General features: G+C 63.3%; 68 protein-coding genes (2 of these 68 cut by a window edge). 31 read left to right on the forward strand and 37 right to left on the reverse strand.

Annotation, left to right across the window (positions count from 1 at the left end; all coding sequences use genetic code 11):
- A protein-coding gene (locus tag KF886_10210; GenBank protein MBX3177724.1) for a recombinase family protein crosses the window boundary here: on the forward strand, positions 1–240 show its end. The gene continues 1,161 nt to the left of window position 1, outside the view; the window shows 240 of its 1,401 coding nt (coding positions 1,162–1,401); its start codon lies beyond the left edge, outside the window; the stop codon is at positions 238–240.
- Here KF886_10210 and KF886_10215 read toward each other — a convergent pair.
- From KF886_10215 to lexA, 6 genes are all read right to left on the reverse strand, one after another.
- On the reverse strand, positions 221–595 hold the full coding sequence (locus KF886_10215; protein MBX3177725.1) for a helix-turn-helix transcriptional regulator: 375 nt from the start codon (positions 593–595) through the stop codon (positions 221–223). The genes KF886_10210 and KF886_10215 overlap by 20 nt on opposite strands.
- Before the next feature lie 149 nt (positions 596–744).
- Positions 745–1,341: a hypothetical protein gene (locus KF886_10220; protein MBX3177726.1), complete on the reverse strand. Its 597-nt coding sequence runs from the start codon at positions 1,339–1,341 to the stop codon at positions 745–747.
- Positions 1,342–1,765: 424 nt separating this feature from the next.
- Entirely contained in the window at positions 1,766–2,242 is a 477-nt protein-coding gene (locus KF886_10225) for a hypothetical protein (protein MBX3177727.1), read from the reverse strand.
- Positions 2,239–3,192, reverse strand: a complete 954-nt coding sequence (locus KF886_10230) for a caspase family protein (GenBank protein ID MBX3177728.1) — start codon at positions 3,190–3,192, stop codon at positions 2,239–2,241. The genes KF886_10225 and KF886_10230 overlap by 4 nt, the downstream gene beginning before the upstream one ends.
- A gap of 2 nt (positions 3,193–3,194) precedes the next feature.
- Positions 3,195–3,566: a TIR domain-containing protein gene (locus tag KF886_10235; protein ID MBX3177729.1), complete on the reverse strand. Its 372-nt coding sequence runs from the start codon at positions 3,564–3,566 to the stop codon at positions 3,195–3,197.
- Positions 3,567–3,850: 284 nt separating this feature from the next.
- Positions 3,851–4,501, reverse strand: coding sequence for a transcriptional repressor LexA (gene lexA, locus KF886_10240; GenBank protein MBX3177730.1), 651 nt, complete (start codon positions 4,499–4,501; stop codon positions 3,851–3,853).
- A gap of 386 nt (positions 4,502–4,887) precedes the next feature.
- Here lexA and KF886_10245 point away from each other — a divergent pair, with 386 nt between their 5' ends.
- Complete coding sequence (locus KF886_10245; protein ID MBX3177731.1) at positions 4,888–5,142, forward strand: MerR family transcriptional regulator; 255 nt, start codon at positions 4,888–4,890, stop codon at positions 5,140–5,142.
- 45 nt (positions 5,143–5,187) lie between these two features.
- Positions 5,188–12,255, forward strand: coding sequence for a tail fiber domain-containing protein (locus KF886_10250; GenBank protein ID MBX3177732.1), 7,068 nt, complete (start codon positions 5,188–5,190; stop codon positions 12,253–12,255).
- Between the two features lie 81 nt (positions 12,256–12,336).
- Here KF886_10250 and KF886_10255 read toward each other — a convergent pair whose 3' ends face one another.
- The 3 genes from KF886_10255 to KF886_10265 all read right to left on the reverse strand — a co-directional run bounded on the left by KF886_10255 (position 12,337) and on the right by KF886_10265 (position 17,262).
- Positions 12,337–15,453: an ATP-binding protein gene (locus KF886_10255; protein MBX3177733.1), complete on the reverse strand. Its 3,117-nt coding sequence runs from the start codon at positions 15,451–15,453 to the stop codon at positions 12,337–12,339.
- Between the two features lie 6 nt (positions 15,454–15,459).
- Positions 15,460–15,963 carry a hypothetical protein gene (locus KF886_10260; protein MBX3177734.1) on the reverse strand — a complete coding sequence of 168 codons (504 nt, stop codon included), beginning with the start codon at positions 15,961–15,963 and terminating at the stop codon, positions 15,460–15,462.
- A gap of 105 nt (positions 15,964–16,068) precedes the next feature.
- Positions 16,069–17,262, reverse strand: coding sequence for a type IV secretion system DNA-binding domain-containing protein (locus tag KF886_10265; GenBank protein MBX3177735.1), 1,194 nt, complete (start codon positions 17,260–17,262; stop codon positions 16,069–16,071).
- 156 nt (positions 17,263–17,418) lie between these two features.
- Here KF886_10265 and KF886_10270 point away from each other — a divergent pair, with 156 nt between their 5' ends.
- The 6 genes from KF886_10270 (at position 17,419) to KF886_10295 (ending at position 24,273) form a co-directional block, all read left to right on the forward strand.
- The gene (locus KF886_10270) at positions 17,419–18,303 is read left to right on the forward strand and encodes a hypothetical protein (protein ID MBX3177736.1); all 885 of its coding nucleotides are present in this window, start codon (positions 17,419–17,421) and stop codon (positions 18,301–18,303) included.
- Between the two features lie 4 nt (positions 18,304–18,307).
- The gene (locus KF886_10275; GenBank protein ID MBX3177737.1) at positions 18,308–19,114 is read left to right on the forward strand and encodes a PD-(D/E)XK nuclease family protein; all 807 of its coding nucleotides are present in this window, start codon (positions 18,308–18,310) and stop codon (positions 19,112–19,114) included.
- Positions 19,115–19,366: 252 nt separating this feature from the next.
- Entirely contained in the window at positions 19,367–21,355 is a 1,989-nt protein-coding gene (locus KF886_10280) for a hypothetical protein (protein MBX3177738.1), read from the forward strand.
- Between the two features lie 407 nt (positions 21,356–21,762).
- A complete protein-coding gene (locus tag KF886_10285) occupies positions 21,763–22,203 on the forward strand; it encodes a hypothetical protein (GenBank protein MBX3177739.1) in 441 nt (146 codons plus the stop codon).
- 1 nt (position 22,204) lies between these two features.
- Complete coding sequence (locus KF886_10290; protein ID MBX3177740.1) at positions 22,205–23,539, forward strand: hypothetical protein; 1,335 nt, start codon at positions 22,205–22,207, stop codon at positions 23,537–23,539.
- 2 nt (positions 23,540–23,541) lie between these two features.
- Positions 23,542–24,273, forward strand: coding sequence for a TatD family hydrolase (locus KF886_10295; protein MBX3177741.1), 732 nt, complete (start codon positions 23,542–23,544; stop codon positions 24,271–24,273).
- Positions 24,274–24,518: 245 nt separating this feature from the next.
- On the opposite strand, the gene KF886_10300 is transcribed toward KF886_10295, so the two are convergent.
- Positions 24,519–24,752, reverse strand: coding sequence for a helix-turn-helix transcriptional regulator (locus KF886_10300; GenBank protein ID MBX3177742.1), 234 nt, complete (start codon positions 24,750–24,752; stop codon positions 24,519–24,521).
- Positions 24,753–25,078: 326 nt separating this feature from the next.
- On the opposite strand from KF886_10300, the gene KF886_10305 reads away from it, so the two are divergent.
- The 3 genes from KF886_10305 to KF886_10315 all read left to right on the forward strand — a co-directional run bounded on the left by KF886_10305 (position 25,079) and on the right by KF886_10315 (position 30,009).
- Complete coding sequence (locus KF886_10305; GenBank protein MBX3177743.1) at positions 25,079–26,056, forward strand: carboxypeptidase regulatory-like domain-containing protein; 978 nt, start codon at positions 25,079–25,081, stop codon at positions 26,054–26,056.
- An 80-nt stretch (positions 26,057–26,136) separates the two neighbouring features.
- A complete protein-coding gene (locus KF886_10310) occupies positions 26,137–29,190 on the forward strand; it encodes an Ig-like domain-containing protein (protein MBX3177744.1) in 3,054 nt (1,017 codons plus the stop codon).
- A gap of 135 nt (positions 29,191–29,325) precedes the next feature.
- Positions 29,326–30,009 (forward strand): hypothetical protein, encoded by a 684-nt coding sequence (locus KF886_10315; protein MBX3177745.1) that lies wholly within the window; start codon positions 29,326–29,328, stop codon positions 30,007–30,009.
- 40 nt (positions 30,010–30,049) lie between these two features.
- On the opposite strand, the gene KF886_10320 is transcribed toward KF886_10315, so the two are convergent.
- Positions 30,050–30,685 carry a CDP-alcohol phosphatidyltransferase family protein gene (locus KF886_10320; GenBank protein MBX3177746.1) on the reverse strand — a complete coding sequence of 212 codons (636 nt, stop codon included), beginning with the start codon at positions 30,683–30,685 and terminating at the stop codon, positions 30,050–30,052.
- 583 nt (positions 30,686–31,268) lie between these two features.
- Here KF886_10320 and KF886_10325 point away from each other — a divergent pair.
- Positions 31,269–32,765: a recombinase family protein gene (locus KF886_10325; GenBank protein MBX3177747.1), complete on the forward strand. Its 1,497-nt coding sequence runs from the start codon at positions 31,269–31,271 to the stop codon at positions 32,763–32,765.
- Here KF886_10325 and KF886_10330 read toward each other — a convergent pair.
- Complete coding sequence (locus KF886_10330) at positions 32,737–33,795, reverse strand: YifB family Mg chelatase-like AAA ATPase (protein MBX3177748.1); 1,059 nt, start codon at positions 33,793–33,795, stop codon at positions 32,737–32,739. The two genes, KF886_10325 and KF886_10330, sit on opposite strands and share 29 nt — an antisense overlap.
- Before the next feature lie 165 nt (positions 33,796–33,960).
- On the opposite strand from KF886_10330, the gene KF886_10335 reads away from it, so the two are divergent.
- Positions 33,961–35,238 (forward strand): DegT/DnrJ/EryC1/StrS family aminotransferase, encoded by a 1,278-nt coding sequence (locus KF886_10335; GenBank protein ID MBX3177749.1) that lies wholly within the window; start codon positions 33,961–33,963, stop codon positions 35,236–35,238.
- 34 nt (positions 35,239–35,272) lie between these two features.
- Here KF886_10335 and rnk read toward each other — a convergent pair whose 3' ends face one another.
- Both rnk and KF886_10345 read right to left on the reverse strand, forming a co-directional pair.
- On the reverse strand, positions 35,273–35,692 hold the full coding sequence (gene rnk, locus KF886_10340) for a nucleoside diphosphate kinase regulator (GenBank protein MBX3177750.1): 420 nt from the start codon (positions 35,690–35,692) through the stop codon (positions 35,273–35,275).
- A gap of 36 nt (positions 35,693–35,728) precedes the next feature.
- Entirely contained in the window at positions 35,729–36,766 is a 1,038-nt protein-coding gene (locus KF886_10345) for a TetR family transcriptional regulator (GenBank protein MBX3177751.1), read from the reverse strand.
- 778 nt (positions 36,767–37,544) lie between these two features.
- Here KF886_10345 and KF886_10350 point away from each other — a divergent pair.
- Both KF886_10350 and KF886_10355 read left to right on the forward strand, forming a co-directional pair.
- Entirely contained in the window at positions 37,545–39,440 is a 1,896-nt protein-coding gene (locus KF886_10350) for a VCBS repeat-containing protein (protein ID MBX3177752.1), read from the forward strand.
- Positions 39,441–39,567: 127 nt separating this feature from the next.
- Positions 39,568–40,695, forward strand: coding sequence for a cobalamin biosynthesis protein P47K (locus KF886_10355; protein MBX3177753.1), 1,128 nt, complete (start codon positions 39,568–39,570; stop codon positions 40,693–40,695).
- A gap of 699 nt (positions 40,696–41,394) precedes the next feature.
- Here KF886_10355 and KF886_10360 read toward each other — a convergent pair.
- Positions 41,395–43,017 (reverse strand): PDZ domain-containing protein, encoded by a 1,623-nt coding sequence (locus KF886_10360; protein MBX3177754.1) that lies wholly within the window; start codon positions 43,015–43,017, stop codon positions 41,395–41,397.
- A gap of 53 nt (positions 43,018–43,070) precedes the next feature.
- Positions 43,071–46,766, reverse strand: coding sequence for a PKD domain-containing protein (locus KF886_10365; GenBank protein MBX3177755.1), 3,696 nt, complete (start codon positions 46,764–46,766; stop codon positions 43,071–43,073).
- Between the two features lie 918 nt (positions 46,767–47,684).
- Here KF886_10365 and KF886_10370 point away from each other — a divergent pair.
- The 5 genes from KF886_10370 to KF886_10390 all read left to right on the forward strand — a co-directional run bounded on the left by KF886_10370 (position 47,685) and on the right by KF886_10390 (position 53,674).
- Positions 47,685–47,981: a hypothetical protein gene (locus KF886_10370; GenBank protein MBX3177756.1), complete on the forward strand. Its 297-nt coding sequence runs from the start codon at positions 47,685–47,687 to the stop codon at positions 47,979–47,981.
- A gap of 464 nt (positions 47,982–48,445) precedes the next feature.
- Positions 48,446–49,474, forward strand: coding sequence for a c-type cytochrome (locus tag KF886_10375; GenBank protein MBX3177757.1), 1,029 nt, complete (start codon positions 48,446–48,448; stop codon positions 49,472–49,474).
- Positions 49,475–49,491: 17 nt separating this feature from the next.
- Positions 49,492–50,751, forward strand: a complete 1,260-nt coding sequence (locus KF886_10380) for a PAS domain S-box protein (GenBank protein MBX3177758.1) — start codon at positions 49,492–49,494, stop codon at positions 50,749–50,751.
- 158 nt (positions 50,752–50,909) lie between these two features.
- Positions 50,910–51,509, forward strand: a complete 600-nt coding sequence (locus KF886_10385) for a peptidoglycan-binding protein (protein ID MBX3177759.1) — start codon at positions 50,910–50,912, stop codon at positions 51,507–51,509.
- 23 nt (positions 51,510–51,532) lie between these two features.
- Entirely contained in the window at positions 51,533–53,674 is a 2,142-nt protein-coding gene (locus tag KF886_10390) for a hypothetical protein (GenBank protein MBX3177760.1), read from the forward strand.
- A gap of 24 nt (positions 53,675–53,698) precedes the next feature.
- Here KF886_10390 and KF886_10395 read toward each other — a convergent pair whose 3' ends face one another.
- The 15 genes from KF886_10395 to tssA form a co-directional block, all read right to left on the reverse strand.
- Positions 53,699–54,037, reverse strand: coding sequence for a hypothetical protein (locus KF886_10395; protein MBX3177761.1), 339 nt, complete (start codon positions 54,035–54,037; stop codon positions 53,699–53,701).
- Between the two features lie 69 nt (positions 54,038–54,106).
- The gene (locus KF886_10400) at positions 54,107–55,021 is read right to left on the reverse strand and encodes a hypothetical protein (protein MBX3177762.1); all 915 of its coding nucleotides are present in this window, start codon (positions 55,019–55,021) and stop codon (positions 54,107–54,109) included.
- Positions 55,022–55,185: 164 nt separating this feature from the next.
- Positions 55,186–60,450, reverse strand: a complete 5,265-nt coding sequence (locus tag KF886_10405; protein ID MBX3177763.1) for a hypothetical protein — start codon at positions 60,448–60,450, stop codon at positions 55,186–55,188.
- Between the two features lie 6 nt (positions 60,451–60,456).
- Positions 60,457–61,179: a DotU family type IV/VI secretion system protein gene (locus KF886_10410; protein ID MBX3177764.1), complete on the reverse strand. Its 723-nt coding sequence runs from the start codon at positions 61,177–61,179 to the stop codon at positions 60,457–60,459.
- Positions 61,176–62,567, reverse strand: coding sequence for a type VI secretion system baseplate subunit TssK (gene tssK / locus KF886_10415; protein ID MBX3177765.1), 1,392 nt, complete (start codon positions 62,565–62,567; stop codon positions 61,176–61,178). The genes KF886_10410 and tssK overlap by 4 nt, the downstream gene beginning before the upstream one ends.
- 68 nt (positions 62,568–62,635) lie before the next feature.
- The gene (locus tag KF886_10420; protein MBX3177766.1) at positions 62,636–63,232 is read right to left on the reverse strand and encodes a hypothetical protein; all 597 of its coding nucleotides are present in this window, start codon (positions 63,230–63,232) and stop codon (positions 62,636–62,638) included.
- Between the two features lie 214 nt (positions 63,233–63,446).
- Positions 63,447–63,992: a hypothetical protein gene (locus KF886_10425; protein ID MBX3177767.1), complete on the reverse strand. Its 546-nt coding sequence runs from the start codon at positions 63,990–63,992 to the stop codon at positions 63,447–63,449.
- 13 nt (positions 63,993–64,005) lie between these two features.
- On the reverse strand, positions 64,006–66,156 hold the full coding sequence (tssI, locus tag KF886_10430) for a type VI secretion system tip protein VgrG (GenBank protein MBX3177768.1): 2,151 nt from the start codon (positions 66,154–66,156) through the stop codon (positions 64,006–64,008).
- 70 nt (positions 66,157–66,226) lie between these two features.
- On the reverse strand, positions 66,227–67,273 hold the full coding sequence (tssG, locus tag KF886_10435) for a type VI secretion system baseplate subunit TssG (protein ID MBX3177769.1): 1,047 nt from the start codon (positions 67,271–67,273) through the stop codon (positions 66,227–66,229).
- Positions 67,237–69,117: a type VI secretion system baseplate subunit TssF gene (tssF, locus tag KF886_10440; protein MBX3177770.1), complete on the reverse strand. Its 1,881-nt coding sequence runs from the start codon at positions 69,115–69,117 to the stop codon at positions 67,237–67,239. The genes tssG and tssF overlap by 37 nt, the downstream gene beginning before the upstream one ends.
- On the reverse strand, positions 69,110–69,685 hold the full coding sequence (tssE, locus tag KF886_10445) for a type VI secretion system baseplate subunit TssE (protein MBX3177771.1): 576 nt from the start codon (positions 69,683–69,685) through the stop codon (positions 69,110–69,112). Before tssE ends, tssF begins: the two co-directional genes overlap by 8 nt.
- Before the next feature lie 72 nt (positions 69,686–69,757).
- Positions 69,758–70,249, reverse strand: coding sequence for a type VI secretion system tube protein Hcp (locus KF886_10450; GenBank protein MBX3177772.1), 492 nt, complete (start codon positions 70,247–70,249; stop codon positions 69,758–69,760).
- Positions 70,250–70,412: 163 nt separating this feature from the next.
- The gene (tssC, locus tag KF886_10455) at positions 70,413–71,882 is read right to left on the reverse strand and encodes a type VI secretion system contractile sheath large subunit (GenBank protein ID MBX3177773.1); all 1,470 of its coding nucleotides are present in this window, start codon (positions 71,880–71,882) and stop codon (positions 70,413–70,415) included.
- Positions 71,883–71,885: 3 nt separating this feature from the next.
- Positions 71,886–72,389 (reverse strand): type VI secretion system contractile sheath small subunit, encoded by a 504-nt coding sequence (gene tssB / locus KF886_10460; GenBank protein ID MBX3177774.1) that lies wholly within the window; start codon positions 72,387–72,389, stop codon positions 71,886–71,888.
- 97 nt (positions 72,390–72,486) lie between these two features.
- Positions 72,487–73,662: a type VI secretion system protein TssA gene (gene tssA / locus KF886_10465; protein MBX3177775.1), complete on the reverse strand. Its 1,176-nt coding sequence runs from the start codon at positions 73,660–73,662 to the stop codon at positions 72,487–72,489.
- A 462-nt stretch (positions 73,663–74,124) separates the two neighbouring features.
- Here tssA and KF886_10470 point away from each other — a divergent pair, with 462 nt between their 5' ends.
- The 7 genes from KF886_10470 to KF886_10500 all read left to right on the forward strand — a co-directional run bounded on the left by KF886_10470 (position 74,125) and on the right by KF886_10500 (position 102,039).
- Complete coding sequence (locus KF886_10470; GenBank protein MBX3177776.1) at positions 74,125–87,366, forward strand: tandem-95 repeat protein; 13,242 nt, start codon at positions 74,125–74,127, stop codon at positions 87,364–87,366.
- Positions 87,367–87,876: 510 nt separating this feature from the next.
- Complete coding sequence (locus KF886_10475; protein MBX3177777.1) at positions 87,877–89,034, forward strand: anhydro-N-acetylmuramic acid kinase; 1,158 nt, start codon at positions 87,877–87,879, stop codon at positions 89,032–89,034.
- Positions 89,035–89,105: 71 nt separating this feature from the next.
- Positions 89,106–91,838: a PASTA domain-containing protein gene (locus tag KF886_10480; GenBank protein MBX3177778.1), complete on the forward strand. Its 2,733-nt coding sequence runs from the start codon at positions 89,106–89,108 to the stop codon at positions 91,836–91,838.
- Positions 91,835–94,021 carry a hypothetical protein gene (locus KF886_10485; GenBank protein ID MBX3177779.1) on the forward strand — a complete coding sequence of 729 codons (2,187 nt, stop codon included), beginning with the start codon at positions 91,835–91,837 and terminating at the stop codon, positions 94,019–94,021. Before KF886_10480 ends, KF886_10485 begins: the two co-directional genes overlap by 4 nt.
- Positions 94,022–94,101: 80 nt before the next feature.
- Positions 94,102–96,819 carry a DUF4091 domain-containing protein gene (locus KF886_10490; GenBank protein MBX3177780.1) on the forward strand — a complete coding sequence of 906 codons (2,718 nt, stop codon included), beginning with the start codon at positions 94,102–94,104 and terminating at the stop codon, positions 96,817–96,819.
- A 95-nt stretch (positions 96,820–96,914) separates the two neighbouring features.
- Positions 96,915–100,814 (forward strand): glycoside hydrolase family 99-like domain-containing protein, encoded by a 3,900-nt coding sequence (locus tag KF886_10495; protein MBX3177781.1) that lies wholly within the window; start codon positions 96,915–96,917, stop codon positions 100,812–100,814.
- Between the two features lie 877 nt (positions 100,815–101,691).
- Positions 101,692–102,039 carry an XRE family transcriptional regulator gene (locus KF886_10500; GenBank protein ID MBX3177782.1) on the forward strand — a complete coding sequence of 116 codons (348 nt, stop codon included), beginning with the start codon at positions 101,692–101,694 and terminating at the stop codon, positions 102,037–102,039.
- A 29-nt stretch (positions 102,040–102,068) separates the two neighbouring features.
- On the opposite strand, the gene KF886_10505 is transcribed toward KF886_10500, so the two are convergent.
- Positions 102,069–102,788, reverse strand: coding sequence for a hypothetical protein (locus tag KF886_10505; protein MBX3177783.1), 720 nt, complete (start codon positions 102,786–102,788; stop codon positions 102,069–102,071).
- A gap of 117 nt (positions 102,789–102,905) precedes the next feature.
- Between KF886_10505 and KF886_10510 the strand changes: the two genes are divergently transcribed.
- On the forward strand, positions 102,906–103,793 hold the full coding sequence (locus tag KF886_10510) for an alpha/beta fold hydrolase (GenBank protein ID MBX3177784.1): 888 nt from the start codon (positions 102,906–102,908) through the stop codon (positions 103,791–103,793).
- 1,550 nt (positions 103,794–105,343) lie between these two features.
- On the opposite strand, the gene KF886_10515 is transcribed toward KF886_10510, so the two are convergent.
- The 3 genes from KF886_10515 to KF886_10525 all read right to left on the reverse strand — a co-directional run bounded on the left by KF886_10515 (position 105,344) and on the right by KF886_10525 (position 106,674).
- A complete protein-coding gene (locus KF886_10515; protein MBX3177785.1) occupies positions 105,344–105,679 on the reverse strand; it encodes a hypothetical protein in 336 nt (111 codons plus the stop codon).
- An 11-nt stretch (positions 105,680–105,690) separates the two neighbouring features.
- Positions 105,691–106,077, reverse strand: coding sequence for a hypothetical protein (locus tag KF886_10520; protein MBX3177786.1), 387 nt, complete (start codon positions 106,075–106,077; stop codon positions 105,691–105,693).
- Between the two features lie 75 nt (positions 106,078–106,152).
- Complete coding sequence (locus tag KF886_10525; GenBank protein MBX3177787.1) at positions 106,153–106,674, reverse strand: methylated-DNA--[protein]-cysteine S-methyltransferase; 522 nt, start codon at positions 106,672–106,674, stop codon at positions 106,153–106,155.
- A 497-nt stretch (positions 106,675–107,171) separates the two neighbouring features.
- On the opposite strand from KF886_10525, the gene uvrC reads away from it, so the two are divergent.
- Both uvrC and KF886_10535 read left to right on the forward strand, forming a co-directional pair.
- Positions 107,172–109,082 carry an excinuclease ABC subunit UvrC gene (gene uvrC / locus KF886_10530; GenBank protein ID MBX3177788.1) on the forward strand — a complete coding sequence of 637 codons (1,911 nt, stop codon included), beginning with the start codon at positions 107,172–107,174 and terminating at the stop codon, positions 109,080–109,082.
- 76 nt (positions 109,083–109,158) lie between these two features.
- The gene (locus tag KF886_10535) at positions 109,159–110,676 is read left to right on the forward strand and encodes an alpha/beta fold hydrolase (GenBank protein ID MBX3177789.1); all 1,518 of its coding nucleotides are present in this window, start codon (positions 109,159–109,161) and stop codon (positions 110,674–110,676) included.
- Between the two features lie 327 nt (positions 110,677–111,003).
- Here the strand turns inward: KF886_10535 and KF886_10540 are convergent, their stop codons facing one another.
- Positions 111,004–114,078, reverse strand: a complete 3,075-nt coding sequence (locus tag KF886_10540; GenBank protein MBX3177790.1) for a hypothetical protein — start codon at positions 114,076–114,078, stop codon at positions 111,004–111,006.
- Positions 114,079–114,496: 418 nt separating this feature from the next.
- Positions 114,497–115,343: the 3' portion of a sulfatase gene (locus KF886_10545; GenBank protein ID MBX3177791.1), read on the reverse strand. The gene runs 578 nt beyond the window's last position; the window shows 847 of its 1,425 coding nt (coding positions 579–1,425); its start codon lies off the right edge, out of view — the gene reads right to left on this strand; it ends in the stop codon at positions 114,497–114,499.

The following is a 115,343-nucleotide window of genomic DNA, read 5'->3' on the forward strand; positions in this document are numbered from 1 at the left end:
CTGCTCGAAAAAGTCGGCCTGGAAGAGCGCCTTAAACGTCTGGTATCGCAGGATGCGCGTCAGACCACGGCTCGAAATAATCTCTTGACCCGTGCCAAGGACTTTGCCGCCTTGTCGCGCTCAGAGCAGCGGGAAGTTGCCCGCATCTTGCTTTCCGCCTACGGAACTGCCAGCTTAGCTCATGGCTTCTCAAAAACCACCGGCATGACAGCCGTGCGCGTCAATCTAGAAGCCGCTTGAAAGATACCGAGCAAGACTCCCGATTCCGCAGCCGAGCCACTGTTCGTAGCAATCCGGCGAGGCGGTAGGGATTGAGGCGGCTGGTTTTGTGCCGCCCCTGTTCTTCGAGCAATTGTTTCGCGCGTTGGCGAACCAAGGTAGCACGCTCTTCGTAGAGTCCGGCAAACAACTCCTCAACCGGCACACCAAGTGCGGCGGCCAGAGTCAAAGCGTTTGGCAATGAAGGTACTCGATGAAACCTTTCGTAACGGGAAATCGCGCTTCCCGACTTGTAGCCAAGCAAGGTTGCCAGGTCCTGGCAAGTCAACGCCAACGCTTTGCGAGTACCGATAATGTAGTTGGGGAGTCGGTTCATACGATTCAAGAAAGATGAGTTAGAAAACGGACCGCCCCGGCAGCTAGATAAAGGCGGCATCGAATGTGGTCAGCGTATCAAAGCTAATTACGTTGTCAAGGTTTGGACCAATGGATGATCGGGGCACTGTTTCACGCGCCAACCCGATCTTAGCCAGGCGGCCCCAAGCCACCCTCGCCGTTCGGCTTCAACTGCCGACAACCAACACGCTTGCCACAAAATCTCCACAGCCACACCTTCACAGCCCTGACGATTTGTGCTATTTTGAAGACACTAATTTTAACCATATGACCCTGACGCAAAAACAACTTGATTCCGCCCTTAAACGGGCCACGGCCCATTTGGCCACGCGCCGGGATGTTGAGTCTCTTGAATCCGGTATGACCCGGACGGTCAACAAAGCCTTTCAGAATCATGAGGATCGGATCAACGACCGCCTGGCCAGGATGGACCAGAAGCTCGATACAATCAGCGCTACAGTGACCAATACCTACAACGTGGTCACCAAGTGGCCGGCACCATCCGCCATCGACGACCTCTTCAAACGCGTCCAGCGAATCGAACAGGAGCTCAAGCTCAAACCGCTTTCGAAGTCGGCCTAGCGGCAGAGTAAGGTTTTTGATCCCGATGATGGCAATTGCCAACTGGGTTGACTGCTGTATGAATAAATTTACGAAGGACAACCTAATCGAATCCTTGTATGCCATCATCGCCTGGCTGGTGATCATGGGAATTGGATTCGCCATTACTTTCCTTTTCAGCAACAACGAGGATTGCCGGACTATCGAAACTGGCCAATTCGCCGGTATGAATGAATGCGACGTTGAGCAGTGCATCGGTCCCGCCTGTTGGTGAGTTTAGGTCACTGGGTCGGCGACTTAATATACTTGATGCGTATCCATATCTATCAAACAACAAGAAAACCGCTCGACTGAGCGGATTTTTTTCTGACTTGTTGTTCGAACTATCTTATGTTTGGTCGGGCATATCGGGACAAGATTCGAACTTTTCTAGAAGAACTGAACCGACTTTTATATGAAGTTCCAACATTCAGTCCTGGTCGAAAGACCGATACACAAAGCATGCAGTAACCATTATGCATCAATAATATGATCTCGTAAAGACGCTGAATTCTGCCGGTTGATGCCACTCAGGCGGGAAGAAGAATCGCTATTCGCGCTTCAGGTTCTTCGGCCAAAGAACGCGAATGGGCTTACCTTCGGATTGTGCGAATGCAACAATGTCCGCCGTACCACCCTTGCCACCACTCTTACCGTCCCAAACAGCAATCAGTAAGTCAGACATTCTGACCAATTCGTGGCCAGCCTCTAAAAAAGCGACCTCAGATGGCTCGCTGTAGTCAAGCTCAATCACGCTGGAAGCCTTGTGCAAAAGCCCGTGATATCGATTTAGGTCGGCTTCAGCTTCAAACGTTGCCTCATAGCCTTGGCATGGAATCAATGCGGTCAGTTGTCCCTGATGCTGTAAGACGGACTCCGCGAAAAGCTGATCGGCACCGACCGCCAAGGACGATATTCCCGTCACCGGTTTGTCAAACTCATTGAGCACTCGGTCAATCATGCTTCGGACGGTGTCGAGTGAGTACGGGGGCAAATTCTGGTGCCCAGTGATGCCAATCTTTGTCATAGCCTTTTCTGATTAGCTAACCGCCAGTAGTGGCGGCCCAGGAGTGTTAAACGGCACGCCTTACTCTCGACGGCGGCATAGTACATGTGGTCCGCACCAATAGGTTCTACCAGTTTTGCGGCCCGGCATTTCTGCAAAATGCCAAAGACCTTTTCGTGTTCCGGATGGGGCGGCTGAGCGTCGGGTTCGTAAGACGGGTCGAGTGGTAACTCCGTGGTTTCGCTACTGAACACACTGGGAAGCTTCCGCAGATCCTCAAGCGGCACGGCGCTATCACAGGATCTCAACACGTTTAGCCTATCAAGATTTGCTTTGAATGTGGGACGCTGATCCCAAGGGCCAAATGATTCAGATAAGTAAGCGTAGACGCCAGCCACCGTTACTTTACCGAGAACATCCGCTGCACCACCCTCAAGAGCGCCGCAGAAATACTTCGAGAATAATCCACGCCCATCGGCCGTTTCAGCAGCGGTCTGGTCGCCGCGACTGGCCGTAAGTATTGATACTCCGCCTCGCAAGGCGGCAATGTCTGTACCAAGCTGCGGCAAAGAACCCGCAGACCCGGAAAAGCAACAATCGAGGATGACGATCACTTCTGGCACTTGGGAATTCTGGGCCTTTCCCATTAGGTGGGAGAAGGTGACGCCAAGGTCTTGGTTGCAGCCGTCTTGGGTCACTAAGACCACGTCGTGGTTGGCGCTGTCACCATGTCCGGCGAAGTAGAAGAGCGCCACGTCCGCACCTGGTTTTAGTAGCTCGTCAATCGCTCCGAGAACTGTCCGGCGGTCAACTCTGTCGTTGTTGCTCGTCAGCAAGCGGCAATCGAAGTTCGGAGAACCATTTTCGTTGCGACCGAGGAGGGGCTCAATTGCCGTAGCGTCATTGACACAGCCCGACAAGGCCGCGACGGCGTCGTAATTGTCGATACCAATCAGTAATGCACGCTTCATAGTTACAGGCTGTCGATGAAATTCTCAATCGCGTTCCAGGTCCACTTCACGACCCGGATTCCGCTTACCGTCGTATTATCATCGCTATAAGCCCAAATGCCCAAGATCCGCTTCTTTTCCTCCTTCGCGCAGTCTATTTCCCAAAGCTCACCAGAAGATTTGAGTGTGTTCTTGCTTACGAGAGCGATCACCCCGTCAGACCTTCGGATGCGAGTTCGCACGCGCTCTTTCCAGTCACGGTCATAAGGTTCCTTTACGGACATGTCCACATACTCAAACGGGGAGGCTGTGTTTAGCGACTGACCTTTAAGCAGATCTCGTTGTCGCTGGTCTTCAATCGCAAACGCGACGAAAATGGTCTTTTTGTCGGCCATAGTTTTCCCTTTCCGCAGGAAGAACTCAATATCTTCCCATGTTATTCTGTTTGTTAGTTAGCCACGCTTTCGACGATTATATGGTGCCTGATTCGTGGGCTGGAGACTTATTTTTTCTTGACTTGCTCTTGTCGAAACCGCAGCGGGTGTTCGTCCCAGCTTCAGCGAAATGATCCGCGTAGGGGTGTTTTGCTGTGCCAGTTGGGCAAGCCGTTCAACATCATTCGCTGTCCACGCTTTGCCAGAGTTACGGTTGTATCTTGGCATTTTACGTCTCCTCGTCTTCAGTCAACAAGATACTGTCTGCCCTGTTTGATCACTTTGGTGACCACGCCCTGAACCGCGAAGTCTCGCGCCAGCATGATGGGCTGGTGCGACGGGTTGTCTGACTCCGGTTTCAAAACAGTATAATCCGGTCCCTTCGACAGTCGTTTCACCGTGGTCTCACCATCGACCTCGGCAACCACAATCTCGCCGTCTCCGGCTACATTTTGCTGTCGAACGAGAATAAGGTCACCTTCCTCGATTAGTTGGTTTTCGACGCGCGCCCGGTTCATAGAGTCGCCATGGACGCGCAGCAGGAAATGTTGCTGATTCTTGGGGCGCAGCAGTTCCTCGGGTAGGCGAACCCACGCTTCGATGTGTTCCTCCGCCAGATTCAAGCCGCTGGCGCTGACCAAACCAACGAGGGGAATGGCCTGCGTACCCTGACGGACTGCGGAGACCTTGCGTAAGCGTATGCCCCTTGCCCCTGACCAGCGTTCAATTCGACCTTCCTGTTCCAGGGCCTGCAAATAGCGGTGTACGGTCCTCGTGGAGCCGACACCGAGAGCCAAACGAAACTCTTCCATCGTCGGCGGACGACCGTTCTTGACGATCCACTCGTGAAGGCGCTCGAAAACTGCATTGGTTGTAAACTGGCTTTTTCGTCCCATAGTGTCATGGTACAATTCCGTCCAACATTATGTCAAGTGCGTTTACTTTCATGTGATGAGACGTGTGGTTATTGAATCTGACAGCTGACTTTCGCTTATACCAATTCTTTGCTACACTGTACTATGGTAGGTTCTGTCAAGAGGCTTTGTGCCGGATGGCCCGGCAAATGGACGTTTTCGCCCGGCAAGGAACTACCCTAACAGTCTGTCGGACTTTGTTTGTAAGTCCAATCGTAGCAACGGTGCTCGATTTTAGATCGCCCGGCTATGACCGTTGATATATAACGACTTATACATGTGTGCGATGGCAAGTCCGACAGACTGCTAATCTAGTGGCCAACGGCCACAAGACCTATTGACACCTTATCCATAACGCAGACCAAGCCATGATCGCTGGTTACTACCGCCTTCACGATATCGTGGAGAGAATTGACCGAAATAAGACAACGATTATCCGCTGGGAGGATGAAGGACTGATTCCGAAAGCGCCCCGCGACAGCCGCGGCTGGCGTTGTTATACCAAGGAATTGGTGGACGAGATCGTTCGGTTAGTGCGGGAATCAGATTACTTTACCGCGTATCAAGACCGCCTCGCTGATCGTCCCGGACCCGGCGGACGAACCGACAAGCCAGCTTTGTAGGCACACTGGCCTATTCTTCACTTTCTCCTCCCTTACGACTAATCAATGCCTTTCAAGCACCGTCAACCAACCTCATTACATCCATGGCATCCCGCCAAGCTCTTTTTGCTTACCAATGCTTCCCGGACCGTCGCTGCCTGGGTCGGATTGACAGTCGTACTTATTCTTACGCTGGCCGCGACCCTCGTTATCGGAGGTCTGGTGCTGGTGCCGCCGCACCTCTACGCCGCCCAACCGGGCATCAACCGGCAACTGAATTACCAGGGCAAGCTCACTGACAGCAATGGCAACCAGGCGGGAAATGGAAGCTACGCCTTTCGTTTCAGGCTATATGACGCTCCTACGGGCGGGAACCTTCTGTGGACGGAACGCTGGACCTCAACGTCAACTCAGGTCACCACGGTCAACGGCGTCTTCTCGGTCACTCTGGGGGCAATCGAATCGCTTTCCGGGGTTAACTTCGATTCTGACAGTATCTACCTCCAGATCCACCTCGACGCCGATGGCAACGGCACGTGGGAAGAGGAGTTTGCGACCCGGAAGCGCCTCACATCTGCACCCTACGCATTCAACGCCGATACCATCGACGGATTCCATGCCACATCTACGGCGGCCGTCGCCAATCATTTGTTAGCGCTGGACAGCTTAGGGAATCTGAACGTCTATGACCGGGGTGTGAGTTCCACCCGCGCCACGAGCACTTGGCTGTATGTGCCCGGTCAAGCGACTATCAACGAGGGCAGAGTCGCGAACCTGAACGCGACCACCACGAACGTCGGTATGCTGACCGTCTATCAGGGATCAGCCTTAGATGGGCTGACTATCGCTTCTGATCTGCGGGTGGGCACTCTAAATGCCACAACCACCAACATTGGTGCCTTGACGGTGTTCAACGGTTCGACCTTGGACGGTTTAACGACTATCTCAGATCTGCGCGTGGCGACCCTGAACGCCAGCACCACCGCGAACTTCGCCTCGGCGTCTTTATACGGCGATTTGTCTGTAAACGGCACCTCACTTTTCAACGGTTTGGTTTCGGGAACCGGGTTCACCACGGCATTCGACAACCGTATCGCCTCGGTCTGGCGCGGCCAGGCCAACGGCTTGGCGTCACTTGGCGCTGACGGCAAAGTGCTCGATTCGCAACTCAGTCCTCTCGCCATCACCGATACGTTCGTGGTTGCTTCGGAAGCTGCCATGCTCGCTCTCTCTGGGGCCACCATAGGTGATGTCGCAATCCGTACCGACCTCAGCCGATCCTATATCTTGCGCGAGGCCGATCCTTCCGTCCTCGGTAACTGGGCGGAACTCTTGTCACCAACCGATAGCGTCAGTTCCGTCAACGGACAGCGCGGCGCGGTTACCCTTTCAACCGACGACATCACCGAAGGCTTGACCAACTTCTATTTCACTGATGTCCGCTTTGACGATCGCATCGCGTCTACCTGGCGCGGCCAAGCCAACGGCTTGGCATCACTTGGCGCAGACGGAAAAATCCCAACGTCGCAATTGGGTTCATTGCCAATTACCAACACCTATGTGGTTTCTTCCGAAGGCGGGATGCTCGCCTTAGCAGCAAGTACCGGCGACATCGCGGTAAGAACCGATGAGAACAAGACCTACGTCCTGCAGGGAGACGACCCTACCCATAGCGACGATTGGGTCGAGCTCTTGGCCGCTGCCTCCGTCACTTCGGTTAACGGCCAAACCGGGGCCGTTACCCTGACCACTACGGACATTCTCGAAGGAAGCGCCTTCTATTGGACCCAAGAGCGCTTCGATACCGCCCTTGCGAGCGCGACAACTTGGACCGGCGACCTGTTCGTGAGTACCGGCAATGTCGGGATTAACATCAGCAATCCGAGTGAAGCCCTGGAAGTGGTCGGGAACGCTTCAACCACCGGTCACGTGTTTGTCGGCGGCAACCTGCACGTTGGCTACTCGAACGGCAATGACAGCGATGCCATCTACTTTCGTCAGGGCTTAGAAAGTCTGATCTGGAACACCACCAATAACCGATTTGAATTGTCCAACGATAGCTATATTTCCGGTAACGCCACTACCTCCGGCCATTTTGTAGCGAACGACACCTTGTACGTGAGGGACAACAGTGTGGGTGTGGCCACTACTACTTGGTCCGGCGATTACGCCATGGTGGTCCAAGGCGCTTTGTACGTTGATCACCTTTACACCAGCGGTGAATCGATCTATATGAACGGTCAAAAGATCCTGGAGAATCAGGACAATGACATCGTCTTCTCGGCCGATGCGAACCAAAACCTCAAGATCCAAACTTCCGGCAGCGGAGACATCACCCTTGAAACGGTTTCAAGTAGCGCCAATGTGCAGCTATCCACCCTGGGGGCGGTGTCCAACATTCAGTTGTCAACCGTGGGTGCGGGCTCTGTCATTCAGATGAGTTCCGCCGACACCATTACGCTGGTTGCCCCGACTATCAATCTGAACGGCACCGTCAACCTTTCTCTCTCCGCGAGTCAGGTAACCAGCGGTACCCTGGCCGTGGAGAGAGGCGGCACCGGCCTGAGCAGCACTCCCACTTATGGCCAGGTGCTCGCCGGTAATGCCAGCGGGGGTTATGATCTGCTGGCGACCTCCACGCTCAAAGTGGCCCTTTCCGATACCACCGGCACACTGGCTGTTGACCGCGGCGGCACGGGCAAGACTTCCTTTTCCGCCAATCAGATTTTATACGGGGCGGATTTCAGCCAGAGTGCGAATTTGACGTTTAATGGGACGACACTCGGGGTGACTGGCGATGTGACGGCGAGTGGCAATGTCACCGTGTCGGGAGTTTCCGGCGGAGCGTTGATTCTATCTAATGGATTAGCCGCAGCCCCCGTCAATAATGCGACTCCCTATATTTACAGGTCAGGAACAAATACCGGCAGCTATCCTTTTAATAATTTTGGTCATCTGGTTTACCAGCCAAGAACGACGGGGGCGTTTGACCATGTTTTCATGGGAAGACAAGATGATTCAAATACGGTTCCAAGAATGGTTATTCAGGCCGAGGGCAATGTCGGTATTGGAACGACTGCGCCGGCAAACGCCAAATTACATCTTTCTGGAACTGGCAGTTATGATGGAACTTTGCGTTTAACCGCAAGTGGCGTTACGGGTGGGACGGACGCATTTATTGTCGCCAGCCAAAACTGGTCAATGGGCGGAAATAAAATGGGATTTGGCATCGGCGCGCCGGGCTCTAGTAATGTAAAAATGACTATTGACGGAGCGACGGGGAATGTCGGGATTGGAGTACTAAGTCCTAGCGCCAGCTTGGATGTTGAATCAACCAATATTAATCTGGCGGAATTTCGTGGCAGTACTCAGGCTTCGCATCGTCTTATAGTTTCCGCCACAACAGGTAATGACGCGCAGATCTCCTTTCAAGAAGACACGGGAACTCGATGGACAATAGGCAATGACGGTAGTGATGGTGATAAGTTCAAAATAGCACCTGCTCTCGCGGGACCTTTTGCAGGAACGGAAGTGCTGACGATTACATCGGATGGTAATGTCGGTATTGGAACGACAGCACCCAATTACAAAATAGATGTGTGGGATACATTAGCGAATGTACCCACGATTGCTGTTGGGACTACGGCCGATGTTAGCGTGCTATTAGATGATGTTCTTGGTCAATATCTCTTCACGGCAGATGATGATTCAGCGGGTTCTCCAAGGCAGGTCTCCGGAGCTATAAGAAGCATTGCGTATGGCAGTGGTGATCCGCCTGTCAGATGGAATGGTGGTGCTCAAAGTGAGATGGCCGGTCTAGCCTTCTATTACCTCTACGCGCGAAACGATCTTCGGGAGGCACTACGCATTGACAACCGCGGTAACCTTGGCATAGGGACGACGACACCACAATTCCTCTTGTCTGTTGCTGATGCGACTCCACTGGCAAATGAAGTATTGCTGGGCGTTTCTACCGGCGCGGGTGACGTATTCACGGTTGATGAAGATGGTGATGTCGTGGTTACCGGGACCATCAGCACGGGACGAAATCAACAACTCCTGTTCAGGACGACCAGTGGTCAGTGGGGACAGATTCATGCCGAGAACAGCAGGTTGTACCTGGGAGACGCATCAGACGATTCTCAAATTGTGACGATTGACGGTTCTGTGGTCGGTGGGCGGGTTGGCATCGGGACGGCGAGCCCGAGTGCCAAATTAACTGTCGGCGCGACAAGCGATGCGTCGGATAACGTCGCGCGGGTGTTGGCCGGAGACCTGTACAACGCGGGGTTTGAAGCCTATGGCGCAAGCCAGGGTACCGGGTACTTATTCGTGGGGCAAAGTTCCACGTATGGCGGAGGCGTTTTCTACAACGGCGACGGCAATCCTGCGTTTGCCACCGGCGAGGCTGCAGACCAAATCTCGTTCTACCGGATGACCAATTCCGCAAAAGAGGTTGTATTTAGCTATCCGCATAACAGCAATAATGTTACTTTTCGCGGCAATATTGATGTCGCGACCCAGATCCTGGGAAACGCTTCGGATAGCGTCTCTGCCCCGTCTTATTCCTGGACGGGCGATACCAACGTTGGCATATTCCGACCCGCGACCGATGTCTTGGCAGTCACGACTGCCGGCGTGGAAAGGATGAGGGTAGGTTCAAATGGTTATGTCGGTATCGGCGATACGTCGCCAGTATCGCTGTTAACCGTTGGGAATGGCGACAAATTTCAAGTGGACACCAACGGGAATATTGTCAAAATCAACAATATTACTTACTCCTGGCCAGGCTCTCAGGGATCAAGCGGCCAAGTCCTGACCAATAATGGTTCGGGCACTTTGAGTTGGTCGACGGTCAGCGGTGGTTCAGGCGGCGGCTGGGTGGATGACGGCACAACTGTGCGCCTTGAGACGGCGAGCGACAGTGTGGCCATAGGCACAGCGACGGCAGTAGCGGGCGCGAAACTTACTGTTAGCGGCAATGCAGCGTTTGCCGCCGGGGCTAATCGCGAACTCATCGTGGCTGCCGAATCTTCATCTGCTGGCCGCAATTTGACGATCGCCGCAGGCAACACCACCGACGGCATGTCGGGTTACCAGGGAGGCCATCTATACCTGATATCGGGAGCGAACACTTCGGGATTCAGTGGGTCGAGCGGGAACATATATATTCGCTCTGCTCGTAGCACTGTGATGGGTAGTGGCTTGTATCAAAATGTGCTTCTGGCTTATGATGACGCCAACAGCGTCGTGGCTGGTAAGGTCGGCATCGGTACGAATTCCCCAAGTACCTTGTTTCACGTCGCCGGTGATTCGACGCTTGCGGGGAGTGTGGCAGGCGTTACCAGCTTGACTCTTACCACTGGGGCTGATGGCATCATTTCAGGTGGCGGGCTCAGCAATTCACTCATTCTTCGAGGCGGGACTAGCGGCGGGACCTACATTTCTGGTGGCTTAATGGGCGGCAACACGATCCTGGCCTACAACAAAGGTGTCGGGGCGGCCGGAAATGTCGGAGTGGGAACCGATAGCCCAGGTAGCTACCGCCTGAATGTGTCTGGGAGTATGAATGTGACCGGCAACGCCAATCTCGCTGGTTCTGTGACCGGGCTAACCGGTTTGATACTGGCTAGCGGAGACCATCGCAACATTTCAATTGGGCCGTCTATGTCCGCGTATAATCTTAGGATCTATGGTGGGGGGTTGATGGGCTACGGTAATGTTGCGTTGGCGTACAATGGTTCAGCTGTTGCTGGCAAGGTGGCCATTGGCAGTGAAACCGTCGATGCGAATTACATTCTTCAACTGCCCAACAACGCGTCCTACAAAGCAAAGGCAAACGCTTGGGATACCTATTCGGACACCAGAATTAAACTGGACCAAGAGTTGATCGACTATGGCTTAGAGGAGCTTTTGGCGTTACAGCCGAAGAAGTACCAGCAATACAGTTCGACTTGGGCGGATGGACAATTGGTCCTTGAGGACGGCATCAGTGCCATTGGCTTAATCGCACAAGATGTGTACGAGATCATCCCCGAAGCGGTGAGTCGGCCCCCTGACGATTCCGAGGCGTTGTGGGCTCTGAACTACGATGCGTTCATTCCCGTGGTCATTCGCGCTGTGCAAGAGCAACAGGTGCAGATCGAGGGCTTGCGGGTGCAAGCAAGAGCAAGTAATATTGCCGACTCAGACGCGCTTCCTGTTCAAGAGACCCGCACTTTCTACGGCACCATCTACGTACGAGGCGAAGCCAGCTTTGAACATAAGGTTGTCTTCGAAAGGGATATCGAAGTCAAGGGCAAGATCTATGCTTCCTCTGACCAAGTCGGGGAAGTACTCATTTCGGCTGGAGCCACTTCAACTGAGGTTGTTTTTGCCACCCCGTACCGAGTGACGCCACGAGTGGTGGTGACTCAAAAAGGCGATCATCTGGTGCTCTTCGGTACAAGAAATGTTACAGCCAGCGGATTCAGGGTCCATATCAGCGAGGTTCAACAGCATGATCTGCAATTCGACTGGATCGCGTTAGCAATGATGGGAGAGGCATCCTCCGCGTCACCTGTGATTGACGAACTCATCACCTCGCTGACGCAGGTAAGTCCGGGCATTCCGGTAGAACTGTGGGCGCGGGTGACCGATGCGGATACTCCCGAGTCCGAATTGTCTTATACGTGGACTCTGTCGCCCAAACTCGGCACCATCGACGGAAGCAGTGGTCTGGTCTACTGGACCGTGCCTGAGAATGCCAAAGTTGACGCGGATGGCACTGAGGTAACCGTGACAGTTCGGGTAAGCGACGGTATCAACACCGCCTCAGAATCCGTGAAGGTGAGGGTGGTTGGCGATAGTTCAAATGAATGGGACACGCCGTCAAATGATTCTGCGGAACCATCTACGCCCATCGCCAACGACGTTAACACGGACACTCCTACATCATCTCCCGAATTTCCTACCGAACCGCCTTCTGGCGACGGACCCGATGCGATGCCACAGGATGGTGTTCCCTTTGTTGAAGAAGTGCTCGACGACAGCAAACCGGTATCGACCTCCTCGCCGCCGATTGAGGTCGCCGAATTTCCGGCGACAGAAACCTCCACACCCGAAGTGACTGAACCGCTTGCCGACGCGGCGTGAGCCGCTGTGACTTCTTAAACATATGACACGACCGATTGACCGGTCGTGTTTTTGCGTATGAGAGGTACGAATCAACAGCCGTCACTTCTTGCGTTTGGCCTTGCTCAGCGCGCCCAAGAGCACCTGAGACACGGCCCGTTTGCGGGCCTGCTTTTCTTGTCCGCTTGCGGCACCGTACTTGACCTTCACCTTGTAGCCCCGAACCGTGTGTTCCCGGCTCGCGGCGTCGGCTTCGATTTCCTCGATGAAGAGGAATAATTCTTCGGGTGACTTGAAACTCACCCGCTGGCTTTCCTCCGGGGACAGGGCCTCTGCCACCTGACGTTGGACGCTTGCCAGTTTTGCGGGGTCGGTTGAGACCGTGATGACATTGCCGAACCCGGCGACCAGGCATTTCTTGAGGTTGTCGAGTTCGTGCTCTGGCGAGGTGCTCACTGCGATCTCGCAAGCGATGGACACGTCACCCTTCTCCAACGCCACATCAACGCTCGCGCCACCGTCGAGCGTTTTTTCGATAGTCGCGCGGTAGCCCATGCCTTCGGCCCAGCGTTTGATGAACTGCTGCAAGTACTTGTGTTCCTGTCCGCCCTTGCCCATGAGCGGCGGGGCGGGACTGGCACGACGCGCCGACCGCGTTGGCTTTGTTGCCGGTATTGCGGGTTCGGCGGCAGGCGCTTGGGGGACCGGCGCTGATGGGACAGCGGGCGTTCGCTGGATTGACTCTTCGACTGCCGGTACTTGCGTGGCGTCATCGGTCTTCACTGGCTGCCACCGTGCTTCGAGGTAGGCCTCGACCTCGGCAACCGGCGTGCCATACCGCCGTCGCGACAGCGCCGTGATCCGTTCGCGCCGCTGTGCGGCGGCTTCTTTCCGGATGCTTGATGGCAGCGGGACCCGCAAATTGAAGTCGCGGTCGGCTCGCTCCAGTCGGCAGATCGCTTCACCGGTCCGCAGGTTGAGCAGGTCGGCGGGTTCGAAGAAACTTAGACCCTCGGCGAGCTTGCGGGCGTCGGCTTCGCCGACCCGGAAGCAGACGCGGGTATACGGGTTGGATAGCGCGGCGCTGGCGACTTCGGCGTCGCGCTTCTCCAGCTGTCGCAACTCCTGATGCGCCAGCACGAGGCCCAACCGGTACTTGCGCACGCCGGTGAGAATCGACGCCATCGACGGCGTGATGAAGTTGTGGAACTCGTCGATGTATAGATAGAAGGGCCGCCGCTGTTCCTCCTGGATCTCCTGGCGGCTCAAGGTCAATTGGTGGAACTTGGCAACCAGCAGGGTCCCGAGCAGGTGGGCGTTCTCTTCCCCAATCGCGCCCTGGGAGAGCCGCGCGAGAAAGATCTTGCCGCTGTTCATGATATCGGCGAAGTCCAGCCGGTTCTCGCGCTGGGCGACCATGTGACGGATTAGTTTTGGGCGCAGAAAGTAGTCCAGTCGCGTGAGAATCGGACCTTGCGGCCGACCAGACAGCAGGGGGAATTCCTTCTCCCAGTAGTAGACGATATCGCGGTCGCGCACCGTCTTTAGGAACTCGCGGCGGTAGTCTTTCTCCACCAGAAACCGGCGCAGGTCGGAGAGCGTCCCGCCCCGGTCGCTTTCGAGGAACGCGAGGATGGCGTTGGAAAACACCGTGGTCATCTGGTCGCCCCAACTGGTGGACAGGCGTTGGAAAACCGCCACCATGTCGGAAGCGATGAGATTCTTCTCCAATTCCGAGTGCGCCGACAGCACGTTGAAGCCGATGGGATAGCCGCCATCGGCGGGATCGAACAGGATCACGTCTTGGTGGCGGTGCTCCGGGATGCGGGTGAGCACGTCGTCAACCAAGTCTCCATGCGGGTCCAGCAGGGCGACCCCCCGGCCCTGCTCGATATCCTGGCTGATCAGGTTGAGCAGGAAGGTGGACTTGCCGGTGCCCGACGCGCCCACCGTGTAAATATGTTTGACGCGCTGATCGGCTCGCAACATGACCGGCAGCGTACTGCCGTTGTGAGTGTTGTGGCCGAGCAGAACCTCGCCTTCAGTCACGCTTGGCGGAGCGGCCTTGCTGCGGTTGATCGCGCGAACCAGCCGAGCCGCCCGGACCGATGGCGCGGGCAGGTGGCTTAAGCACACCAGTTCGTTCGAGTTGAGGATCATGCCGCTGCGGCAACTCTGGCGCCAGAGCAGGTCGCGCTCGTGGTACCGGTGGGGGTAATGGTCGTTGTTCAGCGGGATCAGTTCGTTGCTCGATGGGTCGTTGTACTGCGCCAGGCCGCCTCCCAGGTGACGCACGATGTCCCAAGCCCGGCCCGGCAGCGGACTGAGCGCCGCTATCCTCAACACCACGGCGTAGAGGGGATGCGCTAGCTTCTCGCGCGCCAGCGTCGTCATCTCGGGGGCATCGACGAAAAAGCTCCGCCCCCGCCCGTCGGTGACGGAATGGACAATGCTCTCCGCCCAGGGATTCTCGACGGGCTGGAAAAGCACCTGCAAGACGCCGACTTCACCTGGGTCCAGATGGTCCAATGCGCCGATGATACCAACCAGCGGATCGCTGTCAAAGTTGTGACTGGTACGCAGGGGCCGCATGAACTCGGAGGACAGCGCAAAATCCACCACGAGGGATTCGGCCTGCGGCCGGTTTTTCCAGTGGCGCTCCAGGTAGTCGTACTCGTCACAAAGCAGGGCCTCGGGATAGTGGGCCTTAAGCTGCGCACAGACCTGCTGCGCGTCGGCTTCGCGGCACGCGAATTGGACCACAATCGCCTCGGCGGTGCCGATCACCTCGAAACTGATCATGCCCCGGCAATACGCCAAGTTGAGCAGGAGATGCTCGGCCATGTTCTTGGTGATGCCGCATTCCGGCGGCAGGCTGACCTGGATTTCCGCCACCGGGAATGGTTCCTGAACATAGGGCAGCAGCAGTTCGGGGGCGAGTGGCAACTCGGCCCTGGACGCGGCGTTGTCCCGCCGCCCGGTCAACTTGTTCGCCCAACGGCTCAGAAAGGTTTCGCGCTTGCCGTCGTCGAACGGCGCTTCAGGCTGCGGCAGGTAGAAATAGAAGGGGCGGAAGGGCGGTTCAAGCTCGACCGGCTGGTCCCAGACCACCCAGCCCCGGCCCTGCCGTTCCCAATCGTAAAACTGGCGGGTGAGTTGCTCGGCGAACGTCAGGCCTGGTCCGCCGTCAGTCCCGCCAAGTTGGCCGCTGGCATCCATTACTCATCACCGTTGGAAGAAGTCGCGCATGATCGGTTTGCGTTCGGCCTCGGACAACGTTCGCAAGCCCTTGGCCTTGGTGATGTCGTCGAGGACCTCCATCACGGCGGCATGGACGCTCTGCTGGAACATGTACGCCGTGTCCAGCTTGAAATAGGTCCAGGGCCGTACAAACAACAGCGTGAACTGTCTGACAACCGGTACGGCTAACAGGAATGCCAGGCAGCCGGAGGGCAGTTCGGTCAGCCACCAGGAGAAGAAGAAGGCGTTGCCAAACGGCGCGCCGCAGACATCGAACATCAGCTTCTTACGCCAGACGCGCAAGTAGAGCCGCTTGGCCGACAGCAGGCCGCCCTCCTTGATTTCGACGCGCGACACCTTGAGATCCGGAATCTGACGGCTCGCGATGGCCTGTTCCAGCGCGGTGTAGAAGTCCTGCGTCGAGTACTGCATGCCTTCGACCAGATGATCCCAGTGGGAAATGACAGACGATTCAACAGCAACGGACATGAGTCGTATCCTCCTTCCTGCCCAAGCGCAGTTTTTACAGCTTGAGTTTATGATTCCGGCCCTGTCAAATGCAATCCGCACTATGATAGTGGGCGCGGCTTGGGACTAATTCTTTGGCGCAAGCGCTTCGGGTGGAACCGTCTCGGCGCTGAAGGGTGCGGAGACCGTGCCGTCGATCATCAGCTTGAGGTAGATGTGGTGGTTGGCGAGGTTGGTGATGTCGGTCGCCGTGAAGTACGGGTAGAACTCCTGGGCGAAGCTTTCGGCGTCCGTCGCGCCCAGGCGAAAGACAATCGGGGTGCCGACGTTGCCCAGGATCGCCTCCTTGACCAGCGGGTCAAGCTGCGCCAGGTACTGGTGGGCCAGCACCATCCCGATCCGGTACTTGCGCAGTTCGGAAAGCATCGTCACCGAAGACAGCGACGTGAAGGTCTGGAACTCGTCGATGTAGACGAAGAAGTCGCGGCGTTGTGCGGGCGGTAGGTCGGCCCGGCTCAGGGCGGCCATGTTCAGACGCGAGACGAGCAGCGAGCCGAGTAGCGATGCGGTCTCTTCGCCGATGCGGCCCTTGCTCAGGTTCACCAGGAGAATACCGCCGGTGTCCATGATCTCGCGCAGCCGGATGCGGTTCTGGGGCGCGGTCAGGATCTCGTGCAGGATCGGGTCGGTCAGGCAGGCCCCCACCTTGTTTTGCACCGGCGCTACCGCTTCGGCTCGCAACCTGGCGGTATAGCCCTCGAACTCTTCGAGCCAGAAACGCCGGACCTCCGCATTGCCTGAGACGTTCGCGCACGCCTTGCGGTACTTCGCGTCGCCCAAGAGCCGCAGGATGTCAGCCAGCGTCGCGTCACGCTGCTCCAACAGCAGGAACACGGCATTTCGCAGGATGTGTTCGAGTCGCGGTCCCCACGAGTCGGCCCAGAGCCGCTTAAAGGATTCCATCAGTCCGGCCGCGGCCAGACCGCGCCGGGACGCCGACACATACTCCAGCGGATTGAAGCCGAGCTTGTCGGCGTTGTCGGGCACGTTGAAGTAGGTCACGCGGCCCGCGTGGGCATCGGGAATGAAGTCGCGGACTTGGGACACGAGTTCGCCGTGGGGGTCGATCAGCACCACGCCGCGCCCGGCCTCGATGTCCTGCTTGATGAGCGTGGCCATCAGCGTGGACTTCCCCACGCCGGTCTTCCCGATCAAATACAAATGATGCAGCCGGTCGGGTTGCTTGATACCAAAAAGCGCGCGCTGGCCCCGAAAGGTCGTGCGCGCGAAGAGGCTGATGGCGTGCGGATCATGGGTCATCTATTCACTGTCCCATGACGCGCTTTATGCAACAAGTCACCCGGTGACGCCATCCCCGACACTTTCGAGCGTCTGGCGGGTTTCTGCCGGTGTCCTACCCTGGGAAGTAGTTCTTTGTCTCTTTGAACCACAACCCAAACCAGGAGGAATCCAGACATGCAAGCAACAGCCAGAAGTGTCGAAGACCCAAATGCCGAGGCCGCCGCGCTGATGGTGGTCAAACCCGACGAGGACGGATTTCAGGTCTATGAACCTGCCGCCCCGGATCGAGTCTACCGCGTCAGTGGCACCCGCCAGCAACCGGAATGCACCTGCGCCAAGTTCCGCTGGACGGATCCGGGCAACCCAAACCGGCCCTGCGTCCACATCGACGCGGTGCTGCGCCATCTTGGCGGAAACGACTCGCCGCCACAGCCCCTCACCGTCGATCCCGACCCCGTGTCGCTCGGCAACCCCGACGAAACGCCGGTCGCTGACGGGAACGGGAACGGAGCCGCGCTTGGCGGATCGCCCGCCCTGCTGACCCTGAAACGCAGCGTCAGCCCGGACGGACGGATCGATTCGCTCTCGGTGGAGTTCGCCCTGCCCATCGCGGGACTCAAGGCCCACGAAGTTCACGACTTCGCGCTTCGCAGCCTCGCCTGCCAGGAAGACATCGCCCGTTCGTTCCTGAACGGTGGACCACCGGCCAGCGACGGCGGCAACGGCCACAGCCAGAGCGGTGGCGGCAATGGCAACCAGGGCGGCAACGGTGCGGTTCCGGCCACCCTGCGCGATGTCGGCGGCATGCAGACCAAGTGGGGCTGGCGTTACTTCATCAACGTCGAAGCCGACGGCGGCGTCTACAAGCTCTTCGGCAACCGCAAGCAGCTTGCCGAACACCTGGCCGACGCCGGACATCCCCGGCTGGGCGACCAACTCAGCAAGGGCAAGACGCTGAACGTGTCGTGCTTGGCGCTGCTCGAAGACAGCGAGGATGGCCGTTACACCAACGTCGTCGAACTCAGGCCTGCCAACCGGCAGCAGTCGGCCCGGAGGTAGCGTCATGTCTCAGGCAACCGCCCTGCGTATCCAGGCATGCGCCGACGCGAAGCGAAGCGGGCACCTGTCCTATTCGCGCGTCAACCGCTACCTGGTCTGCCCCGAACAGTACCGTCTGTACTACGTCGAGGGTTTGCGGCCGAAAGTCCCGTCAGCCAGCCTGGAATTCGGCCAAACCATCCACCGCGCCTTGGCGCGGTTCTTCCAGGACGGTGAGAGCGCCATCGAGGTGTTCCTCACCACTTGGGAGCAATGTCGCGACCGACCGCTGCGCTATTCCTACCGCGAGAGTTGGGAGAAGCTCAACGAACGCGGACACGCCCTGCTGGCGAAGTTCTTGCTCGAAGAACTGCCGCGCCTGAGTTGCGTGGAGGCGTCCGAGAAGCCGTTTGAATTGGCGGTCTCGAACCTCGATCTGCCCTTTGTCGGCGTCATCGACCTCAAGGCACGGATTGACGGGGTCTTGAGCGTCATCGACTTCAAGACCAGCGGCTCGGCCTACCAGGAGTTTGAAGTCGAACTGTCCGACCAACTCACCGCCTACCGTCTGGCCGAACCGCAGGCCGCCCAGAGCGCGCTCTGCGTCTTCGTCAAGACCAAGGAGCCGCGCATCGAATGGTTCTTTTCCCAACGCACCGGTGACGAACTCACCGCGTACCTTGCCAAGGTCGCGCTGATCGGCCGCCAGGTTGCCGACGAGGTGTTCTACAAACGCCCCGGCAAATGGTGTGCCCAGTGCGACTACCTGCCCCTCTGTATGGGCGACAAGAAGCGAGCCGAGGAAACCCTTGTGGCTATCGACCTCGACTAGCAATCTGCCAGCACCGGCATCCACCCGTGCTGGCTTTTTCATATCCAATGCACAGCGGGCCAGCCTTGGGCGTACTATACTAGCTGGCGTTTGGTCTCGCGGGCGCGTATGATGGTGACTCATGTCGAGTTGGCTCGTCTCGCCCTATTCTCCTGCGAGCACACGCCAATGCTCTCGGTTCACCTTGAGCGGTCGCCTCTTCTGGCTTGGCCGACGTTGTCGGTTCACTGGGGTAGTGGTACGATGGAAGATATGAAACAAGTGACCATGTGGTCGGACAACGAAACCACCATCGACCTTATCGGCTACGATCACCTCATCGGAGCGGTTACCGCGATCGTGAAAAACGACGCGCTCCTGCCAGCCTCGGTGGGCGTCTTCGGCGACTGGGGAAGCGGGAAGTCGAGCGTCCTGCGGATGGTCGAGGCCGACCTGAAGCGTGATGAGAAGACGCTGGTCCTGCACTTCAACGGCTGGCTGTTCGAGGACTATGAGGATGCGAAGTCCGCACTCCTGGGAACGCTCCTCGACGGCATCGGATCGCACACGAAACTGGGCGAGAAGGCAAAGGATGTCCTCTGTAAGTTGTTGCGTCGTCTGGACTACATGAAACTGGCAGGCGGTGCGGCCAGGTTTGGTGTCTCGGCCGCCCTTGGCGGGCTACCGGTAGCGGCACTGCTTGCGGGAGCGTCGGTCAAGGACCTGATAGTTCGCGTCGGCGCGGCGATCAAGGACGGCGACACGTCGGTCCTGCAGGGGCTGCTCAAGGATGTTGACGAGGAGACACGAGTCGGCGTCCGCGAGTTTAGGCGTGACTTTCAGGAACTGTTGGAGAAGACCGCTATCGAGCGGTTGGTGGTTCTCATTGACGATCTTGATCGCTGTCTACCCGATACCGTCATCGAGACGCTGGAAGCGATCAAACTCTTCGTGTTTGTCCCGCGAACCGCTTTTGTCATCGCTGCCGACGAGCGACTAATCGAATATGCGGTTCGGAAGCGCTTCCCCGAGTTGCCCGGCGACAAGGCGGAGGTCGGACGGGATTATCTGGAGAAGCTGATCCAATATCCGGTGCGTATCCCGCCCCTCGGACGGTCGGAGCTCGAAACGTATATCAACGTTCTTTTTGCTTCCGCAGCCGGGCTTTCTGACGAACAACTCACCAGCGTAAGAGATCGTGTGACCAGGTGTGACGAGCGGTCTCTTCTCGGGGTGCGCTTCAACACCGGTATCGCAAGGGAGTTGATCGATCCGCTGCCCAAGCGGCTTCAGGATGACCTTGCCTTCTCGGAGCAGATAGCTCCCACGTTGGCTGCCGGTACCGCTGGCCTCAACGGGAACCCCCGGCAGTGCAAACGATTCCTAAACACGCTCGTCCTCAGGTTAGAAATGGCGCAGGCCCGAGGGATCACGCTGCGGCGTGAGGTCCTTGCGAAACTCATGCTACTGGAGTGGTTCGCCCCCATCACCTTCAAGGCTCTGGCACAGGCATCCACGGAACAGGATGGCGATTGCACGGAGCTAAAGGTTGCCGAAAGGCAATACTCGCAGTCGGACAACCTGAAGTCGCAGCACCAACCCCTCGCTTCGCCCCGGACCCCGGCGGACGGGACCGACGGTTCAGGAAAGAAGGGTAGTGAGTCGGCCAGTCTTGGTGACGCTGTCGAACCGGAGCCTCCCGAATGGCTCTCCGACGCCTGGGTTTGCGAGTGGCTCGCGCTCGCTCCGGGACTCACCGGTGTTGACTTGCGTCCCTACTTCTTCTTCTCCCGTGACACGCTGGGCACTCTTGGGGTGGCTGTGCAACGTCTCAGTCCGGCGGCCCAGGAGGTCTTGTCGGAGTTGTTCAGCGACAGCGAGGCGCAACGCAATCTGGCGCTGGACAAGACCGCCCGGCTTACGCAATCCGAAGTCTCAAGCCTGTTCAACGCCCTCGCGGAACGGTCCCGACGCGAAGCGGACCCCGGAGACGAACGTTCGGCGATGTTCCGCCTATGTGATCTGGCTACACGACACGCCTACGTCGCCGCACCCCTCATCGCCTTCCTTGCCGCCGTACCCGACCTCCGCATACCCCTCGCGGTCGTGTCCAAAATCCGCGCCCTGTCTGCGACGCCGGAGACACAATCGACAGTCCTCGAATTGCTTACCCGGTGGTCACAAAGCTCTGGTAACTCCCGTCTGGCCGCTGCGGCTAGGAGCGCACTCCAGCGGCGTACCGGGGGTGGAGGTAGATCCTGATGGGTACCTCCGCCTCCAATCCAGGTCGAGGGGATCGTCCCGCCCTTCTCCCAGCCTGGGCACTGCCTGCCCAGAGCCCTGATGCTCCACCCAACCCGCCCGCAGACCCCAACCAACTGCCTCAGCAGCCGACCCCGCAACAGGTACTAGCGCCACCGGCTCCGAACAGGGGCCCGTGGCGGGACGCCGGATCGCGCATGGGGAGGTGGGCGTCGGGAGACGCCGGTGGTCGTGCGGGACTGTCGCGTGCGGGACGTGGATTCGTTCGGGCGCTTGGCGGCTCGCGACAAGCGAGTCGCTCCAGTTCGGGCAGTCGGGCTGCCGCCGCAAGATTCGCCGGCTTCGTATCGGGCATTCAAGGCGCGGGGCTACGGGAATCGCTTCGTCGGTTGGGTCTGGAGCGCCTCGTGGGCGGCGATCCCCATGTGGCATTCGCAGCCATCGCCGACGCCCTGTGTCCCGAAGGTGCGACTGCGGACGAAGCCATCGCGCGGGCGGCCATCGTCGACGCCTTGGCGGTCTTGTGGGCCTCGTACGTCGAAGACACAGGGGACCTCACCAGGCTTGAGAATCTGGACGCTCCGGCGGTCCAGGAGTCGATTCGAACGGCCGTTGTCTCTCACGTGTACCGACGCTGGCTGTTCGAGTTGGGCAAACGGCTGGAGTCGAAAGCGGTGAGTGCCGAAGAGGCCGCGCGGCTGGAACGTGATATGAAACGATATCTGGATGAGGAAATCAGAATCGATTTCGGCGACCAAGATCTCACACGGGTCGAGTGGGATGCACATGATGGTCAGTCATATATCGAGGACCTGTTCCGCAGGGCCTATGAGATCTTGGAGTCCTGATATGGAATGGAACATCATTATCCACACACCCGAGACCGATGGATATGTCCCGTCACTTACGTCAGGTCTCCCGCGCCTCGATCTTGCCATTGGGCGTTCCTCTCGTTTTCCGGAAATCGAGGCGAATCTCGGTCGGTTCGAGACTTCGCAACACCGGTCCTTCGCACCGATCGTCAAGGACCTGCTGCGGGTCGCCCTGGCGACCTACGCTGCCGATCAGGTGGTCCTGCGTCGGTACGGGGAAGACCGGTGGACGCGCGAGATCCGGTTGCACGTGCCGGTATCCGACCCGGCCGCCTGGCAGGCGTGCGGAGAAGAATTTTCTCGCGCTGCCGGATTTCTCACCGGCGACCGCTGGCGGTTCGAGTTCCGACGACTTCCTGTCGCGCATACCCGCCCGAACGAACAGGCCGGACCCGCCGCGGAATCACTGGTTGTCCTGTTCTCCGGCGGACTTGATTCACTGATCGGCGCCATCGATCTACTTGAAATCGGCCAAGCGGTCTCGCTCGTGTCCCACCACGGCGCGGGCATCACCCGCTCGGTGCAGCAACGCCTCGTCGAAGCCTTGTGCGCCCGATATGGCGGGCGAGTGCAGGAGTTGCCGTTCTGGGTGCAGCCACCCCGCATTCAGGGCAGCCAACACGAAACCACGCTGCGCTCAAGATCGCTGCTCTTCCTCGCACTTGGTACTGCGGTTGCGTTTACGCTGAACCCATCCAGACCACTGCATGTCGCCGAAAACGGATTGATCTCGCTCAACGTCCCACTCACCGGCGCACGCCTGGGCAGCCTGAGCACACGGACCACCCACCCGCACTTCATCCAACTCTTTCGGGAGATCCTCCAGAAGCTTGCCATTGGCACCGACGTGGTGTTGCCGTACCGATTCAAGACGAAGGGAGAGATGCTCGCCGGTGCTGCCAACCAGGAGTGTGCGCGGGCACTGACGCCACTCACGATGTCCTGCGCCCACCCGGAAGCGCAACGCTACACGTTCCGCAGTGTCGACCGTCACTGCGGGTATTGTGTACCGTGTCTCATCCGCCGTGCCGCAACCACGGCGGCCGACTTCCAAGACGCGGCGTACTGTCTGGATGCCCGTCGCGACGCGCCGCCGGCTCACACCGGACGGGGAAAGGATCTACGGGCGGTCCTCATGGCCATCGCACGCTTTCAGGACTCGCAGCTCATGGCGGCAGCTGATGTCCTCACCACGGGGCCGATTCCACATCATGAAATCCAACAGTATGCCGAAGTCTACCGGCGGGGAATGTCGGAACTCCGAGCCTACCTCCGTCCACAACATGCGCCTACATCCATCCAACGACTATGACCATGCGATTCGTCGATACCCATTGCCACGTTGACCTTTACCCGTCCCCGGAAACGGTTGTCCACACGGCAGCCGCCAATGGGGTTGAAGTCATTGCGGTGACAAACGCCCCGCACGTCTTTCATTTCACCAGGGAACTGGCCCGGCACCATCCGCACCTCTACCCGGCGGTCGGACTCCACCCGGAGCTGGTGGCCGACTACGGCCACCTGCTTGCCGAACTCCTGAAGCACCTCGATCAGGCACGTTTCATCGGTGAGGTCGGTCTTGACTACGTCACCACGGATGACAGGCTCCGGCAGCGACAGCGTTCGGTGTTTGAGAGTGTTATCGAGCGATGCGCCCGGTCCGACTCGGTCGTGAGTATACATTCGCGACGCGCCGTTGCTGATGTCCTGGCCATCGTCGGAGATAGTTTCCCAGGCTCGTGTATCCTTCACTGGTTTTCCGGAAGTCCGTCGCAGCTACGTCGGGCGCTTGATGCCGGCTTCCACTTCTCGGTGAACCCGACCATGGTCATCTCGGAGCGAGGCCGCTCGCTCGTCGCCCAGATCCCGCGCGAGAGGGTGTTGACGGAGAGTGACGGGCCGTTCGCCAAGTTCAACGGAAGACCGGCTACCCCAGCCGATATGCTGTCTGTTGTGAAAGCCATCGCGAACATCTGGAAGGTGCCCGTCGAGCAGGCGGCAGGCGAGATTTACGGCAATTTCACAGGGCTACTGGCCAATCGGTAGCCGATCATCCGGAGCCGTCTCCTACCTCGGACGGCAACTCTACCCGTCTTGTCGTCTGGCCACAGGCACATATAATACCTAGTAAGGGGGAAAGCACCTCTGCGCTTGAACCAAGCAAGAAACAGGCAGACCAATTTCCCGACACGAAAGAATTAGTGGTCGATGAATTCGGGAGCGGCGGGGTCTGCAGAAACGCCAAACCAGGGAACGCGCTTCGTTTGAAACAGTGGCGCATTGTGCCGCCGTCACTTTTTGGAGATCTTCTTCTCGACTTCGCGAATCACTTCGGACAACGGCGTCTCAAGGACGCTCGCGATCTGAAACATTGTCCGCATTGTGGGCGACTTCAGCCCTCTCTCTACTTGACTGATATACGTTGGGTGCAACCCGCATTCAAAGGCGAGCGTTTCCTGCGACATATTGGACGCCCGCCGACGGTCTGCCAATACCTTGCCTATCACTCTGTTGAGACTCGTCACCCTGCCTTCTCCTAACGGCAGGTATTCTTGAGCTTGACAGACTAAAGTACCATAGACTATAGTCTTAGTTTGCAGGCGGGAGCCTCCGGAACAGTAAGGCAAGCCCGCCGTGGAAACAGCCAAGCGTGTGTGGAATGCGCTCCTATCGCCGTCATCCGAATTCCACGCAACAGGACAACCTGGAATCGAGGTTTAAAGACATGACAGTCGGACAGTCAAATCATTAGCAACGTGGCATCGGGGGAAAAGTCAGCGAATGGACGAGGTTTGCCTCGTCTTTTGCAATTATCGAAAGTCGGACTATTGGCCGATTAGGAGGGTAGGCTATGTTCAAAGTATATCTTGTGGCATGTCTTCTTTTCGCCAACCTATCGGCGTTCGCCGCCGATTCAACATCGAGCGTCGAAGGCAGGGTCCTTGACGGACAGGGCCGACCCATGTCCGGTGTCACCGTCGTAGCCGTCCAAACCGAACGCATCAAAGGCTACGACGAGTTGCGCGTGGATACCAACGCGGACGGCACATTTCGCGTCACGGGTTTGTACCCCAAGTCGCCATATATTCTCGGGCTGGGCCATGAGGACCAGCAGGACAAGAACGCCGAATGGGTGTATGTCCCCAAGCCGCAGCCGTATTTCACGGCTGCACCCGCAGGCGAGACCAGAGCCCTGGGCGACATCACCGCCCGGTTCATGAGTTTCAGTAATGGCCTGGTTACCGACACGCACACAGGTTTGCAGTGGCGAGTCGGACCCGCCCAAAAAACAACGCTCGATCAGGCGAAGGACTGGATTGCCAGTCTGCCCGCCGATGGCGGCCCGGCTTGGCAGCTGCCGACCCCGGATCAAGTGGGAACACTGCTGTACCTCAAGGACAATCAGCGGCTGATCTGCGAGGAACTTGGCGACCTGAACGGCGTCTGGTCGTTCTTGACGACCAAGAACAGCGTGACTACGAGGGCCTCACGGACGCACGAAGGCGCTGCCTGGATGACTTTCATGGACAGTCGCGGCAGCCGCGCCATCGCCGTTCGGAACGCTCCGGCCGCAAGCATGGCTTCGGCCACCGTACCGGAAGGCCAGGAGCCGATCATGCCTTCAGGTTCTGACTCGGCCAACACGGCAGCGGACCGGCGCGCCCTCATACAGAACGAACTTCGGATGACAACGACGCCCAACGATTTCTGGTACGACACCGGCGATGCGGTCGTTCTCGTAATGCCCAAACAGTCTTCGGGCACGCTTACCAGGGATCAGCAAATCCAGGCGCTCCGGGATGCGCTTACCGAAGCCGACGGACGCTGAATTGGCTAACAACGTGCGCTTCAAGCGTGAACAAAAAGTCTGCAAAGCAGAAGGAGCGGTAGCGAAGGGAGACTGCCATCATGGTCACATCCGCAATCAAATACCCAATGGCGCTGACCTTGTGTCTGGTCATACTCGGGTGCCCGCCAGTGATTTCGACAACGGTAACCGTCCATCCCAATCCCACGACGATTGAGGTCGGACAGACCGTGCAGCTTACGGCGGCAAGCACCAGCGCGGCCGATACCGGTTTCGACTGGGAGTCATCGGACCCGGCCGTCGCGGTAGTGAGTGCCAGTGGTCTGGTAACGGGACTAGCCGACGGCGCGGCCTGGATCACCGCGACAGGACAGGGTTCCGGGGCGCAGGCGACCGCCGTCGTGACGGTGTTGCCGCCAATAACAGTGACTGTGACTCCCGATCCTGCTTCGATTGAGGTGGGACAAGTGGTGCAACTCACGGCCACCAGTACCGATGCTTCCGACTACGGCTTCGGTTGGTCTTCGTCAAATCCGGCGATTGCGGCGGTAAACGCGACCGGACTGGTCACCGGCGTGGCCGAAGGCAGCGTTGAGATCACGGCCACCGGCCAAGGCAGCGGGGTTAGTGGCACGGCTAGCGTGACTGTCACGCAAAGCTTGACCGTAGTGACGATATTCCCGAGTCCGGTCGCGGTCGAAGTTGGGAAGACCGTTCAAGTGGGCGCGACGAGTAACAGTGCCACAGACACGGATGTCTATTGGTGGGCGCAGAACCTAGGCGTGGTGGAGGTGAGCGCCACCGGACTGGTTACGGGAATATCGGTGGGAAGCGTCGAGATATCGGCAACTGCCGAACCCAGCGGCGCTACAGCGACGGTCGTCGCAAACGTTTCCCCGGCGTCGAGCGTGGAGGAAGGCAGTCCGGCGTGGCAGAGAGTTTTCGGAGGCACTGGCACCGATGAAGCCTATGGCGTGGCGGTGACGCCAGATGGTGGTTGCGTGGTCGCCGGTTTCACGTATGTGAGTGGCTTCAGCTTTAGTGACATGTATTTGATAAAGCTTGATAGCGCGGGTAACCAGCAGTGGTCGAGGACTTACGGTGGTGACTTCAGCGATGAGGCCCATGCGATAGCGGTGACTCCAGACGGAGGATATGTGCTGGCCGGATACACGGAATCATTTGGAGCCGGTGGCCTGGATATATATCTGGTCAAGTTGAATAGTCTCGGCGACGTGCAGTGGACCCGCACCTACGGCAGTCCTTACGATGACGAAGAGGCCAACAGTGTGGTTGTAACCCCCGATGGAGGGTATGTTTTGGCCGGGTACAAAGGCAGAAATGCCTTGGGTCGCAGAGACATGTACGTCGTCAAGGTGGATGGGATGGGCAACGAACAGTGGTCGCACACGCACGGCGGAGACCTTTATGACGAGGCCTGGGGCGTGACTCTCGCACCGGACGGAGGCTATGCGATCATTGGGGAAGGCTATCTATCCACTTTGAAGCGAATCGACATCTATTTGCTCAAGCTAAGTGCAACGGGCACTGTGGAATGGACACGTACCTACGGCGGCAGTGGTTTGGACGAGGGCCGCAGCATCATGGTTGCACCGGACGGAGGGTACCTGTTTGCCGGCACCTGGGCGAATCAGGGTTGGTATTCGTCGGAAAGCATGGGCTATTTGGCCAAAGTTGACGCCGTGGGCAATGGTGAGTGGTCGCGAACGTATCCAAACGCCGGTCTTCGTGCCATAGTCGAAATGCCCGGCGTCCGATATGGCTTGGCTGGCACCGCCATGACTCTGGATATGGTGGACGCCGAAGGAGAGGAACTGTGGTGGGCGAGTTATCGCGGCGAAGACTTTCGGGTGGCAAACGGCATCGCCGCCACATCCGATGGTGCCTGTATCCTAGCTGGCTCGACACACTCTGCGGAAGCGGGTTGGGATGTCTTTATCGTAAAGGTTTACCCGCCAGAGACTGAAGGGGACAGTGAAGATTGGGACGGTATGAGCCAAGGTGGAACCAGCGACATCTTTGAATGGTGGCGCACCTATGGCGGGGCCGCGCAGGAGGAGGGACGTAGCGTTGTAGGCACACCCGATGGTGCTTGCGTGGTCGCTGGGTATACAACCGATCCGCACGGTGCTGGTTCCCACGATGTCTACGTCGTAAAGCTGGACGAATTCGGCAGCAAGCTGTGGTCACGCACGTATGGTGGAGCGGGCTACGACGATGCTCAGGACTTGGCTACAACCCCTGACGGAGGTTATCTGATTGCAGGATACACAGAGTCGTTCTGCACGGGTTTCGGGGATATGTCACTTTTGAAAATCGACGCGATGGGGAATCAGGTGTGGTGGCGAACTTTTGGAGGGACCGGGCAGGAGATCGCCTATGGTATCTCCGCAACACCGGATGGCGGCTGCGTCCTGGCAGGGACTATCAGGCCTGAGGGTCCGATCTATGGTGAACAAGCTGCATACATCGTTAAGGTCGACGCGGCGGGAGATGAGCAGTGGTCGAGGACTTACGGTGGTGGTTCGAAGGAATTCCTGGACGTGGTCGCAACACCAGATGGGGGCTGTCTGGCAGTGGGCTCTACGACGCTGTTCGATACTTCCTATACCGATGTGTATGTCGTCCGGCTGAACGCCATGGGCCAACTCGAATGGTCGCAGACTTACGGATATGGCCATTACGACACTGCGTGGAGCGTGACTCTGGCGTCTGATTCGGGTTACGTGCTGGCCGGGCGAACAAAGTCATTGCCTCCTTACGGGTCTTCGTGGGACGCCTACGTGCTCAAGATAGACGCGGCGGGCACCCAACAATGGGCGCGGCGATTCAATGGTCTACAGAACGACTGGGTTTACGCTGTGGCCACAACGTCTGACGGCGGTTACGTGCTGGCCGGCGAGGCGGAGGATACAGACACCCTCACTGTGAACGCGTATTTCCTCAAGTTGGACTCAGTCGGAAATGAAGTGTGGTCCCGTACTTCCGTATCTCCGTTGAAGGATGGGGTGTACGGTGTTGCGGTTTCGCCCGATGGAGGATATATCTTCGGGGGGTATGCCACTTCGTCTGCGGAGGATTCAGACATATATGTGCTAAAGGTCAACGACGAAACGGAAACTACCTCCCGCTGATCCGGATTTACGATGTCCGATCAAGCCGCTCGGCCGTTTGGCATTCCTTTGTGGGATGTTGCGTAAATTGGTCGATAGGGAACCCCCCTTTGCGCGTAGGGTACAGGCAAAGTCGATAGCACAGGGAAGAACACTATGAAAGGCTTGTCCAAGGTGGCAATAATCTTTGTATCATGGATGACGGCCGTCGCCGAAGATCCTGTCACGATCCCAAACGAACGGTTCATCGAGGAAATCCAGAGCGCCGTGGCTACGGCCGAGACGAAGAGTCCGGAGGAAGTCGAACTCCTGGGTTGGGGCACCGCCTCGTTACTCGACTCACACCGTGAATCAAAAATCCGGTGCGGCAAGGGTAACCCGAATCCCAAGCCCGGCGAATGCTCTGACTCTTACCCGATCTACCCGGACCCCAATCCGCTCGCGACCGTCGTCGCCAACGAGCAGGGCACGAAGGTCGAAGCCAAGGCAACCGCGACCGCCTGGATTGCCTGGCGGGACCTCAACGGCGTCAACATCGCGTTCAATTCGAGGCGGATCGGCGACTACGAACTCTCGACCGTCACCGAAGTCGAGCAGGACGGCCGGTGGACGGCGATTCGAATCTACAGCGTGACGGTAAAGTACCAAGACAAGGGTTGGATCGATGGTCCCAGGATTGCAGATGCCGGGTTCACGTGCCTGACGCTTGGGGCTGCCAACGATTCCATCCTTGAGCGTCTTGAAGTGCTCACGAAGCTTGGTGTCATCGCCGACGTGAAACTCGACCCGCAGGTCGGAGTGGCTATCGCCGCAGCGGTGACGACTGCCGATATGCGGTAACGAACCCGGACAATGGCCCAATTGACGAATCCAGCACAGATCAGGCGGACTCCGTTCTTGCCGCTTTAGCGATGACACGTCGGTAGCACCACAGGTAGTGAATGATTGAAGCAAGCGTCACGATCAGCGCCGCGACTTCCAGTGTGTGGGCAAAGATCGGCAAGGTGGCGTTTGCAGATGCCGGTACGCTGACTGAGCAATAGGTGACCCAGATCATCGGGAAGCAGACGAGCGTCCGTCTCCTGCTCACCTTATTAATGATATGGTCATGGGTCTCATATGCCGTTGGCAGTTTGGTTTTCATGATTTGAAGAGAAGAAGCCAGATGATCTCTGGCTAGAAAGAACACGATGAGAATGGTCAACCATTGTCCGTAACCCATTTGGCCGGTTCGAACCGTGTGAAAAATGAGTAGGGTACCACAGGCCAAATAGAAAGTTCTGTCCGCAAACTGATCCAGGAACTGACCAAAGGCGGTGCACTGACCGAGCCTCCTGGCCAGTTTTCCGTCAAAGAAATCGAGAAGAGTCGCAAGCACAAGGCACGTAAGTACGAGCCATGAGAAATCGTTTCCGGATAGGATCATCAGAGTGACTGGTAGAAGAAGCGCGAGCCGAAGTATGGTTGTCGCTTGTACTATCCAGAAATTGCTTCGTTCGCGAGGCCTATAGTTCATGTCGTGGTGCCCTTTCGCAAAGTAAAAAAGGATAGCCTATTGCTTGCTATCCTCTGGAGTCCGATCATGTTCCTGGGTTTCTTCGTTACCACTAGGGTCCTTCTGTCTGAAATCTTGAATAACATCCCACCCTTTTCCTATCACGTAGATGAGCCCCATCGTGGAGCAAAGGACAAAGAAGAACCAATCCCAGAATGTAAAATCGTGAAAGCTCGAAGGGATCTCCATAAACCTTCTCCCCATAGGCGGCGTCCGAGAGCCTCGGACATGGCCTCAACCTCCCAATGAGGCGAGTTTCCTGAGCGCTTCACTTGCACCGCGCAGAAAACCTGTCTCATTGAGACGAGGAGAAATCCAAAGAGCGACAAAAAGGAGCATCTATCACCCTAGCACAGAAGGATTTAGCTGTCCAGAAGTCAAGCGTACCGGCCCAATGCCAAAGCAGCGTCATCAATGTGAACATTTGCGAATCCGGGACGCGGCCCTCACGTCTTACTACAGCCATGCGGTACAAAAGGTGTATGATCGGTGCGGAGCGATTAAGGATAAACAAGCGATGAGGAGTACGACTGATAACGGGAAAATGACCAAGCGCGTCGGCATCTGGGTGCGTGTCTCGACCGAAGACCAAGCCAGAGGCGAGAGTCCCCAGCACCACGAGCAGCGTGGTCGTTATTACGCCGAAGCCAAAGGCTGGCAGGTGGTTGAGGTCTACCGGCTGGACGGTGTCAGCGGCAAGGCGGTCAAGGATCACCCCGAGACCCGGCGGATGCTTGCCGACATCCAGCGCGGTCATGTCACCGCGCTCATCTTTTCCAAACTCGCCCGGCTCGCCCGAAACACCCGCGACCTCCTGGACTTTGCCGACATCTTCCACGCCCACGGCGCTGACCTGATCTCGCTTCAGGAGGCCATCGACACCTCCACAGCCGCCGGACGCCTGTTTTTCACCATCGTCGCGGCCATGGCCGAGTGGGAACGCGCCGAGATTGCCGAGCGCGTGGCGGCGTCCGTACCCGTACGCGCCAAGCTCGGCAAGCCCTTGGGCGGTCAGGCCCCCTACGGCTACGACTGGCAGGACGGCAAACTCGTGGTCAATCCGAATGAAGCGCCGGTCCGCAAGCAGATGTTTGAACTGTTCCTGCAGCACCGGCGCAAGAAAACCGTCGCCCGGCTGTTGAACGAATCAGGCTACCGGACCCGCAGCGGGGGGTTGTGGTCGGACACCACCGTTGACCGCCTGCTCAAGGACCCCACCGCCAAGGGCATCCGCCGGGCCAACTACACCAAGAGCACCGGCGACAAGAAGCACTGGGTTCCCAAACCCGAAAGCGAGTGGGTCTTGACCGAGGTCGAAGCCATCGTTTCGGAAGACCTCTGGGATCAATGCAACCTCATCCTCGAAGACCGGCGCAAGCAGAACGCCAAGCGCCCAGGCAAGAAGCCCGTCCACCTGTTTGCGGGCATCGCCGTCTGCCACTGCGGCCAGAAGATGTACGTGCCGTCCAACACCCCCAAGTACGTCTGCCAGAAGTGCCGCAACAAGATTCCGATTGCCGATCTCGAAGGCGTCTACTTCGAGGAACTCAAGGGCTTCTTCCATTCATCAACCGACATCACTGAACTCCTGGCCGACGCCAACCGTGAGATTGCCGACCGGGAACAACTGGTCAAGAATCTCGAACGCGAGAAAGTCCAAGTCGAAACCGACATGGACACCTTGTTCAATCTCCACCGCCAAGGCGAGATTCCGACCCAGGGATTTGGCAAGCGCTACAACCCGCTCCAGGAACGGCTCAATCAACTCGAAGACGAAATCCCCCGGCTCCAGGCCGAAGTCGATTACCTCAAAGTGAACCTGCTATCCGCTGACGATGTGCTCTACGAAGCCAAGGACCTTTACGACCGCTGGCCCCGTCTGGACGCCGATGATCGCCGCCGTATCGTCGAACACATCACCGACCAAATCGTTGTCGGCCAAGACGATATCGAAATTCACCTCGCTTATGTTCCTGTCGCTTCCGAATTGGTGGCAAATAGTCCCCGCAACTTCAGGGATTCATCGCAACGACGAGCATGAAGCGGCTGGGGTAGGTCACGGAGTAGTTTGCGCGGCGGATGTGGACTAGGCCCTCCTCCAGGGGCTGGCGGAGGACTTCGAGGGCGGCGCGGTTGAACTCGGGGAGCTCGTCGAGAAAAAGGACGCCGTTGTGGGCGAGACTCACTTCGCCCGGGTGCGCGTGCTGGCCGCCGCCGGCGATGGAGACGGTGGTGGAGGTGTGGTGCGGGCTGCGAAATGGGCGCGTGACGATGAGCGATTCTTTTCGCGTTTCCACGGGGCACACGCTGTAGACGCGGGTGGTTTCGAGGGACTCCTCGAAGCTCATGGGCGGGAGAATGCCGGGGATGCGCGACGCGAGCATGGTTTTTCCGGTTCCCGGCGGGCCGACCATGAGGATATTGTGTGCGCCGGCCGCGGCGACGGTGAGCGCGCGCTTCACATGGCCCTGGCCCTTAACTTCGCTGAGATCGGGCACGCGGAGGTGTGCGGTCTGGAAGAGATCGTCCACGGGCGTGCGGTGCGGTGGGATTTCCTCGTCGCCGGCGAGGAAGGCCGCGGCCTGCTCCAGTGATTTGACGGGGATGACCTCACAATCCTGCACGACGCCGGCCTCGTCGGCGTTCATGGCGGGCAGCATGATGCCGCGGAGGCCCTGGTCGCGGGCGCAGATGGCCATGGCGAGGGCGCCGGCCACCGGGCGGAGGGAGCCATCCAAGGCGAGTTCGCCGACAAAGGCGTATTCGCGGAGGGGTTCCCCGTTGATCTGGCTGTTGGCCGCGAGCAGGCCGAGGGCGATGGGGAGATCGAGCGCGCTGCCTTCTTTGCGCATCCCGGCGGGGGCCAGGTTGACGACGTTCCAGCCGCGGGGGTAGCGGAAACCGGAGTTGCGCAGGGCGCTTCGAACCCGGTCGTCGCTTTCCTTGACGGCGGCGTCCGGCAGCCCGACGATGCGCGTGCCGTTGGTCTGCCCGCCGGAGTGGTCGACTTCGATGGCGACCGGAAAGGCGTCGATGCCGAGAACGGCGGCGGATTGTACCCGAGCCAACATGGTGAAAAGCCCCGCGTGAGGGTGAAGTGCGTCCCGATAGACTGCGTCCCGATATACTGCGCGGCCATTGTGGGGAATTGGCGGGCGGGCTGTCAACCGGCGGCGCGTGGCCCGGGAAACGCGCGGCGTAGTATAGTGGGCGGCGCGGGCGAGAACCGGGCCCGAATGGAAGGTGAAAACACGCTTGTGACGTCACGGAGCAGTACATCCGGCGCGCCGCCGCTGGCGCTTTTCGGGGCCCCGCCGCGCTTCGGCGCGCCCGTTCCCCTTCACCGGCCCCACGTGGGCCGGCGGGAGCAGGTGCTGGCGCGCCTGGGCGAGCTGCTGGACGGGGCCGATCCGGAGGGCGCGGGGCTGATTGCGGAGTTCGAGGCGCGCATTGCGGACGCGGTGGGCGCGCCGCATTGCGTGGCGGCGTGCAATGCGGGCGTGGCGATGGAGATCACGATCCAGGCGCTCGATCTCAGCGGCGAGGTGATCCTGCCGGCCTTCATGTCGCCGGCGGCGACGCACGCGCTGTGGCGGCACGGGATTACGCCGGTTTTTTGTGATATTGATCCGCGCACGCGCACGCTGGACCCGCGGAAGGCGCGCGCGCTGATTACGCCCCGGACCACGGGGATCATCGCGGCGCATTTGTGGGGCGAGCCTTGCAATGTGGGCGCGCTGGAGGCGCTGGCGCGAAAACACGGGCTCCGGCTGATCTTCGATGCGCGGCACGCGTTTGGGGTGGCGTGCGGCGGGCGCCTGCTCGGGGGCCACGGCGACGCGGAGGTGTTTTCCTTCGATTCCGCGAGCGTGCTGTACGCCGGTGACGGCGCGGCGATAACCACCGGCGACGCGGGCCTGGCGCGGCGGCTCCGGATCTTGCAGAATCTCGGGCTGGACGAAGACGGCGCGGCGGTCTGCCTGGGGCTGGATGGCCGCATGACGGCCGCGTGCGCGGCGGTGGGCCTGGGGTGCTTTGAGCGGGTGCAGCATTTCATTGAAGTGAACGGGCGCCGGGTCGCGGCGTATGACCTGCGGCTGACAGACGTACCCGGGATCCTGGTGCTTCATGATGAAGCGCGGGAGCAGCGGACCTGGCAGCACGCGGTGGTCGAGGTGGATCAGGCGGCGGCCGGGCTGAGCCGCGACGCGCTGATGGCGGTGCTCCGCGCGGAGAACGTGCTGGCCGGGCGAGCGTACTATCCCGGGGGCCACCGCATCGAGCCCTACCGCCGGGCCAACGCGGAGGCGTGGCTGCGGTTGCAGGCCACGGAGCGCCTGGCGGAGCGCGTGCTGTGCCTGCCGGCGGGCGCGGCCGCCGAGGAAGCCGACATCGACCAAATTTGCGAGGTCATCGGGCTGGCGGTGCGCCACGCCGCCGCGATCATGGAGCGGCTCAGCCCGCCCGCCCGCGCGGGCCTGGGCCGCCGCCCGGTCCGGCGCGGCCCGGGCTGAGGCGGGCGCTCAGTGGCGGGATTGTCGGGCGCGCCTACAGGTGGAAATCGCCCGCGGCCTCGGGCTGGTACAGGATCTCCTCGACGCGAAATTGCGTTTCGCCGCGCGGCAGCCGCACCTCGAAGGTATCGCCGGCGCGCAAGCCGAGCATGGCGGTTCCCAGGGGCGCGAGCACGGAAATGCGGGCGCGGGAGGCGTCGCTCTCCTCGGGATAGACCAGGGTGCATTCCAACTCCGAGCCCGTGCTCAGATTCGCGAGGCGCACCCGCGATCGCATCGTGATGAGATCGGGGGGCACTTCGCCGGCATCCTCGAACACCTCGGCGCGTTCGAGTTCGCCCGCCAGCTCGCGCAGGTGGGGGCGTTCGCGTTCGTCGGGCTGTGTGATCGGGTTTTCGAGGAACTCGCGCAAGCGGTCGCGATCTTTGGGCGTGGTCCAAATGGTCTTGGTCATGTCGTAATTTCCTTGTTTTCGGGTTGGGGGCCGCCTTCAGATATGCCAGTCGCCCGCGGCCTCGGGCTGGTAGAGAATTTCTTCCAGGCGGTAGACCGCCTCGCCGCGTTTCCCGCGCACCTCAAACACATCTCCGATGCGGCGGCCGAAGAGCGCGAGGCCGAGCGGGTCGAGCACGCACACATTCACGGGGTGCGTATGCATCTCGCGCGGAAAGACCAGCACCGCGATTTGCTCGGCGCCGCTTTTCCGGTCGCGGATGCGCGCGCGCGAATTCATCGTGACGACATCGGCGGGCACTTCGCGCGGCGAAATCACGCGGGCTTCGGTCAATTCGCGATCCAGGGCGTCGGCGCTGTCCTGCCATTCCTTTCGGCCGAAAACGCGGACTACCGCGATGAGCTCCTTGAGGCGATCCAGGTCATACTGGTTCACGCAGGTGGCGCGGTACTCCGCTATGCCGGGGACGGCGTCCCGGCGATCCGGCGAAGCTCCCTCCATGAGCCGAAAGAGCATATCCCGCATTTCACGAGCGGCCTTGGCGATGGAATCCGCCTGGATGCTCCCGCTCCAGTAGCCCATGAACGAGGTTACGAGACCGTCGAGGTAGACGGCCATTTTCACCGCGGACGTGTCGCGGCGCCCATGGGCCTTTCGGTAGCGATCGAAACAGTGCTCCACGAAATCGACGTAGCGCTTGTGCAGCTTGTTGACGCGCGGGCCGAGCTGCTCCGGGCTGGGCTCGATCCCGAGGTAACTCGGGAACGAGAACGGCTGGAAGAAGAGCCGGTCCTTGTTGTGGTTGTAGAGCCGGAGGCGGATCACGTCGAGCACAGCCTCCTCGGGGCTTGCGGCCTTGACGAACGACGTAAGCCGCTCCAGCACCGCCTCGCCGATCCGTTCCGCGACCTGGGCGTAGAGATCTTCCTTTCCCTGGAAGGTGTTGTAGAGGGTTCCGACGGACACGCCGGACTCCCTCGCGACGGCTTCCATGGTGGTTTGTGCGAAGCCGCGCGACTGGAAGAGCTGTTCGGCGGCGTCGAGGATATCGTGGAGACGTTTGTTGTGGGCCATGATGTACACCCGAATTGAAGAGTAATTCAAAATTGAGCGCACATTCATTCTAACTGATATTTCGGGGTTTGTCAAAAACCTGGTCCCGTAGGTGGGGTTACGGTCGGCCGCACTGCGGACTGGGATGTCCGCAATCCTTTGCGCCTTCGGCGCGTTGCGGGCGGGCCGTCCACCACGGCGCATCTTCGACCCGCGGTCCCATTGGGCCAGGCTTTTGTTGTGGTGTGGGGTGATGTGGGAGACGCGGGCTTGCTTTGCCGCGGACATGTCCGCGATCCTCGCGCCTTCGGCGCGATGGACAGCCGGGACGGCTATCCTACATTTGCGCCTTTCGGCGCTGAACACAGCCGGGACGGCTGTGCCACTTTCTTTTTGAGATGGTTTTGGTGGGGGGGGCAGGGGAACTTCTTGGAGGTGGGCTCCCGTTGCCGCAGACAGGAATGTCCGCGATCCTTTGCGCCTTTCGGCGCTGAACACAGCCGGGACGGCTGTGCCACTTTCTTTTTGAGGTGGTTTTGGTGGGGGGGCAGGGGAACTTTTTGGAGGTGGGCTCCCGTTGCCGCAGACAGGAATGTCCGCGATCCTTTGCGTCTTTCGGCGATTGACAGGCGATCATACTGTGCGGGCGCGTGGACTCGGGCGCGCGCATCCCGTAGAATAGCGATTGTGTTTGTTGACGCCGCCATGTTGGGGCCGCGCTTCCGGTGTGGATGGCGCCGCGCGCCGCCTGGGGCCATGAAAGGACTTTCGCATGCGACTCCCCCTGCTACTTGCCGTGATGGTATTCGCCGTGACGCTGCCGGCCCTGGAAATTTCGGAAGGCTCCCGGATGATCCGGGTTCCGTACAACCATCCGGGCCTGGTGTCGGATCTGGGGGTGGGGCTTTGGGCGACGCCGATGCCGATCGACTGGGACGGGGACGGGGACTACGACCTGCTGTGTTACACGGTGGACAAGCCCTACAACGGCATTTATTTTTTCGAGAATGTTTCGGGCAATGTGGATTGGCCGATCTTCAAGCCGGCGGTGCGCCTTTCTCCGGCGAACCGGAATGTGATGATCTCATATGATGGCGACGAGTATTTCGTGACGGAGCCGGGCAAGGTGTATCCGGATTTCCAGAACACGTTTCTGGAAAACCCGGTGGCGATTCCCTATGAGCCGACGTTTCGTGCGACGCGCGCGAACCAGTGGAAGTTTGTGGACTACGACGGCGACGGCGTGCGCGATCTTGTCGTGGGGGCGGGCGACTGGACCGAATATGGCTGGGACGATGCGTATAACGCGCAGGGCGAGTGGACGAATGGCCCAATCCGGGGCCATATCTACGTGATGCGCAACACGGGAACGAACGCGGCGCCGGCCTACGCCGAGGCGATGCAGGTACGGGCGGGCGGCGCGCCGCTGGATGTGTTCGGGTGCCCCTCCCCCAATTTCGTGGATGTGGACAACGACGGCGATCTGGATATCATCGCGGGGGAATTTCTCGATCGTATCAGCTATTTTGAGAACACCGGCACGCGCACGGAACCCGTGTACGCGGCGGGGCGCTTCCTGGAGATCGATGGCGAAACGCTGCACCTCGATTTGCAGATGCTTCAGGTGGTGGCGTTCGACTGGAACCGCGACGGCCATGTGGACATTATCGTGGGCGAGGAGGATGGCCGTGTGGTGATGCTGCTTGGGACGGGCCGCTTGAACGATGGTCTCCCGGAGTTTGCGCCGCCGCGCTATTTTCAGCAGGAGGGCCAGTGGCTCAAGGTGGGCGCGCTTTCGACGCCGGTGGGCGTGGATTGGGACGGGGACGGCGACGAGGACCTGATCGTGGGCGACACGGCGGGCTATATCAGCTTTGTGGAGAACCTGGGCGGCGGCGCGACGCCGACGTGGGCGCGGCCGGTGTATTTGAAGGCGGGCGGCGAGACGATCCGTATCCAGGCGGGCCCGAACGGATCGATCCAGGGGCCGGCGGAGGCGAAATGGGGCTACACGGTGTTGAATGTGGCCGATTGGGATCACGATGGGCTGCACGACATCGTGATCAATTCGATCTGGGGCAAGGTGGAGTGGTTCAAGAACATCGGCGCGCCCGGCAAGCCCGAATTGGCGCCCGCCCAGCCGGTGACGGTGGCGTGGGAGGGTCCGGCGCCGAAGCCCGCGTGGAACTGGTGGGATCCCGAGGGCAACGCGCTGGTGACGCAGTGGCGCACGACGCCGCAAGTCATCGATCTGAATGGCGACGGGCTGAACGACCTGGTGATGCTCGACACGGAGGGCTACCTCGCCTTTTACGAGCGCGCCAGGGACGGCGAGAACCTTACGCTGCTGCCGCCGAAGCGCATCTTCCAGGATGAAAACGGCGAAACCCTGCGCCTGAACGAACGGGACGCGGGCGGCAGCGGACGCCGGAAGTTCGTGCTGACGGACTGGGACGGGGACGGGAAAATCGACCTGCTGCTGAACAGTAAGAACATGGACTTTCTTCGGAATATCGCGGAAGCGCCGGGCGAATACCGATTCAAGAATGAAGGGCTCGTCGATCCGCATCTCCTGGCGGGCCACACGACCTCCCCCGCGACGGTGGACTGGAACGGGGACGGCATCTCGGATCTGCTGATCGGCGCGGAGGACGGATTCTTCTATTACGTGGAGAATCCGCGGACCGCGCCCTGAGTGAGTGCGCCTGGGCTGGGCTTGCTCGGATTTTCGAGCGGGGCCGCCTGACTTGCTGTTGGTCGAACCGCTTGTGTTTTGGCATTGGGTGGCTGGCGCAACTATCGGGCGCGGGAGCGGACGGGTGATGAGCCGTAAGCAGATACGTTTTGTCATGGTGGGCGGATTCCTGGGATCAGGGAAGACGACGGCGCTGCTGCGCCTGGCGGGAATGTATGCAGCGCGGGGGCTTCGTGTTGGGATCATTACGAATGACCAGGCGGAGGGCCTGGTGGACACGATGGCGTTTCGCGCGGCGGGCTATGCGACGGAGGAGATTCCGGAGGGCTGTTTCTGCTGCCATTTTGATCGCCTGCTGGAGGCGTCGGGACGCCTCGCGGATGGGGTGGAGCCGGATGTGATTCTGGCGGAGCCGGTGGGGAGCTGCACGGACCTGGTGAACGCGGTTATTCGCCCGTTGCAACAGGTGTATGCGGGACGCTTTTCCGTGGCGCCGTATGCGGTGCTGGCCGATCCGGAGCGTCTGCTGGAGTCCCTGGACGCGGCGGGGCCGATGGGGCTGTCGCGCAAGGTGACGTATTTGTACAAGATGCAGCAGAACGAGGCGGATCTGATCGCGATCAACAAGACGGATGGGATCGACCCGGATCGTCTGGCGCGGGTCATCGAACTGGTGGAGCGAAACTTTCCGGGGGCGGGCTATCTGCCGATTTCCGCGCGTACGGGGGCTGGATTTGAGGCGTTCGCGGCGTGGCTGGACGCGCCGGCGGAGCGGGCGGGGCGGCGTCCGGCCGAGGTCGATTATGCGCGCTACACGGAGGCGGAGACGGCGCTGGGCTGGCTGAACGCGCGGGTGCGGCTTTCCGCGGCGCGGGCGTGGGACGGAGACGCTTTTTTGCGGCGGTTTGCGGAGGAGTTGCAAGGGGCGCTTTGCCGCGCGGGGGGCGAGATCGGCCACTTTAAGGCGCGGCTGGTTGCGGAGCGCGGCGCGGAGGGCGCGATACACGCCACACGTAACGCGACCGGCCCGGAAGTGGCGCTTCGGCTGGACGCACCGCTTGCGCGGGGAGCGCTGGTGGTGAATCTCCGGGCGGAAGCGCACCCGGAGACGCTTCGGGCAGCGATGGAGGGCGCGCTGGACAGGCTTGGCGGTGAATTTGGGCTGAAAATCGAGGTGCTTCAGGGGGAGGCCTTTGCGCCTTCGCCGCCGGTACCCCCGCCGGCTTCGCGGCTGGCGCCGCCGAACGCGATCTGAGGAGCGCCTCTCCCCCACTCCGGGATGGGTTGGGTCCCAATGCCTTTTATGCCGCCCCGCTGGGGCTCAAATGTTGGCGGCTGGTAACCCAGGGTTCCGCCGCGGCGGACTACGACGGTATGCCGCCGCTGCGCGGCTGAACCGGGCGGGATTACGCTGACGAAGTCATGCAACAATTCCCACGTCTCCACACGGGCAAGCCCTGTGGGGCTTGACCGTGGCACCCTTGTAGTTTTGTTGGTATTCGTCAGAGACTGAGGGTGATTTTGAAGGAAAGTAGCACTTCAGCGAAATGAAGCACCCACCGGCTTGGAGGCGAATCTCGGTCAAAGCGGGCGTGAATGGCAGGATCGCGGACATTCGTGTCTGCGGCAACGGGAGCTCGGGAAATAAAGCGAGGTAATTGGTTTGGAATAGATCCCCGGCGTCCCCAGGAGCTGAAAGCATTGGGGACCCGCGCCTCTTTACATACACATCGATCACGAAATGTCTTGCGCTCGTCCTGCCGCAGACAGGAATGTCCGCGATCCTTTGCCGCGCTTCCTCGTATGTTAACGGTCCGTTCGTGCCGTTTCCGCGCGTTTCCGCTTCAGGCTGCTAAAATATTACGACAGAAAATTGAAACAGGTTGGAATCCCGATCCAACTGCAACGCCCAACCTGTCTCAAATTCGAGCCTCTACGGTATGCCGCGAAAGGGTCAGGCACCGTTGAGCTTGACGCGGATCTGTTTGCGCTCGCCGTCGCGGTAGATGCCGAGGACGACGGTGGCGAAGGGGTTTGTGGCGACGAGATTTTGGAAGTCGGCGCTGTTCAGGACGTCGGCGCCGTCGAACTTGTAGACGAAGTCTCCCTGGCGCAGTCCGGCGGCTTCGGCGGGCGAATCCTTGTAGCAGGCGAGGATGACCGCGCCGTACTGCGCTGGCCAGCCCTTGCGATCGCGCAGATGCCGCTCGTCGGGTTCGCCCTCGAGATGCGCGACTTGCAGCACGTCTTCGTGGAAGACGCCCAGATAGCCCGCGGGCGGCTGGTCGCTGTCTTTCTTGACGAAGGTCACGGGGAACCACTCGTCGGTGGGCATGCCGTTGATCTTGGCGCGGCCGTGCCGCCAGCGGCGGCGGCCTTCGGCGGCGCGCCCGTCCAGGGTGAGTTCGTAGTCCTCGTAGGCCCATTTGTCGTCGCGGCTGGCGTGTATGCGCGGCAGCAGGCGGCCCTTCTCCTTCGAGAAGATCTGGAGTGCGGAGAGCGTGTAGCGCCGGGTGAATTTGAGGGTGTAGTCGTGCACGGACGCGTCGACCACCTCGAGGTCCTTTTCGCCGGAGTGTACGCGAAGCGCCCATCGCCCTCCGTCGTTGGTGAGTTCGAATCCGAATTCGCCTTCGGCGCCGTAGATGAACTGGCGGTATTCGCCTTCGAGCTTGATGGCGCGGACTTCGCCGCCCTGGCGCAGGTGGGCTTCCCGGTAGTAGTACTGGGCGATCTCGTTTCTCGGGTCGAGGTAGAGCGCCTGTAGCATGGTGTAGAGGCAGCGGGTGTACTGGGCGGCCTCGAACTGCTTTTCGCCCTGGTGTATGAGGAGGTCGAGGCTGCGCCTCTGGTAGTCTTCGCGGCGTTCCCGCTCGTTGGCGCGGGCCCGTAGCAACGCCATGTTTTCCTGGCGGGCGGTTTCCCGTTCGGCCTCGGCGCGTTCGCGCCAGCCCTCGGATTGCAGCTCGCGGGCGTTTCGAAGGCCGATGTCGGTCATCTCGCCGCGCTCGATGTCCACGAGGATGTGTGCGGTTCGGTTGGCCAGCACGGTGACGACTTCCCGGTGTTCGATGCCCCGGGCGGAGAAGGTGGCGAGGTAACGCCCGACGCGCACGCCGTTGGCGGTCCAGCGGTCCTCGGTCTTGACGATTTCCTCGTCGCTTCCGGTGAGGCCGATCCCGTGCAGGGTGATGAGACATTCGACGGGAATGGTCTGAATGACGATGCTGCCCGTGGCGCGCGCTGACTCCTCGTCGATATCCGCCTGCGGATCCAGGAGCGCGTCGAGTTTGGGCGCCTTGAAGACGTAGACCTGCTCGGGTTCGAGGAGGAAGGTGTCGCTGTTCGCGGGCTGGTAGCCCTCTTTTTCAACGCGGACAACGTGGGGACCGGCGGGCACGCGGCGCAGCAGCAGCCCGCCTTCGCCGGAGACGCCAACGAACTTGTTGTCGAGAAAGACTTTCAGATCGGGCTCGCACTGCACTTCGATGAAGCCGTGGCCGGCTCCCCGGGCCGGGGCGCACAGCGCCACGAGACAGACCAGGGCGGCCAGCGCGGCCATTCTGCATCGATTCAAGCGGCTCAATTCGTGCATACGCCTTCTTCACCCGTTGTGGCGCGGGGCGCGGTTCATGGCGTTTCGCCCAGGGACTGTACCCGCAACAGCACGGCCTGTTCGCCTTCGGCATCGGAGATGGAGACGCCGGCCACGCCCGCGCCGCCGTCCGCGGTTTCGACCGCGGCGTAGCCCACGCCGGCGCCGGGCGAACCCGCTTCGAGCAGCACATTGCCGCCGGCATCGGTCCGGATAACGGTGATTTCGGCGCCGCCCTCCGCGCCGTGATCGATGGATCCCGCGAGCAGGTAGCCACCGCTGGCGGAGGCCGCGATGTCGAGCGCCTGGTCCGCGCCGAGGCCGCCAATTGCGCGCTCCCAGAGCACGGCGTCCAGATCCTCGGTGATGCGCACGAGCAGCATATCGGGCGCGCCGGCCTCGCCGCCCGGGGTGGAGCCGGCGAGCGCGAAGCCCGATTCCGGGCTGGCGGCGATACCGCGAACGCCACAGGCGCCGAACTGGGGCAGGTGCAGCCGCGCGGTTTCGCTCAAATCGGCGCCGGCGAGGATAACCCAGCCGCCGGTGTCGTCGCCGCCGGCCACGGCCAGTTCCCCGGACGCGGTTTCCACGAGGTCCCAGGCGCGATCGCCACCGCCGCCGCCGTGCCAGGCTTCGGCCCGCACGCCGCCCATTTCGTCCAGCAGGACGATCCAGGCGTATTCGGCGCCGCCGCCGGGCGCGCTGCTTCCGGCCAGGGCGTATCCGCCGCCCGACAGGGCAACGACGGCCTGTGCGACGTCGGCCCCGGGACCGCCGATCCGGCGTTCCCAGGCGAGGTCGCCGTTCGCATCCAGCTTCACAACATAGGCATCGGCGTCGCTTGCGCCGGGGCCATCACAAACACCGGCGAGCAGGAAGCCGCCGCCCGTGGCGACGAGATCGTGGACCTGCTGGTCCCCGGCGCCGCCGAAGGCCCTGGGCCAGCCGGGCAGGGCGTTGCCACTGTCATCGGTCAGGACGAGCATGGCGTCCCACCCATCGCCGCCGCCCGCGTCGAGTGCTCCGGCGATGGCGAAGCCGCCCTGTGGCAACTCAATCAGCGCGTGGCCCCGGCTGGTCTCGCCCGGGGGGGCGAAGGCGACGGATTTGGCGTTGACGGTGATGAAGGCGGGCTTTGATGCGGATGCCACCCCCTGCGCGGTTGTAATGGTGAGCGTAACGTCGTAATCGCCGGGCGCGGCATAGGATTTGACCGGATTGGCGGTCTCGGAGGTCGTTCCATCGCCGAACTCCCAGAGCCGGCCTGTGATGGTCAGGTTGCCCAGAGCGGTGGTGTTGGTGAAGGCCACCGTAAGGGGTGCGGCGCCCGAGGTCACGTTGGCGGCGAAATCCACCACGGGCCTGACATTCACGTAGCCCGTGCGGGTGGTGGTCTGTGAACCCGCGGCGGTCGTTACGGTCAAGGCGACGTTGTAGATGCCCGGCTCGGCGTAGGTGTGGGACGGGTTCTCCGTCTGGCTGGTCGTTCCGTCGCCGAAGTTCCAGAGCACGCTGGCGAGCTCCAGCGAGCCCAGCTCGGTGGTATTCGTAAAATTCACCAGGAGGCTGCCGTCGCCCGAGAGGGTGTCGCCCGTGAACGAGGGATTGGGCCGTACAATGATATAGCCGGTGCGGGTCCGGACGTCGTTCTGGCTGTCCAGTGTGGTGCGGAGGGTTAACCGCACCGTATAGACGCCGGGCTCGGCGTAGGTGTGGGTGGGGCCCGCTTCGGTGCTGGCCGGCGAGCCGTCGCCGAAGTCCCAGGAGCGCGACACCACTTCAAGCGGTCCGAGGGCCGTCGTGTCGGTAAAGGTGGTTGTCAGCGTGCCCGTTCCCGAAACGGCCGAGGCGCTGAAGTTCACGGCGGGCCTCACGACGATGTAGTCGGTTTTCGTTTCGGTATCGCTGCCCACGGTGGAACTTGCGGTCAGGGACACGGTGTAGACGCCGGGCTGGCTGTAGACCTTGCTGGGGTTACGCAGGGTGCTTGTGCCGCCATCGCCGAAGTCCCAGGCCCATCCGGTCAGGCTTTCGCTGCCGGCGGTGCTGGTGTCGGAGAAGAGGACGGTCAGCGGCGCGGCTCCGGTGGTGACGTTCGAGGAGAAATCGGCGGAGGGCAACTGGCGCACGGTGATCAGGTTGGGCTTGGATAGCGTGCTGCTTCCGGCGGCGGAGGTTACGGTCAGGGAGACGGAGTAGATGCCGGCCTGGTTGTAGGTCTTCGTCGGGTTTTGCTGCGTGCTGCTTGTGCCATCGCCGAAATCCCACGCCCAGGCGGTGATCTCGGAGGAGCCGGCGGTCGACTGGTCGGCAAAGGACACCGCCAGGGGGGCCGCGCCGCTGACCGGGGTGGCCGAGAACGCGGCCACGGGCTTCTGTTCGACCTGGATGTAATTGACCTGGGTGACGGAATTGCTGCCGACGGCCGTGGAAATGCCGAGGGTCACGTTGTAACGGCCTGGCCGGCTGTAGGAGTGGAAGGGATTGCGATCGGTGCTCGTGCTGCCGTCGCCAAAGTCCCACTGCCAGCTGGTAATGGGTGCGGAGCCGGCGTCACTCAAGTCGGTGAACTGGACGGTGAGCGGGGCCTCGCCGTTTCTGGGTGTGGCGCTGAAGGCGGCGCGGGGGGCGCGCTGGGCCGTGATGAAGCTGCGCTTGGTGGCGGTGTGCCTCCTTCCCGTGGAGGTGGTCACGGTAAGCGAGACATCGTATACGCCATCGCTGGCGTAGCGGTGGCTCGGGCTGGGCAGGGTGCTGCTTGTGCTGTCGCCGAAGTCCCAGAGCCATTCCGCAATCACGTCGGAGCCGCCGGAGGAGAGGTCGGTGAAGTTCACGTTGAGGGGGGCTGGGCCGGTTGTGGGGGAGGCGCTGAAGTTCGCGCGGGGGAGCTCCTCGACGACAATGAGGTTGCGCCGCGTGACGATGGGGCTCATGCCTACTTCAGAGGTCACGGAAAGGGAGACGGTGTAGCTGCCCGCCGCGGTGTATACGTGCGAGGGGTTCTGGCGCGTGTCGGTGGATCCGTCGCCGAAGTCCCAATTCCACCGGGTAATCGGTGAGGAGCCCGCGTTTGAGGTGTCCGTGAACTGGACCGCCAGCGGGGCGGCGCCGGCCGTGGGCGAGGCGGTGAAGGAGGCGGTGGGCCGCTGTTGCACCGTGATGAAATTGGCCTTGGTCTCGGTGCTTTCGCCGATTTCCGTGATCACTCTGAGTTTGACGGTGTAGGTCCCGGGATCGTCGTAGAGGTGGACGGGGTTTATTTCTTCACTTGTGGAACCGTCTCCGAAATCCCAGGCGTAGGAGGTAATGGGCGCGGCGCCGGCGGTGGACAGGTTGCTGAAGGTGACTTGCAGGGGGCCTTCACCGGTGCGCGGGGATGCGGTGAAATTGGCGCGCGGAAGTTCGCGGACGGTGATGAAGTCGTTTCTGGTTTCGGTGTCGTTTCCGAGGCGGGTGGTGACGGTGAGTGTAACGCGGTATCTTCCGGGCGCGGTATAGACGTGGCTGGGATTCTGCGCGGTGCTTCTCAGTCCATCGCCGAAGTCCCACTGCCATCCGATGATATCGGTTGAGCCGGCATTGGACTGATCGACGAAGAGGACGGTAAGCGGTACGTTTCCCTCGGTGGGGGTGGCGGTGAAGGCGGCTTCGGGCCCTTCGAAGAGCGGGCAGCCCATTAAGATCGAGGACAGAGCCAAGCAGGCGATCCCCGCGACCAGCTTTAGACGCATTACCTTCCCTTTCGGCATTCCGGACGCTGCCACCGTCAACCCACACTTGGCTCCTGGCGCGCGCGACGGGATGGCGATAGTGATCGCGGGGCGGCCACGGGACAGGGGGCCAGGCGGCCCTCGGGCTCCCAACCCCATCGCAATCCGTACGCGGAACGGCATACCAGATCAATGGAACCTTAGCCTGTCGCCCGCCTGCTTGTCAACCACCGAATGAGGCGATTCGCATTTAATCCGGGACGCACCCGTTGGGCGGCGGGAGAGGAAATGAAGCGCGAATGGGCGCCGCTTGGGCTTTGGGTGAGAGCAAAGAGAAAAGGGCGACCACCACGACGGGCGCGGAGGCCACCGTGCAACCGTTGGCCGCAACCGATTTCATTGAACCGCGAATGGACGCGAATGAAGAAATGATGGCTCATCCGGTTTGAAGGTACGTCGGCAACGAGAACGGCAAATAGGAGTAGTTTGCTCGGTTCTCTTTTCCGGGCGGCGATGCTGTGAGCGGATACGAGATCCTTTGGATCGTGTCTGCAGCGCAGACGGTATATTCGGCAGCAGAACTGAATGCGAACGCACTCTTTCGGCCCGAAGGGCCAACGGAGTTTTCAGCCCCGGGCAACGCCCGGGGATTGAGCGGCGGGTTTCTTGTACGCCCTGAAAGGGCAGCGCAGTCGAATTTCAGAAACGCTGGGCTGGCTCACCACTGCGCTGCCCTTTCAGGGCGTGGAAGGTGGTGTCCCCGTGTTCCCTGGGCGTTGCCCAGGGCTGGGAGCTGCGCTGGCCCTTCGGGCCGAAAGACCAGAGGAAACGATTTCGCCAACAGAGGCTCTTGCCGGCATACATTGACGGTTCCGGACAATTCGGGCACGGAGAAACGCCTGTGAATAGTCCCGTACGCTCAAACCGGATGAGTCTGAAATGATCACCACGAAGGGCACGAAGTCCACGAAGTCCACGAAGGAAAGAGGTTGGAGAAGGATTGATATTCACGCGACGGCGCAGAGGAGAAAAGCCGCAAAGGAGACGATCCAGGGCGTGATGCGCGGTTACGGTGGGCGGGGGATTGGATTTGGAGCCACAAAGAGCGCAAAGATCACAAAGAACACAGCGCAGCCTCTGGCCGCAACCGAAGAGATGATCACCACGAAGGGCGCGAAGTTCACGAAGAGAAAGAGAGACGAAGCTTTGACCGCAGAGAACGCAGAGAGCGCATAGGGTGATTTCTTGTACGCAGAGGGATTGGGTGGATGATCTAGAGCGCATTTTTAACCACGAATGAACACCAATGCACACGAATGCATCGGGAGCAGCCGCGGGCGGCAAACGGACAAAGTTGAACCGCGAATGGACGTGAATTCACGCGAATGAAGAAATGATGGGTTCGGTCCTGGAAATCCGAGTCTGGCCTTCCAGCGTTGATGGGCCGTTCGAAGGCGCCGTGCCCCGCGTCAGCCTGGAGGGCCAGGCCACGTTGGCGCACGTTGAAGGATTGGGGTGATTTTGGGGTCACGGGGGCTGAGTGAGCGATTGCCGGGCGTTGCATTCGATCGGGCAACCCTGTATCGTAGAGCGCATTCGGATCGGGCTTAACTCGAGGCGCGGCCGCACCCGGGTAGCGCCCACTGTCAACAACGTGGCGCCGGCGCGGCGTGGGCCGGCAGGTGTTGTGGGAAGAATTGATGGCAAGCGTGTGCCGACATGCGGTGTTTTCGGGGATTGTCTGCGTTCTCGCGGCGTCGTGCTCCGCGCCGAAGGGCGATCCGGGCGACCTGGAGGCCGGACGCCTTGCCCCGGAGTTTATGGCGCGGCAGGCGGAGCCCATCCTGCCGCTTCCACCGCAGAACCTGCCCGCGGGGCGGGTTGCGCTTGGACGCCGGTTGTTTCACGAACCTGCGCTGTCCGGGGCGCAACGGCGCATCAGCTGCGCGACGTGCCACCCCCTGGAGCGCGGCGGGACGGCGGGTGATGGCGGCCCCGGGATCGCGGTGGGGGAGCACGATTACGATATTCCGACGGTCTTCAATTCGGCCGGCCAATTCGCGTATTTCTGGAACGGGCGAACACAGTCGCTGGAGGGCGTGATCCAGTCGAAGGTCCGTTCGGAGAACGCGCTGGACGCCGAGTGGAGCGAAGCGCTTGCGCGCCTGGAGGGCGACGCGAGTTACCAGGAAGATTTCCGGCGGGCCTATCCTGAATCGGGGATATCGGAAAGCGCGGTGGAGAATGCGCTCTCCACATTCCTGCAAAGCCTGGTGACGCCGAACGCCGATTTTGATCGGTTTCTGAACGGCGAGTCGCTGCCGGAACCGGCCCGGGAAGGCTACCAGCTCTTCAAGGATCTTGGATGTGTCCGGTGCCACCAGGGCGCGGGGGTTGGCGGGAACCTGTACGCATCGTTTCAGAGCTACCTCGAATCGCGGGTTCCCGCGAAGACCTCGGACCTCGGCCGCTTCAACGTTACGGGGAATGAGGCGCACCGCTACCAGTTCAAGGTTCCGGGCCTGCGGAATGTCGCGGTGACGGCCCCGTATTTTCACGACGGATCGGCGGAGACGCTTGATGCGGCCGTGGAGCTGATGGCGCGCCACCAGCTCGGCCGCGAGTTGCGGGCGGGCGAGATCAGCCGGATCGTGGCTTTTCTGGAGTCATTGACGGGGTGGTACGACGAGCGCCTGCTGGGCGCCCGGCGGGAGCAGGCAACGGAATGATTCGCCGGATTACAGGAATGGACCTGGGGATGTGGTCGGTGCTTGCGATCATTTTGCTGGCGCTGGCGCTGTACGGTTCGGGCCTGGGGCGCGGCGGGGAGCGCGCGGCGTATGACGAGGCGTTGCTTGCGCTCACGGCGACGGACGCCGCGCTGGACCGGGACTTGCACCGGTTGCAAAGCAATGCGCTGAATCACTATGACTCCGTGGTTTTCGCCACGCGTCAAATGCGCCGCATCGAGAACCGGCTGAGCCGGGAGCCGTCCGGCCTCGAAGCGGGCCCCTTCGCCGACGCGCGCGTGGAGACGTCCGTATTGCTGGGGCAGAAGCTGTCCCTTGTGGAGGAATTCAAGACGGCGCACGCGTCCTGGCGGGCGGCGCTTTCCTCCTTGCCGGCGTTTGTGGACGCGTGGCAGGGATCCGCCGCTCCGGGCGGCCCGGGAATGGCGCCGTTTCTGACGGCGATGCAGGCCTATATGCTCTCGCCGGACGCGGCCCGTGAGGCGCTGCTGCGCGAACAGCTCGCCGGTCTGGATGCGGCGGGGGCGGAGTCTCTCGACCGGCTGTCCGGGCAGATGGAGCGGGCGGTGGCCGCGCGCGCGGAGCTTGCGTCGGTACAGGAACAGCTTTCGGCTCTGAGGCTGGACGAATCGGGCGCGCGGCTCACGTCGCTCTTTCACGAAGCGCGGCGCGCCTCGGAACGGCGCGGGGCCTATTCGATTTCCGGGGCGATCGCCGCGCTGGTGCTGCTTTTCGCCCTGCTCAGCTGGATCCCGCGCTGGGGCGCGGCGCGCCGGGAAGGGGCCCTTCGCGGCGAACAGGAGGCGTTGAAGCAGGCGCTGAACGAGGCGCGGGCCCAGTCCGCGGAGTTGCAACGGGGCGGGCAGGAAGAGGCGGCGCGGCTGAACGAGGAGCGGCTGAAGGCGTTGATCGCGCATTCCTTCGAGGTGGTGGCCATTGTATCCCGGCAGGACAATTACATTTACGTTTCACCGGCTTCGCGCGAGATTTACGGGCTGACCGAGAAGGAACTGATCGGGAAGAGCGTGTACGAGGGCATCCACCGGGAGGACCTGATCAAGGTGCAGGACTACTTCACGCTGGCGCAGAAGGAATTGCAGACAGACCAGACGATTATCTACCGGGTGATGGACGCGTACGGGAAGTGGCACCTGGTGGAATCGTACGCGTCCAACCAGTGGACGAACCCGGCGGTGCGCGGCATGGTGCTGAACACGCGACGGCTTCACCCGGTGGAGAGCGCGGCGCTGCCGTGATCGGTGCGCCCCGGGGCGGTAGTTTTCGTGGTATAACTTAGGGTGTCGTGGCCGCTGTGGCTGGCGGGCGGCCTGACGAAGGCGGTTGCATGGCGGAAAACACAAGCGCATCAAAGCCCGTTGGAAAAGGCAAGTATATTGTCAAGGACAACGACTGCATGTCCTCGATAGCGGAGGCGCACGGCCATTTCTGGCAGACGATCTGGGACGACCCCGACAATGCGGAGCTGAAGGAGGTCCGGAAGGACCCCAATATCCTGATGCCGGGCGACCGGGTGACGGTCCGCCCGATCACGAAGAAGAACGTGTCCAAGGCGACCGGCGCGAGCTACCGTTTCCGGCGCAAGGGGGTGCCCGCGAAGCTTCGCGTGCGGCTGATGAAGCACGGGGAGCCGCGCATGCACGAATCGTACCGCGTGGACATTGACGGGCGCCTTTCCCGGGGCGTTACGGACGCCGAGGGCTATGTGGACATCTACATCCCCTGCGGCGCGCGCAAGGGGAAGCTCTGGGTGGGCCCGCCGGAGGAAGAGAAGCTCTATATCCTGGATCTGGGGACGACGCTTCCGGTGGAGCGGGTCAAGGGCGTCAAGCAGCGGCTTTCGAATCTGGGGTATCACTGCGGCTTTGTGGACGATGAAATCACCCGGGTCTACCGGGACGCGCTGGCCAAGTTCCAGAAGGACAGCGGGCTTCCGGAGACGGGTGAAGCGGATGAAACCACCCGGCAGAAGCTGGTCGACGCGCACCGTTCCTGAACCAGAAGGCGGACAGTTATACGATGGACAGCGGTACGAACCCTCCCCCAAGCAGCGACTCGACGACGGACACGAACCCGGTCGAAGAGGACGAACTCTACGACATATCGAACCCGCTTGCTCCGGACGAGATTTTCGAATCCGAGCTGATCGACGGCACGATTAATATCGATGTCGTCCGGCGGGATGAGGAAGTCGCGGACCCGCTTCAGGCGAGCCGGACGCGGGCGGTTCCGCGTGCGGTGAGCGAGGAAAGCCAGACGGCCTCGACGCTGGACGAGCCGCTGGCGAAGCTGCCGATTGTGGACGTTCACTGCCACATCCACGGGGTGAGCCTTTCGAAGACGAAGTCGGCCGTGGACAAGTTTGAAAAGCACGGGCTCTTCAACGGGAACGACCTGAGGAGCGAGAAGAAGCGGCAGGCGTATGTGAAGGCGCTCTCGGAGTACTACGCGAAGGGCGAGGAATCCTACACGGTTAAGGTTGTTCAGGCGCGGCGCTTCGGCCACTGGAATTTCAAGGACGACCCGTGGGTCGCCAAGAAGATCATCAACAGCACGCAGCGCTTCCAGGACGCCACGGATCGCCAGGACATCGGCAACCCGATTATCGTGACGCCGATGCTGCTCGATTTTGGCTATACGCCGCTGGGCACGTCGATCGCCAGCAAGGCGGCGAAGGCGAAGGGCTCCGGCGACAGCATGACGGAGACGGAAGCGCGCAAGGAGGAGACTGCGGACACGGGGATCTCTTACTTCTCCAAGTCGCCGCGCTCCGAAAAGCACCACCGCTTTTTCACGCGCAGCGACGCGGCGATCCGGCACCAGGTGGAGGTGCTGCACCTCATGGCGAAGCTCTGGCCGGGCCAGATCCTTCCGTTTTGCCCGTTTGACCCGCGGCGGCCGAACGGGCTCGACATCGTAAAGGCGGCGATGGACACCCAATCGTATGTCGGGGTGAAACTGTACGCCCGGTGCGGCTGGATGCCGTACAACAACGCGGCGATGCACGGCGAGGAGGTCGGGCAAACGCTGGACGAGCGGCTGGACGAGTTTTACACGTACGTGACGGCGAACGACATCCCGATACTTAACCACACGAGCCCGACAGGCCACCCGCCGGACGGGGCGCTGGTTTTTCCGTGGCGTTTCACGGCGGAAGCGAATGACACGGACCGTGCGGCGGCGGCGGCATTCTCGCCGGTGGGGTATCCGCCGGCGCACTGGACGAAACCGGACCGGTACCGGCGGGACCGCACGAAGAGCCAGAAATCGCTGGAGAAGATGCGCTACGAGATTACCGGGTTCGGGTTTTACTGCCTGTACGACCAGCTCACGACCTCGCCGTATGCGTGGGAACCGGTTCTGAAGACGTACCCGAAGTTGCGGCTGTGTTTTGCGCACTTTGGATCGAAGCTGGCGGTGTACGCGAACCCGCGGTACGGGATCAACACCCAGGCGGCGAAGGAGGACTGCGATCTGCTCCTCCAGAAGAACCCGATGGTGGCGGGTGCGACGGGCGACCGGAGTTTCAAGGACTATTTCGTGAAGGGGGCGATCCACATCCGCAACGACCACAAAATCCGCGACGATCACGCGAAGGAATCAGCCGCGGAGCTGCTTGCGCCGAAGACCGCGTGGGGCGACTTTCTGGACAAGTGGGCGGCGGAGTACCCGCTGGACTGGTCCGCGAAGATCACGGAGCTGGTCACGCGGTATGACAACGTGTACACGGATCTGTCGTACCTTACGGGGAGCGGCGCGTCGTTCACGGACCTGGTGGAGCCGATTTTCCGGGACGCGCTGGAGCAGCGCGGCAACGCGGGCAAGCTCTACGAGAAGATGATGATCGGGACGGACTGGTATATGACGGAGATTTCGCGGCTGGCTCCGAGCGACTTCTGGGGGCTGGTGGAGAACGCGTGCAAGATGGACAAGGCGCGCTACGACAAGCTGCCGCCGGACGAGCAGCGGAAGCGCACGAAGGTTTGGGACCGGTGGGCGACGAAGAACGCGCTGACGTACCTGAACATCAAGCCGCGGCTCAGCGGGACGGGAATGGACAAGCTGGTGAACGCGTACGGTTGCACGATGGACCAGCTGCCGCCCTGGTGGAAGACGCTGGAGAACTTCTACGACCATCCGGAGCCGGTGGAACCGCCCTGAGGCGGAGATCCGGGCGGCGGGCCTTCAGATGCGGGGCATCTGGCTGGTGGTGACGCTGGCGGTGATCGCGCCGAGATCTTCGAGGCTTTCGACGGGCTTCCAGGGGTTTTCCAGGTGCTGGGTGACCCGCTGGTCGCGTACGTAGAGGTCGCCGTCGTCGTTGACCATAAACAGGAGGTCCTCGACGCGGATGGTCTTGTCGGCTCCGCAGAGCCCGATGGACGCGGTCTCGAAGGTGTCCATCTCCTCGTCCTTTACGCCGAAACGCTCGCGGAGCAACTTGCGGGTTGCCCGGATCTTGGCCTTGAGGATCTCGTCCTGCTGGCGTTCCCAGGCTTCCTTCGCGCGCTGTCGCAGCCCCATATGTCGAATCTCCTGCACGGCGGCGCGCCCGCCGCACTGCCCGACTCCAACTGAGAGTGTACCGCGCGTTCAGCGCGGGTTCAAGGGCGGCGCGCCGGCGCCCGGCTCGTAATCGGCGCGCGGCGGCGCGGTGCGCGGGGCGGGCGGTGCGAGCCGGCGCTCGCGCACGCCGAAATCCCGGTGAAAGACCTCCGACGCCAGGTTGGGATTGCCAATGGAATCGGCCGCCACGCCGGCGGGGATGTGTAGCGTCACGGGGCCGCGATCGGGGCGCACGTCGAACGTGTATTCGCGCCCGCCCTCGCGACTGGTGAAGGTGACGAGCCGCCCGCTGGTCACGGCGATGTCCTCGCGCGTGAATCCGGTGACCGGCTCGGAGAAGGTGGCGCGGACCCGAATGAAGCGCGCGTTGCTGGTCTCCGGGGTTTCGAAGGAGGTCAGTTGCACGGTTGGCGGGGTGCTGTCCACGATGAGCGAGTAGACCTGCGATGCGGGATTGCCGTTGCCCACGGCGTCGCGGACGGCATCCTCCGGGACGCGGATGGCCAGGATCCCGTCGCGCAGGGGCGTCACGGCGAAGGTGTAGTCCGTACCGCCGTCGGCGCCGGCGGTACGCACGACGCGCGCGTTTTCCAGGACGGACAGGACGCTATCGTCGAGGCCGAATACGGGCTCGGAGAAGGACAGCGTGATTTCCATGGTGTCGTTGTTGACGACGCCGGCCCGGTCGCTGTGTATCACGCAGACCGGGCGGGTTCCGTCGTAGTCCACCCATCCGTCCTCGCCGGTGGACGCGTAATTGATATTGCCGAAGAGGTCCGCGGCGAGGCCTTCGGGCACGGCCACCTCAATGCGCCCGTCGCCGCCGACTTCGATGACGGTGAGGCGGTAGCGATCGCGTTCGCCCTCAACGCGGTAGCGGATGCCGGTCGCCGTGCCGGCAATGTCGAGCCCGGGGACCATCGGCCCGGTGGGAAAGTCCACGACGGGCTCGTCAATGAGGATGTCGAAGTATATCGGCAGCTGGTTGGTGGGGCTGGGCTGATCGGGCGCGCGCCGGACCTCGACGCGCGGGCGATCGAACTGATTCAGGATGGCCGGGTTCGACAGGCGCCGGTCCCCATCCTCTCGGGGGGACTGGGTGACGGTTACCTCAACCGGACCCCCGGCCGGCCCCGGCTCACCCGCCGTTCCTGCTGGGCCTCCACCGACGGATCGAGTTTTTTTTTATCCCGCATGGCGTCCGCGCCCGGATGCGTGACCGACGTGTACGGTTCGGCGACGGCATCGCGGCGCGGGGCGGCGGGCACGGGCTCACCGATGATCGGCGGTGCGGCGGCGGCCTCGGTCTCGCGCGGTGTGGTGAAGGTCACCTCGGTCGTGTAGAGCGGGCGGTCGGGCGCGGGGACGACCGCCGGCGGGCGGGGCGTGGTGACCCGTTGCGGGACTTCCGGGGCCGCCGGCTGCGGCGGAATTGCGGAGCGGATCTCGGGCTCCGGCGCGGCGGGGCGCGGCGGAATGGCGGGCCGTATCTCGGGCGTCAGCGGCGCGGGCGCGGGCGGCGGGATGCGGGCAGCGCCGACGGCGGCCGGCGGTTGCGCGGGCTGAATCGTTACTTCCGGGGTGGCTGGTGGCTCCCAGGGGGCGCGTGTCCCAGGTTCCGGGGCATCGGCTTCGAGGGCGGGCGCGTGGATAAAGTCGTAGTCCGGGTCAGACGGCGCGGGGCCGGTGTAGACCGGGCGCGGCGCGGTTGACGCGGTTGGCTGAGATGGCGCGGCCGGGGGCGCGGTGTAGGTCACCGGCGAAGCGGGGGCGGGATTGTAGCTGTAGGCGCCATCGGGCATGGGGGTGGACACGTACTTGATCTTGTCGCTCGGCTCGTCCATGGAGGCGTTGGTCTGGACGGGTTCCACGCGTTCGGCTTCGCGGGAGAGCGGGAGCAGTGGCGCTTCGGGGTTGTAGTAGACCTCCCCGCCCTGCTCGTCCGGATAGGCCTCTCCGAGCCCGCGCGGGACGCGGCGCAGGTGCGGCCAGTTGTACGCGTTGGGCCAGTGCTTGAGATCGGGGATATCCTTGTTGAAGCGGAATCCGAGCCAGTAGAAGTATTCGCTGTCCTTGCGCTCGGCGTTGTCGACGACGCGGAAGGGGACGGCGCAGGTGCGGCCATCCTCCAGGACTCGGGCGTCGCCCATGTGGAGGACGACCAGCGGCAGCCAGGGCATTTCGAGGCCCGCGACGCCGCTGGGGCGCGCGAAGCGGTTTATGCCCGGGTTGAGGTCCTCGGAGGTGTAGTAGAAGTGGAGGGCGAGCTTGTCGGAGATGGGCGAGAGCGGGTAGGTTTTCTCGCCCTGGCCGACGACGGGGGAGGCGGGCTCGGTATTGAAGGCTTCGCCGTTGATGCGCATGTAGCGGTAGACCCAGGGGGCGGCTCCGTAGACCTTGCGGGACGGCTGGGGCTCGGGGAAGCGCGGCGGGCGCAGGTCCTGGATTTCGCGCGGCAGTACGACCAGTTCGCAGGTAAGGGGGACATCGCCGCCGATGAAGTCCATGACGGTGATGATCTGATTAAACCATTCGCGTTCGTACTCGGTGCGGATGACCTGATCGCCCTGGAGGCGGTCGAGCTCCTTGTCCACGTCCGGCCATCCGGTCCGCTCGCCCGCCAGGAGCGATCGCGGGTTCTCGCCGCGCGGGGGCTGCTTTATATGCCGCACGAGCTCGAGGGCCTCGTCGAACTGCTCGGGCGTCAGCGGCGGGGTTGCGGTGTCGTCGATAAGCGGGAAGCCGCGGTAGCGCGTGGCCAGGTTGATGAGGTAGTAGCGGGAGAGGTGCTCTCCCTCGTCGGCCAGGAGGCGGACGGCCTGGGTGGAGAGGCTGTTCCAGAACCCGAAATTCGCCTTGTTAATGTTGTTGTCGAGCAGGGACAGGTACGAGGCCATGAACTCGCCCGCGGAAAGTGCGAGCAGGCCGTTGATGGCGTCGCGGTCGATTTTAGGAATGGCCTTCCAGAGGTTGACGACGCGGAGGCATTCGGCGTCGAAGGCGTCGTTGAGACCGCGCATCTTGAGCGCCAGGTCGAGGTGGGCGTCGGTCTGTCCGGGATGGGATTCGGGGACGATATCGACGGCGTAGAGCGCGGTTTCGTAGAGCATTCGGAGGCGGTGGTTTACGTTGTAGACCTCGAGGTTCGACAGGGCGGCGTGGAACTCGCGCCACGTGCCGTAGGAGACCATTTCGGTGTTCTGGTCGACCATGCGGGACCAGTAGTTGATGTACTCCGTGAGGTAGTAATTGAAGACGGTGTTTTTCTCCCGGAAGGTTCGCTGGAGGCGCTCCACGTCCGGCAGGGCGTCTTTCCCGAGCTTCTCCTGGCCGAGGATATCCTTGATGTGGGACCAGAGGGTGAGGAGGTCATACACGACTTCGGTGTTGTAGCCGTCGTCGAACTGCTCCATATCGCCGGAGGGGGTGAGGGGGATTTCGGGGCGTTCGAGCCACTGGGCCTCGACGCGGGAGGAGACGAGCCGGGCGAAGTCGCTGGTGTTGATGGGGAGCGCGTCGACGATCTGCTCGACGACCTTGTAGCGCTGCTGGCGGTAGATGAGGCGGAGCATGGCCTCGGCGGCGTCGCGCCCGCTGGTGAAGCTGTCGGAATTGGTGTCGAAATCGGCGATCTCGCGCACGCTTTCATCGAAGGCTTGCTGCAACTCCTGCAGGTCGATCAGGTAATCGAAGGGATCGTATATGCCCTCGCCCACGACGTAATCGGACTCCTGGAGGAAGCCGTATACATGCGCGCGGAGCTGGTAGCGCCGGAAATCCTGGTATTCGGTCCTTTTGAGGTACTCGCGGTCGGCGCGGAGGATCTCGAAGTCATTGAGAAACTGCGCGACGGACGAATCCACGAGGGCCTTGGTGGCGTCCTTGTAGGCGCGCAGGCGGTTCTTCACGGCCTCGACATGCTTGACGTTCTCGTCCTCGGGGGCGGTCTTTACATTGCCGAGCTCCCGCGTGAGGATGAAATAGTTGTCGTCGATTTCGCCCTGGACGCGCTTCCGCTCGCGATCGCACAGGCGCGCGACATCGACCTCTTCGTTCTCGAAGAGGCGCGCGATGGTTTCGTCCAGCGCGGCCCTTCTGAGGTTCAGGGCCTGCACGTCGCGCCGCCAGGTCGCCAGGATGACGTCGATTTCGTGCACGCTGTCGGGATTGCCGCCGTCCATGGCGTTACGCCAGAGGAGGGACTCTGCGTCGCGGAAGTTGTTCAGGGCGTCGAGCAGCGCGCGCAGTTCGGTGAAGGCGGCTCCTTCGGACACGAAGGCGTCCATGGCTTCCTTGAACTGGTCGACGCCGCTGTCGATGGACTGGTGGAGGCGTTCCGCGGCCCCGGCTCCGCGGAGCACCCTGGCGGGCCACACGACGCTCGGGGTTTCGTCGTAGAGGCGCCGGACGTAGTCGTTGAAGGAGCTTTTGTCCTCGGCGAACTGGTTGTCGTCGTCGACCACATAGGCCAGGAAGCGGTTGAACTCAAGTTTGCGCGCCTGGGAGCCCAGGTCGGGCGGGGCGTTTTCGAGCATGGCCTCAATGCGCAGCAGTTGCCCGAGTGCCTCGGTTCCCTCGGCGGTCCAGGCCTCTTCGGCCTCGAGAATCCGGTTCTGCGCGGCCGCTATGAGGGGAATGAGGTAGCGTGATTCGAAGATGGCGCGGTAGGCGTCGACCATGCTGCTCTTCAGGTCGCGGTTGAAGATGCTGACCGGCTTGAAGATCAGGGGTGTTTCCACTTCCTGGGTCCACTCGTTCTGCATGAGGCCCGGGAGCTGTCCCAGCCGGACGCCCTCGGCGAAACTTTCCGGGAGCGCGGCGCCCGGGAGCTCGACGGGGAGGCCGCCGTTGTAGACGTAGTCGAAGCCGCTGCTCTCGGCGACGAGGGGGTCGCTGTCGGGGAGCCAGGCCGCGATGGCGGCCCAGTTCTGGCGCATCTGGGCCATGCGCGCGGCCCAGTCGCTGGAGACCCAGATGGTGTAGGCGATGAATGCGACGAGGACTGCGACGGCGGCGTAGACCCAGCGGAGGCGCGCGCGTTTGCGCTGGTAGCGCGGGTCCTGCTTCCAGGTGACGAGCCCGCCCTCGGCGAAGGCCTTGTCGTTGAGCATTTCCTTGAGGAAGAAGCTGTCTTCGGTGTGGCGTTCGCCGGCGGCGGGCAATTCGGCCAGGGGCTTGTCGAGGGCGCGCGCGAGGGCGGGGTCCAGCTCGGTTTCGCGTTGTATCGCGGAGGTGTAGTAGGCTCCGCGGAGGAAGAAGGGGTCGCAGTACCAGGAATCGGGCTCGAAGAGGCGTTCCAGGAAGATGCCCAGGCGCCCGGCGGTGGTTCGGAAGCTGCGGGGGAACTCGTAGAGGTGGTTGACCTTAACGCGTCGCTTGTATCCGAGGCTCTTGGACTCGATGGAGTACTGGAGCATGGAATCGCGGCGGCCCCGCAGGCGCTGGTAGATGCCTTCGATGTCCGCCTGGAACTTCGCCAGGCCGAAGGGCTCTTCGAGGGGCGCACCGTTGGACCAGCCGAAGATCTGGTCGCGGTTGCCGCCCTCGCGCATGTCGGAGAAGTATTCCATGAAGCCGCAGAGCCGGTCGGCCTTGGTGACCATGACGAAGACGGGCACCTGCGTGCCGAGGGCGCGGTGGATGTTCTCGAAGTGCTCGACCAGTCGCGCGGCCTTGCTGTGGAGGTCATCGTCGGTGTCGGCCACGAGGGACTCGGCGGAAACGGCGAGGATAATCCCGTTGAGCGGGCTTGCGGGCCGGAAGTCGGCGATCAGCTTGAGGAGCTGCTTCCAGGCGAAGGCCTCGGCGCGCCCGCCGCGTCCGAAGAAGTGGGCGCCTGGGAGGTCGAGGAGGACGGCCTTGTTGGTGATCCACCAGTCGAGGATGTGGGTGCCGCCGACGCCCTGGCTGGTGTCGGTGAGACCGGCGGGGAAGCCGATGCCGCTGCGGCGAATGGCCTCGGACTTGCCGCACCCCTTCTCCCCCACCACCAGGTAGAAGGGCAGTTTGTAGGGGTCGCGGCGGAAGCTGGCCAGGTCGGCGACGCCCTTTTCGAAGCGCTTTTTGAGTTCGCGCCGGAACTCATCCTCGGAGATGGAGGGTTCTTCCTCGGCGGCGGCCTCGGCGGCGGCGGTGGCGGCCTCGGCCTGGCGCCGGAGGCGCCAGGGGCGGATGAAGCGGAAATAGCAATAGACGGCGCCGCCGACCGCGATCAGGATGGACAGCGCGACCAGCGCCCAGGCGGGGACGATGCCGGTGAGGAAGTACCAGCCACCGGCGATGACGCCGACGACCATCATCACCGGGACCAGGAGGATCTTGATGTCCTGGACTTTGGAGAAGAACTCGAATATTTTCTGCAGTATGGCCAAGCCCGGCTACTCCTCGCCCGCTCCGGCGGGATTTATAATCTGGGTGGCCTTGGTCTCGGAGGCGCTGGATATACCGCTCAGCGTACCCCGCAGCTGGCCGGAGCTGTAGTAGTAGAAGAAGATGTTGGTGCCGGCGAAGGCGATGGCGAGCAAGACGACGACCCAGCGCGCGACCTTGAACTGCTTGAGTGTCCGGCGGGGCAAATCCTGCTCGCTGGTGTGCTCGTAGGCGGTCGGGGTGAGGGGGCCGGATAGTTCGAAGCGCTCGCCGAAGACCTTGGCGTCGATATCGCTGTGGAGCTGGCGGATGTACTTCCAGTCGTCGGAGTAGCACCCGGTGAAGCCCAGGCGCAGGCATTCCCGGAATATGGTGAGCTGTTGGAGGGCGACCTCGGTGTTCTGGGCGAGGGTCTGCTCCAGCAGGTCGAAGAACTGTTCGTCGCCGGCGAGTTCCTGTTCGTCGAAGGCGAGCTCGACCCATTCGCCGGCGATGTTCAGGTCGCTTTCCTTGATCATGAAGTCGACGTAGAAGATGAGGGCCAGGTTCACGGTGCGGTCGTACTGGTAGGCCAGGGAGGGGTGCGCCTCGGCCTTGAGCCGGATATCGGCGAAGATGCTGATGATTTCCTTGCGCACCTGCTCGACATCGAACTGGGTGTTGTGCTCGGCGGCGCGGGTTAGGCAACCGACGTAGAGGAAGAGCGGCTCGGTCAGCTGGACCAGGTTCATCGCCGTTCCTCCTCGCCCACGTCACTGTAGGTGGTGTAGAGCGTGAACTTGTAATCCACGGCGGCCTCGGGGACGGTGAAGCGGATGGCCATGGTGTTTTCCACGATGATCCGGCGCCAGAGCGCTCGGTTGTCCTCGGGGTCGATGCGGAAATAGTGGAGGCCGGGCTTCGCGGGCAGATCCAGGGGCACTTCGCGCTCCTCGCGGAGGGTGAGGCCGCGGATGCGCTGGTGGATGTTGCTGCGCGCCATGACTTTGAAGCGGTCCTGGGCCTCGACGAGCTTGACGAGGGTGCGCGGGTCCTCTTCGGTTTCGACGGCGAGGAAACAGCGGGAGGCCTCGGTGAGGCGGACGGCGGTGAGGTCGGCGACGTAGATGTCGTCCTCCTCGCGGAACTCGGCGCGGCGGAACTTCTGGTTGGAGATGAGCTGGAGGAGTTCTCGGATCTTGTCGCTCAGTTCGCCGAAGACGACGCCGGGGCGGTCGTGGTCGTAGGCGATGACTTCCATGGCGTCGTAGCCGGGCACGAGGGTGGCGAGCTCTCCGAGGAGATCGCGCAGCTCGATGTACATTTCGAAGGGCGTGACGCCGGGCGTGGAGAGGTAGGTGGACAGGCGCGCGCTGAACTTGTTGAGCGTCTGCAGGAAAAAGACGTGCTCCGCCTGGAATTTCGCTTCGCGGGTCGTTTCGCCGCGTGTGCCGCCGCGGGATACGCGGGTGACCAGGTCGCGGCGGTTCGCGTCGACCTGGTTGGTGAGGTCGCGCAGGATGGCGGTGAGGTGCGCGTACCCGTGGATCAGGAGGCAGGGCGGATAGAAGTAGGGGTCGAGCGTGGGCAGGCCGCCGCTGTCGGCGGAGGAGCGCGACACCCGGACGAGGGGCAGGGTCTCCAGGCCGCTGACGTCTTCGGTACTGAGGAGTAGGCGCGCGTTTACCCGCCGGACGAGCATGGGGTGCAGGTGGACGCCGGTGTTTTCGTCGGGGCGCTCGATTTCACTGAGCTTGTAGATGCGGCGGCTCCGCCAGCCTTCGCTTCCCTCGCCGGTGACGACGTTGGCCCCGTTGGGGTCCCAGAGGGGCACGCCGATGAGCACGGTGACGGCTTCGGCTCCGGCGTCGAAGGCGTTCTGGAGGTTGAGGGGCTGTAAATCGGCGCTTGCGGGGTATTCGACCTCGACGCCGCTGGGCATGATGACGCGGAGGTGCTTGAACTGGACGAGCAGATTGCGGAGGGCGTCGCCGGAGAGTTCGGAGCTGATGACGCCGTAGGCATGGGCAAAACGCAGGCGCCGCTCCGACCGGATCTGGGTGACGAGGTTCTGCTGCATCTGCTGCATGTGGTGGGGCTGGAGGAACAGCCCTTCATGCCAGTGTATATGCTGCGTCATCGCTATCTTTCTCTATGTTCGCGCGGTTCCCGCTGTGCGGGGTCCGCCGGTCATTTCGCGCGGGCCGGCTATTGCCGCCGCTGGGTGGTCGCGGACACGAGGCCGCTGGGCTGAATCAGTATTTTGAGGGTCCGCGTCCGGGGGCGGAAAAAGCCATTGGGCCAGGCGCGGCGGTCAAGCGGGAGCGCGAGCACGGAGCGCGACTGCACGAGTTCGGGGTTTTCTCCAGGTTTCTCGGGGAGATTGGCCAGGACGAACAGGGTTCTCGCGCCCTTGCGTTTCCACTGGTTCCAATGGGAGCCGCGGCGGGACAGCTTCTTGATGTCGTGATCGCGGTTGGTAAACCGGGCGCTGTAGGCTCCGACACTCTGTCGGTAGGGATTGTTGGTGTCGAAATACTCGCGCACATTGATCGTGCGGAGGACGCCTTCCTCGGAGGCGTTTGCGGCAAAGACATCGACATCGATCGAGGGGAGTTCGCCGGTGGTGTGGCTGCGGAAGTTTTCGACGTCCATGATGAGGTGGACGTTGTAGGCGTCGCGCTTTTTCGACGCGCACCCGGCCGCGACGCCCGGCAGGACGGCGAGCAGGAAGACGAACCGGAACGCGCGCGCAATAGCGCGGCGGCCCCGCCCTGGCAAACCCCTTGTAAGCGCCCAACGCAACAACCTGTTCTCCTTCGCATGCACAGCCCGGGGAAACAGCATCCCCATGCGGCGAAAATCCCTGCGCGCGCGCCCGTTCCCAGGCGCGGCGGCCGGCGAGCACGCCTGCCGGCCCTTCTCTACCCGATACCCGCGAGTGTACCCATGGTACACAGCGCGCGGGCATGTATGTCAAGGCAATTCTTGCTCGCTCGCCGGCCCTGGCGGCGGCGTATCAATTTGCTTCTTCCCAGGCGGCCCCATCGAGCTCCGGGAAGCTGATCTGGCAGTTGCCGGAGGGTATGCCGGTGAGTTTCGCACGCCCCCGGCTGTCCGTGGTTCCGCGGTCGACGGTATTCCCGTCGGGGAGTCGGATTTCGTAGGGCATTCCGGCGATGGGGCTGTCGTCCATGCCGACGAGCTCGATCTCGATCCAGTCGGTCTGGCGACGGACGGATTGCTCCTGGACGACCGCCATGCGCTCCGCGCGGGCCTCCTCCTCCGCGGCCTCCTCGGAGACTTCCTCGTCGGCCTCCTGGCGGGCCTGTTGCTGGCGCTGCTCCTGGCGGGCTTCCTGCTCGGCGGCCGCTTCCTGCTCGGCGGCGGTGGGGGGCTTGTACGGGGTGACTTTCTGGCTGCCGTATTTGCCGGTCTGGGCCTGGATCTGCTCGGCGCGGACCTCGGCGACTTCTCCGGGATCGGCCTCGTCGGCGAGCTCGGGCTCCTGGGCTTCGGCCGGGTCCACGGCGGATCCGGCGCTTCCATCTTTGGGATCGGGCATGCCCGTTTCTCCTTTAGTTGATGCTGACCATGCCGCCTTCGAGCGTCAGGCTGCCATCGCCGCTGACGGTGGTGGAGGAACTCGATAGCTCGGCGGTGGCGGAGGAGGACAGCGTGAGGCCGGTCTCCCCGCTGAACTCGCCGGAGCCGGTGGCGGCGATGGTGGTGTCGCCGGTTGATTCCAGGGCGATATCGCCGTCGGCGGTGGCGGATACGTCGCCGCCGGCCTCCATCACGATGTCGCCGTCGGCCTTGAGTTCGATGTCGCCGGTGGTGCCGATGGTGATCCCGCTCGATTCGATGGCGATATAGGAATCGCCGACCTTGATGGTGACGTTGGTCCCCGCCTCGATGACGATGTTGTCGGCCTTGAGGTAGTAATCCTCGGTGACCTCCTCGGAATGGTTGGTCTTGTAGACCTCGATCACGTCGTCCTCCACGGTATGGCTGTGGCTTCCGGTGATCTTGATGGCCTGCTTGCCCTTGATGGTGACGTTGTGGTCGCGCTCGATAACTTCGACGTGATCGCGGCCGACGGTCTCGTGCTTGTCGTTGTCGACCTTTTCCTTTCGGTCGTTAATGACCTGGAGGTGGTGGTCGTTGCCGATCCAGGCGAACGAGTCGTTCAGGATGCGCTTGTCGAAGTTCTTCTGGCCGTGGACGAAGATCTGCTCGCTGTCTTTCTTATCTTCGAAGCGGATCTCATTGAAACCCTGGCCGCCCTTGGTGGAATTGCTCTTCATGACACTCATGGTCATGTTGGTGGGGAGCTCGTAGGGGGGCTTGTTGTCGGCGTTGTAGAGGGCTCCGGTGATGATGGGCCGGTCGGGGTCGCCTTCGAGGAACTCGACGACGACCTCGTGGCCGATCCGGGGCAACACGACGACGCCCCAGTTCTTGCCGGCCCAGCTCTGTGCGAGCCGGATGAAGCAGGAGCTGTTCTCGTCGGAGTTGCCGTATCGGTCCCAGTGGAACTGGACTTTTATTCGGCCGTATTCGTCGGTGTGGATCTCGTCGCCGCTTGGGCCGACGACGGTGGCGGTCTGGGGGCCGTGCACGAAGGGCAGCGGTGTAATGCTTTCGCTGCGGAATTGCTCGGCCTTGCGGATGGCCGTGAAGGTGCACTTGAAGGGTTGGAGCTGTTCCCCGTCCACGGGCATGGAGGTGTAATCCTCGCCGACGACGTTGATGGTGGTGGAGGTGATGAGGTATTCGGCGTTCTGGGCTTCGAGCGGGTACTTCGCGAGGGTGAAGAGTGCGCCGCAGGCCGCGCCGCGGATGATGCACTCGGCCTTGAAGGTCTGGTAGTCGACCTGGTACTCCTCGGCGCGGTAGCGGGCGTAGCTGGCGGCGTCACCGGCTTCGGCGTAGCGCCCGGGATAGTCGAAGCGCTGGAGGTTCGCCTTGGCGTTGGTCCGGGCGACTTCATGGTCGCCGCGCATGATGGATTTGGGGGTTTCGAGGCTGTAGTCGGCGTAGGCGAAGACGCCGCTCTCGAACTGGCCCATTTCGACCCAATAGTAGATGCTGTCCTGGTCGATGGAGCCCTGGTCGCGGGGGATGTACTCCATTTCCTCGAAGCCGGGGACGGGTTCGTGAAGGCTGCTGGCGTTAATCAACACCATGGTGTGCTTGCCGTCTTCGTGCTTGAAGTAGTAGTAGATGCCCTCCTGCTCCATGAGGCGGCTGACAAAGTTGAAGTAGGACTCGCGGTACATCACGCAGAATTCGCGTGTGGGGTAGGTGACGCTGCCGAGCTTGTATTCCACGTCGGTGATGCCGTGCTCTCCGAAGACGTCCTTGATGATGGAGACGGCGTCCATGTTCTGGTAGATCCGGCAGTCGCGGGTGCGGGTGAGGAACCAGAATGAGGGGACGATGGTGGCCTGGTAGTAGGTGAGGTCCTCGACTTCCTGGGTGCGGGAGAAGCGCTGAATGACGCCGTTGATAAAGCGCGCGTCGGATTCGGTGTAGTTCATGCGGACGGTGACGTTCTCGCCGATGATATCGTCGAACGCGATGTTCGGGTCCTCGCTGCACAATTCCAGCTCGTACTGGAAGATGCGGCCCAGTTCCTCGACGCCGGCCAAGCGGCGGAACAGGAGCACGTCCTTGCCGAGCGGGGTCTCGATACTCGCCCACCGGGTATCTTGAGTTCTTGCCATTATTCAACCCATCCTTCGGGGCCAGGCGCGCCGCCGCCCCGCGAGGCTATATTATTGCCGAGGCGCCCATCTACAGGCGCCGGAACCAGGTAACAAGGGTCATGCGGTCCATCCGCAGATCCGCGGGATCGTGATCGAATTCATACGCCTCGCGCTTGAGCCAGGTGGTCCAGCCCAGCTGGCCCTGGCTGCCGAGGCAGATCTGGGGAACCTCCTGACGCTTGAGAATCAGGCACACGTCCCATTCGAGCTCTTCGCCGACGTAATTGCGGACCCAGTCGATGAGGTGGCCGAGGCGGTTGCCGGAGGGTAGCATGCTGAGGTAGCGATCCCAGTCCATGGCGCCGAGGCGCACGCGGAACTTCTGCTGGCGGTCCCAGATGCGGCTGCCGATGATGACGTTCTGCCCGAGCTTTCCGGTGGCGCGGGTTTCACCGAGGCGGCACCGGCAGTCCTGGGGCACATCGATCCACTGCCCCACGAACTCCTCGATCTCGGCGGGCACCCCGAAGTACTCGGCGAGGATGCACTGGAGGCCCTCGGCGTTGCGGGTCTGCATGGCGAGCCAGGCGGCGTAGTAGCGCTTGGCGTCATCGCGGATGGAGTCGCGCTCGTGGAATACGGGGGCTCCGATGCCGAGGAGGCTGGAGACGTATTTTGAGAAGGCCTCGTTCCGTGTCCGCTCGTAGCTTGTTGTAATCTGGCAGGCGGCCCAGGCGCGGTAGAAGAGCTGCACGATCCGGTTCTGGAGCATGTCCAGAAATTCCGGGTGGGCCTTGTCCTTGTCGTGCAGCAGGCGGTGGTAGAGTGATTCGGAGATATTGAGGGGCATGGGGCCGCCCGGCCCGAGCAGGCCCATGAAATTGACCTTCATCCGTGGCGGGGCGGCGCCGTCGCCTTGCGAGAAGGCTTCGACGGGCGTGGATTCGAAGGTCAGGCTCAGGTTCTGGCCGAAACGAACGACGTCATCCCGGACGTGGTGGGAAAACCCCACGCGCGCCTTGCCGGGATGGCTGTTTTCCAGCTGGCGGATGGCCTGGAAGAAGTCCGCGGAGCCGGGATCTTGTTCCAGCAGCGCCCTTATACCAGCTTCCGCTGTCCCATTCTGGCCTTCCAACGCTTAATGTCTCCTTGCTCGTCCGTGGCGATGACGGTCTCGGTGAATGAATTGAGGGATACGTGTTTGGCGAAGAATCGCTCGAGTACGGCTCCCAGCAGGAAGGAGCCGGCGCCTTCGACGGACTCTTCCTCGACGGTGACCTGAATTTCGAGGCCGCGCGCGAACGCGATCTGGCCGGCTCCCTCGACGCGCCGAATGACGGGGGCGCTCCGCACGTGGCGGAGGCTATTGATCTGCTTGCGGATGGCGGGGTCGGCCACGGAACCGTAGAGGCCGAGCAATTCGCGCAGCGCGGAGGCGGCGTCCCCCTCCTCGGTATCCATGAGGGACAGGTAGTTGAGGGAGAGGTGGTTTATGATGCGCCAGGTGAAGCTTCCCTCGGCGAGCGAGGGGCGCGGGGGCGTGGGCCCGGCAATGACGCGTACCCCCTCGATGGGGGCGTTCAGGTCCATGATGAAATCGGAGTTCCGGCTGCCGGTCTGCATGAGCAGGGGCAGGTCCCGGTTGGTGCAGAGCGTGTTGAGTGCGAGCTGCTTGATGTTGGGCCGGTATGGGGCGTTGTTCGCGTCGACGAGGGAGACGTAGACCTCGCTTCCGGCGTATCCGGAGCGCGTGCCGTGGTTCAATTCGCGGTCGGAGAGGCGTCGCGGCATCCGGAAGCTGGAGAAGTAGGCGCGGCTTTCGAGGTCGTATCCCTTGGCGGAATAGAAGGGCTCGAAGACCTGGCGGTCGCCCATCTGGCTGCCGTAGCCGACGATCTGGTTGATCTGGTACACCTCGAAGTCGAGGGGGCGCGTGCGATCGCCGACGACGTGGAAGCGGTGCTTCGTGTCGGAGACGTCCACCTGGTCGGGCTGCATGGGGAAGAGGTTGATGGCGGGCGCGCAGTTGAGGACGAAATTGGAGGCGGCGACTTCGTTTTCGAGGCGCGGGTCGCCGTGTTTGAGGAGGATGAACAGATCCAACTCGGAGGTGACGGCGTTGCCGATGTACTTTCCGAGGCCGCCGATTTCGAAAAACATGTAGCGCTGCGGGAACGCGAAGTACTCGTGCAGGAGGCGGTAGCCCTGGAAGCTGCGGGTTCCGTAGGGCAGGAGGTGCTCCTCGTCTCCAAAGCCGACCTGGCGTATCCGCTCGGCCGAGAGGGTGCGCTGCCAGGGCGGGTTGTCGCCGGCGGGGCGCATGACGACGCCGACGGCGTGCGAGAAGATGGCCTCGTAGAGGCGTGCGCCGACGTCGCCGCCGCCCCGGATATAGACGGTGAGGCGGTTGAGGTCGATATCGCTGAAGAGCTGGCCGCCCATGGTCTTGAGGCGCAGGCGAATACCGGCGCTGACGTCGCGCCGGTCGGGCAGTCCGAGCGAGCTGATCTCGCGGGTGTAGTAGGCAGCTTCGGTGAGGGCGATGGGCCAGAGGGTGACGTCGTGGCCGGTGCGGTACTGGCAGGAGAAATCGTCGCCGATCCCGCCGCCGCTCCGGAGCACGGTGTCCCGGGGTATGGTGACGCCCTCGTCCAGCGCGGGTTCGGCGAAGTCGGGCTGGAACTGGACCATGGTCATGGAGGGGGTCGGGCAGAGGTAATGGGGGTATACGGTCTCGACGAGGCTCTGGGTGAAGTGGGGGAATTCGTCGTCGAGCTTCATACGAACGCGCGCGGTGAGGAAGGCGACGCCTTCGAGGAGGCGCTCCACGTAGGGGTCGGCGCATTCGAAGGATTCGAGGCCGAGGCGCCCGGCGACCTTGGGGTTTTCGCGAGCGAAGACCTCCCCCATCTCGCGGAGGTACTGCAATTCCTCGTTGTAGTAGTCCAGGCGGCGCCTGGAACTGGAAACCCTATCCATTGCGCCATTCCTTTACCTGGACGTTGGCCTTGTGCAGGTCGACGCTGGTGAGAATGTAGACGTTTTCGGAGTAGGGCTTGGCCCAGAGCTCCGCGATGATCTCGATTTCGAGGTTGCGCATGGCCGAGTCACCGGGGACGTCGACGCGGGTCACCCGGACGCGCAGCGTTTCGCGGTTGACGCGGGGCTCGAAGCGCATGATGGCCTCGCGGATCTGCTGTTCGACGAACATGGGCTTCATGGCGAGATCCGCCATTCCGAGCAGGTTTGGCATGCCGTAGTTGAGGACGGAAGCCTGGACCTCGGGGTAGCCGTCGAATTCCCGGCGCTCGGGCTGCAAGCCGTAGGAAAGCAGGCGCAGGAGGTCCCGCTGGAATCCCGCGCGGTACTCCTGGAAGCTCAGCGCCTGGGGCCGCGGCGCTTCCAGTCGGCGATCCGGCTGGAGGTCGGTGAGGCGGTCCATGAGCGATGGGAGGTAACGGACGTACACGGGATTAACCTCGCGATCGGGCGTGCGGGGTCCGCCGTCCGGGGTATTGCGCGCCGGGCAGCGGGCTTCCCGCGGCATTGGGGCACGCGCCCGGGCCCGCCAGCTGGCAGGGCCCGGGCGCCACAGTCAAAGTAATCAGGGCCGCCGCGATCAGGTCTGGCGGTTGGTGAGGCGGTTCCAGGTGCTGCTGAAGGTGTCGCCCATTTTGCCGTCGGGCTTCACCATGGTGTACTCCCACTTAACCGTGGTGAAGGCGATGGAGCCTTCCTCGGTGGGGAGTTCGCCATCGCTGCCAGTGGTGTTAATGCTGGCAATGATGCTGTTGGTGAAGGTGATGCGGAAATAGACTTCGGCCTTCTCCGTCGGGCGCACCGCTTCGAGCACGATGGTGGGAATCACTTTCGCGGTCAGGCAGTACTGAAACAGCTGAACGCTGGCGCGGTCCATCGCCTTGCTGAAGGAGAGCACCTCGATGGTCGCGCCGCCGGTCGAGAAACCGCCTGCGGCGGACGGTGTGCCGCCGCCTTCGATGTCGTGGGCCATTTCCTGGCCGAATTCGGTGATTTCGATCCATCCCTTGTGGGCTTCGTCCTCGGACTCACCGGTAATCCCGTCGATTTTCAGAAAGAATGCATTCGCCATGCCGTCGATCTCCTCTGTTCTGCATTGGGTACCGCCGCGTGCGGCGCCACGCTACCACTCAAATCCAAAGCCCGCGGGCGTGATCGCACCCCGCGGATGCGCCGCGCCCCGGCCAAGCGGAGCGCGGCGATGCATACCATTCCTCAGCGCCTTTTGGACGCGATCAACCTTTTTCCGTGGGCAGCTTGGAGACGAGCCGCAGGGACGCGGACAGGCCTTCGAGCTGGTAGTGCGGGCGCAGGTAGAAGATCGCGGAGTAGTATCCGGGATTGCCTTCCACATCGGCCACGACGACTTCTGCGGCGGCCAGCGGTCGGCGCGCCTTGGCTTCCTGCGACGCGTTTGCGGGATCCGGCTCGACGTACTGGCGGATCCAGTTGTTGAGCCAGGTCTCCATGTCGGCGCGCTCGGCGAACGAACCCACCTTGTCGCGCACGATGCACTTGAGGTAGTGGGCGAAGCGGCAGGTCGCGAAGAGGTAGGGCAGGCGCGCGCTCAGATTGGCGTTCGCGGTTGCATCCGGATCTTCGTATTCCTGGGGCTTCTGGAGCGATTGCGCGCCGATGAAGACCGCGTAGTCGGTATTCTTGAAGTAGGAAAGCGGCATCAGGCCGGCCTTCGCGAGCTCGGCTTCGCGGCGGTCGGTGATGGCGATTTCGGTCGGGCAGGTCATATCGACGCCGCCGTCGTCCGTGGGGAAGGTGTAGCAGGGGAGGCCTTCGACGGAACCGCCGCTCTCGACGCCGCGGATCTGGGAGCACCAGCCATAGAGCTTGTAGGAGCGGGTGATGTTCGCGCCCATCGCATAGGCGGCGTTGGACCAGGTGAAGTTTTTCTGGTCGTTGTTGACGACTTCCTCGAAATCGAAATCATCCACCGGGTTCGTGGCGGCGCCATAGGGCAGTCGCGACAGGAAACGCGGCAGTGTGAGCCCGACGTAGCGGGAGTCCTCGGACTCGCGGAGGGAGCGCCAGGGCGCGTACTCGGGCGAGGTGAAGAGCTTGTTCACATCGCTGGGGTTCGCGAGTTCCTGCCAGGAGTCCATGTTCATCAGCTTTGGCGATGCCGCGGCGATGAAGGGCACGTGGGCGGCGGCGGCGATCTGGGAGATGCCGTTGAGGATTTCGACATCCGGCGCGCCGTGATCGAACTCGTAGTCGCCCACGATACAGCCGAAGGGCTCGCCGCCGGGGGTGCCGTATTCCTGTTCGTAGAGTTTCTTGAACAGGGGGCTCTGCTCCCAGGCGGTGCCCTTGAACTTCTTGAGGACCTTGCCGATTTCAGTCTTGGAGATATTCAGCACGCGTATCTTGAGCTGCTCGTCGGTCTCGGTGTTGGAGACCATGTACTGGAGCCCGCGCCACGAACCTTCGAGGCGCTGAAAACTTTCGTGGTGGATAATCTCATTGACCTGGGACGAGAGTTTTTCGTCCAGGTTCTTGATGATGAACTTGATTGAGGCCGTCGCGTCGGAGGGATCGAGATCGCCTTCGGCGAGGGCCTGGCGCGCCAGGGTCCGGATTGCCTTGTTGATGGTTTCCCGGGCGGCGTTGGACTTGGGTTTGAATTGCGCTTCTACGAGATCGTCCATCTGGGCGACGTCGATCCCGCCTTCATCAATTGTTTCAGCCATGGTTTACTCTCCTCCACCGCCCGCGCCCCCGGAGAGGGACTCGAGCGCTGCCTTATCTGAAAGTACCTTGCCCAACAGGTTCTCCGCGCCGCTTTTGCCGTCCATGTAGGACAGGAGGTTGGACAGCTCGCGGCGCGCGTCGAGCAGTTCCTTGAGCTCGTCGACGTGTTCGGCGACGCGTCCCGGCGAGAAGTCGTCCATCGACTCGAAGGTCATTTCGACACTCAGGTTGCCCTCGCCGGTGAGGGTGTTGGGGACCTGGTAGGCCACCCGGGGTTTCATCGCCTTCAGCCGGGAGTTGAAGTTCTCCGCGTCAATTTCGACCAATTCGCGGTCGGCGACGGGGGGCAGCGGTTCCGCCGGATTTCCGGACAGATCCGCCATGACGCCCATCACGAACGGCAGGTTGATCTTCTTTTCGGCCCCGTAGAGTTCCACATCGTATTCGATCTGGACTCGTGGGGCCTTGTTACGAGCAATGAATTTTTGACCACTTTGCTTCGCCATGGTGCTCCTCGCCCTTTCTGTGCGGGACGGCTACCCGCGCCTACATCGGCGCGGCGACGCCCGCGTTTACGCTAACAGGCCTTACCTCGCCAGACCCTTAACTGTCATCGTCTCCGGAACTGGAACCGCCGAAGTCATCGTCCCCGCCCGAATCCATCGAAGCGCTGGACGAGGCCATGCCCGTGATACTCTCAATGTCGGACATGGCGCCCGGCGAGAGATCGGAGATGATGTCAAAAAAGTTAGCCTTCACCAGCCGCTCTGCCCGCTTCATGATAAGCGGCACCGGGCTCGATGGCTCGTGCTTGCTGTAGTACCGGTAAATCAACTCAAAGGCCTTGAGCACATCCTGGCGGGACTGGATCCCGGCGGTGGCGATATCGCCACGCTTGCCAGCGCCACTGCCCGCGCCGGCGTCGTCCTCGGCCTCCCCGCCTTCCTCCCCGTCCTCGCCGAAATCCAGATCGTCCTCATCCCCGCCGTCGGCCGCCTTGGCGAAGACGCCGCGGCGGTCCAACTCATTATGAACCGGCTTCTTCATATCTTGCAACACGGCGACGAGGTTGGAGAAGGTTGGCGGGGTGCTCTGGGTCAGGCGCTCGGAAAGTGCGGCCCGTATCCCGTCGATCGCTTCGAGCGATTCGGTTAGCGCGCCGTGCATGTCCTCCAGTGCTTCGGTGGGGGTGTCCCCGAAGGCGCCCTGGATCAGGGTCATCTTCGGCGCGCCGCTGTCGCCGCCGTCTTCGTCGTCCCCGCTTCCGGCGGCGAGGGCGGCCTGGATGTCGCGCAGGGAGAACCGCCCGAGCTGGCGGGACTGGGTCAGGGGGGTCTCGCGCAGGCGCTGGAGGAATTTCATGGTGTCGCCGGCGGTGGCGAGGGGGGCGCTCATATCGTTGAGGATGTTTTCGCGCTCCATCCATCCATCGGGGTCGCCCATGCTCTCGTCGGGATCGAGGGCGGGATACATGGAGTCCCAGTATTGCTCAATGAGACCGCGGATGAGCAGCAGCCCGTCGCGAAAGCCGGTGACGCCCTCTCGTTTCATGGCGGCGAGGGCGAGAAAGAGGGCGGTTCGGAGGTGCTTGCATTTCTGGAAGTGTTCGAGCGATTCCTCGTAAAGGTCGCCCCAGCTCGGTTCGGTGGCTTCGACTTCCGCCCCGGCGATCACGCCCGCGCCGTGCTCCTTAACGATTTCCTCGAGTGCGAACAGGGAGCCCTCTTCCCCGCAGGGCATTTCTTCGGCTATGGGCTCTAAAAGTTCGTCGATATTCATCGAAGCTCCCGATTGGCGCAAAGCTGGCCCGCGCGCATGCGGAATCCAACTGGCGGAACCACCCTGACGTCCCGTGCAAGTAAATGCTTGACTCCGTGATTAAACCTGAAAATCCCCGGTAAGTCAAGATCGGGAGTGGGCGCGTCCAATTTCCGGGGCCAGGGAGTGGAGCTGGCCCGGCGGCGGGTGCGCAAAGGTAGACAAGGCCCCATCGTGCGGGTATCATGTAGTTGTGGCGGCGATTTGGCGCAAGGATGGGTGTGCGCCGGGACCGGCATGGCGTTCCACGGCGCGCGCCCGGGTACGGGCGGGTCCGTGGCGGCCAGCGGGCCGCAGTTGCATGCAGGGTTGTTGAAATCGCGCCGGCCCCGGCTTCCGGAAGGATCGGGGTTGCCCGCCTGCGCCCCATCGGGCGCGTCCGGCGCTGTACCCGGGTCACTGACTGTATAGCTGGAGCAAGAAATGATTCGTTTTACCCGTGGACGCCTCCTGCCCCGGCCCCGCGCCGCCGCCGTCGCGATCCTGGTCCTGGGCTCCGCGCTGGGCGCCTTTCCGGCCCGCGGTCAGACGGCCCCCAGTGCGGGCGGCAATATCACGGCAACCGACCTTGCTGGGGATCCGCTCGCAATCGTGGAGGACACGCTCACGCGCACGGATTTCCGCGCCAGCGGCATCACCCTTTCGGATGCCGAGGGCACGCCGACGCAGATCCGGTTGACGGCGGTGAGCGGGGGTACGGTAACGCGCAACGGCGGCATGGCGATCGCCATCGGGGAGAGCGGAACGGGCGAGGCCTTGACGCTGACGGGCACGATGATCGACCTGGAGTTCGTGCCCGCGGCGAATCGCGACACGAACGCCACGATCACGTACCGGGTGGTCGATCCCGCCGCCGATCCGGATTCGGCGGCCTCGACGATCACAATAACTATAACGCCGGTCAATGACGCGCCTTCCATATCGGATGGAACTCTGGCCGCGGTGAACGAAGACGCCACCAACCCGCCGGGCGCTTCGGTGGCGTCGCTTTTCGGCGGATCCTTCAGCGATCCGGACACCAACCCCGCCAGCAGCCTTTCGGGCATCGCCGTTACGGGCGACCCGGCGAACGCCGCCCAGGGTGTGTGGCAATTTTCGCCCCAGGGGGATGGGCGCTGGTTCGCGGTGACGCCTGCGATGGCGACCGCGCTGAGCGATACGAACGCCTTGTACCTTAGCGCGGCGACGCTGATCCGGTTCCTGCCCGCCGCCAACTACGATGGCGCGGTGTCGCCGCTTACGGTCCGCGCGCTGGACAACACCAACGCCCTGGCGTTCTCGAACAATGCCGGCCCGAACATTACGCGGCAGCTGAACAACGTCTCGACCAACGGCGGGAGCACGCCAATCAGCGCCTCCACGGCCAGTTTAAACACGTCGATCAATCCCGTCAACGACGCGCCGTCCGCGGCGAACGCCACGCTGGCGGCCATCGACGAGGATACGGCGAATCCGCCGGGGGCGACGGTCTCATCGCTGTTTGGCGGAAGTTTCAGCGATCCGGACACGACGCCCCCGCCATCGCTTTCGGGCATCGCGGTCGTGGGCGATCCGGTGGCGCCGTCCCAGGGCGTATGGCAATACTCGCCGGACGGCGGGGTCAACTGGTTCGCCGTCAGCGATGGGATCATCACGCTGAGCAACACCAACGCGCTGTTCCTGAGCGCGGCCACGCGGGTGCGCTTTGTGCCGGCCGCCAATTACGATTCCACGGTTACGGGCCTGACGGTTCGCGTGCTGGACAATACGAACGCGCTCGCGTTTTCGAGCAATGCGGGTGCGGTGGAGACGCGGCAGGTTCACAATGTCACGACCAACGGCGGAACGACGGCGATCAGCGCGGCGACCTACGCGATTAACACCAGCATCAACCCGGTGAACGACGCGCCGACCATATCGAACGCCACCCTGGCGGCGGTCAACGAGGACACGGCGAATCCCCCGGGGGCCACGGTCAGCGCGCTCTTCGGGCCCGGTTTTACCGATGTGGATGGGTCGATGGCGGGGATCGCGGTCGTTTCCGATCCCAATAACGCATCGCAGGGATCGTGGCAGTATGCGCCCGACGGGACGAACTGGTTCGCTATCAGCAACGGGCCGGCCCTGAGCAACACGAATGCGCTCTACCTCAGCGCGGCGACGTCGGTGCGCTTTCTTCCGGCGCTGAATTACGACGGGGCGGTCAGCCCGTTGACTGTGCGGGGGATCGACAATTCGAACGCGCTGCCGTTTTCGTCGAATACCGGATCCACGGAACAGCGGCAGACCCACGACGTTTCGACAAACGGGACCCCCACACCGATCAGCGCGGGCACGGCGCTGCTCAACACGAGCCTGATCGCGCAGAACGACGATCCCACGTTCGCGATGTTTCCGGGCCCGCAGGTTGTGAACGAGGACACGGATCTGTTTTTCAACAATGCAAACGGGAACCGCATCGTGCTCGCCGACGTGGACATCGGCGCATCCGACATACGCGCCACGCTGGTGGTCTCCAACGGGACGTTGACACTGAGCGGCACGGCGGGACTTACGGCGGTTAGCGGGAACGGGACCTCCAACGTATCGCTGGACGGATCGCTGAGCGAGGTGAATGAGTCGTTGAACGGCCTCCGCTACCGGGCGACCCTCAATTACAACGGCCCCGACACGCTGCAGGTCACGATCAACGACCTGGGCCATACGGGCGCGGGCGGCGGCGGCGACGTCATGATGTCGGCCACGATCACCGTGAACGCTGTGAACGACCCGCCCACGTTCGCGCAGTTTCCCGGCGCGCAGGTCGTGGATGAGGATACGGACCTTGTCTTCAATAGCGGCAACGGGAACCGTATCCAGTTTGCCGACGTCGATCTCGGCTCGAACGACATGCGGGCGACGCTTTCCGTCACCAACGGGACACTGACACTCGCCACGACGGTCGGGCTTTCCTCCGTGACGGGCAACGGCACGGGGACGGTGGTTATCGAGGGGCCGCTGACGCCGGTGAACAACGCGGTGAACGGCCTGATCTACCGGGGCGTTCTGAACTACTTTGGCCCGGACACGCTGCAGGCCGCGATCAACGATCTCGGCAACACGGGGAGCGGCGGCGGCACGGACGTGGTGGCGTCGGCCGGCATCACGGTCAATCCGGTCAACGACCCGCCGACCCAGGCCGTCAACACGACCCTGGTGGTAAACCAGGGCGCGGGCGCGCTGATATCCAACGCGCGGCTCCGCTACACCGATGTGGACGACGACGACGCGACGCTGGTGTACACGGTGGTGACGCCTCCGGCGAACGGGAGCATCAACCTCGGGGCCAGTTTCACGCAGGGGGACATCAATTCGAGCGCGGTGACCTACACCCACGACGGATCCGGGACCACCTCCGACTCCTTCGTGTTCAACGTGCGGGACGACGACCTGGCGACCAGCGCCAACGCAACGTTTAACATCACGGTCAACCAACGGCCCGTGGTCGTGACGCCCATTGCGGACGTATCGGTGAATGAGAACGCGGCGAATACGGTATTCAACGTCAACGCGAACTTTTCCGATCCAGAGGCCGGCCCGCTGACCTTCACGGTGCAGAACGTGACGAACGGGGGCATCTTCAGCGCGACCCCGTCGTTTTCGGGCGCCACGCTGACCATCCCCTACGCGCCGGACAGCCCGGGCATCGCCACGATCACGGTGCGCGCCACGGACAGCGGGGCGGCGTTCGTGGAGGACACCTTCACCGTGTCGGTGAACGACGCGCCCGTGGCGAACGACGATCCGGGCTTCAGCACGCCGGAGGACACCGCGATCACGATCGACGTGCTCCTCAACGACACGGACTTGACGGCCTCCGGCGCGCCCGGCACGCTTAATCCGGCGTCGGTCACGGTAGTCACGCCGCCGGCCAACGGCATGACGAGCGTGAACCCGGCGAACGGGCGCATCACGTATACGCCCAGTAGCAATTTCAATGGCGCGGATTCCTTTACCTACACGGTAAACGACACGAATTCGCCCCCGGCCACATCCAATGCCGCGACGGTATCGGTCACGGTGGATCCGGTGAACGATCCGCCTTCGCTGAGCGTGCCGGGCGCGACACAGATGGTCGATGAGGGCAGCTCCCTTACGTTCAGCCTCGCGAACGGCAACGCGATAATCCCGACCGATATCGACGCGGACGAGACGGCGCTTCCCGCGGGGGGCGTGCGGTTGACGCTGTCGGCGACGAAGGGCACGCTGTCGCTTGCGACCACGTCGGGGCTGGTCAACGTGAGCGGGAACAACACGTCCAATGTGGCGTTTGACGGGACCGTGACCGGGGCGACGGCGGCGCTGAACGGGCTCGTGTATACGCCGAATCCGCTCGAGAACGGCGCGGAAACCATCACGGTCCATCTCAGCGACAAGGGCAACACGGGCGCGGGCGGCATACTGACGGACAATGGCGTCATCAATGTCCAAATCGCCTCGGTCAATGATCCTCCGGCGGTCACGGTTCCCGGCCCGCAGACCGTCAACGAGGACGTGACGACGGCCATTACCGGGGTCAGCATTGCCGATCCGGACGCGGGGTCGGGTAACCTGACCGTGACACTCAGCGTCGGGCAGGGGCGTCTTGGGGTGAACGCGGCGGCGGCGGGCGGGGTCACCGCGGGCAATATCAGCGGCAACAATACGAGCGCGCTTACGCTGACGGGCACGTTGACGCAATTAAACAACACGCTTGCGACGCTGACGTTCCGGACGGCGCTCAACCTGGTGGCGGCGCAGACGATCACGGTGCTGGCGAACGACAACGGGAATACGGGCGGCCCGGCGGAAACGGATTCGGCGACGATCGCGATTACGGTCACGCCGCAGAACGACGACCCGACCTTCGCCAACTTCCCGGGTGTGGCCCAGAACGTGAACGAAGATACGAACCTTCAATTCAGCACGGCGAACGCGAACCGTATCACGCTGGCGGACGTGGACATCGAGGAGAACAACCCGGGGGGCGAGATCCGCGCTATTCTGACCGTTTCAAACGGCGTTCTCACGCCCAACGGCATGGCGGGCCTCTCGACCGCCACCGGCTACGGCAGCGGATCGGTCACGATCCAGGGCTCGCTCGCGAGTGTCAACGCGGCGCTGAACGGATTGACCTACCGGGGCAACCTGGACTTCAACGGAACCGACACGCTGACCGCGACGATAAACGACCTGGGCAATACGGGGGCCGGCGGCGGCGGGAATGTGGTGCAGGCCGTGACTATCAATGTAATCGCGGTTAACGACCCGCCCGTAATAACCTTGCCCGCGCCGCAGACGGTGAACGAGGACACCAATCTGGCGTTCAGCGCGGCGGACGGCAACGCGATCACGGTGACAGACGCCGACGCGAACGAGGCTCCGGGCGATCTGGTAGTCACGCTGGCTGTTTCCAGCGGGACGCTGACCCTGGCGAGCACGGCGGCGCTGACCTCGAATACCGGGAACGGGACGGCGAGCATCAGCATGACGGGATCCCTGGCGGCGATCGGCGCGGCGCTCGACGGCCTGGTGTATCGCGGCAATCTTCACTTCAACGGCAACGACACGCTGAATATCACCGCAAACGATCAGGGCCATACCGGGTCCGGCCCGGCGGGGATGGCGGCGGGTAGCCTCGCGATTACGGTCAGCGCGGTCAACGATCCTCCGCAGCTGACGCTTCCGGGCGCGCAGACGATCAACGAGGACACCACCGCCATCATCCCCGGCATTTCCGTGACGGACGTGGACGCCGGTTCGGGCAATCTGACGGTTTCGCTCAGTGTTGTTTCCGGGCGCCTGCGCGTGAGCGAGACGGTGTCGGGCGGCGTGCCGGCCCTCGCGATCGGTAACAACAACACGAACGCGATCACCCTCACGGGTACGCTGGGCCAGCTGAACATCACGCTGCCCACGTTGTCGTTTACCTCGGCCCTGAACAACCGCAATAACCAGACCCTTTCCGTCAGCGTGGACGATCAGGGGAACACGGGCAGCGGCGGGAACCAGATGGCCGCGGGCACGGTTGCGCTGAATATCGTCGCGATCAACGACGATCCCGTCCTGACGCTGCCCGCCGCCCAATCGATCGACGAGGATACGTCCCTCATCTTCTCGACCAGCAACGCCAATGCGCTTTCCGTGGACGATGTGGATGTGGCGGAGGCCCCCGGGCAACTCCGGGTGACCCTCGGCGTTGCGAATGGCCGCCTGACCCTGGGAACGACGGCGGGCATTACGCTCGTGACGGGCACGGGCGTCGGGGAAGCGGGCTTTACCTTCACGGGCACGGTAAACGCGATCAACACGGCGCTGGACGGCCTCACGTACCAGCCCAACGCCCACTTCAACACCGAGGCCGGCGGGTCCGAGGCCCTGACGGTTATCGTGAACGACCAGGGCTTCACGGGCCTGGGCGGCGGCGGGGACATTACCGGCAGCGTGACGATCCACATAGCGGGTATCAATGACGACCCCGTGGTGACGGTTCCGGGCGCTCAGGTCGTGGATGAAGACACCGACCTGACCTTCGCCGGATCGATATCCGTCGCGGATCTGGACCTGGCGGAGACGCCGGGGGGAACGCTTCGGGTCCAGCTTGCGGCGAACGAGGGCGGCTTTACCCTGGCCTCCACCGCGGGGCTTAGCATCGAGGCGCCGGCCACGGGGACCAGCGACGCCGCCATTGCCTTCACCGGCAACGCGGCCTCGGTGAACAGCGCGCTCAACGGGCTGCGCTATCGCGGGGCCCAGGACTTCAACGGCAGCGACACGATCACCATTACGGTCAACGATCAAGGCAATACCGGCCAGGGCGGCGGCGGGGATATCGTCGCTACCATCCCCGTGACGGTCACGCCCGTCAACGACGCGCCGGTCGCCTCGAACGCCCTGATTTCGCCCGCCGAGCCGCTCCGCAGCGAAGATCTGGTTGCGAGCTATACGTTCACCGATGTCGATGGCGACGCGGAATCGGGCACGACAATCCGCTGGTTCCGCGATGGCGCGCTCCAGCCGGCCTTCAATGATATGACCACGGTGCCCATGTCGGCGACGGTCGAGGAGGAGGTCTGGCTCTTCCGGGTCGTCCCGAGCGATGGCCTGCTTGCGGGCGCCGAAGTGGAATCCAACCAGGTTCGCATTCGCCCGGTGGCGAACGTGCAGGTTTCCATCAGCCGGAATCCGCTGAGCGCCGTTCCGGGCGAGACCATTACCTACGCGATCCAGGTGCGTAACCTGGGCCCGAGCCCGGTCGGCGGCGCGACGGTCACCGCCGCCATCCCCGCGGCGCTCCAGAACGCCACGTGGACCTGCACCGATTGCGGGACCAGCGGTAGCGGCGCCATCAACCAGACGGTCGATCTTGCGGCGGGCCAGACGGTCGTATACCGCCTGACCGCGCTGGTGGATCCATCCGCCACGGGGGATCTGGTGTTTACGGCGTCGGCCTCGGGCCCCGCGATCGTGTTCGAAACGGATCCATCGGACAATACGGCCACGAACACCGTGCCGCTCCGCCCGGAAGCCACGCTGGCCGCGACAATCTCGGCGGATCGTTCCAGCGCGCAGCCCGGCGATACCATCCAGTACACTTTCACCGCCACGAACAATGGCCCTTCGGACGCGCGCGGCGTACGGTTTACGGACGCCCCCGACGCCAATACCGCGCTGGTTACCGGCAGTGTGACGGCGAGCGCCGGCAGCGTCGCGCGTGGGAACGGCGCGTCCGACACGGATGTGGACGTGGCGATTGGGACCATCCCGCTCGGCGCCACGGTAACCATCCGCTACAGCGCCACGGTGGCCGCGCCCTTCCCGGCGGGTGGCATGCGCCAGGTATGCAACCGTGGCCTGTTCTACGGGCTCGCCGGCAACCCGGACGTGAATTTTGTGGACGCGCAGCCTCCCGCGGAGCAATGTACGGAGATCGAGTCCGTGATCGCCATCTCCGCCACGCTGGTGAGCGCGCTCCATACGGACGCCAACGCCAATGGCGAGATCAATCCGGGGGATACGGTCCGCTATACGGTGCGGCTTGCCAACAGCGGCGATGGCGGGGCGAACACGGTGGTGTACGAGAACCCCGCTATCTTGAACGCGAACCTTGTCGTGGACTCGATTTCGTCCATGCCGCCCGCGGCGGCGATCAACACCGGCGCGGGTGGATTCTCGCTGACCCTGGACCGGCTCGAGGGCCTGGATTCGGGCGCGCCCGGCGCGAATGAAGCGACTATCACGTTCGATGTCAATGTGCGCAATCCCATGTCGGCGGGCGAGTCCCTGCTGATCACGCAGGGCTCCGTAACCTATGCGGAGGCCCCATCCGGGGCCGATCCGGTCCTGACCGACGACCCGCAGGCCGCCGTAATACCGGGTTCGGACGCTGTACCCGTGGACGCCGAGGGCAATATCCTGCGCCCGGCCCCGACCGTGACCCGCGTCGCCGCCGCGCCCCAGCTGGTGGTCCGCAAGGCCGATGACATTCCCCGGAACGAGGAGAAGCGCCCCGGGGAGACGATCGAATACACGGTGACGATAGAAAACCGGGGCAACCAGGGCGCCTCGGAGCTTGTTTATCGAATTCCTTTCCGCGACGGGGAGATATCGGAGGCCGAACTTCAGCAGGTTGACGGATCGAGCCCCCTTTCCGACCTGGCCGGCGCGCTGCTGACCAACTTTAACGCGCTGGATACCAACCACAGCGGCGGTCTTTCCGCGCAGGAACTCCAGGGATCGCTGTTCGCGCTGACCCCGGCGCAGTTCAACGAATTGGACTTCTCCGACGCGCGGCTCACCTTGATTCAGGACTCGATAACGGTCGATGGCGCCCCGGCCTCAAACGAGGGCACGGCAACGTCGCTTGAATTGTCTCTCGGCACGCTCAACGGCCGGAATCCCCTGTTTACGAACGGCCCGATCATCACGGTGGGTTACGCGGTGCGATTGCAGCCGGTTCTCCGGCAGGGCGTCACGGTTATCCGCTATCAGGGCAGCTTGTCCAGCGCGGAACTGGATCCGGTCCTGTCCGACGACCCCGAAACGATCAACGTTCCGGGCGACGCCACGCTAACGTCGGTGCGGGCGATTCCCGAATTGATCGTGGATCCGGAAATCCTGACGATCGACTTCGGGGATCAGGATATTGACGACGGGCGGACCCCCGCCCGGACGGTGACGTTGACGAACGCCCCGAATGCGACGTCGAATCTGACCTTCAGCTTTGTCGGGCTGGAGGGGGCCTCGCTCCGCGAGTTCGTCATCACCAGCGACACGCGGCAGCTGGTGCTTCGCCCGGGCCAGTCGCGGATCATCGAGATCGCTTTCGATCCCGACTCGATCGGCAACAAGCGCGCGAGCCTGCGCGTGGAATCCGATGATCCCGACGACGGCGCGGTGGATATCAACCTGTCCGGCCGCGCGCTGGACAGCGACATCCGGGTCACCCCGACGGCACTGAATTTCGGGAAGCGCAACCTGCTCGCGGGCCCGACCAACCCGCAATCGGTGAGCATCATCAACGATGGCCTTGGCATTCTGACCCTGGACAGCGTGACGCTCACGTGCGGGCCGGACGTGTTCCCCGTCATGACGGGCGCCCGCTTCGACGCGCTGGATCTCAACGGCGACGGCGTCCTGACGCAGGGCATCGGGGTGCGCCGCGAGCTTGAGCTGGCCGTGGATCTTTTCGACCTTGCCGAGGCGATCATGGAGGCCTTTGGCGAACTGGACGCGGACGGGTCGAACGATCTGGACGCGGCGGAAATCGATGCGCGTTTCCCGTTCCTCACGCCGGAGCGCTTCGCCGCGCTGGACACAGACGCTTCGGGCGAACTGGGCGCGAGCGAACTTGCGGCGGCGATGCAACTCGCGATGTTCGCGGGACAGCTTCTGGCGAGCTTCGATGACTTCGATACGGCGCCGCCGGCGGGCCTGGATTTCAATGAGGGCCAGAGCATTCTGCCCGATCTCTCCGAGGCCCAGTTTGCCCTTTTCGACGCCGACGGGGACGGTGTCATGAGCAAGGCGGAGCTGGACGAACGGCGGCGGATCGCGGAAATCGCGCGCCAGCTGCAGGCGGACTTCGCCGGCCTGGACGCGGACCGCAACGGATCCCTGAGCGGCGCGGAAATCGACTCCTACGCGCCGCCGCTGACTCCCGGCCGCTTCGCGGTGCTCGACACGGACGCCGACGGCGAGCTGTCGCGGGCGGAGCTTGAAGCGTCGGATTCCAGCCTGGCGGCGGGCATTGTTTCAAGCTTCGCCGCGCTCGACACGGACGCCAGCGGCGGCCTCACGATTGTCGAGGTAAACGCCGCGTGCGCGTTCCAGGTCTTCTCGGATTCCGGCGAAACGTCGCTGGAAACCGCGCAATCCCGGCTCGTCCGTATCGTGTTCAATCCCTCGACCGAGGGGATCAAGACGGGCACGCTCCGCATCGAGGCGAACCAGACGGGCCAGGGCACGCCGATGGTCTCCAAGGTCAGCCTGGCGGGCATCGGCAACCGCACGCCGCGCATCGTCGGACAGAACCCGGTGACCACGCTCGAGGACACGCCCGTCACCATCATCCTTGACAACCTGATTGTGGACGCGCCCCTGCTGAACTTCCCGGAGGAGGTCACGCTGGCGTTCCAGCCGCGTCCGGCGGACGCGAACTATACGCGGGACGGCAACGCGATCATCCCCAACGAGAATTTTAACGGTGTGCTCTTTGTGCCCGTCACCGTGCGCGACGGCAATATCGCGAGCAATATCTGGAACCTGCGCATCGACGTCACCAAGGTGAACGATCCGCCGACCGACATCCGGCTGAGCAACAACACGATCCTGGAGAACCAGGTGCTCGACACGGTAATCGGGCGATTCACGACGACGGATCCCGACATCGGCGATCTGCATATCTACACGCTGGTTCCCGACGACCCGCTTACGGACGACGACGACCACATCGACAACGAGTACTTCGGTATCGTGGCGGACCAGCTTGTCAGCCGCGCGGTGTTCGACTACGAAACCCGGAACCGGTACACGATTTTGGTGCGCAGCCGCGATCCGGAGGGCCTCTCCGTCGAGCGGGCGTTCCAGATCCGGATCCTCGACCAGCCGGACGACGAGGACAACTCGGTCGCGGCCGAGGTGTTGCTGGACAACTTCGACACGGCCGACGCGAACGGCGATGGCCTGATCACGTTTGGCGAAACACTCCGGCTTCTGCCCGGCTTTACGCGGGAGCGCTTTGACACGCTGAACACGGAGGTCGAAGTTTCCCTGGCCGACCTTGAGACCGGCGCGAACCATACGAGCGCGGCCCAGACCCTGTTCGACAATTTCGATCAGACCGACGGCAACCGGAACGGCTCCCTCACCCTGATCGAGGCGCGGCGGACCGTGCCGTCACTTACTCCCGAGGCCTTCGCCTATCTGGACTTTGACGGATCGGGCACGCTGTCGCCATCCGAGCTTCAGGCGGGCATTCTCGTGCACAACGATCTGAGCAGCCTGGCCGCGCGTTTCGATTCCCTCGACCGGGATGGCAGCGGGCTCCTGACCTTTGACGAGTTGCCCGAGGATCTGCGCGCGCTCAACCGCGCCCTTTTCGAGCGTCTCGCCTCCAACGCCGGCCTGTCGCGGCGCGAGCTTGAGAACCAGGTCACCTGCAAGCTGGTTGAGGGTTCGGCGGTCCTGATCGAGCCGTCGGGCGATCTGTTGGCCCCCCCGGGTGCGTCGCTGCTCAACGTCACGTTCAACGCGGAGGCCGATGTAAACGTCGCGTCGGCGTGCGGCGCGGACGACATAGTCTTCACGTACGACATCGCGGCGGAAAGCATCCTGCTGACGGATCTGGCCGAGTACTTCCTGCAGAACCGGGTTGCGCTGGACGCGAATTTCGATGGCGTGCTCAGCGAGGCCGAGGTTGCGCCGAGCCGCATCGGCCTCACGCCGGAACGCTTCGCCGCGCTCGATTTCAACGGCGATGGCGGCCTCTCCACCGAGGAGCTGGAGGCGGCGGTAATCCTGTCTGACCTGGCGGAAGCCCTGCTCGACGCGTTCGCGGCGCTGAATACGGACAACAGCACGGGGCTTTCCTTCGCCGAGACGCTCGCGTCCGGCCTCGATCTGGACACGCTCCGCTACAACATCCTGGATCTGAACGGGAACGGGGTGCTTACGCGCGAGGAGCTGGAGGCCGAGGCCGATCTCCCGGGCTTCCTGCTCGGGAATTTCGCCTCGCTGGACGCCAACGCCAGCGGCGGGCTTTCCATCACGGAAGTCCGCGCCCTGCTACCAGGCCTCTCGCAGACGCGATTCCGCAACCTGGACGCGGACGGGAACGGCGAGGCGAGCGCCGAGGAACTGGCCGGGGCGAACGACTTCGATAAGGCGGCCCCGATATTCGCGGAGATCCTGCCGGAAGAACTCGCCCAGAAGCAGATCCGCGGCAATCAGCCGGCCACCTTCACGCTGCCGGTAAACAACGCGTACCGCGTGCGCGTTACGGCGACGATTCCGGAGACGGGCCAGTCGGTGCAGTCGGACGCCTCGACGTTTGAGATCCGGAACGGCGTCGACAACGACGACAACGGCTACCTCGACTTCCCATTCGAGGACCTCGTTAACGATGGTTCGCGCTGGGTGCGATCGGTGAGCAGCGCGAACTGCAACCGGCGGGTGCTGATGCATGCCTGGCGCGGATCCAATATTCCGGGCCGCAATATCGAGGCGACGCTGGCCAATCCGGCCAATCCCCAACAATTGCTCACGCTGGCCGTGCCGCACGGCCTCGCCGCGGATGGCGAGGAGGCGATACTGGTAGCCGCCATCGCCTGCGACGCGGAAAGCCTGTTCACGCGTCGCGGCGCCGAGGGCATTGGCGCGCCGCCGGAGGATTTTGTAGCGGGCACGGCGTGGCTTTCGGTCATGGTCATCGTGCGCGAATTGGGCGCGCCGACGTTTGCGCCGGTGAGCGACGCGCGGCTGGCGCAACGCCCGATCACCCTCTCGCTCAACCGCCTGAACTTCTCGCCCGAGGATGAGGCGACGTTCTACCACTTCGGGACTGAGATTGTATCCGACGAGGCCACCGGCTTCGACGTGATTCCCGGCGAAAGCGCGTGGTCGGACACGGGCGTGACGAACCCGGCGTCTACCGGAAATACCCTGACGGCGCGCGTTGCGCGGCAGGGCGCCTTTGTCGCGCTGGAGTCCCTGAAGCCGCCGATTCTCGTAAGCGTTCCCGATATCGGCGTCGGGGTGAACCTTGGCGAGGTTCGCGTCAACGAAACCGTCGAGGTTCCGGTAACGATCAGCAATATCGGCGGCGAACGGCTTATCGGCGCGGTCGAGTTGCGGGATCCATCCGGCGTGTATTCGATCATTGGCGGCGCAAGCTATAACCTGGGCCATGGCGAGTCGCACCAGTTCCTCGTTCGCTTCGCGCCGCGCGAAGAAAACACTTATGCGGCCACGCTGGCCTATTCCGGCGACCCGAAGGGCCTGATCGTCACCGACGTGCGCGGGATGGGCCTTCCGCCGAAGGGCTTCGGATGCGGGGCCGGATCGGGCGGGGCGGCGTCGCCGTGGAGCAATGTGCTGGTGATCGGAGCGGCGCTGGCGGTGCTGCTTTACCGCCCGAGGCGGCGGTCGGGTGTGCGGGTGGAGGGTTAGCGGGCGGTAGAGCCCGCTCATGACGCGTTGCGTAACCCATTAAGGGAGAAAATGGACAGCGGCTTCGCCGCCTGGCAGGCGGGGACGCCTGCGCTCCCAGCCTTTGGCGCTTCCTTGTTTGCACGTGCTGTAACGTGGTTTGCATGAGGCAAATATGGGGATCTTGAGGCATGGTTTTTCGGACCAGGATGAAACATTGCCCCTGACCGCTGGCGCTCAATCGAAGTTCCGCGCCCTCAAGCCTTCGCCGCGGAGCCGCGGCGCTTGAACGTGGCGCACGTGGCTCCCTTTGAAATTTCAGTGCGGGCGGGTGGACGGTTCGCGGTTCGGGAAAGCACCGGACGGACCAGTTGCCCGCGATGCACAGGTGTGCTACAGTCATGCTGGATTGTCAACTGTTTTCCGGTCGCGCGCGGCCAGCCTGTGCGCGGTTGGAGGACGACGGCCCGCACCGGGAATTGCGTGCGCCGGTGTACTGTTCAGGCCGCGTGGCCGCACGGGGAGAGCCTAATGGACTTGCGCGTCATCCAGAAGAAACAGGCCCGTTTCTGCGTGGGCCTCATGTCGGGAAGCTCCTGCGACGGCATTGACGCCGTGCTGGTGCGGATCAAGGGCACGGGCCGCAGCCTGGTCATGAAACTGATCGAGCATCAGACCTTTCCGTTCCCGCAGGCCCTGAAGAAGCGGCTTCTGGACGAGCACATGAGCGCGCGGGACGCGTGCGTGCTGGACTTCGAGTTGGGCGAGCGGCTGGCGGAGGCGGCGCAGGGCGTGATCGGGGGCATCGAAGACGAGAGCATGATCGTTGATTTTATCGCGTCCCACGGCCACACCGTCGCGCACATGCCGCCCCGATCGAATGAGCGCGTCGGGACGATGCAGATCGGCCAGCCCGCGATTATCGCGGAGCGCACGGGCCTGCCCGTCGTATCCGACTTCCGGCCGCGCGACATGGCCGCCGGCGGTCAGGGCGCGCCGCTGGTCCCCTACGCCGACTGGCTTCTGTTCCACAAGGTGAGCCGCCCGGTGTGCTGTTTGAATATCGGCGGCATCGCGAATTTCACGTCGGTCACCCCGGAATTCCGGAAGGTGCTCGCGTTTGACACCGGCCCGGGCAACATGGCCATTGACGGCGCGGTACGCATCCTGACGCGCGGGCGGGAGGAGATGGACACGGACGGGGAGATGGCCGCGAAGGGCATGATCATCGACGAGTTCCTGGAGTATCTCCTGGACCACCCGTATTTCGAGAAGCTTCCGCCGAAGAGCACGGGCCGCGAAGAATTCGGGGTCAATGTCTATCTGCGCGACGCGCTGGCGAACCGGTCGGAGCATTCGGCGGAGGACCTGGTCGCGACGGTCACGGAGGCGGTGGCGCGTTCAATCCTCGCGGCCTACGATCGCTTTATCAAGCCGGAGAACCCCGCCGAGCACATCATCGTGGGCGGAGGCGGGGCGCACAACAAGGCGTTGATGAAGCGGCTGAAGGCGGGCTTCAATGGGGCTCAGGTGTTTACGAGCGACCAGTACGGGATCCCGATCGCGGCGCGCGAGGCCATCGCGTTCGCCATCCTGGGCAACGAGTGCGTCATGGGCACCCCCGCCAACGTGCCGCACGCGACGGGCGCGGAGAAGCGGGTCATCCTCGGCAATATAACGCCGGCCTGAGCGCCGGCGGCTTGGTCCGAACCGGCGCGGCGTGTGCGAGCGCGGCGCCGGTCCAACGGGAGGACAGGGGTTTGAACATCGTGTTGAGGTCTTTAACGGTCCTTTTGGCCGTGGTGTTGATCGCGGGCTGCCCGCCGGCCAACTTGCGGCCGATCGCCGACGCGGGCCCGGACCAGACGGTGGAGCAGGGCTCCACGGTAATCCTGGACGGATCGGGCTCTTCCGACCCCGAGGGCGGCGCGCTTTCGTATCAGTGGCAGTTTGTCGCGCGTCCCGGCGGGAGTATGGCCACGCTTTCGGGGGTTGGATCGGTCTCGCCGAGCTTTGTGGCGGACCGCCCGGGGACCTTTACCTTGCGGTTGACGGTCTATGACAGCGGGGGCGCGAGCGCGTCCGACACGGTAAGCATCACGGTGACCGGGATGCTTGCGACCGTACCCAATCTGCCTGGGCAGACGGTTGCGGAGGCCGAGGCCTCGCTGGCTGGCGCGGGCCTGACGCGCGGCGCCATCACCGAGGAATTCAGCAATACTGTGCCAATCGGCCAGATTATTCGCACGTCGCCGGCTCCGGGCGCGGAGGTGGATCCGGGGAGCAGCGTGAATATCGTGGTGTCGCTCGGCCCCGAACCGGATGATGATGTGGACGTTCCCGACCTGGCCGGCCTGACGCGGGCGGAGGCGGAATCCGCGCTTGCGGACGCGGGCCTGATCCTGGGAGAGGTGGGCTTCAGCGCCCCGGGTGACGCCACGCCCGGCACGGTGATCGGGCAGGACCCCGCGGCGGGCGAACGCGCGGACGAAGGCAGCGCGGTTTCCATCATAATCGCGCTGGAACCCATCGATATCCAGCGCGAGCACACCATCAACCTGCTGGAGAGCACCGGGGATCCGGCGGGCGCGAATATGGCGCGGCCCGACGATGCGCGGGCGGATTCCACCACGGGAGAAATCTTCATTACCGCGCGCCTGACGCCCCATATCGCCGTATACGACACGGCGACGGAGTCCATCGCGCGCACGATGGACAGTGGCTTTGCGCATCCCGGCGAGAAGCGCCTGTTTCTCGCGCCCGGCGACGCGGCAATCTATGTATACGACGTTGGTAGCGGCGTGCTGGCGCGCATGGACCGCGCGACCGGCGCGGTGACCGCGAGCGCGGCGCTGGACGGTCCCCTGGCCGACGCGGTGGTCGATCCCGGCGCGAACCGGGTATACGCGATCCTGCGGACCAGTCCGGGCCTTCGCGCCCTGCATGCCGCGACCCTGGTGGAAGCATCCACGTCCACCGCGATCGACGGGGCCACGGGCGACGCGGCGCTGGACCCGGCGGGCAAGCTGCTCGTGCTGAATACGGAGACGGAGTCCTCGGACGGCGAGCTGCGCACCTATGATCCCGCGTCGGACACGGTCGAGACCACGGTTACGTTCGACATGCCCGGGTCCGGGGCGCTCACGGCGCGCCAGCTCGAACTCGACCCGTCCGGGACGCGCTTCTTCGTTCGGACGGACACCGCGCTCGGAATCTTCAACATGAACGGGTCCAACGGCCGCGTGTTGCCGCTGGCGTCGCAATACCGCAGCGCGGATATGGCCTACGATCCGGCCTCCGGGCGCCTGATTGCGGCGGTCCTGGAGCTGCCCGCGCTGAACGCCGCGGCCCGGCGCGGCGTGGCGCTGCTCACGTTTAATCCCAACCTCGGCCAGAGCACGGCGCCGCAGGAGAGCTTCACGCTCGGCGAGCAACACGGCGCGCTGGCGGTGGACACCGGATCGAATTTCGTGCTGGCGACGGACCCCGGCACGGGCACGGTGTGGACGCTGCAAACGAGCCCCTTCCCCCCCACGCCGTCGGTCTTCGAGATCGGATCGGGCATCGGACCGATCGTGGCGGCGGGCGGGCGCGTATTCGGCGGCGATCGCTTCGCGAACAGCCGGCTTTTCTGGTGGATTCCGGAGAGCGCCACGGTGGATCAATTCGACGCGGGCCTGTGGCCGGCTCCGATTCATCTTGAGGCGGCTGGCAATACGCTCACCGTACTCAACGCGTGGGACAGCACGGTTTCCCGCTTCGATGTGTCGGGATCGCCGGTCCTGGACGCGACCATCGCGACCGGTTTTTCCGTGGCCGCATCGGAGCGCCTGCCCTCGCTTGCGGTGGAGCCATCCGGCGGACGGATCGCGGTCGCGTATCCGGAGTTTGCCGAAGTGGCGATTCTGGACGCGGCGACTGGCGGCCGGTTGCGCACACTGGCGGTTCCGAGTTTTGGTTCCGGCGCGCAACCGGAGGGATCCGGGCAGTTGCAGATCGCATTCGTCCAGGACGCCGGGAGTCTGTTTTTCGTGTTTGATCGCCTCTCCCGGGTGCTGCGCCGCTTCGACGCCGGCGACAGTTTCACGCCCTTGAGCACGGCCAATCTGGGCGGGCTGCTTACCGGCATGGCGGACGCGCCCGAGCACGGCTGGCTCTTCCACGATCCCGATCATGGCGTGTTCTTCGTGGGGCCGCTTGAGGTCAGCCTCACCAGCGGGACCGCGACCGGGGCCAGCCTGCCGGCCACGCAGACGGTTATCGCGGCGGACACCGCGCTCGACGTCTACTGGACCGTGACGCAGACCGCTATCAGCGGTGGCCTTGAGGTTACCCTGAATACGGTAAACCGGCGCGATTACTCGGTCGGAGACGTTTCGTTCACCCTGCCGGGTCCCCTTCCGGTTCCGCCGGAATTCGCGTTTGACACCGCCAACCGCCGCTTTTACGTGGCGTATCCGCATACGTCGGAACTGGAAGCCTATCGCTATTGACGGACGCGCCGCGTAGAGCCCTTCCCGGGCGGGACCCCGACGCCGGTCGCGCGATCCTGACGGCGAGCGCCGCGGTGATCGGGGCCGCGCTGCTGCTGGGGCTTTGTTACCCACTGATCGGGGGGCGGATCTACCAGGGAAGCGACCTTGGCGCCTACCACTTTCCGGTTCGGAGCTTCTACAGCCAGTGCCTGAAGAACGGCCAGAGCTTTCTCTGGCAGCCGAATCTGTTTTGTGGCTATTACCTGCACGGCGAAGGCCAGGCGGGCATGCTGCACCCGTTCCACCTGCTGATCTATCGCTTCCTGCCGCTGGACGTGGCCTTCAACCTGGAGTTTGTCTCGGGTTACCTCATGCTGTACGCCGGGATGGCGGCGCTGCTTCGCCGCTGGGGCCTGCCGTGGTTCGCGGCGCTGTTCGGGGCCAATGTCTTCACGTTTTCCGGCTTTACGCTCTTCCATTTCATCCACCTTCAGGCGATTGCAATCATCGCGCACCTGCCGTGGATGCTGCTGGCGCTTGATGCGTACATGGGGGCCCGCGAGCGGCGCGCCGCGCGGTGGGCGTGGCTTGCCCTGGCGTTCCTGGGGGCGTCGCAGCTCCTGCTCGGCTACCCGCAATACGTACTGTTTACCGTGATCGCGCTGATCGCGGGCGCCGCGCGTTTCGTGGGGCATCCGGGCGCTTTCGCACGCCTGTTCGCCGTGGGTGCGGCGCTGTTTACGGGGCTGCTGCTTGCGGGGGCGCAGGTGCTACCCACGCTGGATGTGCTGCAGGGTGCGCAGCGATCCAGCAACCCGGAATTCTGGCGCGAGGGATCGCTGCACCCGCTGAACCTGCTGCAATGGGCCGGCCCGTGGTTCTTCGCGAACGGCGTCGCCCACGGGGATCCCGTGCACGAATACGCCCTGTATACGGGGATGATCCCCGTGGTCCTGGCGCTGTCGCTGCTGGTGCGCGCGCCGCGCGAACGCCAGCGGGCCATGAGCGCGCTCACCTGCGCCCTGCTCGGGGGGATCGCGCTTATCCTGGCGCTCGGGGGCTATGGCGGGCTCTACGGCCTGCTCGCACAACTGCCGATCCTGGGATCATTCCGGTGCGCCGCGCGTCACATCGTGCTCGTTCAGTTTGCGCTGGCTGCCCTCGCTGCGATCGCTCTGGCGGAATGCCACACGCGCGGGGCGGTGGGTGGAAGCCGGTTGGCAAGACTGGCCGCCGTGCTGGCGCTGATCGCGTTGGTTGCCGCGCTCGCGGTTCGCCTGTATGGCGGCCCGGCGCGGGACGATATCACGGACCAGTGGTTGCGTATCCTGCTGGGTCCCGCGTTGTTGATCGGCGCGGCGGCCCTGGTGTCCTTCGCGCCCCGCTGGCGGACTGCCGGCCTGGGCGTGTTGATGGCGCTGGCGGCGACCGATATCGGTCTACACGCGTTACCCCGGGTCTGGGATCATAAACCCCAATCCAGCCGCTACGAGGCGCTGCGGGACGCGCTGCGCGACGAACTGCCCCGCGATCCGGCGTTCACGCCTGGTTCTGGTGTTTACCGGGCCCACGGGAACTGGCGGGTTGCGCGGCTGGCCCCGCTGGGTCTGCCCAACTACCTCGGCTACGTGGGGCTGCCTCCGGCGTGGACCCTGGATCCGGGCGCGCCGGTCACCCGACGCGTGGCCGGAGTGCGCTGGGAAAAACAGCCGGTGAACGCCCCGGACTGGACCGTGAACGAGGATGCGCTACCGCTGGCGCGCCTGGTCACACAGACGGTGGTGAGCACGACGCCCCGGGAAACGATTGGGCGTATTGACGTCGCCACCACCGCGCTTGTCGAGCGGCCGCTGGCGCTTCCGGGCGGGTCTCCGGGCGCGCTTCGGTGGGTCGAACATACGCCGGGCCATGCGCGTTTCGAAACGGAAGCCAGCGCGCCCCAGTTGCTTGTGTTCGCACAACGCCACCATGCCGGCTGGCGCGCAACCGTGAACGGCGCGCCCGCCGAGGTGCTCCGGGTTTACGGGGATTTCATGGGCTGCCTCGCGCCCGCCGGTGCGGCGGAAATCGTCTTTCGCTTCGCTCCGGCCAGTCTCCGGTACGGCCTTCTCATGAGCGCGTCGGGCCTGCTGTTCGCGCTGGCGGGCGCCGGGCTGGCCGGGCGCGCCGCGGGTGGCCGGCCTTCGGAGGGCGGTGATTGAGCGTGCAACGCGCCCGCCGCGTGCACTACAATGCCGTTTTCCCAACCGGCCACCCGGCCCCGCATTCAAGAAGGTCCACCATGCGAAGTATCCTGGCGCTGTCCCTGTGTTTTTGTGTTCTTACGGCCCCGGCCGCCGTCATTGACGATGAGATTGAAATTCAGGGGCACCTGATCCGGCTCGGCATGGCGCCGGAAGACGGCGGCGCGCTGCACACCTTCGGCCTGCTCGCGGCCCCGCCCAATTTCGCGGGGAGCGGCGGCCTGTTGCAGGAAGGATTCGGGGTGGGCAATTTTTACGTGCCCAACCGCCGCCTGAATGAGCGTATGGAGGCGCTGGACTCCGCCGACGGGCGGCCCGTGCTCCAGTATTCCTACGACTGCGAGGGCCCGAACATCCAGGGCCTCCGGGCCGTTCGGAAACTGGAGCTCTTGCCCGATGAATCCTCCGTGCGCGTGACGTGGACGGTCACGAACAACGGCCAGGAGCGGCAGTGGGTGGCGCCGTGGGTGCGCAACGACGTTACGCCCGGCGGGACGGCGGAAGCCCGCGATCGGATCGACCTGCCCACGCGGGAAGGCATCATCCACCCCAAGTCCGCCGGCTATTATCCCGCTACACGCAATTGGGCGGCCATCACGGATCCCATCGAAGATCAGACGCTCTACCTGGTGTTTGACGCCAACCATACGCACTCTTATCTCGTGGAGCCCTACGCCCCGGACGAGGACGGCGCGTACCCCGACTTCATCCGGCTTCAGGCGGCCTTTGTGCCGTTCCTCCTCGAACCGGGCCAGGTATGGACGACGACGTACCGCCTGAACCTGGTTCGCGGGCTGAAGCATGTCGATTTCGCCACCGAGGAGTTCGCGGCGCAGATCGACTACCGCGACGGCGTCCTCACGATGCTTTTTTCCGCGGTGAAGCCGATGCGGGGGCTCCAGATCGACGCGCGGATCAAGGGGGCGGATGGCCAGATCTGGACCTTGCCGCGCAAAGAGTTCAGCCTGGAGCCCGACCGCCTGGCGCGGTGCACGTGGGATTGGAAGGCGCCGGCGCGCGGCGCGTACGAGATCCTCGCGCAACTGGAGCAGGGCGGTCGCCCGCTGAAGATCGGGACAGAGACCGGATCCCCGCACGGCGGCATCGACACCCGCTTTCTCGCCGGTGACGGCCCGCAGCCCGTATTTCGGGCCTGGACCGACGCGCCGCATCTGCTGGACCAGCGCCCGCGCACCCTGGAACGCCCGCTGATTGCGGCGGATCCGGTACTGGTCTGGTCCGAGTCGCCGCTGCGCAAGATTCTGCCTCAGGACAGCGCCGATCCGTCCGGGCCGGCGGAACCGGTGGTGCGCGCGGGGCTGGCCCAGGGCGAGTCGGAGAGCTTTCAGATTGCGCTGCGACCGCCGCGCGGCCAGGATCTCGAGCGCGTCCGTGTCAAGGCCGGGACGCTGGTTTCGGCCCGGACCGGCGCGGCGCTCCCGGAGGGCGCGCTGAGGATTTATACGCAGCGCTACCAGCATGTGGCGATCCCGTCCCATTTCGAGGGCCCCACGGGGTACTGGCCGGACGCGCTGATGCCCTACGCGCCGTTTGATGCGCCGGGCGGCGTTACGAGCCCGCTCTGGTTCACTATAACGGCCCCGGAAGGCGCGGCCCCGGGAACCTACGCCTCGCTCATCGAAATGGAAGGGGCGGGCCTGTCCCCCGTGGAGTTCTTTCTGGAGGTGGAGGTATTCGACTTCAAGCTCCCCTCCCACCCCATGCTCAAGACCAGCTTCCGCTACGACGCGGAGCTCGCGCTGGAAGACCACCAGCGCACCGGGGGAAGCCTGACGGCGGCCCAGCTGGACGCGCGCTTTCAGGAGAACGCCGCCGCGCACCGCGTCACCCTGCGCGGCGCGCTGGCCTTTCCCGAAGAACAGGCGAACATTGACGCGGCGATCACCCGGTTCCAGGAGCGGCTGGCGCAGGCCGATCCCGCGGGGACAACGACGATCAGCATCCCCCCCACGCTCTTGAATTACCCGGAGCAGCTGGCCCGCGTCAACGCGGCGGTCAAGCGGAACGGCTGGGCGGGCCGCGCCTTTGTGCACCTGGCCAACGAGCCCCCGCGCCCGGCGTGGCCCCGGCTGCTCGAGGGGATCCAGGCGTGGAAGACGGCCGCGCCGGACATCCCGGTTGCGGTGACGACGTATGGCCTCGAACCCTTCCTGCCGGATCTCCTGGACATCTGGGCCGTGCACGCGCCGGTTTTCGACACGGGGAACAATACGCAGGTCCTGGATCGTATTCGCAACGGGAAGGAAGTCTGGTGGTATGTCGATCAGACGCCGCCGCGGCCCTACGGCAATTTCTTCCTCGATTTTGAAGCGATCGAGCACCGGATCCTGTTCTGGCAGGCGTGGGCGCTGGGCGTCCGGGGAATGTACTACCACGGCGTCAACCAGCACCGCCCCGGCCAGGACCCGTGGAAATCGCTGCTGGATCTGACGCCGGTGAATGGCGATGGCTTCCTGGTTTACACGGGCAAGGACGGCCCCATCAACTCGATCCGGTGGGAGAACATCCGGGATGGCATTGAGGATTACGATTACCTGGCGATATTCAACGACCGGCGGCGGCGCCTTCTTGCGGAGCCCGGCCACGAGGCGCTGCTCAAGCGCGCGGCGGAGGTCTACAATCTAAAGGCGGTGATCCCGAGCCTGGTCGATTTCACGCGCGAGCCGGACGTGCTGGAAAGCAAGCGCCGCGAGATTGCGCGGATGATCGTGGAGATGAATGCCGCGCTGAATTGACATTGCGGCGCGGGCGCGGCGCGCGCGGGCCGGCTTCCGGTATACTACACGGCGAATAACCCGCCGCCCCGGCGCGGCGTCCGGAAGGTTTCGCCATGCAGTACCTGCTTCCCCTCTTCGCCCTCCTTGCCGCTCCCCAGACCGTGTATCAGTGGGAGTTCAACAGCCCGAACGACACGGCCTGGCAGCCGAACGCGCATTTGGCGGATGTCGCGATCCGCGATGGCGTCCTGCACGCGCGCGCGGTGGAATGGGACCCCTTCTGGATTTGCGACGGCATCGAGATCCCCGCCACGCCGTGGCAGGCCGTGATCATCCGGATGCGCGCGTCGGCTCCGGGCGAGGGCGACCTGTTCTGGACGGGGGATACGTCCGGGCCGAATGGCGGGCTGTCCGAGGACCGGAAGGCGCGCTTCTCCGTGCGCGGCGGGGACGCGTGGCAGGAGATCGCCCTGTACCCCTTCTGGCACGGCGCGGGCACGATCCGCAAGCTGCGGCTGGATGTGTACAACAACGCAAGCTTCGAGATCGACGCCATCACCATTGTGGACTGGTCCGGGGACGCCGCGCCCTTCGATGCGAGTACCTGGGACGCTGCCGCGCTCGACGCCTGGCGCGCTTCGCCGGATGGGGCGTACCGCTGGTCGCCGCCGCTCGCGCTGGACACGACCGAACGCGGCTGGGCGAGCCTGACGATTGATGCCGACGCGGCGGGCACGGGCGCGCTGGTGTGGGGATCCGGGAAGCGTCCCGGCATGCAGCGGCAGTCCTTCAACTTCCAGCCTGGACGGCAGACCTGCAATCTCGAACTTCAGGGGATCGGCGCGTGGGCGGAAGTCAACGCCGTGGGCCTTTTCGTCCCGCCGGACGGGGTGCGCGTCCACGCGCTGTCGCTCAGCGACGCGCCCGCCGGGCCGGCCGACCTGCGCACGGTGTATTTCGGCCCCGAGGACGGTGTCAACCGCGCGGGACAGCCGGCCCGGGTCATCGCGCAATTCACGAACCGCGGCGGCGAAGCGATCGGGCGCCTCATCGGGCGCGTCGAGGGGCCTGTGGGCCTGGCCGTCACCGCCACCATTGACGAAGCGCGCAATGTGGGCTTCGAGGACCGCGCGGTGCTTTCGTGGATCGTGGAGGCGGCGGCTCCGGGCGAGTACCCCGTGACGCTCGTGCTGGAGGGCGCCGGGGCGCCTGTGCGGGAGCAATCGACCATCCGCATCACGCCGCGCCCGGGCATCCCTGCGGCAGACTATGTGCCCGCGCCCCGGCCCGTCGCGACGGGCGTGGAAGTGGCGGCGTATTACTTCCCCGGGTGGGACAGCCCGGCGAAGTGGGACCCGATCCAGCGCGTGGCCCCGGTGCGCAAGCCGGTGCTCGGCTGGTACGACGAGGCGAACCCGGAGATCGTGGACTGGCAGATCAAGTGGGCGGTCGAGAACGGCATCTCCGTGTTTCTGGTGGATTGGTACTGGGTGCAGGGTAGCCAGCACCTCCAGCACTGGATCGAGGCCTACCGCAAGTCGCGCTACCGCGACCAGCTCAAGATCGCGCTGATGTGGGCGAACCACAACCCGCCGGGAACCCACTCGGCGGAGGACTGGAAGGCGGTGAGCGAGCACTGGATCGCCGAGTACTTCCCGATGGACAGCTACCACCGCATCGACGGGGAGCCGGCGCTGTTTCTGTGGGATCACCGCGCGCTGCGGGAGGACCTGGGCGGGAGCGAGGCGGTGGCCCGGGTGCTTGCGGACTCGCGCGAGGCCGCCCGCGCCGCCGGGCTGCCGGGCATCAACTACGTCGCGCTACACCCCTTCGGCCAGGAGGCGATGCTCGCCGGGGAAGGGTACAACGGCGTCACGCGCTACCACGAATGGGGCCACGCGGAGGGTTTGGCCGAGAACCCGATGTACCTGCAATTTGCCGATGTGGCCGCGACGGTCGAGGATTCCTGGCGCGCGCAGCACGCGTCCCGCGCGGGCCTCACGTTCTACCCCGTGGTCGACAGCGGCTGGGATTCGCGCCCGTGGCACGGCAACCAGGCGCGGGTCATCGCCGGGCGCACGCCGGAACTCTTCACGCGGATGCTTCGGGATGCGAAGGCCTTTGCCGAGGAGACGGAAGCGCCGCTGGTCATTCTCGGGCCGATGAACGAGTGGGGCGAGGGCAGCTACCTGGAGCCCAACACGGAATTCGGCTTTGACATGATGAACGCCGTGCGCGCGGTCTTCGGCGCGGACGATCCGGCGTCGTGGCCGCCGAACGTGGCGCCGGTGGACGTGGCGCTTGGCCCCTACGACTTCCCCGAACCCGCCCGGCGGGACCGCTGGACCTTTGACACCGGCCTCGAAGGCTGGCGCGCGATGATGGGGCTTGGCAACGTGACCGTGGCGGATGGCGCGCTGATCGCCACGACGGACTCGGCGGATCCCGCGTTCGTGGCGCCGCTCTACGGCGTCGAGGCGGAAGCCGTCGCGGGGGTGCGCTTCCGGATGCAGATCAGCGGCGACCTGCCGGAGCGGCTCGCGGCGCAATTGTTCTGGTCGCGCGGGGGCGAGGCGACGAGTGAGGCCGCGAGCGCCCACATTCCGATCAAGACCGACGGCGCCATGCACGAATACGAGCTTCCGCTTGCGGATCACCCGCGCTGGCGCGGCGATATCACGCTGTTCCGCTTCGACCCGTGCAGCGCGCGCGGGGTGACGGTGCGGCTGGAGGAGTTCTCCTTGATCCCCGCGCCGACGGCGGGCAATCGCGATCTCGCGGGGCGCATCCTGGCCGACGAACGCCTCGATCAGGTGTTGGAGAAGGCGCACGCGCTGCTGGCGACCGGCCTGACCGCCGGCGACGGCTATGGCGAGGTCTGGATCCGCGATCTGAACACCTTTATCGAGGTGGCGGCGGACGTCGTGCCCCATGCGGAGCTGCGCGCGGCCCTTGTGCGCTTCTTCCACTTCCAGGGCGAGGACGGGAACATCGTCGACGGGTACATCCCGAAGGCGCAGGCGGGCACCGGCTACGAGTACATCGCGTCCGCGACCGAGCCGGACTACCTCGCGCACAAGAACACCGTCGAGACCGATCAGGAATCCTCGCTCATACAGGCGGTCGCCCGCTACGTGCACGTTACCGGCGATCGCACGCTGCTCGATGAGGTAGTGAACGGGCAGAGCGTGACCCAGCGCCTGCTGCGCGCGGTGGATTTCCTGCACACGCACCGCTTCGCGCCGGAATACGGCCTGCTCTGGGGCGGGACCACCGCGGACTGGGGCGACGTACAGCCGGAACACGAATGGGGCGTTGTCCTCGACGAGAACAGCCACCGGGCCATCGATATCTACGACAACGCGTTGTGCGTCGCGGCGCTGAATGATTTCCTGGCGATCGCCCCGCTCTCGCCCGATGATATGCGGCGTTATACGGACTTCCGCGATGGATTGAAGGCGCGCGCCCTCGAACACCTCTGGGACCCCGCGCGGCGCCAGTTCCGCCCGCATCTCTACCTTGCGGGGTCGCCGTTCCCCGAGGATTTCAACGAGGCGGCGATCTACTACCACGGCGGCACGGCGGTCGCCATCCAGGCGGGGCTGCTCACGCGCGCGCAGGTGGCCGAGGCCCTGGGCCGGATGCGCGCAAACGTCCGCGCGATCGGGGCCGCGAGCATCGGCCTCACGATGTATCCCGCGTATCCGGAGGGCTTCTTCAAGAATCCGATCCTGACGAAACCCTACACCTACCAGAACGGCGGCGACTGGACCTGGTTCGGCGGGCGCATGCTCTCGGGCCTCGTCGCCAACGGCTATATGGCCGAGGCATATGAGGAGATGGAGCCCATGGTCGAGCGCGTGTTGAAAAACGGCGGCTTCTACGAGTGGTACACCATTGAAAACCAGCCCGCGGGATCTGGATCCTACCGGGGATCCGCCGGGGTCCTTGGCAAGGCCATCCTGGAATTGCGGGAGTGGGCGGCGGAGCATGCCGCGCAGGCGGCTGATTGAATAAGGGTGGTGGCGGGGTTTCTTTTGGATTCAGAGAATACGGGGGTGACTTTTGCTCACGAAGGAAAGAAGTTGGAGAAGGATTGATATTCACGCGAAGGCGCAAAGAAGATGATCGAGGGCACGGTGCGCGGTTAGGGCGGGCGGAGATTTGGATTTGGAGCCACAAAGAGCGCAAAGAACACAAAGAACATGGCGCAGCCTCTGGCCGCAACCAAATAAATGATCACCACGAAGGGCACGAAGGGCACGAAGAAAAACGGAGAAGAGCTTTAACCGCAGAGAACGCAGAGAGCGCATAGGGTGATTTCTGGTACGCAGATGGATTGGGTGGATGATCGAGAGCGCATTTTTGACCACGAATGAACACGAATGCATCGGGAGCAGCCGCGGGCGGCGGTCAAGAATTGTGCCCACGGATTGCACTGATGACGAAGGGCACGAAGAAAAACGGAGAAGAGATTTGACCGCAGAGAGCGCAGAGGGTTTCATTGTGCGTGGACGGACCGCGGACTGGGGCGGTGGAATGGGCGCGTTTTTACTAACCACGAATGAACACCAATGAACACGAATGCACCGGGAGCAGCCCCTGGCCGCGATCAGGAATTTTGACCACGGAGTACACTGATGACACGGATAATAAAGGAAGTCGATCCGATCGAACCGCGAATGAAAATGAAGGAACGTGAATTTCCTGGCGTTACAAGTCGGTTGAATATGAATGTAGTGGACTTTTGATTCCCGTTCTTCCGGCCCGAAGGGCCAGCGCAGCTTCGAGCCCTGGGCAACGCCCAGGGGAAGCGTGGTGTAGTTTTATTTCGCCCTGAAAGGGCAGTGCAGCAGGGTGTGTGCCATTCGACAAGAAACGGATATAAACATGAGCCTACACAAAAGCCTTGCGCCGGGCGCGAAATGGGTGCATAGCAACGGTAACGTTTTCGCGGATCTTGGCGTTTCCAATCCGGAGTTGGCCTTGCTTAGGGCCGACATCTCCATCGCCATTGAGCAGGCCATCGAACGAAAGGGCATTACCCAGCGCGAGGCGGGAGAACTGATGGGTATACCGGCGGTGAAGGTCAGCAATATCGTGTGCGGCCGGCTGAGGGGATACACCCTGGATCGGCTTTTTACGTATCTGAAGCGTCTGGACGTGGATATCCAGGTCAAGATGAAGCCCAAGCCCAAACGGCGCGCCGAGGCCGAGATACGGGGCATTCGCGCCTGACGGCGATGCGCCGGGTGCACGCCTCGCGGTTAACCGGCGCCCAGGTCCCTAAAGAAATCGGTTTCGGGGACGATTCGCTCTTCTTCCACGTCGAAGCGGCTGGAGATCATACGCCGGAGATGAAGCCAGACCGATGTGCTGTCCCAGGGAGTCCCATCCGACCTGAATCCCCACGTGTTCTCCAGCGTAACACGGTCAATCAGGCTGCCCATCGTCTGCTCCGGAAGGGAATGCCGTAACCTATGCGAAAGCGCCACGAATAGCAGGGCCGGAATCGCAAATGGAAACAGCGCCGAGACCAACGGGCCCACGATCCACAGTCCACTCTTTTCGAAGCTGGCGATTGCCAGTACGCCGACCAGAAGGCCCAGCGGAAGCCCCACGCCAATCGCGATTCCCGCCAGGACGCCATCCGGCAGGGCCATTTTCAGGGAAGGTATGGGATAGGCCAGCGCGTCCTGTATTTCCGCCCACGCCCGCCGGCGGCCCCGCACCGGCAGGATCGCGGCCAGCGAGGTCGCTCGCCGTATGCTTCGGGGGGCTTGTCCCGACTCCCGGGCCAACGCCGCGCGCAGTGAAAAGAAGACCCGTACACGCGGGCACCGCGAGCGCCGATGCGCGTCCAGTTCGCGCGTGATCGCGTGGTAGAGGCCGGCTACGGTCGAGAGCCGGGCCACCGTCTGGCTGTCCAGGTAGACCCCGAATTCTTCCTCACAAGCGAGCAGCAATTCTTCCACTTCCAACCCCATGGCGCTATCTCCGGGATGTCGCTAATCACTTGAGGAAAGCGTACGATATCCGGGGCATGGTTGCAAGTGCGCCCGGGGCGGTATAGTGATTCGAAACAAGAGGGAGAGGATCCAGCCATGGGAAACAAGTCCATCTACCGGACGCCGGATGCGGAAAGGCGTTTGGGGGAACTTACCCGGGCGTTTCGCGATCGGCTCGATACGGCATTCATGGAGCACGATATTCCCACGCCGTTCGGGCGAACCCGGGTGGTGGAGGGGGGCAGGCTGGACGGGCCGCCCCTGGTTGTGCTGCATGGCGGCGGTACGAACAGCTACTATGCCCTGTACTTCCTGAAGCCGCTGCTTGCGCGTTTCCACGTGTTCGGCGTGGATATGCCGGGGCACCCCGGGGGCAGCGAACAGGTTTTTATCGACCCGCGCGGGGACGACTTCGGCCACTGGCTTGTGGACGTCGTGGATGCCCTGGGGCTGGCGCCGTCCGCCTGTCTGGGGGTGTCGTGGGGCGGGCTGGCCGTGCAGCGGTTCGCCGCGGTTGCGCCCCGGCGCATCACGAAGGCGGTGCTCGTTGTCCCCGCCGGGATTGTAAATCCGCCCCTGCTCCCGATGGTGCGCGCCGTGCTCGTGCCGAAGCTTTTGTGCAGGCTCACCAACAATCCGCGATTTCTCGAGCACACGATCCGGCGCGTCTTCACGGATTGCGACGACCCGCTGGTCCGCGAGTTCGCCCTGGCGCTGCTCCGCGACCTCATTGTGGATACGCGCCCCATGAAACGCTCCACGCCCGAGGAGATGCGGGGTTTTGCCGCGCCCAAACTCATTGTCGGCGCGGATCAGGACGTCTGTTTCCCCGGCCCCCGGATGGAGGCGCGATGCCGCGCGGTGTTTCCCGAACCGTACACGTTCCACATGCTGCGTCAGTCCAAGCACTGTCCGTCAATGAAAGAGGACAGCCTGGCGCGGTTGTGTGAGCTTATTGCGGCGTTTCTGGAAAGTGACGGCTGATGCCCGTTGAAGAATCTGATCGGCATTCGACGTCCCGCTTTCATGACGCGCCAATGCGACGTGGCGTACCGGTGTGAAATAACCGAGCCGGTCGGTGTTCGCTTATTCGTAACGTTTTAGCCGTACGGAGCCTTTGCGCCTGACGGCGCTGAGTACAGGCGGGACGCCCGCCTCCGGCGCGTCATAGAGCTGTGCCACTTTCTTTTCGAGGTGGCTTTGGTGGGGTCAGGAGAACTTTTTGGCGGTGGGCTCACTTTGCCGCGGACACGAATGTCCGCGATCCTCGCGCCTTCGGCACGGTGGACAGCCGGGACGGCTATCCTACATTTGCGCCTTGCGGCGCTGAACACAGGCGAGACGCCTGTGCCACTTTCTTTTCGAGGTGGCTTTGGTGGGGTCAGGAGAACTTTTTGTCGGTGGGCTCACTTTGCCGCGGACAGGAATGTCCGCGATCCTCGCGCCTTCGGCGCGGTGGACAGCCGGGACGGCTATCCTACATTTGCGCCTTGCGGCGCTGAACACAGCCGGGACGGCTGTGCCACTTTCTTTTCGAGGTGGCTTTGGTGGGGGGCAGGGGAATTTTTGGAAGCGGGCTCACTTTGCCGCGGACAGGAATGTCCGCGATCCTCGCGCCTTCGGCGCGGTGGACAGCCGGGACGGCTATCCTACATTTGCGCCTTGCGGCGCTGAACACAGGCGAGACGCCTGTGCCACTTTCTTTTCGTGGTGGCTTTGGTGGGGTCAGGGGAATTTTTTGTCGGTGGGCTCACTTTGCCACGGACAGGAATGTCCGCGATCCTCGCGCCTTCGGCGCGGTGGACAGCCGGGACGGCTATCCTACATTTGCGCCTTGCGGCGCTGAACACAGGCGAGACGCCTGTGCCACTTTCTTTTCGAGGTGGCTTTGGTGGGGTCAGGGGAATTTTTTGTCGGCGGGCTTACTTTGCCGCGGACAGGAATGTTCGCGATCCTCGCGCCTTCGGCGCGGTGGACAGCCGGGACGGCTATCCTACATTTGCGCCTTGCGGCGCTGAACACAGGCGAGACGCCTGTGCCACTTTCTTTTCGTGGTGGCTTTGGTGGGGTCAGGGGAATTTTTGGAAGCGGGCTCACTTTGCCGCGGACAGGAATGTTCGCGATCCTCGCGCCTTCGGCGCGGTGGACAGCCGGGACGGCTATCCTACATTTGCGCCTTGCGGCGCTGAACACAGCCGGGACGGCTGTGCCACTTTCTTTTCGAGGTGGCTTTGGTGGGGGGCAGGGGAATTTTTGGAAGCGGGCTCACTTTGCCGCGGACAGGAATGTCCGCGATCCTCGCGCCTTCGGCGCGGTGGACAGCCGGGACGGCTATCCTACATTTGCGCCTTTCGGCGCCTTGGACAGCCGGGACGGCTATCCTACATTTGCCGTGGACAGAAATGTCCGCGATCCTTGCGCCTGCGGCGCGATGCGGGCGGGCCGCCCGCGCTCCCATTGGTCCGCACTTCCGTTGCCGCGCGGATTTCTGTCGTCGAAAAATCAAGCAACATCATTCCGCTAACGTGTTACGCCTATTCTTGAAACTCGGGCATTGCGATACAGTCTCCGAATATATCCTCGGCACTGATCGGTATTGCCGGATCGCCGGCATGGTAAAAGCGTCCGCCGCGCGCCTCGTGGAAACGCAGCTCGATCTTCAGCATGACGAGGGCCAGACACAACGCCTGCATGGAGCCCTCCCCGCAGGCGCGCCGCTCTTTATCCAGGAGTCCCTCGATATGGCAATAGGAGCCCCAGGCGCCGCCTTCGTTCAGGTCATAGGGGGCGCGAACGTAGATCCGGACGGGCCGGATTGCGCCGCCGATTGGCTGGTAGCGGAATTCTGCTTCCGCGATGATCTTTTGCATCGCGCCGCCGCCTATCCCACCTGGATCGTGGTGGCGTCGTAGCGGTTGTGGAACGAGACGGACGCGCCTCTTGCGAAGGCGAGGGTGATGGCCGCGCCGCCCTCGCGCGCTTCGCCGTGGCATCCGGCCAGGGGCTCGCCGGCGACGCCGTGTTTGGCGCCGAGGTCGACCAGGGGGAAATCCGCGCCGCCCGCTTCGGGGGCGGCCGAGGTCTGCCAGCAGGCGATGCCGTCGTCGAAGTAGAGCTTGTGCCAGGCCCCGCCGGCGCAAATCCAGACGACATTGGCCTCGTCGTCGCGGTCGCCCTCGAACCACGCCTCCTGAACAATCAGGCGCTCCAGCGTCTTGCCGGCCAGGTCGGGCCAGTCTCCATCATAGTCGAGTTCGTGCGGTGGCATGCGTGGTTTCCAGTGTTGCAACGGTAGCGCGATTACCCTACCACACCGGCGCGGGGCGCGGCGACATTCCGCGCGCTATTCGAGGCCGTCCAGCGCGAGCTGGGTTTCGGCCCCTTCGCGTTCGAGCAGGAACTTCTTGCGCCAGAGCCCGCCGCCGTAGCCCGTGAGGGACCCGTCCTTCCCCAGCACGCGGTGGCACGGGATCAGGATCGCGATGCGGTTCTCGCCGTTCGCCCGGGCCACCGCGCGCACCGCGCCGGGCCGGCCCAGCGCGACCGCCTGGTCGAGGTAGCTGCGGGTCTGCCCGTAGGGGATTTCCCGAAGGATATTCCAGGCCCGCTCCTGAAACGGCGTGCCCCGCAAGTCGAGCGGGATGTCGAATTCCGTCAATTCGCCCGCGAAATAGGCATCCAGCTGTTCACGCAGCGCAGCGAACAACGAATGCTCCCCGATCCGAAAGCCCGCGTCAAGCCGCGCGCCGAGGCGGGAGATCTGCGATTCCAGGCGCTCCGGTTCGGCGAACTCCAGCAGGCACAGCCCCCGGTCGGTCGCCCCGGCAACGAGCGTCCCCAGCGGCGATGGCACGCCCCCGAGCATCACGGGTGGGGCATTTCCGGGCCGCGAAGGCGCACACGCGACCGCGCGGGTGAGCGCGCCTTCGATATCGTCCGGGGCGGTGAGGGGTTCGGCGGTTCCGCCGGTCGCGGCGGCCATCGCTTCATCCGCGCGGGGGGTGTTGTTCATGGGGGGGCCTCCTCACTGTGTGGTGCTTGAAGCGGCTATTGTAGCGAACCGCGCGGTTGCGGTACAGGGAGCGGCGCGGGCTTGGCGGGCGGCGCCGTCAGGGACGGCAGGGACGGCAGGGACGTAAGAGACGTAAGAGACGTAAGAGACGTAAGAGACGTAAGGGACGCAAGGGACGTAAGGGACGGCAGGGACAGCAGGGACGTCAGGGACGGGCTCGCGCTGATAACCTGGATTTCGCATGGTCGCGTCGCCGTCCAGCTACGGAAGCGAACGTTACCCACAACCGCCACAGAGCGCGGGCCTTTGCCGGGGCGCCCTGGCGCGCGTTTGTATGTTAAGATCCCGGCATGAGCAGTCCCTCCGAATCCGTCCGGCATACCGCCGCTATCGTTCTCCGCACCGGCGAGGCCCCTACCGCCAGCCCGGAGGACTTCGTGGGGCGCTTCGACACGAGTACGGTCCCCATTGAGCCGGGTTGCTACATCATGGAGGACGCGAAGGGCAAGCCGATCTACGTGGGCAAGGCGAAGAGCCTTCGCGCGCGGATCCGCACGTATATCAACGCGAGCGACTCGCGCTACAGCGTCAAATTCCTGATGCGCCGGGTGGCGCGGATCCAGTTTCTGGTCACGGGCAACGAGAAGGAGGCGCTGCTGCTTGAGAACAGCCTCATCAAGCAGTACCGCCCGCGCTACAACGTCCAACTGAAGGACGACAAGACCTACATCAGCCTGCGCGTGGACACGCGGGAGGACTTCCCGCGAATTACGGTGGTCCGGCGCTACCGCAAGGATGGCGCGCGCTATTTCGGGCCGTACCACAGCGCGGCGTCGGTGCGGAACACGTTGCGGCGGCTCCAGCGGCTCTACCCGCTTCGCACGTGCTCCGATCATGTGATGAACAACCGGTCGCGGCCCTGCCTGTACTACCAGATGAAGCAATGCGCCGCGCCGTGTGTGGGCTACGTGACCCGCGAGGACTACCACGCGATTCTCGATCAGGTGCTGCTCATTCTGGAGGGAAAAAACGCGGAGCTGGAGCAACAACTCCTGGCGCAAATCAACGCATGCGCCGAGCGGCTCGCGTTCGAGGAGGCGGCGGTGCTGCGGGACCGGCTCTACGACCTCCGCCGCACCCTGGAACGCCAGCGGACGGTGGCGGTACCGGGCGCGGAGGACCGGGATGTCTACGGCATCCATCACGAGGGCAATTTTGCCTCGATCCAAATCCTCTTCTACCGGGGCGGGAAGATGCTCGGCGGGCGGAATGTCGCGTTCAATCGCCAGGAAATGCCGCTGGACGAGCTGTTGAGTTCATTTATACTACAATACTACAGCGAAGCGCCGGCCATTCCGGCGGAGGTGCTCGTGCCGCTGGAGATCGAAAGCGCCGAGGTGCTCGGCGAGGTGCTCTCCGAACAGCGGGGCGGGCGCGTTCAGGTGCTTTGGCCGCAGCGCGGAGAGAAAAAGGCGCTGGTCGAGCTGGCGAACCGCAACGCAACGCAGCACTTCGAGGAGAAGCGCCTCTCCGAAGCGGCGAAGCAGGACGCGCTTGTGGAGATGCAGCGCGCGCTGCACCTGCCCGCGCTCCCCGAGCGCATCGAGTGTTTCGATATCTCCACCATCCAGGGAACGAACACGGTTGCCTCCATGGTCGTCTTCACCAACGGCCAGCCGGACAAGGCCCGCTACCGCCGCTTCTCCATCAAGTCGGTGGCGGGGCAGGACGACTTCGCGAGCATGCGCGAGGTGCTCATGCGGCGCTACACCCGCGCGATCGAGGAGAACGACCTGCCCGATTTCGTGCTGATCGATGGCGGCAAGGGCCAGCTTGGCATGGCGACCGCGGCCTTCAAGGATCTGGGGATCGAGGACCTGCCCCACGCGGGCATCGCGAAGTCCCGGGCGCAGGACGCGGGGGATCGGTCGCCGGAGCGCTTTTTCCTGCCGGGCCGCATGAATCCCATCATTCTCCCGCAGGCGGGGCCGGTGGTGCAGCTGGCCGCCCGCATTCGCGACGAGGCGCACCGCTTCGCCATCACGTACCACCGCAAGAAACGGGGCAAGTCGGCGCTGCAAAATGTGCTTGTGTCAATCCCCGGCGTCGGTCCCGGGCGCGCGAAGGCGCTCTTGCGGGGCCTGGGATCCGCCACGCGCGTTCGCGCCGCGACCGCGGAGGAAATCGCGGCGCTGCCGGGGATCAGCGCGGAGCTGGCCCGGACGATCCACGCGCGCCTGCGCGAAGAGCCGGGGGAATGAAGTGGCCGGCGGAAACGCGGTATCATACGGGGCTGTAACCATAAGGGGCGAATCTTCCCGCGAGGACAAGTAACGTATGACGTCATTTCTCATCGGCGTGGCCGCTGTCGCGATACTCCTGGCCCTGGCCGGCATCTACCGGGCCACGCTGGAGGACATCTATAAGGAGCGCCTTTCGACGGACGAGGCCTATCTTGTCACGACGAAGGATCTCTGGCAGATCCGGATGTGCCGCTACCGGAAGGGGCGCACCAACGGGCAGCCGGTCCTGCTTGTGCACGGGGCCATTGTGAACCAGCATACCTTCACCTCGCCGCGCGGGGGCAGCCTGGTGGACTATCTGGTGGAACGCGGCTACGACTGCTGGACGGTCGATCTGCGCGGCGCGCGTTCTTCGATCCCGCCTTTCGAGCGCCACCGCAACCAGGTGACGTTTGACGATTACCTCAACGACGACATACCCACCGCGATCCAGTTCATCAAGCAGGAAACCGGCTACGCGCGCGTGCATTACTGCGGGCAGTCGATGGGCGGTATGTTGCTCTACGCCTATGTGCTCAAATACGGCGCGGGCGACATCGCCAGCGCGGTCACGCTCGGCGCGCCGATCGGTTTCGATGGCGTCCGCATCCGCCTTTCCGGCTTGCTGATCGGTCTCGTGCGTGTGTACCCGCCCTTATTCGGCAGTGTCGCGCGCGCCCTGATCCCGCTTGTGCGCGCGTTCCGCCTTACCATGCCCTACTTCCCGATGAACGCGCGGAACCTGGCCAAGGGGCTCACCAGCTATTACCTTTACAACATGCTCGAAGATCCCCTGCCCGGCGTGCTCCGTCAACTTGCCGGCTGGGTGAACACTCCCGGCTGGAAAATGGACGGCGGCGCGCTCGATGTGCAGGCCGGCCTGGCGTCGCTCGACCTGCCGCTCTTCGCGATTTTCGCCCCGCTCGATCCCTTCGTTCCCGCCGCGCGCGCCCAGGCCTTTTTCGACGCGCTGCCCGGGGCAGACAAGCGCATGCTGCTGTGCGCGAAGGAGCGCGGCTTCAAGCACGATTATAACCACTGCGAGCTGGCCTTCGGCGAAGACGGCGCGCGGGAGATTTTCGGGCCGATCGCGCGCTGGTTCGAGACGCACACGATCCGCGAACACCTGCCCATTGCGGTGGACGAGGTCGCTACGGATTACCAGACGCCGCTCCAGGCGGGCGAGCGAGCGGAAATCCTCTCCGGCGAATCGTTCGCGCATCTCTCGGGGGTACAGGTGGCCCCGCCCGAGCCGGAGAAGCCCGCCGAGCCCCCCCGGGCCGAGTCTGATCGGCCGCGAAAGGCCTCCGCGAAGAAGGTGGAGGACGCCACGCCCCGGGGGCCGGACCTCAAGTCCGTCTCCGCCGCGATCACCGCGCTCCGCCCTCCGCCCGGCAGCGCGCCCGCGCCGGATGTCGCGCCTATTCGGGTCCAGGCGCCGGCGGCCCGGCCCGCGACCGGCGGCAACACGGTGGAAACGCCGCAGTCGGTTCTGAAGGCGCTCTCGAACGCCTCGGGCGCGCTGGAGGCCTTCAAGGAACGAAAGGCGGACAGCGACGAAGAGGAATCCTGAGCGCCGGGGGCATGGCGCGTGTTCGCGATATCGGCCCACCTGACTGGGGACAACGTTGGAACCGGGCTGCCACCATCAGTCCCTTACGCGCCTTCGGCGCGCTTGCAGGCGGGCCGCCTGCGCTCCCATTGGTCCGCACTTGTGTTGTGACGCGGAGTTACGCGGAAGGGGCATCAGCCGAACTTTCGTTCCGATAGGGTCTTACGGCGCCCCTTTGGGCGTTCGTGCGCCTGGAGCGAGTAAAGCCTTCCGATGGACGCCACAAGCCACGCGCGGTGTCACCGGGCGCATGAAGGGGGACTTGACGGCGACGATCCCGGCGCCCGCCTACTTCCACCAGTTCAGAATCAGCGGGACCTCGCTGTCCACTTCCACGGAGGCCGAGAGATCGAAGGGCCCGGGCCCCTTGGAGCACTTGATGAGCAGCATGTTCCGGCCCTGACGCACCCAGGCGTGTCCCGACTTGCCGCGATCGCCCGATTCCGTCGCGGAATCGAGGACGGGCGTACCGTTGAGCCACGCCTTGAGCAGGCCCGCGCTTTCCAGGCTCAGCACAATCTCCTGGCGCCGGTCGCAACTGAACTCCGCATAGGCGTACGCCGTCGCGTAGCGGCAGGGGGCGGCGTCCGCGTCCAGCGCCGCGTCGAAATCGATGCGGTGCTGCTCCGATTCCCGCGACCACCAGGGTTTCCATTGCACGGCGCGGTACCAGCCCGGGTAAACGCCGTCGAAGTCGACGCTGGATTCCGGCGGGTGGGCCGTATCGTGGCCGGAGCGCCCGTCCCAGTTCGGGAAGCTCCCGATGAGCATCCACTTTCGCAACGTGTTGTTTCGCTCCTGGTTCAGCCATTCCGCGGACTTCTGATCGAACTCCACGGTTTCGGACGCGGGCACCGATCGCCGCGAGAAGTGTTGGAGCAGGTTGGCGAAGAAGCGATCCGCCACTGGGTCCTGCCCGAGATGCTCGAGTATGCGCAGGTGCGTGAACACCACCCGGCCCGCGCCGAGGCGCCGCACCACGAGGTTGGCCCCCCACCATTCGCCCCCATCGGCGTAGCGGCAGTGAACCCCGGAAATTTCCTCGTCGCCGGGCGACACGAAGGCGCGGAGGGGCAGCACGTTCTGGTAGGGCTGCCGCATGAGATCGCGGGAGGGCAGGCCCTCAAGGATGGGGTGCAACTTGGCGTAGTGGTGGGCCACCAGGCCGGGCTCCGCCAGGGAGCGCGACTCCACGCGCAGCGCGGGATCGGCCGAGGCCGCGAGATCGTTCCAGTCGGCGGGCGGCTGGAACACGATAGCGACGGCTCCCTCCGCGACCTGCGCGAGCACCTGCATGAGATCGTTGGCAGGGTACGCGCGGATGGTATTGGCCAGCGGCGGTATCACGTGCACCGGCGCGAGCATGTTGCCCAGGCGCGCGAAGCGCCCGCACGCGCTGCGGAACGGGGAGCGCCCGCCCAGCACATTGATTTCCACCGGCTCGGCCTTCGGCGGCTGCACGACATGCAGGCTCACCGCGTTTTCGCCGATGAGTCGGCGATCCTGGGTGAGGCGCACGACGAACTGGTGCGGCCCGGGCGATCCCGACGCCGCGATCTCGCCGGCCCACAGCTCGCGCGCGTGGCGCGGAATTTTCACCAGCCGCTTTTTCTTCCAGAGCACCTGGTTCGTCGGGCCGACGACCTGAAGCGAAAGTTCGCCGCGCCCCTCGATGCGCGCTTCGTTGATCAGCGTGATGGCGACGCCCGCCTCCTCGCGCGGGACCAGGTTGTACTTCTGCATCTGGATCGCCGGGCGCACCTCCTGCTGGATCGCGCGGAGCGCCTTGAGCGCGGGCTTGGGCTGCCGCCGGACGTCCGCCAGGCCAAACGGCGTCACGCCGGGGCCGTCGCACAGGTAGCGCACGCAGTAGCCCGCGTTGCGGGTGTTGCAGCGGATCGCGTCCAACTGCGCGCGGATCGACTCCAGTTGCAGGTCGAGCGACGCCTCATAAAAGCGATCGGTGTTCGTGAGGCAGCGGTCGAGCTGGCGTTCGGGAAAGTTCGCCTCGAAGGCCACCTGCGCCGCGGCGCCCGCCGGGCTCCCGTCCTCCCAGCGGGACACGCCGCCGGCCATCAAGGCGAGCTCGGTGTTCAGGCGATCGGGATCGCCGCTGAGGCGAAGCTGATCCAGCGAGAAGGGGCGCACGGGAACCCCGGGCGTGCGCGTGTAGGCGTCGCAGGGTTCGGCGGCATCGCGGTAGGGGCGCCAGAGCGCCTGCGGCTCCGCTTCGGCGCCGTCGCACAGGAGCAGGCGGGTCGGGTCGGCCGCGCGAACGGCGGCGGCGAAACGCCCCCCCGACGGCAGGCCGCACCACGCGGCCAGCGCGGGCTGGTTCCGGTCGCGCGCGATAATGGCGCCGGCGGTCACCTCAAAATCTGTGGAGGCCGCGGGGGGCGCCAGCGTCTGAAACACGAGCAGGCCCAGTTCCGACGCCCAGTCCAGCAGGCGCGCTGGGGCCGGGCCGCCCTCGATGCGGAGCGCGTTGAAACCGGCGTTTTTCGCCAGTTCCACTTCGCGCTTCAGCAGCAGGTCGAGCTTGTCGGCGCGCAGGTTCGCGGGATAATGGGGGAAGCTGGCCACCGCCTTCAGGTACAGCGGGCGGTTGTTCAGGAAGTAGCGGTTGTCCTTCACGGTGAATTCGCGCATGGCGAAGGGTATTTTCACCTGGTCCACGCTCCCGTCCGCGGCGGTAAGCGTGGCGGCGAGTGTGTAGCAGCGCGGCGCGTCCGGGGTCCACGCCTCGAACTCGGGAAACTCCAGCACCAGTTCGCCCGGAGCTCCCTGGACGTGGCATGCCGTCCCCTCGATTTGCAGATCGACCGTGGCGCCCTCCGGGCCCGTTACCTGCACCGCCACGCGCTTGCGGCGCATGTCGGGCTGGATGAAGACGCCGGCCAGGTGCGCGCGCGGCGTCACGGAAAGCGACACCCGCCCGGGTGTGTCGAGGGGATAGCGGTAAAGCGGAGGGGAGTCCCCCGCTCCCATGGCGATTCGGATGGCCAGCAGATTCGAGCCCGCGCGGAGATGCGGTGTGGCGGGGAGATGCGCGGGGGCGCCGCCGCCGGGATGGCTGCCCAGGCGCGCGCCGTTCAGCCAGGCTTCCAGGGGATAATTTGCGGCTTCAAGCTGCACAGCGCCATGCCGATCAAGCCACGCCGGGTCGCCGTCAAACGTGTGAAAGAACCACCCCACGCCGCCGTGTTCCGCGAGGCCCTGCGCCTGCATAACCGGCAATTGGATGGCCGCGAGGCCGACGTCGGGGGGAGATTGATGCCAGTTCGCGGCGAGTCCCCGGTTGTCGGGGTCATAGGCCAGCGTCCAGTCGCCATCGAAGGAAATAAGCGTGCGTGCGGTGTTCATTCAACTTTCCTGGAGGCCCGCCTCGGGGCCGGCATAAAGGGGGGACAACTGGCGAAATCCTAGCGGAAACCGCCATGAAATTGCAAGAATTGTAACACTTTAGCGGTCTGAAGTGCGGAACAGTATGTGCTTTTACCAATGGAGCCGGTATGTATGGAGCGCCAGCGGGCCGCCGGCATTGCACCGAAGGCGCCAGAATACGTTGCCGGAGTCCTCCGACGACACGCGGCTTCTAATGCGACGGTAGCATTTCCAGAACGCTGTATTGCGCCGGGGGCGCAATCTGCCGGCGGGCCGCCGGCGCTCCATAATTGCACGTAGCCTTTATTCAGCAAGTCGCTCTGGTTTGGCCACTGTACTTCGTTCGGCTAAAGTGATACCAAGAATTCAACGGACTGAATGGAATTCTCGCGCGGTATCAGCGCGCGGTCATGCGGTGCGCGGTGTCGCCGATGCGCTCCGAACCGAAGAGCCCATAGGGCCGTACACCCGCGCCGACTTGGCCGGTAACGGCGTCGCCCAGTTCCGCGCGGGCGGCCTCCGCCCTTTCCTGAAGCGCCCGCACAACCTCGGGGTGCGCCGCGGCGACATCCGTGGTCTCGCCAATGTCGTCCCGGAGGTTGAAGAGCAGGGGCGCGCCGTCGTGGCCCTCTTCGGCCCATTCGGGCCGGTGGACATGCAGTTTCCAGCCGCCGCTCCGGACCGCCTGCAGGCGGTTGTCCCGGTAGTAGTAGAACGCATCGTGCGGCGACTTTGCGCCCGCATCGCCGCGCATGAGCGGGAGGATATTTCGCCCGTCCAGGGTCACTTCCGGCAGGGGCGCGCCGGCGACGCCCGCGACCGTTGGCAGGAGGTCCATCGTGGTCGCCAGCTCGGTAACGACCGTGCCCGGGGGGATCCGGGCAGGCCAGCGCATGATGCACGGGACCCGCATGCCCCCCTCCCAGGTCGTGTTCTTGTGGCCTCGAAGCGGGCCGGCGGATCCGCCGGTGTATTCGCCCTGCGGGGCCCGCCGGTTGCCCGGCGCCTGGCCGTTGTCGCTGGTAAAAATGATCAGGGTGTTCTCCGCGATGCCCGCCGCGTCCAACGCGCGCACGATTTCACCGACGCTCCAGTCGACCTCCGCGATCACGTCGCCGTAGAGGCCGTGTTCCGTCGACCCGAGAAAGGCCTCGGAGGCGTAAATCGGCACGTGCGGCATCGCGTGCGCGAGGTAAAGGAAAAAGGGACGATCCCGGTTTTCGTCGATGAAGCGGACCGCGTCC

It is taken from the genome of Candidatus Hydrogenedentota bacterium (genome assembly GCA_019637335.1).
Classification (GTDB): Bacteria; Hydrogenedentota; Hydrogenedentia; order Hydrogenedentales; family JAEUWI01; genus JAEUWI01.

Excerpts from the sequence above, each read along its gene's own strand:
- KF886_10265 (MBX3177735.1), bottom strand. The coding sequence starts at position 17,262 with ATGACCCATGATCCGCACGCCATCAGCCTCTTCGCGCGCACGACCTTT.
- KF886_10470 (MBX3177776.1), top strand. The coding sequence starts at position 74,125 with ATGATTCGTTTTACCCGTGGACGCCTCCTGCCCCGGCCCCGCGCCGCC.
- KF886_10375 (MBX3177757.1), top strand. The coding sequence starts at position 48,446 with ATGGCAAGCGTGTGCCGACATGCGGTGTTTTCGGGGATTGTCTGCGTT.
- KF886_10345 (MBX3177751.1), bottom strand. The coding sequence starts at position 36,766 with ATGGCCCACAACAAACGTCTCCACGATATCCTCGACGCCGCCGAACAG.
- lexA (MBX3177730.1), bottom strand. The coding sequence starts at position 4,501 with ATGGGACGAAAAAGCCAGTTTACAACCAATGCAGTTTTCGAGCGCCTT.
- KF886_10505 (MBX3177783.1), bottom strand. The coding sequence starts at position 102,788 with ATGGGGTTGGAAGTGGAAGAATTGCTGCTCGCTTGTGAGGAAGAATTC.
- tssK (MBX3177765.1), bottom strand. The coding sequence starts at position 62,567 with ATGACGCAGCATATACACTGGCATGAAGGGCTGTTCCTCCAGCCCCAC.
- KF886_10500 (MBX3177782.1), top strand. The coding sequence starts at position 101,692 with ATGAGCCTACACAAAAGCCTTGCGCCGGGCGCGAAATGGGTGCATAGC.
- KF886_10515 (MBX3177785.1), bottom strand. The coding sequence starts at position 105,679 with ATGCAAAAGATCATCGCGGAAGCAGAATTCCGCTACCAGCCAATCGGC.
- tssB (MBX3177774.1), bottom strand. The coding sequence starts at position 72,389 with ATGGCGAAGCAAAGTGGTCAAAAATTCATTGCTCGTAACAAGGCCCCA.
- KF886_10355 (MBX3177753.1), top strand. The coding sequence starts at position 39,568 with ATGAGCCGTAAGCAGATACGTTTTGTCATGGTGGGCGGATTCCTGGGA.
- KF886_10245 (MBX3177731.1), top strand. The coding sequence starts at position 4,888 with ATGATCGCTGGTTACTACCGCCTTCACGATATCGTGGAGAGAATTGAC.
- KF886_10495 (MBX3177781.1), top strand. The coding sequence starts at position 96,915 with ATGCAGTACCTGCTTCCCCTCTTCGCCCTCCTTGCCGCTCCCCAGACC.
- KF886_10230 (MBX3177728.1), bottom strand. The coding sequence starts at position 3,192 with ATGAAGCGTGCATTACTGATTGGTATCGACAATTACGACGCCGTCGCG.
- KF886_10450 (MBX3177772.1), bottom strand. The coding sequence starts at position 70,249 with ATGGCGAATGCATTCTTTCTGAAAATCGACGGGATTACCGGTGAGTCC.
- KF886_10280 (MBX3177738.1), top strand. The coding sequence starts at position 19,367 with ATGAAACAAGTGACCATGTGGTCGGACAACGAAACCACCATCGACCTT.
- KF886_10410 (MBX3177764.1), bottom strand. The coding sequence starts at position 61,179 with ATGAACCTGGTCCAGCTGACCGAGCCGCTCTTCCTCTACGTCGGTTGC.
- tssC (MBX3177773.1), bottom strand. The coding sequence starts at position 71,882 with ATGGCTGAAACAATTGATGAAGGCGGGATCGACGTCGCCCAGATGGAC.
- KF886_10305 (MBX3177743.1), top strand. The coding sequence starts at position 25,079 with ATGTTCAAAGTATATCTTGTGGCATGTCTTCTTTTCGCCAACCTATCG.
- KF886_10385 (MBX3177759.1), top strand. The coding sequence starts at position 50,910 with ATGTCCTCGATAGCGGAGGCGCACGGCCATTTCTGGCAGACGATCTGG.
- KF886_10235 (MBX3177729.1), bottom strand. The coding sequence starts at position 3,566 with ATGGCCGACAAAAAGACCATTTTCGTCGCGTTTGCGATTGAAGACCAG.
- KF886_10315 (MBX3177745.1), top strand. The coding sequence starts at position 29,326 with ATGAAAGGCTTGTCCAAGGTGGCAATAATCTTTGTATCATGGATGACG.
- KF886_10250 (MBX3177732.1), top strand. The coding sequence starts at position 5,188 with ATGCCTTTCAAGCACCGTCAACCAACCTCATTACATCCATGGCATCCC.
- uvrC (MBX3177788.1), top strand. The coding sequence starts at position 107,172 with ATGAGCAGTCCCTCCGAATCCGTCCGGCATACCGCCGCTATCGTTCTC.
- KF886_10535 (MBX3177789.1), top strand. The coding sequence starts at position 109,159 with ATGACGTCATTTCTCATCGGCGTGGCCGCTGTCGCGATACTCCTGGCC.
- KF886_10290 (MBX3177740.1), top strand. The coding sequence starts at position 22,205 with ATGGAATGGAACATCATTATCCACACACCCGAGACCGATGGATATGTC.
- KF886_10365 (MBX3177755.1), bottom strand. The coding sequence starts at position 46,766 with ATGCGTCTAAAGCTGGTCGCGGGGATCGCCTGCTTGGCTCTGTCCTCG.
- KF886_10255 (MBX3177733.1), bottom strand. The coding sequence starts at position 15,453 with ATGGATGCCAGCGGCCAACTTGGCGGGACTGACGGCGGACCAGGCCTG.
- KF886_10510 (MBX3177784.1), top strand. The coding sequence starts at position 102,906 with ATGGGAAACAAGTCCATCTACCGGACGCCGGATGCGGAAAGGCGTTTG.
- KF886_10330 (MBX3177748.1), bottom strand. The coding sequence starts at position 33,795 with ATGTTGGCTCGGGTACAATCCGCCGCCGTTCTCGGCATCGACGCCTTT.
- KF886_10490 (MBX3177780.1), top strand. The coding sequence starts at position 94,102 with ATGCGAAGTATCCTGGCGCTGTCCCTGTGTTTTTGTGTTCTTACGGCC.
- KF886_10395 (MBX3177761.1), bottom strand. The coding sequence starts at position 54,037 with ATGGGGCTGCGACAGCGCGCGAAGGAAGCCTGGGAACGCCAGCAGGAC.
- KF886_10475 (MBX3177777.1), top strand. The coding sequence starts at position 87,877 with ATGGACTTGCGCGTCATCCAGAAGAAACAGGCCCGTTTCTGCGTGGGC.
- KF886_10335 (MBX3177749.1), top strand. The coding sequence starts at position 33,961 with ATGGAAGGTGAAAACACGCTTGTGACGTCACGGAGCAGTACATCCGGC.
- KF886_10380 (MBX3177758.1), top strand. The coding sequence starts at position 49,492 with ATGGACCTGGGGATGTGGTCGGTGCTTGCGATCATTTTGCTGGCGCTG.
- tssF (MBX3177770.1), bottom strand. The coding sequence starts at position 69,117 with ATGGATAGGGTTTCCAGTTCCAGGCGCCGCCTGGACTACTACAACGAG.
- rnk (MBX3177750.1), bottom strand. The coding sequence starts at position 35,692 with ATGACCAAGACCATTTGGACCACGCCCAAAGATCGCGACCGCTTGCGC.
- KF886_10225 (MBX3177727.1), bottom strand. The coding sequence starts at position 2,242 with ATGACAAAGATTGGCATCACTGGGCACCAGAATTTGCCCCCGTACTCA.
- KF886_10325 (MBX3177747.1), top strand. The coding sequence starts at position 31,269 with ATGACCAAGCGCGTCGGCATCTGGGTGCGTGTCTCGACCGAAGACCAA.
- KF886_10310 (MBX3177744.1), top strand. The coding sequence starts at position 26,137 with ATGGTCACATCCGCAATCAAATACCCAATGGCGCTGACCTTGTGTCTG.
- KF886_10220 (MBX3177726.1), bottom strand. The coding sequence starts at position 1,341 with ATGGCGAATCCAATTCCCATGATCACCAGCCAGGCGATGATGGCATAC.
- KF886_10260 (MBX3177734.1), bottom strand. The coding sequence starts at position 15,963 with ATGTCCGTTGCTGTTGAATCGTCTGTCATTTCCCACTGGGATCATCTG.
- KF886_10350 (MBX3177752.1), top strand. The coding sequence starts at position 37,545 with ATGGTATTCGCCGTGACGCTGCCGGCCCTGGAAATTTCGGAAGGCTCC.
- KF886_10370 (MBX3177756.1), top strand. The coding sequence starts at position 47,685 with ATGATCACCACGAAGGGCACGAAGTCCACGAAGTCCACGAAGGAAAGA.
- tssE (MBX3177771.1), bottom strand. The coding sequence starts at position 69,685 with ATGCCGCGGGAAGCCCGCTGCCCGGCGCGCAATACCCCGGACGGCGGA.
- KF886_10525 (MBX3177787.1), bottom strand. The coding sequence starts at position 106,674 with ATGCTCGGGGGCGTGCCATCGCCGCTGGGGACGCTCGTTGCCGGGGCG.
- tssI (MBX3177768.1), bottom strand. The coding sequence starts at position 66,156 with ATGGCAAGAACTCAAGATACCCGGTGGGCGAGTATCGAGACCCCGCTC.
- KF886_10425 (MBX3177767.1), bottom strand. The coding sequence starts at position 63,992 with ATGCCCGATCCCAAAGATGGAAGCGCCGGATCCGCCGTGGACCCGGCC.
- KF886_10295 (MBX3177741.1), top strand. The coding sequence starts at position 23,542 with ATGCGATTCGTCGATACCCATTGCCACGTTGACCTTTACCCGTCCCCG.
- KF886_10215 (MBX3177725.1), bottom strand. The coding sequence starts at position 595 with ATGAACCGACTCCCCAACTACATTATCGGTACTCGCAAAGCGTTGGCG.
- KF886_10390 (MBX3177760.1), top strand. The coding sequence starts at position 51,533 with ATGGACAGCGGTACGAACCCTCCCCCAAGCAGCGACTCGACGACGGAC.
- KF886_10320 (MBX3177746.1), bottom strand. The coding sequence starts at position 30,685 with ATGAACTATAGGCCTCGCGAACGAAGCAATTTCTGGATAGTACAAGCG.
- tssA (MBX3177775.1), bottom strand. The coding sequence starts at position 73,662 with ATGAATATCGACGAACTTTTAGAGCCCATAGCCGAAGAAATGCCCTGC.
- KF886_10275 (MBX3177737.1), top strand. The coding sequence starts at position 18,308 with ATGTCTCAGGCAACCGCCCTGCGTATCCAGGCATGCGCCGACGCGAAG.
- KF886_10520 (MBX3177786.1), bottom strand. The coding sequence starts at position 106,077 with ATGCCACCGCACGAACTCGACTATGATGGAGACTGGCCCGACCTGGCC.
- KF886_10270 (MBX3177736.1), top strand. The coding sequence starts at position 17,419 with ATGCAAGCAACAGCCAGAAGTGTCGAAGACCCAAATGCCGAGGCCGCC.
- KF886_10540 (MBX3177790.1), bottom strand. The coding sequence starts at position 114,078 with ATGAACACCGCACGCACGCTTATTTCCTTCGATGGCGACTGGACGCTG.